This window comes from Bradyrhizobium sp. 33ap4, assembly GCF_032654765.1.
Taxonomy (GTDB): domain Bacteria; phylum Pseudomonadota; class Alphaproteobacteria; order Rhizobiales; family Xanthobacteraceae; genus Bradyrhizobium; species Bradyrhizobium australafricanum.
The window spans coordinates 1-115,343 of sequence record NZ_JAUMTJ010000026.1 but is presented as its reverse complement, the minus strand read 5'-3'; the positions used below and the strand labels follow the sequence as shown (position 1 = coordinate 115,343).

The window sequence follows — 115,343 nt, the reverse complement described above, 5'->3', positions numbered from 1 at the left end:
GTCCTTTGCCCTGCGATCGCTGCGATGCCATCCTTCATCGCGTCAACTGGAAGCGCTTTCGCCTTTTGGTTCTTGAATTGCGGCGGTGTCGTCTTTTTTGCGTTGCTGATTTATTCGCTCGCAGGCAACGCTGGGGCGATCTCGCGTACGCTGTCAGCTCGATGGTTGGTCTTTCTTGGCGAAATTAGTTTCTCAATCTACATGACACACCAGATTCTAAATCGAGCTTGGGATGTCTATTTCGGGTTTCTGCGGCCGCTTCCGACAGCCGTCGAATTTGCAGTCTTCTGGTTGATACTGCTAACGATTTCGTCAGCTATGTTCCTACTGGTCGAAAACCGAGCGCGGAGACGCATAGTAGAATTCTACAATGCGCGCGGCCGGAACGTCTCGCTGTCAGGTCATGGTGCGGTCTCCTAGTCAACTTCGCTTGGATCTCCATTGAAATCTCGATAATCCGATTGGGTTATCGGGTCCGTCATCTCCCGTCCATCGCGCAAACTCGCGCTATAGAGATCGGCATATTTCTCCGCCATGTGCTCGACTGAAAACAGTGTCCGAGCTCGCTCCTTATTGCGGGAACCGATCATTTGCTTGCGCGGACCATCGTTGAGGAGAGCCACGATAAGCCGAGCCGTCTCCTCGATGGAATCGCCCAGCAGAGCCTCTGACCCAAGGATTTCCGGAAGGGCTCCCGTACGAAAGCCTCCGACCGCCAGTTGCTTCGACATAGCAAACGGCGCAACCTGCCCAAAGCTCTCGCTCCAGACCGGCGCAACAAACACCGAAAACTGATCGTACCATTCGGGCAGTTTCTCGTACGGAACGTAGCCAGTGAAGCGAAAGTTGGCCCGCACTCCCGCCTCGATCGTTCGCCGAAGATATGATTCGAGGAATGAACCACCGCCAATGATGTAAACAGCGGTCCGCGGGCGACGCTTAACGATCTCGATAAAGAGATCGATCGCATTGAGACGCAGCTTGTCTGGTTCGAGGCGATAGACCATACCGATAGCATTCTCGGCATCCAAACCGCAGTAGCGCTTCGTGAAACGCGACAGATCGATTCCCGGATGAACAACGGTCGCTTGCTCGTCTGTTACGCTCGATCCGAATTCGCGGCGGACATATTCGCTGACAAAGGCATACATCCCGATCCTGGGGTGAATCAGCGGAGCAATCGGCGTATTGACATTCTCAATGACCTTAGCATCCGGAACGGCATCGAGTGCGCTCATCACGGCGAAATACCACAAATCGTCTGTTAGCCCCCAGTAATGTACATGCACGATATCGGGTTGGATATCGGCGATCAACGGCGAGAATTTTTCTGCCTCGCTAAGCGTTAGATGATGAACCTTGAGACCAACGTGCGCGCCGGCCGGCCATAGAGCCGAAGTTAGAACCTCGTGATCGAAAACATCTGAGGTGTACTCAACGATGTCTTTGACAAGTTGCGTTGAGCCTCCAACATAAACGTTCGGAATGACATGCAAAATTTTCGGCCGCTCTTTTCCTGGTACCGGTTTTTTCTTCAACTCCACGATGTAAGGATCAACGAAGTATTTGGCATTGCCTTGACGCGAATCTTGCCAGGACCGATGCTCCTCGTCGACAACGAGCTCATATTTGTTCCGCACACGGTTCCATCTCGGCGCAAGGGTCAGTTCTTTCAGCAGATCGAATGTCTCGACCTGCTCATTCGCTGATCGAGCGGCGGAGCGCACGGCACCGCGGAGTATCCTGCGCCGAGCCGCTAGCAGAGGCCGCGCCAAAGGAAACAACGGCGCGATGCGATTGAGTGTCCGCCATCGGATCGAGTTCTGGATGATCTGCGCCGCAGCATTTGCGCTCGACAGGTCACGCTCCAGTTTATTACATTTGGCCGCCAATTCCTCGCGTACCTGAAGCGCTTCGTCGCGTTCTTTCGTCAGATTAGAGACCAGCTCAAATGTAGAATCGTACACATGCGTCGCTTCATCCCGCTCACGGGTGGTCTCAACAATTCGCTGCACCAGCGCATCACGCTCCGCACTCAGCGCAGCCATTTGCTCAAGCGCCGAATTGTGCACTTGCATGATTTCAACGCGCTCGCGGGTAGTCTCAATAACCCGCTGCAGTAGCTCATCACGCTCCCCGCTCAGTCCCGCCATTTGCTCAAGCGCAAAATTGTGCGCCTGCATGACTTCATCTCGCTCGCGGGTGGCCTCAACAGTCCGCTGTATCAACGCATCACGCTCGCTACTCAGCGTAGCTATTTGCTGAAGCGCAAGGCTGTGCGCCTGTGAAGCTGCATCCCCGTCTCGTTGCAAGCGCCTGTTTTGCTCCAGCAGCACGGTTAAATCGGGCTGGCTGCGTAGCGCGAGTTCGTATTCATCCGCGCGCTTGCTGTGGTCGTAAATTTCCAGACGGCTTTTATCGTCTTTTTGCAGAGCGTCAGTTCGGACAACGACGTAGTCGTGCCTGTTGTCAGCGTAGTACCGCCCATGAACAATCGGCAGTGTTCCCCCGCTGCAGACGCATAGCCATGCTGCTGCTTTCAATTCCGGATAGGAACCGTCAAACATTGGCTCAACTGCAACAGAGGAATTGACGGTGTTGCGACCGAATATCCCATGGCTCGATGATGTCAGAAGCGTGCCCGACGTCAATGTCTCATCAAGGATCAACTTGTTCGCGAACCGTTCGTCGATTAGGCTTCGAAACTCCTCCGCGCTGAGCTCCTTGAGGTGATAAGGGTTCTCGCCGTACCGCTTGGTAACCTCCGGGTTAGGCGTGGAGATGAACAGTAGACCGTCATCCTTTAGGATGCGCCTGAAGTTGTCGAGCAACGTGATCTGGTCCGCAGCATCGAGATGTTCGATAACCTCGAAGCAAGTAATCCGGTCAAATTGCTGATCTGTAAAACCCGCACATAGATCCGCTACTCTTTCAAAGGAAAGATTGGGTGCCTTGTGTTGCCGCCTCGCGAATTCGAGGGCTCCTTCGTTGAGGTCAACCGCGAGAACATGGTTCGCGGCTTTGCTCATCGCGGCAGCGCCATAGCCCGTGCCGCAACCGAAATCGAGGATGCGCTTTCCGCTAGAATGGCTCTTTGCAAATGCGTATCGTGGAAGATGCTCATATGCTGCCAGCTCCGACCAAGTACCAGGAACGAAGCGTTCTTGCATGAAACCGGAAAAATCGCTTCCCCGCGCCACTACTTGCAGGCCTGCGAAGGGGGAAAGCCAATCATTAGGCTCGGAGGCTTCGTCGCTGAACAGCTCAACGCTCACTCGGTCCAGCCGACGCTGCCCGGTCAATGTGACGTCGGTAAATCGCAAAGTCCCGAACAGAATTTGAAGCGACAAACCAGAAAAGAAGGTCAGATACGACGGCGGATCTCGATACTGCCAACCCACCGGATTCGCCAAAGCATCCCAAGACCGAGCGTTTGGGGTCGTCACCACTACTACCGTCTCTGGCGTGATCTGTCCGTTGGCGAAAAGCGTGTAAAAGAGCGCATACGGATCGGCAAGATGCTGGAGGACATCGAGCATCAGGACTAGATCGAATTGGTGCGGTGGGATGTCTTCTACTTTTTCTGTTATGAAGACGCCTTTTTGCCGCTCGCGGGCGACCTTCCGCGCATGCGCAGACGACTCTACGCCAAAGCATTGCCAGCCCTTCTGCCGCGCAACGGCAAGATTCGTTCCATACGCGCTGCCGATGTCGAGTATAGAAGGAACTGGACGAGTAGGACCGATATCGTCGATCAGAGCGTTCAACCAGGGCGGCGCTTCCTCAGTCCGGGGGTCATATGAAACGTACCCGCCGCGCTCACCGCCATCGAACGATTGCGCGCGGTCTTGGAACGCCCGCATCTCCTCCGCGCTTGGAGCGGGCCAGACAAAGTCCGACGCGCAAACCCCGCAGCGCCGAATAGAGTATCCGTCAACCGTGACAAAGTCATGGTTCTGGAACGTGCGGCAGATGGGGCAAGGGGTAACGTTCATAAGCAAACAACAATCCCCTTGTGGGCAGCTCCTCTTGAACCAGTAATGGTCTGAGACCTATCGGCATGTTGGCCTGTCCCAGAATCTGGACCCGTCTCCATGGGAGCTTCGACACCTAGATCGCTCCCACGAAAACCATCGAACAGGAGGCACGCTGCATCACCTCGGATAGACATGATGCCGATTCGATTCGCAGATGAGCAGACGATGCGCCATCTGCGTCCCGCGTTCGCAGTAATTTTTGATCCAACTAATTTGGATAGTTCATAGACTTTCACTTCTATCGTGCCATTCGATCGGGTGGATGATATCGCCCCAAGTAGGATATGGTAGCTTGACAGTAAAGCGAATGATCAGTTCGGTCATGGCATGACAAATTGTAAAGTCTTCATTATAGCACGCTAGGCAGGCCATGTACTCTCCGGGCCCCAAAACCAGCCCTTTCAAAACGATCGTTCCTTGCGCTGTAAGCCCGCGCCGGCGCGCGGGCCAGACGGCCTTGCTCTCGTGGCTCGTCTGGCCAATGATCCACTGGCCATCCCTGCGGTATATGCTGAGGCCGAAAACTAACCCAGGCATGTCCGCCTTGCCCTGTACTGCAAACTCAAATGTCAGGTCTTCACCGACCTGAAACACAGGCTCACCCAAATGCCGCAGGCGAAAAACCGTAAACTCTGCCGTCTCGGTCGCATGCTGTGGCAGACTTGAAGGGACAATCTCCTTCGATTTAGTGTCGTTTAATCCCATCATGAAACTATGGTATTGGTGGGTGATCGCTATAGGATCCCCGATCGCTTCCACCAGCCCCTTCTCGATCCAAATCGCGCGGTTACAGATCATTTGCAATGTGCTGAGATCGTGCGAGACGAAGAGAATGCTGACCCCCTTCGCTCGCAACTCGTTGATCCGCGCCATGCACTTGTTCCGAAAACTGATGTCACCAACACTTAGAGCTTCATCAATGATAAGGAGATCAGGATCCACGCACGTCGCGATCGCAAAAGCGATCCGCACATACATTCCGCTAGAATAGGTCTTCACAGGTTGATCGATGTATTCGCCGAGATCTGCGAAGGCCACGATATGCGGAGTTTTGTCGGCGATTTCGTCGGCAGATAATCCAAGGATTGCCGCCAGAAGACCGATGTTCTCGCGTCCCGTTAACAACGGGTTGATGCCCGTTCCAAGTTCCAGAAGCGCAGCAACACGGCCGCGCACAGTCATGCTACCTCCGCTCGGCTGAAGCGTACCTGTGATGATCTGCAGCAGCGTAGACTTGCCGGCTCCATTTCGCCCCATGATCCCGAGAGTTTCCCCTCGGCCTAGCGAAAATGAAACGTCCTGCAGTGCAAGGTGCTCATGAAAATAAGGCCGAATCGTCCCGAATAGGATTTGTTTGAACCGGTCGATTGGCTTATCGAAGAGCCGATACGCCTTGGAAACGTTACGCACCTCAAGTATCGGCAAATGTGCATCCGGAGACCTAGACGACATCGGCGAATCCTCGCCGCAATACAACGAAGGTAGCATAACCCAACCATGCGACAGCCCAAGCCACCGCCCCATAGCCGACGAGCAACAGCGGATCGGGCCACGCTCCCAGTACCAATGCATTCCTCAATGCTTCGATAGGAACGGTGACCGGATTCCAAGCAATTACGAGTCGATAGGGCTCCGGAACGCTAGAAAGAGGGAACAGAACCGGACTGAGGAACATCAGCAGGCTGACAATCGGAAAGATCGCATGACGGAGATCCGGCAAATACACGGATATCCCGGCGAAGAACCAGGCAAGTCCAGCCAACAAAACAAAAAAGGGAACGAGGATCAGTGGCAACGACAAAGCTTGGACGGCAGGTAAGCTCTCGCGAATGAGGCAGTAGCCAAGCAGCAGAACAGCAAGCGAAATAAAGAACCCAATCAAGGCGGACAGCACGATTGAAATCGGCATGACCTCCAGCGGGAACACTACGCGCTTGATGTACGAGCTGTTCTCACTGAGGATGGTGGTCGAACGGGTCACTACCTCGGAAAAAACGGAATAGACTGAAATCCCGCAAAAAAGGTTAAGCGGGAAAAGAAAGGAGCCTGCTTCGCCCCCCGACCAGCGCGAGGGTAGGATTGACGTGAATACAAAACTAAACACAGCCAGCTGGAACAGTGGCACGACCAATGCCCAAGCCGGGCCAAGAAGTGACTCGCGATAACGCGAGCGAAGGTCCTGACCGCTAAACCGCATCAGCAAATCCCAATGAAGCCAGAGCGCCATGAACGGCGCCAGAGGCCCAATATTGAGACGTCGCAATTCGGCTAATCTACTACGATTCAGCATAGGTTCCGTCACACGGATATGGCAACGCCGGCCCGCCTCGACAGGACGGCCGCATACAGTTCGCAAACATGTTGCGTCATGGTCATTGACGTCCGTTCGTATGACGTGGCTGCGGTCGCCGCCCGAACCATCCCGGGATTATCGATCAGCGCCGCGATAACGGAGCGCAAATGGTCACCATCCGATCGTCTGAACGACCATCCCGTCTTGCCCTCCTGGATAAACTCTGTCAATCCCTCCACATTTGAGACGATGACGGGCGTGTGTGAAGCTAATGCGTTGAGTAAGACCAGCGGGCTGTTTTCATACCAGGTGGAAGGAATTGCGAGCAGGTCTAGTTCGCTCATGATGTCGGCCATTCGAACAGGCTCGAACGTCCCATGAAAACTGACGTTGGAGCCGGCTGCGGTACGCAATGCGGCCATGTAGGCAAGGTCTTGGTTTTCAGGTCCATATACTTTGAGCCCCACTTTGCTGGCGGGTAGCGAACTGACTGCGGTGACTAGCAGATCGACCCCCTTGTGCGCCGCGATTTGACCAATGTAGCCTATCGTGATGGGGCTATCGCCGCTGCGCGTCGGCTTGGCCCGCCTGTCTAGATCCACGCCAAAATGACTAAGGTGGAACCTCTCAGCGGGAAAGCCTTGTTGCAAATAGGCGCCGTGCAGAAATGTCGACGGCGCAATCAGCGCATCACAGACATCGTAGGCGCTTTTTAGCACGTCTGGGCGCTTTACCAGATCGTCGACGACGTGCCGGCTGCATCCAAACGGTTCGAGCCCGATGCTCCCGGCCGCTCTTAGAACAAATCCCGCTCCTGACCATCCTAAAGGTAAGCCCGCAAGCTTTTTCGCGGTCGCATTGTTCGACGCCTTGAGAAAGCATGCAATACAATTGCTGCGCAGCGCATTAGGTCCGGCACAAAGTGAGCCGTTCGCCGCCTCCAGCTTGTTGTTGAAACAGAAACCAAAGAAATCGGTGAGCGTTGCGATGACTGGAATGTTGGCGGTGCGTGCCTCTTCCAACAGCATAGCAGTATGGTTGATTAGATGAGTGACATGTACGATGTCTGGTTTGAGGTCTGCAAGAATTTGGCGTAGGTATGGACGAGTGCTCTGCTGATAGTAGGTTTCGCTTATCCGAGAATGGGACACATAATTCTTGTCGAACGCGACGACATCGATATCGCTAAAGGCATAGCGGGTGATCGCGCTCTGGCGTTTCGGCTCTCCTTGGAACACACCGGCGACAACGGTCACATCGTGACCAAGCTGCTTCAGGTTTCTCGCAAGCTCGAGAGTATAGGTTTCCGTCCCGTAGAAATGCTCTGGGAAAAAGCAATGCACAAAAAGGGCAACCCTGAGTTTACGCAACTTCCATCTCCCGAAGCCTCGAACATGATACGATAAAGTGGATAGCTGGAGTTAATGAAGCAGGATGCGCGACCGGCTCGATGCTTTTCCGCCTCATTTTACGCTTTTCGCGCCGGATGAGGCCCGGCGCACAAGGCGGCTACAAACCGCTGCAGGCCCTCCGTAGCAGAATAGCGGGGACGCCAGCCGACCTCTGAAACTATCTTGCTGATGTCAAGCACGTTCGCCGACACGTCGAAGGTCCTCGCGGGGAGGTATTCCACCTTAGTCGATCGCCCGGCCTTGTCGCTAATGATCTTTATAAGCGAATTAAGACTGAGCCCCTCGCCTGAACCAACGTTGTAAATTGGAACATCCGCGTGCCCGCTACCGCGATGGTGCATGATAGCGGCGATGCCACCCGCTGCATCATCTACGTGAATGTAATCTCGAACCACTTCGCCGTCGCCCCATATCGATATAGTTTCGCCGGCGAGAATTTTCGTTGCGAAGACCGAGGCAGCTCCCTGCAACTTGGAGAGGTTCTGCCCCTCTCCGAACGGATTGCTGAGCCGGGCAATGCGCACGTCGATGTTATGCGTCGACCGAAACAAATCTGCGAACCGCTCTGCCGATACCTTGCCAGCTCCGTAGGCATTAATCGGGCGCAAGGGGTGTTCTTCAGGAATGGGAAGACATTCGGGATGGCCGTAGACCGTGCCGCCCGACGAGACAAATAGAAGAGGGATCGGGGGAGCGGAGCTCAGTGCTTGAAACAGAGCGACGGTGCCTACCAGATTGGTCCTAACGTCGGCGGCCGGATTACGCTGAGCAGTACTGGGAATCGTCGACCAGGCCAAATGAAAAATTCCGCTGACATCGGCGCAGACCAGATTGTCGATTGTTGAAAGGTCATCTAGATTGTAATGAAGCCATTCCCGATCAGAGCCGGCTGGACGGCTTGGGGAGGCGATCACAACTTGATGCCCAGATCGCTCGAGGTAGCGTGTCAGAGCCTGCCCCAGGAATCCCGTGCCTCCCGTAATTGCGTAACGCGCCACGTCATGTCTCCTTTAAGTTCGCCGTCAGGCGAAGGAGACGTTCAATCTCCTTCGCATAGCGGCCCATGTCGAATCGCTTCGCGGCGAGAGCACGTAACCGCTCAGCCATCCGATTACGCAAGCCGACGTTTCGAGCAAGCGCTCCGAGCGTGTCAGCGGCTGCATCGATATCATAATAAGGTACAACGAGCGTCCGGAGCAGGTCATCGTCCTCAAAGGCTTCAGCAATGCCGCTTGCCTTATCAAAGCACACCACCGGCAGGCCAGCGTGTATCGCATCGATCGCTACATTCGGCAGTGGATCGAGACGCGAAGAAAGAAACATCGCATCCGCCTCGTCGTAAATCCGCTGCAAAGCTTCGCCCCCAACCGCTGGGATGATTGTGACAATTTCTTGCAGACCGCCGCGTTCAATCTGATCCTTCAGCCACAATGATACTAATGGATCCGAGGATGGCAAGAATCCATCCCCCACCCAGAGGAACCGTGCCGGCACGCCCCACTTCTTGAGCTTTGCAGCTGCCGCGATGAATAAATCGACTCCCTTCCGAGGATGGATATAGCCACATCCAATGCAAAGGAACACATCTTCGCGCCTATTGGATTCAATCACAGCGCGCAGATCAGCACCCTGCTCATCCCGCTTTTCAGGCACCGCGCATTTTCCTTGGGCCAGAACAATGGATTTTGATGGGAGGTACGATTTTGGAGCGATAAACGACTCGCGCTGAATGCGCGACGAAAACACCAAAAGATCGGCGTTGCTCAACATTCCGCTCGATTGCTGCTGCGTTAGACTCTGAGCAAACTCGTGCACCAGGCACACGTTGGGTAGGCCAAGCGAAGACGCAGCCTCCACGGCCACCGCAGTTTCGGCGCTATTGACGAGAACGGCGTCCACAGGAAAACGACCCATTATTGGACGCAACACTTTGGTCGCAAAGACACCCGGTGATACGGAATGTATGGTGCCTGCGATAGGGCAGATCGTTTCAATTGTCCAGTTTGCGAATGTATCCAGCAATTCGCCCCCCTGAAGCAAAACACAAACAACGTTTATGTTTTTCGACAGGTGCTCGGCAAGGCTCAGTCCAACGATCGGAGCGCCGGTCCTCGTTGCCTGATGGATGCACAACACAACTGTCGGGCGACCGGCGGCAAAGATTTGACGCCCATGGTGACGGCGCAGACGCGTGGAAATGAATCTCCGCACGAGGGGCCTTAACATCGGAAAGCGTTGTACAACGCTACGTCCCGCTCGCCACCACAGCCTCAAGCTTGAAGGGTCAGCTTCACCGCTCACTGCTTGTTATCACCTATTAAGAATTGGATTACACTGGCTCGTTTGACAGCTATCAACCTCACCTCGCTTCCTGGAGGCGAAAGCGCTAGTCACACATGACCAGTTAGCGGCCCCCGGACTCAAATCGTTACCCACGGCTTTACGCGTCGCGGAGGAAAGGCCAATTCGAGGCCCTTTTCTACTTCGAGCGACAAGTTCTGATTGTAGAACGGATCGGAGGCAAGTTGAGGTCCCCATCGCCGAACCATGTAGTCGATCTCTTTCCGAAGCCGATCCGCCTTCTCCGGAGTATTATCAAATCCGCGGCTCACTGACTCATGGTGGTAAAGCTGAGCGTGGGGTGTCCAAATATTTCGGTATGACCTCTCGATAACTCTAAGGCAGAAGTCGACATCATTGAAGGCAACAGGAAGGTTCGCTGCGTCTAGCCCATCTACTTCGTCATACACGGATTTCCGAATCACCAAGCAAGCGCCAGTAACTGCAGACACTGACGACGTAAGCTGGTTTCGCCCGAAATAGCCACCAGCGCTCCGCGGTAGCAAGCGACCTAGTGGATTAGCAACCCCCCCAAAGCCTAAAATAAGCCCGCCGTGCTGGACCCGATTGTCTGGGTACAGCAATTTCGCGCCAACGGCGCCAACCTCGGGCAACACCGCTAGTGAGACCATTTCCGAGAGCCACTCCGGACTGATCACTTCAATATCGTTGTTGATCAAACCCAAAATTGATCCACGACACTGGGCGGCGGCCATATTATTGATCGCTGAGTAGTTGAATTCCCCTACGTAATCAATAACCCGTACGCGTGAATAGGATTTCAACCTGGTGAGAAGTGCAATCGTTTCCGGAAGCTCGCTCTCATGATTGATGATGAGTACTTCAGTATTGGAGTAGTCCGTTCGATTGAGAATGCCGTCCACACAATTTTCAAGCAGTCCCGGCTGGTCCTTCGTCGGCACAATCAACGACACCAGAGGAGCCGGCGACGGAACGCGCCGAAGGACTCGCGTCGCTCCCAACCGCTCAGGGTGAGGCAAGACATCACCCTGGTCCCCACGTCTTTCCAGATGCTCCCTGATGGCGCGCAAGGCCGAATCCGAGCAGACATCTAGGTTTTCCTCGGAATAGGAAGCGGTGCCATAGTCACGACGCCAATGATACAGGACAGCAGGAACATGATGGATACGGTGCGGTAAGGTTGCGTCAGCACACCGCAGCGCTAGGTCGTAGTCCTGACTACCCTCAAGCCCTTCTCGAAATCCCCCCACGCTCTGCACGAGAGACCGTCGGTAGACCCCGAGATGGCTGACCAAATTGTGACCAAGCATGAGGTCAGCATTCCAATCGGTCTTGAAATAGGGCGAATGGCGCCGTCCGATTTTATCGATCTGGTCTTCATCGCTGTAAATGATATCGAGGTCCGAGTTTGCATTCAGCGCAACCACAATCTCATAGAGCGCGTGCGGAGGTAGCACGTCATCATGATCCATCAAGGCAACGTACTCTCCCGACGCCAGCGCGAGGGCGGAGTTGGACGCAGCCGAAATGTTGCCATTGACGTCGCGTCGAAGCCACTTGATCCGTTGGTCTTCAGCAGCGACAGAGCGCAGAATCTCTGTCACGTGGGGGCTTGGTGAAGCATCGTCAGCAACACACAGTTCCCAATTTGGATAAAGCTGCGCACGGACACTATCGATCGCCTCTCGAAACGCCCACGACGGCGGCTCATACGCCGGCATAACAACCGATATGAGCGGTCCATAATCCAGATTCTGGATATGATGGATGATCGCAAGCCGGTCCCGGTCCGACAGCGAATCGAACTCTTGTGTCCATCGAAAATAGCTCTCATCCCGGAGCCTCTCCAGACGCCGGACAAGTCGCTTCAAATTCGTTCGTAACGGCCTTGGCAGCCGCCTCGCGAGCGACCGCAACCGATCGGCGTGCTGGAATATCCTCATAGTGTGGGTGACGCGTTAATCCTCGGACGAAGGTATCATACATCTCAACGCGCGTCCGACGCGAGCTTGGCGTCAAAGCCCTGGGCCGAACCGGTAAAGTCCACCCGAAACCCAACGAGCGTTGCGGCGACTGCAACTCGACGTGCGTGCAACATCCGGATCTCCCCTACGGTTGACCTCGCTGCATTTACACCGACCGCTTAAGCCAAACTGTGCCAGACTATTCAAAACCCGTTCCATAGATCCATCAACCGTGGTGGTCCGTTGCCACGCTGATCACATAGCGTCCATAGTCACCTTTGCCCAACGCTTCACCCAACTTCACAAGTTGATTTCTGTCGATGAAGCCTTGGTTGAAAGCGATCTCCTCGGGGCACGCGATCCGAACTCCTTGTCGCCGCTCCAGCATGGAAACAAATTCGGCAGCAGTTAACAAACTGTCTGGAGTTCCTGCATCAAGCCAAGCAAATCCGCGCCCCATACGTTCGACTGCCAATTGACCGCGTTCGAGGTAGCGCTGGTTGAGATCGGTGATTTCCAACTCACCTCGAGCTGAGGGACGAATATTGGCAGCCAGATCAACGACCTCGTCATCATAAAAATAGAGGCCCGTCACAGCAAAGTGCGATTTTGGGTGTTTTGGCTTTTCTTCGATCGATTCTGCACGACCGCTCTCATCGAACGAAACCACACCGTACCGTTCCGGATCTGCCACTTGATATGCGAACACCGAGGCCCCCGAAGGACGCGATCGTGCATTGGCCAGCAGAGCGGGTAGGCCGTGGCCAAAGAAAATATTGTCTCCCAGGATAAGAGCAGACGGTCCGCCCTCGACGAATTTTGCGCCGATAATGAAAGCCTGGGCAAGTCCCTCCGGCTTCGGTTGGGGTGCATAGGATAACGCCATCCCCCACTGACTTCCGTCTCCCAACAGTGACTCGAAGAGCGGCAAATCATGGGGAGTGGAGATGATCAGCACCTCGCGGATTCCCGCCAGCATCAGCGTCGTCAGAGGATAGTAGATCATCGGTTTATCATAAACCGGCAGCAGCTGTTTCGACGTGACCATAGTCATCGGGTACAGCCGTGTACCGCTACCACCAGCTAAAATAATCCCCTTCACTGTATTCCTCCTTTTACGAGAATTCGGTCCAAGCAGTTGGCCAAAGACACCTCCACTTTCGGCAGCCCTAGTCCAAACAAGGATCTCAACCTCTGGGTCAGGAGTTGCGAGTTTGCAGGCCGTGCCGCCCGGGTCGGATATTCGGACGTCGCAATCGGATCCACGCCCGCGGAGGGACCGCCTCGTTTCGAACTCTGTGCGAAAACCTCCCGCGCGAACTCATACCACGTCATTGCGTCGGGTCCGGCCAGATGGGTTACACCCGTATACTCCGGTCGCCACTGCATGGCTTTCTTCGAAACGGAGATGATTGCCTCCGCAATATCGGGTGCGTATGTCGGGCACCCCTTCTGATCATGCACGACATTGATCCGCTCTCGCTCTCCGGCAAGTCTCAACATCGTGCGAACGAAATTATTGCCGAACGGCGCATAGACCCACGAGGTCCTGAGAATAACGTGACGTGGATTTGCCTCCGCGACCGCAATCTCACCCTCGAGCTTCGACCTGCCATAGACACCTTTCGGGTTAACGCCGTCGGTCTCCAGATATGGAGTCTCTTTGGTTCCATCAAAAACATAGTCTGTCGACAAATGAATGATCGGGAGGCCATGTTCTTTGGCTATCCGACCCACAGTGAAAGCACCATCTCGATTGATCGCAAATGCGCGTTCAGGTTCATCCTCCGCCTTGTCAACGGCCGTGTAGGCAGCCGGGTTGACCACAACATCAGGCCTAAATGTCCTAATTGCAGTCGCGACCGACGCCGGATCCAAAATATCGACGGTTGGCCGCGAGCTGAGACCAACGGTGACATCGGGGTGGCCGGTCGCCGCCTCCCGCAGGCACCGCGCCACCTGTCCTTCAGATCCGATGACGTAGAGCCGCATGGTCCCTCATGCCTTGACGAGTCCGAGTCGCTCACCGGCATAGACCTTTTGTCTCAAAGGTTGCCACCAATCTGTATTGGCTAGATACCAGCGGACGGTCTTCTCAATTCCAGTTTCGAAGGTCTCCTGCGCCCGCCAACCCAGCTCATTCTCCAGCTTGGACGCGTCAATGGCGTAGCGCTGATCATGGCCCGGACGATCCTGCACGAACTGGATAAGATCGTGGTGCGAATGCTCGATCGGCCGCAAGCGATCCATCCACGAGCAAACCTGACGAACCACCTCGATGTTCTGACGCTCGTTGCGTCCACCGATGTTGTAGGTCTCGCCCGGCCTTCCACGGGTCAGGATCAGCCCCAGCGCTCGCGCATGATCCTCGACATAGAGCCAATCGCGCACATTCGAACCATTTCCGTAGACCGGGAGAGGCTTACGATCGAGCGCGTTCAGAATCATAAGCGGGATGAGTTTCTCCGGAAAATGATATGGTCCATAATTGTTTGAGCAGTTCGATACGATGATGGGCACGTCGTAGGTGCGGTGCCAGGCTTTCGCGAGGTGGTCCGAAGCTGCCTTGGTTGCGGAGTACGGAGAACTTGGATCGTAAGGTGTTTCTTCTGTAAACAGTCCGTCGCCGCCGAGCGACCCGTAAACCTCGTCCGTCGAGACGTGGACGAAACGAAAGCTTGGGCTGTTACACGACGACAGATGGCGTCGCGCCGCCTCAAGGAGGGTGAAAGTACCGATCACGTTCGTTTGGACGAAGACGTCGGAGCCGGAAATCGACCGATCGACGTGGCTTTCGGCTGCCAGGTGGACAACGGCATCGGGACGATACTTAGCAAAGATCGCGCTGACCGCGTCCGGATCGCAGATGTCGTGCCGTTCGAAGTGATACCGTCGATCCGAAGCGACGGATCCAAGCGAAGTCAGATTCCCGGCGTAGGTCAATTTGTCAATGACGATGACTTCATATCCGATTGCAATGAAATGGCGGCAAACAGCGGACCCGATGAACCCGGCACCGCCGGTCACTAATACGCGCATCTAATCGTCCTTAAATTGCAAAGTGGAAAGCGGGAGAGATTTCCGACAGCCGCGGTTGCTTCCTGTCTTTCTCCGAAAGAATGATGTCAGTTTTGGAAAGCGGCCAATCGATAGCCAACGCGGGGTCATCCCACGCAATGCCACGATCGGACTCTGGGGCATAGTAATCAGTGACCTTGTAGATAACCTCACAGTGCTTTTCAACGGTGACGTAACCGTGCGCAAAGCCCGGCGGAATCCAAAGCTGCTTCCAATTGGCTGCTGACAGCTCAACGCCCACATGACGTCCGTAGGTGGGCGAGCCCGACCTAATATCGACGGCGACATCGAAGATGGCACCGCGCGTGCATCTTACGAGCTTACCCTGGGAGCGGGGGGGCAATTGGAAATGCAAGCCACGGAGCACTCCCCTCTCCGTCGAATAGACATGGTTATCCTGAACAAATCGATACGCTTCCAAGCCGCAGTCCCCAAAGACGTCCGCTCGGTAAGTCTCCGAGAAAAAACCGCGCGCGTCCTCATGCCTTCTGGGCGTGAACAGGATTACGTCAGGAACCTGTAATGGTTCAAAATTCATGTGCAAGACCCTTTAACTCGCCCACGCGCCGTGCCGCTAACCCAAGCGTCCGGCGGTAACCTGAACTAGAACAGCTGGTCAATGTCAAACCTGTGTTACTCGGCGTGGGAGGATTTTCCGCGAAGAGGCTATGAATGCGATATTTTCCCGCACCAGCAAAATTTCCCTCGCTTAGCCAAGGCCTTAAGCTAGGCCAGCTGCGTGCCCGGGTTCACGACCAAGGAGCCGCCAAACGCTTTAACCTCGTGAGTCGCACGGGATTGCCGGAGGCCAGTTCGTTGGAGTTCCACGGTTGGATCGAATTGATCGATCCGAGCATGGTAGTGTGGCTCGGCTATGCCGGTGTGTTACAGCCCATCCGTTCGAATGCGGCGGCCTTTAAAGCGGGACACCTCGACGGATTGATCACCGATTGCCTTCAGCGCTGCGCGCAGTCGTGGTCCGCGCCAGGACCAACCGGATCATTATACCGTCGCCGAAATCCCGGTTCGGCGGGATCAGCTCGCAGCTCACGCCGGCTCGCAGCAGTCGTCGATGCCGGCGTCCGAAACTGCGGGCGAACAGGGATCTTCGCTCGAAACGGCGCCCGCCACGACCTCCTCGAGGATCGCTACGGCCGCCACTTCAACCATCGTCACCAGCCAGTTCCCCGTCGACCAATGGCATGCGCTGATCGGCGACCCCACCGACGCCGTCCTCGACAGCCTGGTCCATAACGCCCACCGGATCGATCTGAACGGCGAGAGTATGCGGCGAACCCGCAAACCCAGCCGAACGGTCTGAGCAATTGGCGCTCTGGACACGCCGCTACGCTTGGACAACGCAACTGGATTGCCCACATGCCCCCAGCAGGAACAGCAGCAAAAAAATGGGCCCTTCACGCCGCGATTTAAGATTGACCACGTGGCTTCGCCGATGCCAGAACCCAGCCAGTCAGAACGCCTCACGGCCCGTGCGACATCAAATCGGAATGGTGGGCGAGATCATCTCGGAACCCCGGCGAGATCAAATCGGTACACACGGGCGAGATCATCGGAATCCGCATCCATGCCGAACTCGAAGATAAGCACCGAGTTGGAATCTAGAGGATTCCTTAAGTCAGCTGGCCGCAACATGCGGACGTGTCGGGAGGAAGAGGCATGCAGATCAACCTGGTGTTTGACCGCTTCGCAAGCGCAGCTCCCCAAAGCTTCAAGGATGCGCTTCAGGCTGCGGTCAACATTCTCGATACGACATTTGTCGACAATATCACGCTCAATATATCGATCGGGTATGGCGAGATCCAAGGCATCCCGGAACCTTCCGGAAGCGCTTCGGCGGCGCCATCAGCTGGCGTCTACGACAGCTATTCACGGGTCTTCAATTGGCTGACGCAAAATGCATCCGCGGAGGTCCAATCCGGGATTGCTGCTTTACCCTCTGGGACAGCCATTCAAGGGCAGAATGAGGTCGTCGTTTGGCCGGCTGAAGAGCGTCTCTTAGGGCTGTTGCCATCACATGATGGCACTCTGGACGGCGCGGCCGGGTTTGCCACCGACATACCAACAAACCTCTTGACTGGTGTTGCGCTGCACGAGCTCACTCACGCGATGTCTCGCGTCACCTACGACCCTCAGCCTGATATATTGGAACTGTTCCGCTTTAGTGGCGTCGGCATCCGCCTGTTCGACGGCCACGTCCCGAGTCCTGCATCCTATTTTTCACTTGACGGTGGCCGAACTGATCTTGCGGATTACGGACAAAGCTCGGACCCCAGCGACTATTTGAGCACCAGCTGGCACACAACCAACGATCCGTTCAATGAATTCTACGATCCAAGTACCGTGCAATCACTTTCGCGGATCGATATTTTGCAGATGGAGAGTTTAGGCTTCCATGCGGTTCCGCTGCAGCTTGTTCAACAGCCGACGATCCACGCGAACGATTTGAACCATGCTGCCACGGCCTCTGGTTACAACCATTTTATTGATTTACTGAACTTTGAAGCGAGCTTTCCGGATCTGATCGCAGCGTTCGGGCTCAATCAGAACGCGATGCAAAACTGGTATAATCAGCAAGAACCGATCGAGAGGCGGGTCGCGAGCTTCGATGGCCTCGATTATATCGCTTCCTACCCTGATCTGATTGCCGCGTTCAGCAGCGCAGGCACGATGACCGCGGTTGAGGACGCCGGTGCCAGCCACTTCATTCAGTCGGGCCACGGCGAACAGCGCTCGACCTCGTTCAACGGCCTGGACTATATCGCCAGCTACAGCGATCTCATCTCGGCTTTCGGCGTCAATGGCGATGCCGGAGCTTTCCATTTTATCGAACACGGGTTCAATGAACATCGCGCCACGACCTTCGATGGGCTCGACTATATTGCCTCCTACCCGGATTTGATCGGCGCCTTTGGCGCAAATGAACAGTCGGGGGCCACACACTTTATCGGCCATGGCTGGTTGGAGCACCGCACAACCACCTTTGATGGCCTTGCCTACGTCGCCGACTATCCGGATTTGATGCTGGCCTTCGGTGCCAATAATGACCTAGGAGCGGCGCACTATATCAATTATGGCGCCGGAGAGCACAGAACGACGACCTTCAACGTCGCTGCTTACGAGCAAGCCCACCCTGACCTGATTGGAGTATACGCTACCAACGATCAGTTTTTGACCGCGTACATCAACTATTATGCCGCAACCGGTCACTATCTGACCTGAGATCCGCAGGCCTTCGCCATCGACTGCATTTTTAGAACCTCTGGCGTAGCTAATCGTCGTCCGCGCCAGCTCACGGTCGGGGCCTTCTTGGTGCTTTCCGCACCCAAATCGTATCTTAGGGACCTTGTGCCGGGCAGCACGTAGCCGCGACCCTCGATGCCGACGGTGAGTGTCGGAGGCTCGATCCCAGCGGGTCCACGGCCGCGCATCGCACGCTGCAATCGACGACAAGGCTCGATTTGCGAGTCTGCCTGAGTTCTTCGACAGCCTGCTAACTAAATCAACCCCGAGATAGCTCCCAGATAAAGTCCAATCGTTTCGTGGACGTTTTGACGATATACCCCTGATCGCCACAAGAGAAAGATGCGGTTCAGCAGCATGCTCCGGCGCGCTGCCGCGAAATCATCCAAGGTCGACAAGGCTGGTGCCGAGAGTGAGTCCCGCATCTTGTTCAGGGTAGCAATGTTTGCCTCATTCCAATGTTTCATCCGCCGGTTCGCGAACGCTGTAGCTCTGAGGTACCGTTGCCAAAAACCTCGGTTCGCGCCGATCAGGTTATTTCGATGCTGCCGATACTTAAGGCTGGGCACAGGGTCGTAAAACGCTGTCCCCCCTGAGCCGGTCACAAGCTGGTACGACCACCAATCATGGGAGATCAAAGTAACGTCGTCCGGCGCCTGGGCAAGCAGACGTTTAGCCGCCTTATTCATGACCATTGTGTTTCCGCCGCCAATGTTTTGCACCAGCGCATTTTGGAAACTGGGCTTTCGCAGAAACAACGGCGAGAGCCCGGCTGGACGACCGTCCTCCTCAATAAGCTCGGTTCTGGTAAAATAAAGGCGCGGTATGTCGGAGGAGCCCGTGGCAAACCATTTGGCCGCCCTTTCGAGCTTGTCGGGAAACCAGATGTCGTCCTGGTCGCTAAATGCGAATAACTCAGCGCCGGAGATCTCCGCTCGTTTAGCTAACGAAACAAAATTTTGCCAAAACCCTTTTTGGGGTCCTTTGATGAGATCTATTCGCTGCGACACCAAATGGGCAAACTCTCGCACGATATCGACGGTCCGATCAGTTGAACCGTCATCGGAGACAATGAGTTCCCAGTCGTGGTGCGACTGGGCCGCAAAGGACGCCAGTTGCTCTTCAATGTGCGCTGCGCCGTTAAAAGCAGCGAGCAGTATGATGATCTTCTGATTTCCGGGCGGCATCGTGCATCAATAACCAGTATTCCAAACGACGACCGTGGCGAGCCGCCGCGGTAATGGAGATTGAGACGAGCGGAGGTTGAGTGGTCTACAATCCTCCCCGATATAGCATCCCCCTCTCGGCTCCCGCGAGCAATATCTTGCCGAATTCGGGCTCCTCTCGAGCAGGGCGCCGGCTTGCGACATCCACCTCACCGCACCTCATGTGCGCCCACCAATCATTCTGATTCTCGACAGATACGTCGCTGACTTAAGCGCGATGGGCGGGCAGTCTTTAAGAGTGAGCGGCTCCCGGTTCAGCTTCGAGAAGCGAGCGCGGCGTAACGAGCCATAGCAGATAGAGCAGCGCCACGCCGTGCGTAACGAATGCTACCGTAAGTGGAACGTTGAGAAATACCTGGGGAAGCATCGCTCCGGAGAGCAACACGAAGCTTGGAGAAAGCCCCGCCGATGCCCGATTTCCGATAGCAACGACAAATCCGCATCCCAGGACAACAAGCGGAGCGAGCCATGGCCCGACGGACGCGATACCTTCGGTAGCGAATAGCGAGGCGTTGAAGTTACCGAGCCGATAGTGCTGCTGCATTATGACTGACAGCTGCGCATCGTAAGCACAACTTACGAAGGCTTTGACGACCGAGATCTGACAAAAATATGTTAGGTCGTTCCTGGAAAAAAAATGATTGTAGACATCAAGCGCGACGGCCGGAACAGCGATCATACGAAAGTTGACGATTGAGAATGGCAACCCTGCTCTGCCTCCGATCAAGAGAACTGCGAGAAGCGCAACCAGCATAGGCAACAGAAGCGATACTATCGCGGCCAGCCGAAACTCGACGACCTTGATGAGTAATAGAAGAAAAATCAACCAGAACGGCGCAAATAGCGCAAGCTTGCTGAGCGTTATGGGGTATAACAAGAATTGTAGGCCGATTGCGAGCGCAGCGAGCATATGCTTCCGCCGCGCTACAAGGCCCGCGAAAGCAAACGGAAGGAGGCTGCTGATCATCATCGCGAGGAGATAGTTAAGTACCCTGGGCGTAGCCAAATTCTCTCGGGCCGCAGCCATTTCGTCGATCGCAACAAAACTAAAACTGTAACGCGCTCCCGCAAGGACGGTCACTGATGCGAAGCAGAGCAATACGACGAGCAGCTTGTCAAACGCCGCCGAGGAAAGGCGAAAGTCGATTGAGAGCGGACGCGTCCAAAACAACACGGGCAGCAGGAACAGGGCACCGGACGAGAAGGCGGATATGCCGGCAAGCGTATGGTTGTAGTCAAGATCGCTGAAGCAATTGAGCCAGAGAAAGCTCAAAAGCATCGCGTAGAGATAGATGGCTACATAATAGCCGATTGTTGGGGGTGCAAAAATGAAGCTGATCCCGATCAGCGCAAATCCCAAAGCGATCACGGCGGCAATCGCTAGCCGTTGAGGGTCGAAAAATACGTGAAAGACCGCGGGATCGAACGGGATTGGCGCCGCAGTGGTCGCGAGTGCGATCAGGGATGCGCAGCAAATCGCAACAAGTGCGCTGAGCAAGGCGATGCAAGTACGACGGAAACGGATCGAAGGTTCTTCAAGCAAGGCGGACCTGACATGTGAGAGGCGACAGTCCCAGACGCAGCATGCGCGGTCTAAACTTGTTAAGTCAGGGATCGCGTCATTTCAATCCCGGGTCGGGACGGAAACGGGAGCATCACAATCGCCGGACGGACAGCGCTCCGCGAAGCTCAACAAGTACCCAAGCTTGTCCTATCTCATCCAACGCTCAAACGACGCCAAAACGCTTTGAGCCAACCGATTGACGGCGGCATCCTGGTCTCGGTATTTGGATTCCCGCGGCGTCAGCCGACGCGGCGCGTTCACAGACTGCTAGCGTATTGCGGCGTGGTGCATTGTGCGATTGAATGCGGGCAGAAACCACCTTCAATCGACGGACGCCCAGGCCCGATGAACAGCTCTCTTGATGGCCTAGCAAGAAGACCCGCCGTTTTCTTCGATCGGGACGGCGTCCTGAACAAGGACATCGGTTTTCTCTTCGAAAGCCACAAGCTGGTTTGGATCGAAGGCGCCCGCGAGGCCGTGAAGGCTGCCAACGACATGGGCTACTTTGCGTTTGTCGTGACCAACCAGTCCGGTGTCGCCAGAGGCCTCTACGAGGAGGCCCACGTCCAAGAGCTCCACTACTGGATGGCAGCTGAGCTCGGCAAGATCGGCGCGCATATCGACGCCTTCGAATACTGCCCGTTCCATCCTGAAGGGATCGTAGAGCAGTATCGGCAGGACAGCCACCGCCGCAAACCCGCGCCGGGCATGATCAATGACCTGCTGGAGCGATTTCCGGTCGATCTTGAGCGAAGCTTTCTGGTCGGCGACCAGCCGAGGGATACCGAGGCGGCTCGCGCCGCTGGTCTCAAAGGATACCAGTTCTCAGGTCCGAACCTGGAGCTCTTCTTAAAGCCTCTGCTGCTCGGGAACTGAAGGCTGCTCTGTCAAACGCGAGGCCGCCATCATGATCAGAACGTCCGGATGAGCTCGATCACCTCGTCTTGCTGCCGGCGCGTGATCTCGGCAAACATCGGCAGCGAGAGAATGCGGCCCTGATCGCGATGCGCGTTAGGGAACTGCTCCGGCTTGTGGCCAAACCGCGCATAGGCCGGCAGGAACGGTAATGCCGTGGGATAATTGATCGCGGTCTGCACACCATTGACATTGAGATGGGCCGCGAGCCCGTCGCGGCGCGGATGCCTGATCGTGTAGAGGTGATAGACGTGGCTGCGCGCCGGCGCGACCTCCGGCACCACGACATCCTCGATCTGGTTGAGGCCGGCATCATAGACCTCGGCGGCTGCCCGCCGGGCCTTGGTCCAGGCGGCGAGATGCGGCAGCTTGGCCGAGAGGATCGCGGCCTGCATGCCGTCGAGCCGGCTGTTGACGCCTTCGATGTGGTGCTGGTGCTTCACCAGCCCGCCGTGGCGCGCCAGCATGGCCATCTGCTCGCCGAGCGCCGCGTCGTTAGTGACGACCGCGCCGGCATCGCCCATCGCGCCGAGATTCTTGCCGGGATAGAAGGAATAGGTCGCGGCCTCGCCGAAGGTGCCGACCATGCGGCCCTTGTAGCGCGCGAGATGGGCCTGGGCGCAATCCTCGATCACCCACAGCTTGTGCTTCTGCGCTATCGCCATGATCGCGTCCATATCCGCGGGCTGGCCATAGAGATGCACCGGGATGATGCCGACCGTGCGCGGCGTGATCGCGGCCTCGATGGCCGCCGGATCGATCGTGAATGTCGCCTCGTCGGTGTCGCAGAATACGACGGTGGCACTGGAATGGGTGATCATCGCCGCGGTCGAGATCCAGGAATGCGCCGTCGTGATCACCTCGTCGCCCGGCTTCACCTTCAGCGCCCGCATGGCGAGGTAAAGCGCGTCGGTGCCGTTGGCGCAGGACACGCAATGAGCGACCTCGGCCGCCACCGCAAATTCGCGCTCGAAGGCGTCGACATAGCTGCCGCGAATGAAGGCGTTGTCGCGGATCACGCCGGCGATCGCAGCGTCGACCTCGCCCTTGATGGACTGGTATTGCAGTTGCAGGTCGGCATACGGCACCGCCATTGAATTTCCCCTATTGCCCTATTGGCTCGTCAGCAGCCGGCGCGCCGGATTGCCGGCATAGGTGCCTGATATCGTGATGTCCTTGGTCACCACCGATCCGGCGCCGATGACGACGTCGTCGACGATCCTGACCGGCATGATCGTCGCATTGGAGCCGATCGACACCCGGTTGCCGATCACCGTCTCGCGCCACAGCTCCTTGCGTCCACGGGCCGGGCCGCCGGTGGAGAACGTGTCGTTGACGAACATCACACCGTGTCCGACGAAACAATCCTCGCCGATGGTGACGAGCTCGCAGACGAAGGCATGCGACTGCACGCGGGTGCGCGCCCCGACGATCACGCCCTTCTGGATTTCGGTGAAGGGGCCGACGAAGCAGTCGTCGCCGAGCTCGCAGCCATAGAGGTTGCAGGGCTCGACGATCTTGACGCGTTCGCCGAACGCGACATCGCGCACGCTGGCCTGATGCACCTCCGGCCGGTTCACGAAACGACGCCCAGCCGGCTCAGCCGTGGCGTGAAGCGCAGCGCGACTTCCTCGCCGGTCTCGATCGACTCATAGAGAGCCGAGATCAGCTCCAGGCTCTTGCGGCCCTCGAGCCCGTCGACCAGCGCGGCGCGCTGGTTCTCCAGGCAATCGACCACATGGTGATAATAGGCCTGATGGCCGAAGCCGTAGACGTTGGGCGGGTTGACCGAGAACTTCTCCACGACGTCCTTGTCCGACGGCAACTCGTCGACAAATCGCCAGTGCCGGATCTGGTTGACTGCAAAGCCCGAAATCTCGACGGTGCCCTTTTCGCCCAGGATCGAGAGCGAGCCCTCGAGATCGGTCGGGCGCGCCGCGGTGGTCGCCTCGATGATCCCGAGCGCGCCGTTGCGGAACTTCAGCGTTGCGACGGCCGTATCCTCGGTTTCGATATTGGCCAGCGCCGTTGCCGCGCGCGCATGCACGCTCACCACGTCGCCGAAGAACCACTCCAGCATGTCGACATGGTGGCTCGCCTGATTGGTCAGCACGCCTCCGTCATAAGCCCAGGTGCCGCGCCAATCGTCCTGGTCGTAATAGGCCTGATCGCGGCACCAGCGCACCCGGACCGTCCCCAGGATGAGCTTGCCGAAGCGGCCGGCGTCGAGCGCCTCGCGCGCCTTGACCACCGGCACGTTGAAGCGGTTCTGCTTGACGATGAACATCTTGACGCCGGCCTGGTCGCAGGCCCGGATCATGTCGTCGGCGTCCTGCAGCCGCAGCGCCATGGGCTTCTCGACCACGGTGTGCTTGCCGGCCTTGGCGCAGGCGATCACGTGCGCGGGATGCAGCCCGCTCGGCGTCAGCACGGCGACGGCATCGATGTCCTTCCGCGCCAGGAATTCGTCCATGTCGTAATGGGCCGCAACGCCGAACTTCCCGGCAACCGCATCGGCGCGCGCGCGGATCGGATCGCAGACCGCGACAAGGCTCGCTCCCTCGATGTGATTGCCACCCAGGAGATCGGAGTGACGCTTGGCGATACGCCCGCACCCGAGCAGGCCAAATCTAATCATCAAACCGCCTTTCGCTCGGCACCAGAGAAAGGGCTGGGTACATGGCCGGCCCAAAACTTGCAAGCTCTCTATATTCGCAAAACTCCTTTCGAATCAAGCATGTCGGAAGCCAGACGCAGAATCAGGAGCCGCTTTCGCCGCGACATTCCCGCCAGTGCGATTGCCCCCGGAGACGCGAGCGACATCGGGTAGAAAGCCGCAGCTATTGCAGCCAATAGCCTGGTTCGGCGGCATGCTTTATCACATTAAAAGCCTTGAAATATTTGCGCTGTCGTTTCCTGCTTAATGCCGCCGTACTTCTTTGTTCAACCGAGATCCGAACTGATGCGCCGAAACTCGATGGAACGTACGATCGGTACCCCCCACACGCGTAGGGCAAACCCATGGAACATTCGCCTCGGGTTAGCGCCGCTCGTTTTCGCCCACACCGCTTTCTGCTGTGTTTCGCTCATTTTCGTAGCCAGTTTATACGCTCAGTTTCACATTCTGTTCAGAGAATCGAACATCGCTCAGGCCGCAATCTGCGTTGCTGGCCTGAGCCTCATCTCAATCTTGTTTGCTACCGCCAGCTTTAGCTTCGGCTACTTCGTATCATTCTACTTGTACACGATGATCATTGGTTATGTTTGGCTAAGCTACTTCTCGGAATTCAACTATAACACATCATTGGCGCGTCTTTCCGCGATTGCATCGCTCCTTTCGGCAATTCTCCCTGCGCTATTCATGCGCAAGCCCATCACCCAAATCTACGCAATACCTGAGAGGATATTTCGGCACCTTCCCGCAGCCATCATAGTCCTCACAGCATCGACCATCATTCTTGGAGCGTCATACGGATTCAGGGTCGTTGGGCTGGCCGAGATGTACAAGTTTCAGCGTGAAATCGCCTATCCCGGATGGATGAACTATCTTATCGGAATAACGTCCACCGCACTCATTCCCTTTGCCTTTGCGTGCTGCTGGACCCGATCACATCGAGGCCAAGCGCTACTCTGTCTCGCGCTCTCGCTGCTGTTCTATCCAATCACTCTCAATAAACTCGCTCTGTTTACCCCAGCGTGGCTAGGGTTCGTAACGATCCTACTCAAGTTTTTCGAAGAGCGCACCGTCGTGGTATTGTCGCTCTTGGTACCAACGCTTGCCGGCCTCGTACTTTTTGTTGCAATTGGAAATGCAGCCATTCCTATTTTTGGACTCGTGAACTTTCGCATGGTTGCCATTCCTTCCAGCGCGATGGACGTCTACAACGACTTCTTCTCGCACCATCCTCATACCTTTTTTTGCCACGTCTCGATTTTGAAGTTTTTAGACTGCCCATATAAAGATCAACTGGGCGTCGTGCTCGCCAAAGAGTACCAACTCGGCAACTTCAATGCGTCGTTCCTGGCCACGGAAGGCGTCGCGGCGGTCGGGCATCGATTGGCGCCTGTATCAAGTTTTTTATGCGGCGTGGCTATTGGCTTAGCAAACCGAATGAGCGCCGGCCTCCGCCCTTCATTTATTCTGATTTCCAGTGCGATCTTGCCGCAGGTCTTCCTAAATGTTCCCTTCTCAACAATACTTTTCACACATGGAGCCGCGATCCTGTTCCTCCTGTGGTACATAGCTCCTCGAGATGATGAGGAAGCGAGCCGAGAACCAGGCCGACGCGCCAATTTCGAGGCAACGGGCTAGGCAAACAGTCGCAATCGCCAACGAGGCAAACCTACCCTGGCCGCCATGGCTCGGTTGACAGCTGCTTAAGACTAGTCCGAATTCGCTCTCGCTAGGGAGCTCGGATATCCAATCGGCAAGAGCTCACGCTGGGGATTGCAGGAGATCGTCGGCAAACGCCTTTACTCCGTTGTAACTGAGAGAGGCGAACGCCCAGATCTGGCGATGCAAGCGCATACGAAACACCGTGTGCTTTAGTCAGCCTAGCGGCCCCAAGCTTGAACTCTTGGCCTGCTGTATGGTAGCCGCAAAACTCGCTGCGAACGCGCTGACATCGCCGTCCTGGTGCGGGACCACGTTTCGAATGGTGAGCCCATGAGTTTCCTGCGCGACCTGCATCAGGTGGTCTGCCAACGCGACCGGATCGTCGACGCCGAAATAGCGGGCACTACCTGCGGTCTGTTCCCGGTGCACGTCGATATCAGACAGGATCATCGGAACACCAAACGACTTCGCCTCCTCGACGGTCGTGCTCCAGCCCTCGAAGCGTGATGGATTGATCAGTGCGGCTGATGCGCGCAGCAGCGCGTAGACATGCGGCAGCGGGATAACGCCGAGGTGGCGGAACCGCGCTTCAAGGCCGCGCTTTTGAATTTCAGAATTGACCAGATCGTAATAGCCCGGCTCGCGCCGGTCTTCCTTGCCGCCGGATGCACAGATCACCACGTCGACCGCCCGCTCCTTCAGGATCGTCAAGGCGTCGACGACGAGCTGGTGGTTCTTGTGGCGATAGAACTGATTGGGCAGATAGAAATAGTTCGCCGGCAGATGATATGCCGCGATCACGTCCGACGGGTCGGTGTTCAGGAACGCGGCCGGCGGCTGGGTCGCGAAGCGAACGACGCAGATCTTGTTTCTTGCGCCTGGATAGGAGGCCTTGAAATCACGCAGCGCGCTCTCGCTGCTCAGCATGATGGTGCGGCCCGAGGCGATTTGCATGCGAAAGCCAAGCTCGCGGCGCCAGCGTGCCGTCGTTGGAAACAGTTGCGGCAGCGAGCGGTGCTGCAGATCCGGAATCCACGCCACTGCCGGGATAGGTAGCCGCCAACCAAAGAAGCGCGCGGCCTCCACGACGACATCAATGCGAGCGGATCGAAACGACGCCGCGGCTCCACGGTCCAGACCAAGCCCGAGTGCCGCGGCCAACCCTGGCTGTCCATCGAACGCTTCCGATCGAACGACCTCGACACCCGGTATCGCGGCAAGCTCCGCGAGCTCATTCTCCTCAGCCCGATTCCCGGCGAAGACAACCGGGACAAATTCGCCGGGCAGAAACCTGGCAAGCGCCGCAAACAGATTGCGCTGATAATTGTAACCACCGGCCCAAAGCCGTCGCGAAATGTGACTGAACGCGAACCGCAATGGGCGGGACGTCACGAAGCCTGCCCCTTGAACCAGGCCACGTAATCGGCAAGGCCCCGATCGAGCGGAATGCGCCAATCGAACCCGATCTGACGCAGCAGGGCATCGTCGGCCAACAGGCTCAGGGGATCGCCGGGCCGGCTTACGCCCGAGTGCCGCACAACGGTATTGCCGCCCCACTGCCGGATGAGACCGGCTGCGATATCGGCAACGCTGGTCCCGCGGCCCGACCCGCCGTTGATGACCCGGAAGGCCGCCGGCGACGACGGTGCCGCAGCGCTTGCGAGCAGCCTTGCGATATCGCGCACGTCGGTCCAGTCGCGGATTTCGTTGCCGGTCCCGCCAAGCGTGAGCACCTGCTCCTTGGCCGCCAGCCGCGAGCAGATGTCCCAGAGCAGCTGCTTGCTCAAATTGGGTCCATAGACCGAGAACAGCCGCACGATCGCGCAGCGGATGCCAAACGACTGCGCGTAGCTCCGGCACAATTGCTCCATCATCAACTTGTGCTCCCCATAGGGCGACATCGGAGTTGCGATCGCGCTTTCAGCGATCGGGCCGACATGGTCGGCTCCATAGACGGCCGCACTTGATGCCGCGATCACGGCGCAGTTCGGCGCGGATCCGCGCAGCCATTCGAGCAGCCGCGCGGTGCTCGCCACGGTTCGCGAAAAGTCCTCGAACGGCCGCTCGATCGAGATGCCGACCGACGATCCGCCAGCCAGATGAAAGATCTGCGCCGGCAGCCCGTGGGCTGTGGCAAGCGCGTTGAGATTGGCCGCGTCGATTTCACCGTTGATCCAGCTCTGCAAACCAAGCCGCCGGGCTTCCGGTGCATCGAGCGCTCCATGCCCGACGCCATGCACCGCATGGCCCGCTCCCGCCAGCTCATGCACGAGATGGCGGCCGATGAACCCGTTCGCGCCTGTGACCCAGACGATCATCGCTCAGGCCTTGTGACAGACAAAAGAGTAGAGCCGGCCCGGTCGATTGTCGAACCGTTCGGCCATCGACAGCAGCGAGCCGAACACAAGGCGTGACGCAAACGCGGTTCGCCACAGCGGCGCCACCGGAACCTTTTGCGTCAACCTAGTCACGATCGCCGATTTCAGGGTCTCCAGCGTATAGGGAAACAGGTTGATCGGGCTTTGCAGCGGCGCCAGCGTGTCGATCGCGGAAAAGCCTGCACTGGTCAGCGCGCCGGTGTAGCGATCGAGCAGGAAGGCATGCTCGCCCCCGTAGAGATGATGCAACGGATGCTGCGCGAGGAACTGGGGAAGGTCCGTCTCCTTGCTGATGACATGCTCGCGCGCGGCGATCAGCATGCCACCGGGCCGCAGCACGCGAAACATCTCCTTGCATGCTCCCTCGAGATCGCGCGTGTGATGCAGCACGGCGCGGGCGAAGACGAGATCGAACGCCGCGTCGGCGAACGGCAGCCGCTCGGAGAACTCTTCGACCACCTGGATCGGCAGTTGCGTCTGCCCTGCCAGATCGCGGATCGCCGCTGCTCCCACGATTGCGCTCGGATCCGGCTCGAGCGCCGTCACGGCAAAGCCGGTTCGGGCGAGGGCGTAACTCGCAATGCCGCGGCCGGCCCCGACATCGAGCGCGGCGCCGCACCGGCCGGCCAGCAGCGAAGCGACCGCTTGCCACTCGGAGCTCCGGAAATAGCGTTCGGCAGCGCCGGCCAGCGGATCGTCGTAGAATGCATCGAGCACAAGCTGGCGTTGGTCCGGCTGATTGCGCAGCCAGACCACCGCATCCTCCCAAGTGGTAAACTTGCGCTCACCGTTCATCGGGCCCAAGCTCCCTCACTAATGCGGCCGGATTGCCCGCCACGATCGAAAACGCCGCAACATCCCTGGTCACAACCGCGCCGGCCGCGACGATAGCGCCCTGGCCCACCGTCACACCGCGCAAGACCATCGCACCCGCGCCGATCCACGCATCATCGCAGATTTTGACCGGACTCTCATCAAGCGAGATATCGTTCGGATGCCCATGGGTGAAAATCTGCTGGACCTGTTTGTGCCGCTCGGCCGCCCGCAGCGGGTGCGTGAGATTGTCGAAAACATTCGCCGAATGCGCGATCAGGACGCGGTTGCCGATCTCGATCGAGGTCGCAGACCAGATCCGGGTTCCTTCGCCGACGTAGCACCACTCGCCGATCCTGATCTCTCCACCATGCGCGAAGGTCATCAACTCCCCGCGGATAATACTGTTATCTCCGACGACGATTCGATCGCTGTCGCAACGAATATTGCGGATGCGTGCTGTCCGCATCAATTTTGCACCAGCTCCAAGACGGCAGGTTGCCCGTCCCACGAGTCGTTGCAGGCAATAGTCGAGATTCATCAGCTCAACTCAATCTGGGCGATGGCGTTAGCAGAGCTGCTCGCTCGTTGAACCGATTGCGCCCGCCGCTGTACCGGGCGAACAGACTCGCATCGTCGCCTCCTTTTTTCGGCGCTACAGTGCGGCACGGTACATTCGTCGGCCCATTTGAGTTGATGGATCAAGTTGCTTGCAGATATCATCGCGGCCCCATACCCTCCGGTCGATCTGTGCACCGTCTATCACGGCTCAATCCGCGCGACGAGGTCGATAAACTGCGCCCATTGCGAGGCCTTGCTGTAGGTCTCCTGCACACGGCTCCTGCCTGAGGCGGCGATCGCAGCCCATCGAGGCCAATCCTGCAGGCTGCGTGAGATCGCCTCGGCGGCCCGCTCGGGAGCGTCGTAGGTGCGCATCGTGACGCCGTCCTGCATCGCCTCCGGATAGTTGCCGGCATCCGATACGAGCAGCGACCCGCAGCCCATCGCCTCGAAGCAGCGCATATTGCCGCGATCGTTACCAGCCATGTCGATTGCGCCGTTGAGCACGATCTTCGCTGATCCGAACAGCTCGTAGAGGTCCCTGCCGAACAGCGGCAACCCCGCGATTCGCGCGATGACGTCGGGCCGTCGGTGCTTGCGCAGCGGCAGCAGTCGACCGACCGCGCTTTCGGCAAGCCGTGTCAGCCGCGACGCATCGAGGCAGAACACGATCTTGCGATCTGCGGCCAGCGCAGCGACCTGTTCGAGCGTCCTGCCCCGCGCGCTATGATGCCGCGAATATCCACCGACAAACGCCACGTCGATCGGCCGTTCGCCGTGGCCGTACTGCTCCATGACCGGGTCGATCGCGGGAAAGAAGAGCTCCGCCCGGCACCCCTTGCTGCGCCACGCCTCGAGGATCGAGGGGAAGTTTCCAAGCACCGCGCCATAGGCGGTCAGATCGGCATTTCCGGAGGGCGCGGCGCGCCAGCACAGCGTCTTCTTCACGCAGCCGGGAAGCTTGGCGACAAATGCACTCGGATAGCGCACCGGATCGAGATTGTAGAACACCTCGGTTTTGTGATGCTCGACCTGCGCGAGCAGAATCGACTCGAGCGTTGGTGTCCCCTTGATGCCCTGCTCGCGCGCCCACTGGCGCTGCAGCACGTCGTCGTCGGCATTGGTGAAGAAGGCTTCAGGTGCGCTATCAAGCACGGGCTTGAGGAAATGCGCTGCGCCAAAGCGATCATGCAGGAACACGTCGCGTCGCGCCGCGAAGGTCGACGCCTTTGCCGCGAGCTGGTTCAGCCGCGGCAGATAGGACGGATAGAGACCGCTATTCTGGAACAGACGCATCGGTTACGCGGCCCTCGCCAACATCCATTTCATGTTCAGATATGGCCAGATCCGGCCGACGGATTCCCAATCCCAGTTCTGCGACGCCGTCAAGCGGCCGACTACCTTTCGCAGTGGCGCTTCGTCGACGAATTCGGCAAATGCCGGGACCTTGCGATCGAGCAACTCCGCGGTCCAGCCCGCCAATGGTCCGATTAGCCATTCCGGCATCGGCGAATTGAAACCGACCTTGCGGCGCGCGGTGCGGATGCTTTCGGGCATCAAATTCGCCATCGCTTGCCGCGCCACCACCTTGGTCATGCCATCTGCTGATTTGCTGGTTTCAGGGAGCGCCATCGTATAGGTCACCAGCCGCCAGTCCATGAACGGCATGCGGACCTCGATCCCGTGCGCCATCGAGAGCCGATCGAAATTGCGCAGAATGGTGGGCAGCGTGGTCGAGTGGAACATGCGGTAGAGCCGCCGGTTCAGCGCGCCCCACGTATCAGGCAATTCGTCATCCTCGGCGATCAGCGGCAGCGGCGCAGGCATCGCCATCAGGCCTCCGCGCAGGAAATAGTGTCCCTGGCGCTGGATCATCTGCGCGCGCAGCAGGTCGATGCCGCGCTGCGCCAGCTGCGATCGTGACGCGAGCGCGGCTGCCGCATTGCGGATCCGGAATGCGGCCGATTGGCCTTCCTGAAGGTAGGCCCCCATCAATTCGTCCGCCCCGTGGCCATCAAGGGAGACGGTGACATTCTGGCGCCGGAGCTCGCGATAGATCAGCCATGGCGCACTCGGCAGCCCGATATAGACGTCGTCATTGTCGTCGAGGATCCGGTCGAGGTCGGTGAGCGCATCGGAGCGACCGATCTCGAGAAAGCTTGGCACGACATCGGCCCATGCGGCCGCTTCTTCCGCCATCGGCCGCTCGTCATTGCTGGCGCCGGGAAAGGTCGCGACAAAGGCGTGCCGCCAGGCAGCAGAGTCACGCGGCCCCATGCCCGCCTTCGCATGGGTCGCCATGGCGCAGATCACAGCGGACGAATCGAAGCCGCCGGACAGGCAGGTCCCGATCGGAACGTCGCTGCGCATCCGCAGCGCGACGGAATCCTGAAACAGGTCGCGAAAGCGCTCGACGCGCTCCGTCTCGGTATCCGGAACCGCCGGCAGATGGTCCACGGTCCGCCACCAGCGGCGCACCTGCACACGCCCCTGGCGCAACCACATGCAGTGGCCGCCCTGCAGGCGGCGCAGTTGCGCAAACAGCGTCCGCTCGCTGCCTTCGATTCCGAACGGGTCAAGCAACAGCCGACGCGCCACGTCGACATCGAGCGACGTCTCGACCAGCCCGCTCCGCGCCAGCGCGCGCTGTTCGGACGCGAACACGAACCGCTCGGATGACAACGCATACAGCATCGGCTTGATGCCGAAGCGATCGCGCGCCAGGAACAGATCATCCGTGGCCGTGTCGTAGATCGCCAGCGCCCACATGCCGTTGAAGCGCAGCAGCATGTCCTCGCCCCATGCCTGCCAGGCGGCAAGGATCACTTCGGTATCGGACTGGCTGCGGAAGACCGCGCCCTTCGCCTCGAGCTCCCGGCGCAATTCGAGGAAATTGTAGATCTCGCCGTTGTAGACGATCACATGGCGGCCATCGCCTGACACCATCGGCTGATAGCCGCCCTCACCGGGATCAATGATGGCGAGCCGACGATGGCCGAAGGCGACGTTTCGCTTGGCATTGAACCAGGTGCCCTCGCCGAACGGACCGCGATGCGCGATCAAATTGGTGAGCCGCGAGATATCGGCCGGCTCCACGGGAGCGCCGCGCAGATTGACGATGCCTGCGATGCCGCACATGTCTAGATGGCCTTGAAGGGCAGGAAGCGACTGCTGATGACGCGGAGATCCCGCCAGCACACGGCGCGATAGGGACCGAGCTGCGAGGCGGCGACGGCGGCGACAAAGATCGCCGCCGCCGACACGCCGTAGAGCGACACCACATACCACCATGACGGCGCGTGGTCGAATGACGCGTGGCCGAGCTGCGAACGCAGCGCCAGCGCGATGGCTACTCCCGTGCCGAGCGGAATCAATACGAAATGCAACATCCGTGACCACATACCTGAAAGGCGGAAGGTTCGCCGCAGCAACAGCACGGTGATCACCATCTGGGCGACCATCCCGACGCAGGAGCTCCAACCGGCCGCCTCCCAGCCGAAATACGGCAGCGCGACGGCGCTGGTCGCCAGCGTGAAGATGCCCGTGACGAGCGAGATCAGCGCGTTGGAACTGGAGCGGCCCTGCGACAGCAGATAGAACGCAAACACATTGGCGCTGGACCCCAATATTCCGCTGATCGCGAGTACCACCAGAACCAGCTGGGCCTCGGCGGCGACCTCGGCGCCGGTCCATCGCTGCAGCAATGCGCCTGCGACCGGGATCAGGCCGCCCAGCGCGCTCGCGGCAAGCACATTGAGAATCCAGGACGAGCGCAGCAGGAGGTCGACCTTGCGATCGTCATCTTCCCTCTGCAGGGTGCTGAAGAACGGGAACAAGATCTCGCCGATCTTCAGCACACCGATATAGACCGCCTCCTCCAGCCGCTGCGCGACGCTGTAGAAGCCGACGAATTGCGGCTGCAGCAGCGCGCCGAGCAGATAGCGGTCCGCCTGGCCTGCGAACAGCGCGCCGCTTTGCGCCGCGACCTGCCAACCGCCAAGCTTGACCAGCGCACGCAGCGCACCGCGATCGAGCGCCGGCCGTGCCAGCCAGTCACTGATGGCGTGGCGCGACCAGGCGAACGCCATCACGAGATTTGTTGCAAAGCCCAAGGCCTGACAGCCAATGAAGGTCGAGGCGCGCGGTGCGTGCGGGATCAGCAGCAGCATCGACATCGTCGTCACCACCGTGCCCGTGATGCTGATCGAGGCGATCCGCCGATAATCCTGACGCGCCGTGAACAGCGAGAGGAAGACGGCGAACAGGCACTGGAACAGCCAACCGGCACCGGCCAATGCGAAGGCGAGCCCGAGGTCGTCGGCGGCAGGGCCGCCGAGGTGGAATCCCAGCCGTGCGAGCGGCGCGCCGGCACAGGCAAGCAACGCCGCGATCAGGCCGCCAAGGACGATGGCAAGCGCGAGAGCGGTCGCGAAAAATCGCCGCGCCAGGTCGCGATCGGACGGTTCCAACCTTTGCGCGAGCTCGCGCGCCGTCGAGAGACCAAGCGCATTGCTGAACATCAGCGCCGGCGCGACACAGGCCGTCACCAGACCCGCAACACCGAACGCGGCGAGACCGAGCCGGAAAATCACGAACGGCAGGATCGCGAGGTTCAGCAGCACCGCGACCGCGAAGGCGGTCGCGTTCCATGCCGAGTTACCGAGCAAATGGGATGGACCCTTTTTCACCGCCATGCCCGCTTTCGGTCCACCGCTCCGATACGCCTCAAGTGCCTCTTCCGTAAGGGCAAAACCCATTCGGCATGGTGACGGGCTAGCAGCCGGCGCAGTGATTGTCGAGGGTTGGCGGACGGCGGGGACGTGTGGGGCCAGGCCAGGACCGCAAAATACAGGAGCCGAACTTCCCGGAACCATGGCTGGTTGTTTCCGGCCCTGTTTGTGATCCGGGTAACAGTTGGAAAGACCTGCCAAATTGTCTATGGCAGATGGGCTCAAGCCCCTGGGCAGCCCGCCCAACAAGAGGTGTCTCAATGCCCTTTCCCCGCGCATCCCAAGCCCTGTCCCGTTTCACCGTGCTGGATTTGACCCGGGTCCGGTCTGGGCCGACCTGCGTGCGCCAGCTCGCCGATTGGGGCGCCAATGTCGTCAAGATCGATGCGCTTCTGGAGGACGGCAGTGGCGAGCAGCCGGGCGGCCCGCGCGGCGGGTCCGATTTCCAGAACCTGCATCGCAACAAGCGCGCCATGACGTTGAACCTCAAGGACCCCAAGGGGCTCGAGGTGTTCAAGCGGCTGGCCGAACAGGCTGATGTCGTGGTCGAAAACTTCCGGCCGGACGTCAAGGCCAAGCTCGGCATCGATTACGAGAGCATCCGCAAGATCAACCCGCGGATCGTCTATGGCAGCATCTCCGGGTTCGGTCAGGACGGCCCGTATCACAAGCGCCCGGGCTTCGATCAGATCGCCCAAGGCATGGGCGGGCTGATGTCGGTGACCGGCGCACCCGGCGGCGGACCGATGCGGGTCGGCATTCCCGTGGCCGACCTCACCGCGGGCCTGTTCTGTGCGATCGGCATCCTCACGGCGCTGCTGGAACGCGACGTATCCGGCGAAGGCCAGTGGGTGCAGACCTCGCTGCTGCAGGCCCAGATCTTCATGCTGGATTTCCAGGCCGCACGCTGGCTGATGGAAAAGGAAGTGGCCAAGCAGGCCGGCAACAACCATCCGACCTCGATCCCGACCGGCGTGTTCAAGACCTCCGACGGCTACATCAACATCGCCACAACAGGCGGGCGGATCTGGGAGCGCTGCGCGCAGGCGATCGGCGCGCCCGAGCTGATCACCGACCCCGACTACGCGACGGCCCCGGCGCGCTCGAAGAACCGCGACGCGCTGAATGCGAGGATCGGCGCGCTGACCGAGAAGAAATCGACCGAGACCTGGGTGCAGGAGCTGAACGCCGCCGGCGTGCCGTGCGGGCCGATCTACTCGATCGACCAGATGTTCGAGGATGCCCAGGTCAAGCATCTCGGCATGGCCCAGCACGTACCCAATGACGAGAACCGGCAGATCCAGCTGGTCAGCCAGCCGGTGACGCTGTCGCGGACGCCGAGCAGGATGGCCGCCCGCCCGCCGGAGTTCGGCGAGCAGACCGAGGAGCTGCTGGCCGAATTCGGCTTCGGCAAGGATGAGATCGCCGAGCTCCGTCAGCGCAAGGTGGTTTGACGGTATCAAGCCACCAACGCCCTAGCGGTTCGAGGTCGCCAGAATCCCGGACCGCGACTACGCCCGTGCAGGCCGCAACATTCGTCCGAGCCCGACGAACGCCTTGTCGATCACCGGCCAGAACAGCAGCACGATCGCCAGTGTCGTGATGGTTCCGACCAGGCCGTTTGACCAGAACACCTTCATGTCGCCGCCGGAGCCGATCATCGAGAGGCGGAACGCATCCTCGGCGCGGTTGCCGAGCACCAATGCCAGGGTGAACGGCGCGAGCGGGATCCCGATCTTCTTGAAGACGTAGCCGACGACGCCGAAGCCCAGCATCAGCCAGATATCGAACATCGCATTCTGGATCGCATAGGCGCCGATCGCGCAGGACACCACGATCATCGGGGCTACGGCCGCGAACGGCACGCGCAGGATCGAGGCGAAGATCGGCACCGTGGTCAGCACCAGCACCAGGCCGACGACATTGCCGAGATACATCGAAGCGATCAGGCCCCAGACGAAATCCTTGTGCTCGACGAACAGCAGCGGCCCCGGGTTGAGGCCCCACACCATCAGGCCGCCGAGCAGGATCGCAGCGGTCCCCGAGCCGGGAATGCCGAGCGCCAGCATCGGCAACAGCGCCGAGGTGCCTGAGGCATGCGCAGCTGTCTCCGGCGCGAATACGCCCTCGATCCGGCCCTTGCCAAAGCTCTCCTGGTCCTTGGCGAAGCGCTTGGCGAGGTTGTAGCCCATGAAGGAGGCCGCGATCGCGCCGCCCGGCGTGATGCCGAGCCAGCAGCCGATCACCGACGAGCGCAGCAGCGTCACCCAGTATTTCGGCAGGTCCTTCCACACCGAGAGCACGACGCGCAGGCTGATGCCGGCGGCGTGTCCGCGCAGCGCGAGGCGCTCCTCCATCGTGAGCAGGATCTCGCTGATGCCGAACAGGCCGATGACCGCGACGAGGAAGTTGATGCCGCGCAAGAGCTCCGCGGAGCCGAACGTCATGCGCAGCTGCCCGGACACCGTATCCATGCCGACGCCGGCGAGCAGCAGCCCGAGCGACATCGAGATGACCGTCTTGTGCTTGGCCTCGCGGCCGAGGCCGACGAAGGAACAGAAGGTCAGGAGATAGACGGCGAAGAATTCCGGCGGGCCGAACCTCAGCGCAAACGACGAGATCATCGGCGCCAGGAAGGTGATCAGCAGCACCGCGACCAGCGAACCGACGAAGGAGGAGGTGAACGCCGCGGTGAGCGCTTCGGCCGCCCTGCCCTGCTGTGCCATCGGATAGCCGTCGAAGGTGGTCGCGACCGACCAGGCTTCGCCCGGGATGTTGAACAGGATCGAGGTGATGGCGCCGCCGAACAGCGCACCCCAGTAGATGCACGACAGCATCACGATGGCGGACGTCGGATCCATCGTGAAGGTGAGCGGCAGCAGGATCGCGACGCCGTTGGGGCCGCCAAGCCCGGGCAGCACGCCGACGAAGATGCCGAGCACCAGTCCGACCATCATCAACAGCAGCGTCTTCCACGTCAAAAGGACGGCAAAGCCGTGCAGCAGGAGACCGAAGGCTTCCATGGTTCGACCCGGTTCGCTAGCGGCCGAGAGCCGCTTCGAGCGGCCCCTTCGGCATGATGACGTCGAACGCGACGTCGAACGTTATGAACATCGCGGCGGTGAAGACGAAGGCGGTCAGCAGCGACTTCCACAGCGCGATCTTGCCGACGAGGCGCATGAAGCCAGCGATCAAGAGAAAGCTCGCGACGTAGAGGCCGAGATATTGGGTGGCGAGGCAGAACAGCAATGTCGGCACGAACACCGCCATCACCCGGCGAAGCTGGGCCCGGGTGACAAAGGTCTCGGCGGCTTCCCGGCGCGAAAGAAAGGCGGCGCCGAGACCATAAAGGCTCGCACCGCCGAGGATGACCGAGAGGTAGAACGGAAAATAGCCCGGCTGCGGCCCGGTCGAGTCCCACGACGCGCCGGTGCGCCAGTTGTCCCAGCCGAGCACTACGGCGAGCGCAAGCAGAAGCAGCGACACGACGACGTCGACGACGCCGGTGCTGACGACCGCCGGCGAGTTATCTTCAGGTGCGGTCGGATCGTCGACGACGATCTCAAGTTCGGTATTGGACATGGATGAGACGGTCTGGGTTGCGAGGGCAACGATTGGGATAGCGTGCAGATGCAACCACCGTCAATGCAGCCTTCAGCTAAACAGTGGAACGTTCGGGAAAGGCGCTCGCAAGTGCAGCACGCTCCGGCTTGAGAACGCCGCGCTCGGTGATCAATCCGGTCACCAGCCGCGCCGGCGTGACGTCGAAGCCGAAATTGGCAACCGACGAGCCGTCCGGAACCACGCGCACGGTCTCGATCCGGCCATCCGCCGTGCGTCCCGTGAGGTGCGTCACCTCGTCGGCCGCGCGCTGCTCGATCGGAATCTGCCTGACGCCGTCATCGATACTAAAGTCGATGGTCGGCGACGGCAGCGCAACATAGAACGGCACGCTGTTGTCGTGGGCCGCGAGCGCTTTCAGATAGGTCCCGATCTTGTTGCAGACGTCGCCATTGGCGGCGACGCGATCGGTCCCGACGATCGCGAGATCGACCATGCGATGCTGCATCAGATGTCCGCCGGTGTTGTCGGGGATCACGGTGTGCGGCACGCCGTGGTGCCCGAGTTCCCAGGCGGTGAGCGAAGCGCCCTGATTGCGCGGACGCGTCTCGTCGACCCAGACGTGGACCGGAATGCCGCGATCGTGCGCCTGGTAGATCGGCGATGTCGCCGTTCCCCAATCCACGGTTGCAAGCCAGCCGGCGTTGCAATGCGTCAGGACGTTCACCACCTCGCCCGGCTTCTTGGTCGCGGCGATCGTCTCGATCAGGCCGAGCCCGTGACGGCCGATCTCGCGGTTGATCTCGACGTCCTCGTCGGCTATCTCGCGCGCGCGGGCATAGGCCGCCTCGGCCCGGGCCGAAGCCGCGAGCGGCGCCAGCGCGCGCTGCATCTCGTCAACGGCCCATTTCAGATTGACCGCGGTCGGCCGGGTCGCCAGCAACATCCTGCCGGCGCGTTCGAGCGCCGCGTCGGATGCATCGGCGCGCATCGCAAGCGCCATGCCATAGGCTGCGGTGGCGCCGATCAGCGGCGCGCCGCGGACCAGCATCGAGCGGATCGCCTCGCCGGCCTCGTCCGCGGTGGTGAGTTTGGCGACGATGAATTCATGCGGCAACCGGCGCTGATCGATCGCGCCGACCGACCAGCCGTCGGGCTCCAGCCAGATGCTGCGAAAATGTCGTCCATCGACTTTCATGCCCTACGCCCTTCGCGTCGCGCGCTCGCTGGAGGACTTCCTGACGACCGCAGCACCCGTCCGGCGACGGCGTCGAGCTTGGCCAGCAGTTGCGGATCCCGGGCTGCGGGCGGCGTGATCAGCGCGGTATCCAGCGCCCGATCCGAACCGACCGGACACGCCTCGTGCTCGCGCGGGAAATCCCGCGCCAGCCGCGCGACCAGCGCCTTTGCCTTCTCGGCGTTCGAATTCAGCACACGGATGATATCCTGCACCGTCACGGCATCATGCGCCGGATGCCAGCAATCGAAATCGGTGACCATCGCCACGCTGGCGTAGCAGATCTCGGCCTCGCGGGCGAGCTTGGCTTCCGGCATGTTGGTCATGCCGATCACCGAATAGCCCTGCGCCTTGTAGGTCAGGCTTTCGGCGAGCGAGGAGAACTGCGGCCCCTCCATGCAGAGGTAGGTGCCGCCGCGGGCGAACGCGATGTCTTCGGCCTCGGCAGCGACGGCGAGATGCCCTGCCAGCAACGGTGACACCGGATGCGCCATCGAGACATGCGCGACGCAGCCCTTGCCGAAGAACGAGCTCTCGCGCTTGTGGGTGCGATCGACGAACTGGTCGACCAATACAAACGTGCCCGGCGGCAGCTCTTCCTTGAACGAGCCGCATGCGGACAGCGCCACCAGGTCGGTGACCCCTGCCCGCTTCAGCACATCGACATTGGCGCGATAGTTGATGTCGGACGGCGACAGCGCGTGTCCATGGCCGTGGCGCGGCAGGAACACGATCGGCAGCCCCGCCATCTCGCCGCGTCGGAGCGGCGCGGACGGCTCGCCCCAGGGGCTTGTGATCGCCTCCTCGCGGACATTTTCCAGGCCCGGCAGATCGTAGATGCCGGAGCCACCGATGATCCCTAACACGGCTTTGGTCATGATCGCTCCTCACGGTCCCGCAACGGCGCCGGAGGGGTGACCCAAGCCCGATCGGGCTCGCCGGACGTTCGGCCATATTGCGGCGCAGTAATCACTGCGCCGCAGCCGCTTGCAAGGCAATTCCAAGCTAACAGGAAAGCAGCCGGCCCAGTCATTCCGGGGCACCCGAAGGGTGAACCCGGAATCTCGAGATTCCCCGATGCGCAATTGCGCATCTGATGTTCGCTGCTTCGCATCGCCCCGGAAGGACGGCGGATCCGCTACTTCGCGACGAACCCTGCCGCGTTCATCAGCGAGGCATTCTGCTTGTCGTCATCCTCGAGGAACTCGACCATGTCCTTGCCAGTGAGGAAGATCGGCTTCAGCGCCTGCTTCTCCATGTAGTCTTTGTATTCCGGCGTTTGCGTCACCTTCTGGAACAGGTCGACATAGAACGCCTGCTGCTCCTGCGTGACCTTGCCCGGCAGGAACATCGCGCGCAGCATCAGATACTGCACGTCAAGCCCCTCCTCCTTGCAGGTCGGGATGTCGTTCCAGGATTGCGTATCGGTGACCTTGGTCTTGTAGGAGATGCGCTCCTTGTCGAACACGCAGAGCGCGCGAACCTGTCCGGCGCGCCAGACTTCGAGGTTCTCGCTGGGATTGTTGACGTTGGACTCGGTGTGGCCGCCGACCAGCTGGGTCGCGGCCTCGCCGCCGGACTTGTACGGCAGGTAGGAGAACTTTGCGCCGGTCTTCTGCTCCAGGAAGACGGTCAGCACGTGATCCTCACGCTTGGAGCCCGTGCCGCCCATCTTGAACGGCGCGCTCGCCGCTTTCGCGGCAGCGATGAACTCCTTCACGGTCTTCGGACCGGAGGCGTTATCCCACAACACGAACTGGTCGAGCGCGATCACCGACACCGGGGTGAGGTCGCGCCAGTTGAACGGAATCTTGGCCGACAGCGGCAGCATGTAGATCAGCGAATAGGCGATCAGCACCTTGTTGGGATCACCCTCGCTGGACTTCATGTACATCAGCGCTTCCGCACCCGACGCGCCGCCCTTCAGCGACACCACCATCGGCTGCTTCATCAGATTGTTCTTCTGGATCGCCGCCTGCATCATGCGCGCCATCTGGTCGGAGGCGCCGCCGGCACCGGCCGCGACCACGATTTCGACCGGCTTGCTCGGCTCCCAGCCGGCAAAGGCCGGCGTGCTCAGCAAGAGGGCCGCGATTGCAGCCGTGGTTTTTACAATCTGTCCCACGTGTTTCTTCCCTATCTATTTGTTCGGCTTGGCAAAACCTGCGAGGTGGCGGGCTCGCGTCATTGTGCCGAGAATGAAGGTGAGTTCAAGCCGCGAACTGCCGCATGGCCTATGACTTTGGAATGAGGTGCGTGCGTCGTTTCGCATAACCGCTTTGCAACAGTCCCGTCATCCTGAGAGGGCGGAACGCGCGTCTCGAAGGATCGACGGCCACCAGCCGGACCATGCATCCTTCGAGGCTCGCTCCGCTCGCACCTCAGGATGACGGGGTGAGTTTTGATTCAACTTTCAAACAGCTTGTTCGCTGTCGTCCCTGCTTTCGCCTTGCGAAAGCAGGGACCCATACTCGGCGGCGGAAGTTGTGAACGAGAACCGTCGCTCCAGCATCGCTCAACAATGGATAACTGTGGTAGCGACGGCACCTGAAGCCGCTGTCACTTGCCCTTGAAGTTGGGCGCGCGCTTGTTGAGGAAGGCGTCCATGCCCTCGCGGAAATCCTCGCTCATATAGGCGCGCAGGATCAGGTCCTCGCCCTCCTCGCGCGACAGCGTGCGGCGGATGCGGCGCACCGCTTCCTTGGTCACTTCGAGCGTGATCGGCGCGTGGCCCGCGACGAGCTTCGCCGTCTCGGTGGCGCGGCGCTGCAACGTCTCCACATCGGGGACGACTTCATTCAACAGCCCGAGCGCCAGCGCTTCCGGCGCCTCGACGAGGCGCGCCTTGAAGATCAGATCCTTGGTCCGCGCCGGACCGATCAGCGACACCAGCCGCGAGATGTTGGACATCGAGAGGCAGTTGCCGAGCGTGCGCGCGATCGGGAAGCCGATCCGCGTCGCCTCCGTGCCGATCCGAATATCGCAGCAGGCGGCGATGCCGGCGCCACCGCCGGTGCAGGCGCCGGCGATCGCCGCGATCACAGGCACGCGGCACTGCTCGAGCGTTCCCAGCACGCGATCGATCCGCGCCTCATAGTCGAGCGCATCCTGCGCCGTCTTGAACGCGCGGAACTGCGAGATGTCGGTGCCCGAGGCGAACGCCTTGTCGCCCGTGCCGGTCATGATCAGCGCCTTGATGGAGTGATCCTGATTGATGTTCTCGCAGATCGCGGCCATCTGCTCGTACATCGCAAAGGTCAGCGCATTGCGCGCCTGCGGCCGGTTGAACGTGATGCGCGCGATCCCGTCCTCGACGGAGTAGATCAGGTCTTCGGTCGAAGTGACGGGCGCGTTCATGTCTCGCTCTTTCTGTTGTTTGCGATTCGGTTTCAGGCGACAGCCTTTTTAAGCGACAGCCTTCGACTGCGCGGCGTCGTGGCCCTTCAGGACCTCCATCGCCGCCAGCACGCCGCCGCCGCGATGCGGCACCTTGGCCAGATCAAGCCCCATCTCGACGCCGGACAGCGTGCCCATCAGCATCAAATCGTTGAAGTGGCCGATATGGCCGATCCGGAACACCTTGCCCTTGACCTTGTTGAGGCCGGTGCCGAGCGACATGTCGAAATTCTCCAGCACGACCTTGCGGAAGTGGTCGGCGTCGTGGCCGTCAGGCACCCGCACCGCGGTCAGCGCCGGCGAGTGTGCGCCCTGCTCCTGGCACTGCGTTTCGAGGCCCCAGACCTTGATCGCCGCGCGGGTCGCCTCGCTGTGGCGCTTGTGGCGGGCGAAGACGTTCTCGAGGCCCTCCTCCTCCAGCATCTTCACGGCCTCGCGCAGGCCGAACAGGAGGTTGGTCGCGGGCGTATAGGGCCAGGTGCCGGCCTTGTTGATGTTGATGACTTCCTGCCAATCCCAATAGGAGCGCATGCCCGGATTGGCCTTGGCCACGGCGAGCGCCTTCTCCGACACGGCGTTGAAGCCGAGGCCGGGCGGCAGCATCAGCCCCTTCTGGGAGCCGGCGATGGAGACATCGATGCCCCAGGCATCATGCTCATATTCCAGCGAGCCGAGGCCGGATATGGTGTCGACCATCAAGAGCGCCGGATGCTTCAGCGTGTCGAGGATCTTGCGGACGTCGCGCGGATAGGTGACGCAGGCGGTCGAGGTCTCGTTATGGACCACGCAGACCGCCTTGATCTTGTGCGCCTTGTCGGCGGACAGCCTGGCCTCGATCTGATCGAGGTCGGCGCCGTGGCGCCAGTCGCCCGCGATGAAATCGACGTCGAGCTTGAACTTGTCCGCAATGCCATGCCACAGCACCGCGAACTGGCCGGTCTCGCACATCAGGACCTTGTCGCCGGGCTGCAGCGTGTTGACGATCGCAGCCTCCCAGGCGCCGGTCCCCGACGACGGGTAGATGATCACGGGCTGCTTGGTGCGGAACACACGCTGCATCGCAGAAAGCACGGCGAAACCGATCTCGGCAAACTCGGGACCGCGATGGTCCATGGTCGGCATATCCATGGCCCGCAGCACCCGGTCCGGCACGTTGGTCGGTCCCGGAATCTGCAGAAAATGCCTTCCAGTATGCACGGTCATGAGCGTCTTTCCCGGTCTCGTCTTGGTCGTGGTGAGCCGCTCGCATATCACCATTCGCCGGGTTTGTCCTAGGCCCGGCGGGGGTCCGTCATGCATATCTGACGGCGCTCCGCCGGGCCGGCAGCGCCTCATTCGGCGGCTACCACCTTGCCCGGCACCACCGATTCGTTCGTCTCCTCGAACGGCCTTTCGGGATGCATCAGAAACGCCGAGAAGCCGCCGACCAGCAGCAGTCCCATCGACATCAGGAACGGCAGGTACCAGTTTCCGGTGGCGTCGATGACGAAGCCGGCGACCAGCGGCGAGACGATGGCCGCGAAAGCCGAGCCGGTGTTCATGATCCCGGCGGCGGTGCCGGAATATTTCGCCGCGATGTCCATCGGGATCGACCACATCGGCCCGATCACGAGTTCGGCGCAGAAGAAGCCGGCCGACAGGCAGAGCGCCACCACCGTGATGTCGTGGACGAACAGGATCGGCATCAGCGACAGCAGCGCGCCGGCGAAGCCCACGACCGTCACGCTGAGTCGCGCCAGCCGTACATTGCCGGTGCGCTCGAGAATGCGATCGGAGATAACGCCGCCGATGCTGTCCCCGACGACGCCGGCAAAGAACACGCCGGATGCGAACAGCGCCGAGTTCTTCAGATCAAGGCTGTAGTTGTTTTTGAAGAACAGCGGCAGCCAGTTGAGATAGAGCCACAGGCACCAGCCGTAGCAGAAATAGGTCAGCGTCACCGGCCACATCCGCTGCAGCAGCGGTCCCCACGGCACCTTCGGCCGCTCGCCTTTCGGCCGCGGCGGCAAGGTCGCAAGCTCGGCCGCGGTGATCGAGCCATGGTCCCGCGGCTCGTTGCGGAAGTACCAGACCCACGCAACGCCCCAGATCAGACTGACAAAGCCAAGCACGACGAACGCGCCGCGCCAGGTAAGCCAGAGGATCAGCAGCGCGACCACCGGCGGAGTGATGGCATTGCCGAGCCGCGCGAATGAATGCGTCAGGCCTTGCGCGAAACCGCGGCGGTTCGCCGGCGTCCAGTACTGCATCGCGCGCGTCGCGGTCGGAAACGTCGCGCCTTCGCCGAACCCCAGCGCGAAACGCGCGACGAACAGCGCGGCAAGGCCATGGACAAAGCCGGTCATGATGGTCGCCGCGGCCCAGATCATGCCGCACCAGAACAAGGTCTGGCGCGGCCCGAAGCGATCGCCGACCCAGCCGCCGATCACCTGGAACAGCAGGTATGGATAGGCAAAGGCCGAGAACACCAGGCCGAGTTCGGTGTTGGACAGGCCGAGCTCCTTCTGGATCTCGCCGGCCGCGGTGCCGATGTTCACCCGGTCCACATAGGTGATGAAATACATCACGCAGAGCATGGCCAACACGACATGGGTGGCCTTGAACCGAAGCCTCATATCCCCTCCCCCGCGATTTTTTTGAGTTTGTTGAGGCGCTGGCTGCTAGGTGCCGACGACTTTCAGATGCGGCGGTGTATTGCGCTGGTCGCGCTGTTCGAGAAGCTTCATCGCCGCCTCGACGCCGCCCGAGCGGTGCGGCACACCGGCGACCGACAATCCCATCTCGACTCCGGTCAGCGCGCCAAGCAGCGTCAGCTCGTTGCACTCGCCGAGATGACCGATGCGGAACACCTTGCCTGCGACCTTCGACAGGCCGGCACCGAGCGACATGTTGAAATTGTCGAGCACGACCTTGCGGAACTGATCGGCATCATGTCCGGGCGGCATCATCACCGCGGTCAGCACCGGCGAGAATTCCGAGGGCTCCTGGCACAGCACCTCGAGCCCCCACTGATTGACGGCGGCGCGCGTGGCGGCGGCCAGCCGCAGATGGCGGGCGAACACGTTGTCGAGCCCCTCCTCCAGCAACATCGCGATCGCCTCGCGCAGCCCGTAGAGCAGATTCGTCGCCGGCGTATAGGGGAAGAAGCCCTTGGCGTTCGGCTTCAGCATTTCCTCCCAGTCGAAATAAGAGCGCGGCATCTTATTGGTGCGCGACGCGGCGCGCGCCTTCTCCGAGATGGCGTTGAAGCCAAGGCCGGGCGGCAGCATGAAGCCCTTCTGCGAGCAGCTGACGCTGACGTCGACCTTCCACTCGTCGTGCCGGTAATCGACCGAGCCGAGTGAGGAAATGGTGTCGACCATCAGGAGCGCCGGATGCGCGGTGCGGTCGATGGCAGTACGGATGTCCGCGATCCGGCTGGTCGCACCGGTCGAGGTCTCGTTGTGGACGACCATCACCGCCTTGATGCTGTGCGCGGTGTCGGCGGCAAGCCTTGCTTCGATCTGGGCGGGGTCCGCGCCGCGGCGCCAGTCGCCGGGTATGAAATCCACCTCGATGCCGAACCGGCCGGCCATCTGCCGCCACAGTGTGGCGAAGTGGCCGGTCTCGACCATCAGGACCGTGTCGCCCGGCGACAGGGTGTTGACGATCGCGGCCTCCCAGGCGCCGGTCCCGGACGACGGGAAGATCACCACCGGACCCCTGGTCTGAAACACCTTCTGGCTGCCCTCGAGGACGGCACCGCCGAGCGCGGCGAATTCGGCGCTGCGGTGGTCGATGACCGGCATATCCATCGCGCGAAGAATGCGATCCGGGACTGGGCTCGGCCCTGGAATCTGCAGAAAATGACGCCCTTGATGCATGAGAACCTCCCAATCGCCGGATTTCGGCTCCTCAGCGAGCTATTTTGCATTCATTTTTTGTCTTTTCAATCCAATTTTGGTATTCGATCGAGAGCATCGACGCGACCGCGCCGGCAAATTATTGTTCAGAATATGAAATCCGCGATTCCTGAAGCCGGGGTTCCAATCACCCCGCCCGCCGCCGGCAATGGCAGCGACCGCCAGGAGGCCTCGCTTCACGGCGAAATCCTGCTGCGACTCCGCGACTATGTGGTGGAGGGCAACATTCCCGAGGGCGCCCGCGTTCCCGAGCGGCAGCTCTGCGAGATGCTGGGGATCTCAAGGACGCCGCTGCGCGAAGCGCTCAAGGTGCTGGCCGCCGAGGGCCTGATCGAGCTCTTGCCCAACCGCGGCGCGCGGGTGCGCCGGCTCAGCCCGCGCGACCTCGAGGAACTGTTCGACGTCGTGGCCGGGCTCGAGAGCCTCGCCGGACGGCTGGCATGCGAGATCATCACCGACGAGGAAATCGTCGCGATCGAGCGGCTGCATTACGAGATGTACGGCCATTATCTGCACCGCGACATGCACGGCTATTTCCAGACCAACCAGCAAATCCACGAGAGCATCGTTGCGGCCGCACGCAACGAGACGCTGAAGGCGACCTACGCCAACTTCGCCGGCCGGATCCGCCGCGTGCGCTATTCCGCCAATTTCGCCCGCAAGCGGCAGCGTTGGGCCGAGGCGATGCGCGAGCACGAGGCGATCCTCGATGCGCTGCGCCGGCGTGCGGCAAGCGAGCTCAGCGACATCCTGTTCCAGCACCTGCGCAACAAGCGGGCCGCCGCCATCGATCACCTCGCGGAGGGGCCGGACAGCGGCCTGGAGACGACGCCCCAGAACGACTAAAGGGGCCAGCTCAAGGATGATTGGAGGGCAGCCATCCTTGCCCATTATGAATTCATAATGTAATTCTCACGTCGAGAGAATGCATAATCCATGAGCAATCAACGTGGCGTCATGGATCACATCGGATCTGGGATGAAGAACGCCTCCTCGCTCGAACAGCGCCTGCGGTCCGAACTGGCCGGCGACGTTTTTTTCGACGCCTTCAACCGCGGCCGCTACGCGACCGACGCCTCGTTCTACCAGATCATGCCGGCCGGCGTGGTGGTGCCGCGAACCGTCGACGAGGCATTGCGGGCGCTTGCGATTGTCCGCGACGCCGGGCGGATCGTCACCCCGCGCGGCGGCGGCACCTCGCAATGCGGCCAGACCGTCAATGACGGCATCGTGGTCGACCTGTCCAAGCACCTGAATCGGGTCCTCTCGCTCGACGTCGAGCATCGGACCTGCGTGGTCGAGCCCGGCATCGTGCTCGACGATCTCAACCGCCAGCTCAGGAAGCACGGGCTGTGGTTTCCGGTCGACGTCTCGACCGCATCGCGCGCCACGATCGGCGGCATGGCCGGCAACAATTCCTGCGGCGGCCGTTCGCTGCGCTACGGCACGATGCGCGACAACACGCTGTCGATGGATGCCGCGCTCGCCGACGGCACGCTGCTGCATTTCGGCGAGGTGCCGCGCGACCTGACGCGGGTCAATTCGTCCGACAACGGACTGAAGCTGTTTCGCGACATGCTCGATCTCGGCGAGCGCGAGGCGCTCGAGATCGCCGACAAATTCCCCAAGGTGCAGCGCCGCGTCGGTGGCTATAACCTCGACGCGCTGGTGCCACGCAACGCGCCGAACAATCTGGCGCATCTGTTGGTTGGCTCGGAAGGCACCCTCGCCTTCACGACCCAGGTCGAACTCAAGCTGTGGCCTGCGATCCGCAACAAGGCGCTCGGCGTCTGCCATTTCGGCAGCTTCTACGAGGCGATGGACGCGGCCCAGCATCTGGTCAAGCTGCGACCCATTGCCGTGGAGCTGGTCGACCGCACCATGATCGAACTCGGCCGCGAGATCGCGATGTTCCAGCCGATCATCTCGGCAGCCGTGCGCGGCGATCCGGACGCCATCCTGGTGGTTGAGTTCGCCGAGGAAGACCAGGCCGACAATCTCGCCCGCCTCAGGCAGCTCGGCGAGCTGATGGGTGATCTCGGCTTCGGCTGGGACAAGCCGCAGCGCAAATGGGGCGGCGTGGTCGAGATCGTCGAGCCCGCGCTGCAGACTGGCATCGCTGATTTCCGCGCCGCCGGCCTCAACGTCATGATGTCGATGAAGCAGGAGGGCAAGCCGGTCTCGTTCGTCGAGGACTGCGCGGTGCCGCTGCCGCATCTCGCCGATTACACCGAGCGGCTCAATGCCGTGTTCGCCAGGCACGGCACCCGCGGCACGATGTATGCGCATGCCTCCGAAGGCTGCCTGCATGTACGCCCGGTGCTCAATCTCAAGCTCGAGAAGGACGTCAAGGCCATGCGCGCCATTGCCGAGGAAGCCTTCGCGATGGTGCGCGAATACAAGGGCTCGCATTCGGGCGAGCACGGCGACGGCCTGGTGCGCTCGGAATTCCACGAAGCGATGTTCGGGCAGCGCATCGTGGCCGATTTCCGCGAGGTCAAGCAGCGCTTCGATCCGACCAACACGCTCAACCCGGGCAAGATCGTCGATCCGCCCAGGATGGACGACCGTTCGCTGTTTCGTTTTTCGCCGGATTATCGCGTCGGCGAATTGAAGACGGTGCTGGACTGGTCGGCCTATCCCGGCGCCGGCGGCGGCTTCCAGGGTGCCGTCGAGATGTGCAACAACAACGGCGCCTGCCGGAAGCTCGAAGGCGGCGTGATGTGCCCGTCGTATCGTGCCACGCGCAATGAGAAGGACGTCACCCGCGGCCGCGCCAATACGTTGCGGCTCGCGATCTCAGGCCAGCTGGGTGCGGACGCGCTCGCCTCCGACGAGATGATGGAGACGCTAAAACTCTGCGTTTCCTGCAAGGCGTGCCGCCATGAATGCCCGACCGGCGTCGACATGGCCAAGATGAAGATCGAGGTGCTGGCGGCGCGCGCGGCGACGCACGGCCTGTCGCTGCGCGACCGGCTGGTCGGCTATCTGCCGCGCTATGTCGATCTCGCCTCGCGCTTTGCGCCGATCGCCAACTGGCGTAACCGCAGCCCGCTGCTGCGCGCGCTGTTCGAGAAACTCGCCGGGATCAGCGCCAAGCGCGCGTTGCCGGAATTTCGCCGCGACACCTTCCGGCCGGACGCCGAGGTGCTGGGTCCAGCCGACGGCCGCGAAGTGGTGTTGTTCGCCGATACGTTCAACCGCGGCTATGAGCGGGAAAATCTCGACGCCGCGATCGAAGTGCTTGTCGCCGGCGGCTATCGCGTGCATCTGCCGAGGCCATCGGACGGCGGGCGGCCGTCGTGCTGCGGGCGAACGTTCCTGTCGGCCGGACTGGTTGAGCAGGCTCGCGCCGAGCTTGACCGGCTGGTTGCGACCTATGTCCCGTTCGCGGCCCGCGGCGTGCCGATCATTGGTCTCGAGCCAAGCTGCCTGCTGACCCTGCGCGACGAGCTGCTGTCGCTGCGTTCGGATGAGGCCGCCAAGACCGTCAGCGCGCACGCGCTGCTGTTCGAGGAATTTCTGGTGCGCGAGGCCGAGGCCGGGCGGCTCGCTTTGCCGCTCGGCGCGGTCGCCGGCAAGGCCGTGGTGCACGGTCATTGCCACCAAAAATCCTTCGGCGCGTTCAAGCCGGTGGAGAAGGTGCTGCGCCTGGTACCGGGCCTCGACGTCAAGACCATCGAGTCGAGCTGCTGCGGCATGGCCGGCGCGTTCGGCTACGGCGCAGACACCTATCAGGCCTCGATCGAGATGGCCGAGCTGTCGCTACTGCCAACGGTTCGCAGCGCCGATCCGGACACCCTGATCGTGGCCGACGGCACCTCCTGTCGGCACCAGATCAAGGACGGCAGCGGGCGCACGCCGCTGCATGTCGCCAGCGTATTGGCGATGAGCCTGAAACGTGCGAAATCGCAATCCGATCAATCATTGCCGACAAAGGAAAAGGCCCATGGCTGAGCTCACTCTCGAAACTGCCCGCAAGATTCTGGATGCCGCGCTGGCCAAGGGGGTCGAGAAGAAGTTCAAGCCGCTGGTCGTCACCATCCTCGACGCGCGCGGCGCGGTGAAGGTGACGGCGGCACAGGACGGCACCAGCCTGATGCGGGCCGAGATCGCCCATGGCAAGGCCTATGGCGCGCTGGCGCTCGGGATGGGATCGCGGGCGCTGTTTCAGCGCGCCCAGGAGCAGGCCTATTTCGTCGACGCCGTGAACACGCTGGCGCAGGGCCGGATGGTGCCGGTCCCCGGCGGTGTCCTGATCATGGACGGCACTACCCTGCTCGGCGCCGTCGGCGTCAGCGGCGACACGTCAGACAACGACGAGATATGCGCCGTGGCCGGCATCGAAGCTGCCGGCCTGAAGGCCCATATCGGATGACAACAACTGTTTGGTCTTCGCCGCTCTCGCCGCTTGGTTCAAACAAGTACAGCTTCAATTACAGGACGATGATCGACCGGATCGTCAATCCGGTTCCACGGGAGAAGTCCTCCTGGTGCCGGGAACTCTCCGCGCACCAATGACCTATCCACAGGGCTGCGATGCCGGGCTCGATCCGATCGGATAGACTTGCGAGCTATCAAACAAGCTCAATATTCTCACACGGCCCAATATGACCGTTCAACCGACTCTTGCCGAGATCGCCGGCATGCTGGAGCAGTCACCCGATTACCGGGTGCTGCGGCGGCTGGTTCCCCGCTCCGAATTTGCTCCAAGCGACGGGCAATCGACCAAGATCGCAATCCTGCTCGATGTCGAAACCACCGGACTAGATACGGCCAAAGACGAGATCATCGAGCTCGGGATGGTCAAGTTCACCTATCTTTCCGACGGAAGGACCGGCCGGGTCATCGATACTTTCAGTTGCTTCAATCAGCCGTCGATCGCAATTCCCATCGAGATCACGGCGCTGACCGGTATCACCGACGAGATGGTCAAGGACCACGGCCTCGATGAGGAGCGCATCAACGCCTTCGTCTCCGATGCGGTCGTGGTCATCGCCCACAATGCCGGCTTCGATCGCAAGTTCATGGAGCGCTATGCACCCCTGTTGACGCAGAAGGCCTGGGCCTGCTCGGTGAGCGAGGTCGAATGGCGCGGCCTTGGCTTCGAGGGATCGCGCCTGTCCTATCTCCTGATGAAAGCCGGGCTATTTCACGAGGCGCACCGGGCGGTCGACGATTGCCTGGCGCTGCTCGAAATCCTCGCCATGACCCTGCCCCAGCTCGATCGCACCGTGCTCTCCGTGCTGCTCGAGCGAGCCCGCCGCAAGACGATCCGGGTCTGGGCTGAGCAGTCGCCGTTCGAGCTCAAGGACGAGCTCAAGCGCCGCGGCTATCGCTGGAGCGACGGCGCCGATGGCCGGCCGCGGTCCTGGTACATTGACGTCGATGAGCCCAATCAGACAGCCGAGATCGAATATCTGCAGAGCACGATCTATCAAAGGGAAGTTGAGGTGCGGATCCAGACACTCACCGCATTCGACCGCTTTTCGGCGAGGGCATAGGGCGCTTTCGAGCGCAAAGAAAACGCTCCAGCCCGAACGTTGACCATGTGGGAGTTATCAGGCGAAACGCTATCGGATACCCTTCCAGGGGCCGCCGTCGCCTTGGGTGGCAGCAACGGCTTCGGTCGATGTCCGGCGCGCAACGGGCTTCGCTGCTGGAGGGCGTGCCGGGGTGGCAGGAGCCACCGACTGCGAAAGATCCGTCAGTGCCAACATAAGGCCCCGCAAGCTCGCCATTATCGTGATGGGCTTGCCAACTCGCTCGAACACGATCGTGGCGCGGTCCTCACGTCCCAGCAACGAGATCAAAGCGGCGTCCGCGGGAAACGTTGCGGCACATAGCGCCTGGTCGCAGATCAGCGGCTTGACGACGCGCGCGAAGCCGCCAAAGGAGACCGTGACACCGACCTCCGCACTGCTGTCGCGTGGCAGCATGATCAGCGCCATCGATCGTCCATCCTTGGTGAGCGCGATACGCCAGTTCAATCGCGCGGCATCACCGTGCGAGATCGTTTCCAGATAGCAGATGCGCCGGGCGTTGCGGACCTCATCGCAAACCTGGATCCAATCGAGGAAAGGCCTGATCGTGCGGGTGTAGTCGCCCGCCGCGGCCGATTTTCCTGGCGCGAAGACGCTCGCCCACTCGAATCCAAGCGAAGTTGCCTTTGTCGGCTCGGATACAATGCTGGCAGGGGCCGCTCCAGTCAGGCTCGAAGGCCGGGGTGCAGGGTCGGACGCGATCGCCGCCGACAAGCCGGCCAAGGCCAATGGCAAGAGCCAAGCAGCAACACGAGGCAAGCGTGATCTGGGCATGGCTTGTTTCCGGATTGATGGCGGCGGATTCGAGCGACAATGGTGCTGCGCCGAGGAGGTCAGAATCTGACGCCGATTGAGCCGGAAGCTCCAACGTCGCCCGTGTCCGGCGTGTAGGACACACTTGCCTTGAGGCGCACCGCATCACTCGCGCGGTAGGCAAGGCCTCCCGCCAACGAGACCGAGTCCCGGAAAGCGCCGACCGCGATTGCTACGGAGCGGTCGCCTTTGGCCTCATCCGAGAACGCAAGTCCCGCCGCTGCCATCGCTGCCGAACCAGCCGCTCGCGCGCGCCGGTCCACCGCGGCCACCTTTCGATCTGTATACATCCGGTCTTCAATGCCCAGCGCGGCGAGACCATCATTCAGTTGCTTCAGGTTAGTCGCATCGTTCGCCGCGGTACCCGCGGCCACATTGTGCAGTGCTACAGCGCCGGGAGAGCCGCCCTGCAAAGTTACCGAATTCAGGCGATGACCGTCTGCTGCGACGTCATATCGGATGCTGTTCACAGACGCAGCATTCAAGGCAGAGGCGACGTCATGATAGGTGCTCCCGAGGATCGTATACGAGGGCTGCGACACGGTTCCGTCGGAATTGACGTGCGAGCCCCCGCCAAGCCAGGTCGCGACCGAATCGGCTGACCGGTACAGCTGCTGCCCCGTGAGCGCATCAGACGATTGCGCTGAGACAATGCCATTTGTGATGCCCGTCAAGGTCCGACGGCCGTCGCTGCCGGTCAGATCGACGAGCTTGCCACCCGTCTTGGCAGCTATGGTCACGGCCGCTGTTGGGTCCCTCTGCCGGACCAGCCCGACCGCGCCGCTTCCGATGTCGTTGATCATGGAGGAGCTCATCGTGGCAATCTGCTGCTCGATCGCTTCGAGCGCGCCGCCGACATTGGTGGAGGGCATTCCGTTCACGAGTGTCGAAAAGTGAGTAACCTGTCCGGTCGTGGGGTCAAAGATGGCCCCTCCTCCGAAGGTCGAAGCTGTCGATCTGCCGAGATTATCATTATTGGACGTGACAATGTCCTTTGGACTTGGAGGTTGGATCACCGGCTGCGGCGTCGAAACCGGCTGCGGGGCCGGGACCGGTTGTGCAGTCGCGGGTGGGGCCGGCACCGGCACCGGCTTCTGTTCGGTGCAGTCCAGTTCGCCGCCCATCGCCTTCCACTGCTGCCTGAGCTGGTCTGTACAGCCGCCGGGCGGCCGAAATTTCTGCACTGCCGGTGTTACCACGCCGTGTTGGACCTGCGCCATTGCCGGTGCAGAATGCCAAATAGCCACCCCCGACAGGAACAGGGCGGATCCCAATACCGGTCTCAACATGTCACGATCTCCTTTCGCGTGAAGAATTACAAATGCGGCTGAGCTCGGCGCACATGGCCGCGAAGTCACGTCGCCGAGCGCTCGCGCTCTACAGCGCGGCGCGGCCTTGACCGCTCATGTGATGGGCAGTTCGCCAAGCAGCTCGTGCGCCATAAGCAATTGCGAAACGTTTGGGGTTATCCGTCGAACCGCAGCGCACTTGATCGATCCGGCGATCGACCATTCAGTTTGAGCGTCGCCTCGACGATTGACGCGTGCGCGATTGAGAGAAATCGCAGGATTGAGCGCGGGACACATCGTCCGCGCGCCGCGCGAGATCGCTTCCAAGCTAAGTGAATAGAACTCATCGCCATCCTCACTGAAAAGGGCAAGGAATGCCCTTCGATGGGGATGATTAGAGAGAGCAGAATTTTACTGATTGCAACGAGACGCCGATGTCGGTCGTAGATTGGCGTAGAAAGAGAAGCGATTGGCAGGCCGGTCGATTCAATATCGGCAATACCGCTTTTAGGCCGAGCATTGGCCGTCCGAACTCAAGAGCAAACGTAAGCACCCCTCGAGGACCTCGTATCAGTCATCGTCGGACGCCGCATGCCGTAGGTTTGCTCAAGCTGATAGTTATAGCTCAGCACCAATCTCCTCGGCGCGAGCGAGCGGGTCGACGACGACTTCATGCACGGTCCCGATTTCGTGGACACGCGGTCCCGTCACGGTCAACCTCAGAAGGATTATCTCGACCGCCTCGGCCTCACCAATGATCCCGGGCAAGCGTTTCGTGCCGCTCGCCGCAATGGCTTTGCATCCGGTACGATACGCGGATCGGCCGAGCAAATGCTCGTCGACCACTTTGATGATTTCGCAGCGCTCGGCTTTCAGTGCCGCCGCCATCGCAACGGCCGCGGTGTCGCTGCCGCCCCGACCGAGCGTGGTGATTCCCTGATCGCCGGGTTAACACTCAGCGCGCTCTTTGCGTCATCCCGCAATCTTAAGGGAATGTCGCTGCTTGTATGCTCGTGGCCGCATTCTGACCGGCGCGGTAGATGCGGCCCTGTCTTGGCCAGCATCTCCGCAAACGTCCGGCCACTGAGGTTCGCCTCACCCATGATTCCTCTTCGGGACCCGCCCCTTCCCCTAACCACCTTTCGGGCATTAACGCCCACGGCTAGCAAGATGATAGGCTGAACGCCCGCATGTGCAGCCAAACGGATTTGGCACCGGTTCCGTCGACGGAAAATCGTTACAGCCGAATTAGCTCAGTGGCAGAAATTCGCGGAGCGGCTGCGGGTCACCGCGCGCGCCCCAGCCAATCCGGCTCTACCAGAACCGGCCCCTCGACACCAGCGCTCCGACGCATCGCGGCCAGCGCCTCGTCGCAACGATGCAAGAAGCCTGCAAGCGCCATGCTGCTCCCCAGCGGATGCGGAGCCGCGATGCGCTCAAGTGGCCATCCGGCACGCCGCAAGATACGCTCCAGCCTGGTGTCCGTGACGGTTACAATAGCCTCGGCATTCGCGATTTGCAGGTACTCGATCATCGCGGCGAACAGCATGAGGGTCGCACGATTGAGACCGTTCCGCGCAAGCTCGCCCGCCTGATTGGCGTCAATGCAATACCGAGAGCTCTCGAGCACCTTCTCGTTGCGCGGCGCCGGCCGACCACCGAGCAGATCAGGAAACGTGTCGGCGAGCATTGTCGGGCCGGTGGTCGGAAGCAGCCGAACACTTCCCACAACGTTACGCTGTTCCGATATGCACAGCAGATAGACGGGCTTGAGCACATCGTAAATATCGAGCTCAAACTCGCCTGACACGGAGACATTCCAATCAAGGCGATCTTTGAACACACGCCGACGCAACCGGAACATCGCCTTCAGAAGATCGAGATGCTGGCCAAACCGGGAACAACTTAGCGCAATAACGTACATGGGTGACCTCCTGCTTGACGGGAGCGGTCACCAAATCAAAGCGTCGCAGCGGCTTCGCCTGTCGAATTTTGCGGGTCGAGGCCATGGAAATGACGTCGCGGCGAACCGGAGCATGGGTGCAACGGCCAGCAAACATGGGTCCTGACTGCGAACAGGTACATCAATAACCTCGGTCACCACCGAGCGGTGGTAGCCGGCGAGCTCGATCAGGGCAACAGGCCCCGGCGCAGCGCTTCCGCCACGCATTGCGCGATCGATGCTGCGTCAAGTTTGCGGCGCGCGTTTTCGAGATGGAAGACCACGGTGCGCGGCGCCGTCCCGACCAGCAACGCTATGTCGGCGACGGTCTTTCCCCGCGACGCCCATGCGAGACACTGCCGCTCGCGCAGCGTCAAAACCGTCTTGATGAGCGGTGCCTCGGCGCCAACAGTGAGCTTCGCCGTCACGTGGGTATCGAAATAGAGCCCAACGAGCTGAATGACGTCCCGGACTTCCGCAATCAATTGCTCGCTTTGGGCAGCCGATTCGCCGGTTGCGAGCGTAAATGCGGCCATTCGTCCGAAGCCGCCTCTGATCGGCACCGTGACGCCAGAGTTGATGCCAAACGTCATGGCTTCATCGAAGAACCGGCGCTGCTCGGGCGTACCCATTGCCTGCGGGCTCCCGCCTCCCCAGTTAAAGACATCATGCTCGCGGCGCGCCCGCCGCACCACCGGATCCAGATCCTGATAACGAAGATCGAAATACCGCCCGGTCCAGGATTTCGGATAAGAGGAGATCAGCGTCGGTACATTGTCGGTCAAGCGCAGATAGGCGAACCATTCGAAACCCAACCGCTCCGTGATCCGCCTCGCGACACACTCGAAGTCGGCCGCGCCATTGGCCATCTGGATGGCGTCGACGAACTCCTGAAACCAATGCTCTATCCGCCTCATGGTTTGCGGCTCGTATGTGGCGCAGAGTTGACCGCGCAGTGTGGACCCGTACCGACAAGGGCCGCGCGGCCGAGCGCCGTTCCTGCAGGATTGCGTGGGCACCGCCTGCAACCTGCAACGGCGCCGCGCGCGCCAGCTTCGCGGGGCTCGATAAGCGTCCAAAGCCATGGGCCCAAGCCGGCAATACCGCAACCGGCAGAGTTGGACGCCCGCTTCAGCGGAGCTGCATCATGCCCAGTAAAGACAGCAAGCGGTTGCTTCATCCGTCAATCATGGGAGCTTCATAGAAATTGACCGACGGGCAGATCGAGGTCGATGGTCGCATTCGTGAAAATCGACCCTAGACCGCGGGCCTTCGTCGAAAGGAGCCGCATGAGGACAACTTTTTTCAAGGTCGCGCTGGAGAGTGCTTCCTCATCCCGGCTACCAATCAACACGACATCCGGAACGACGGGCCAGGCGCCCGCCCGTTCGTAGAACTGCGCCAATGGTGGATCGCATGTGAAGAGGCCGATATCTGCACTGCTTCGCTCAATACATCGGGTTGCTGCAGCAACGGTGCGCAAACCCAGATGTCGCCCCCGATAGGCGGGGTCTGTCATCACGTGGCTCAAGCCGGTGATGCTGAATGTGTGCACACCATGCCGGATTGTCTTGCTGACCACGGCCGCATAGCTGATGACCCTGCCGTCGTCCGCGCAGATGTAGAACGAGAGTGCATCGAGAGCCGGATCGTGAAGAGGCGCTGGATCTGCGTCCTGCTCCGGTTCCGCGTAGACGCGACACTGCAGCAAGTCAAATTCCTTCCGCAGCGCGCGAGAAGCTCGATTGTAGGCGATCACCTCGACAGCCATCGTCGGATTCGGGGCGAACGTCGCTTGCCCGGCTCCACCGCTTGAGTCAGTTCGACGATCACCTTTGGTCACAGACGCTTGTGGCGCCGATTCGGACGGCTTGTGTGGCACGGTCTTCCTCCTTCCATCTCTCGAGCGGTGGCGTTCCAGGCGTCAGAACGCGCACGTCTCTCCGGACTTCGACTACACGACAGCGATCGCCGGGTTGAGCGACCAACTCTTTTATACGAACACCCGGTTCGCCACGGCGTTCTTCCTGATGAAATCCCAGTCGTAGGACACGCCGAGGCCCGGTCCGGTCGGTACCGGCACGCATCCGTCCTGGCCCACGCAATCGAGCTGATCGCTATAGCCGCAGGTAAAGACCGGAGCGATCACGTTGGGGCATTCCGGTCCGACGAGGGCGAGCTCATAATAGTTGCTGTTGCGCATCGCCGACATCAGGTGGCGGTGTGCTGGGCCACATGCATGTATTTCGACATCGAGGCCAAACGCTTCGCCGAGACGGGCTACGCGCAGCGCCCCCGTGATCCCGTGATCGTACTCCGGATCGACACGCAGAAAGTCCGTCCCTCCCGCAACGATGAAGTCTGCCTTGGGTTCGATACCTCTCACATATTCCGTGAGGAGTAGCGGCGTTGTCAGCATCTCGCGCAACTTCCTATGAACGAAGGCGGATTTCCCGTTGTCCCGGAACGGATCTTCGTACCAGAAGTAGCTGGCTTCATCGCAGGCCCTGCCGACATAGAGCGCGTCAGAGAATGTACGCAACTGGTTGGCCGGATCGAGCATCAGGACCATGTGGTCACCGACCACCTTCGCTACGTGCAGGACGTTCTCAGCCTCCCGGCGTGCATCGCCATCATTCCAGCCGTGGATCTTGTAGGCGCGAAAGCCAAGCGCATAGCACTGTTCGGCGAATGCCGCGTAGGCTTCCTTGCAATCAAGGCCACCTTCCGCATCACCCAGATAGGTCGAGGCATATACCGGAAGGCGGTGACGATAGCCGCCGATGAGTTCGGAGACCGATACACCGTATTTCTTGCCAGCGAGATCCCACAGGCAGATGTCGAGCGGTCCATGTCCCATGCCCGACCATTGCCGTATCTCTCGTTTGAGATCGTCGAACAGCGCTTCCCGTTGCAGCGCGTCGCGGCTGAGCAGAAATGGAGCGAGCATCTCCATCTCGCCCCGCGTGGCAGGGCTGGCACACCAGTTGGTAACATACTCGCCGCGCAGCCCATCCTTCGTCTCGATGGCAATGGCGTTCTTCACGACCTGTAACGTCGCGCCGCGTTTGAAGCCAACGTGCAGACCGAAACCGGTGCGCTGCAGATTGCGGACGTCAAACACGAAGTCGATGATCTCAACCTTGCATATCTTGCTCATATGCCATGATCCTCCTACGGAAATAACGTAAACCGCGCGAATACATCGTCGGCCTCAGATCGGGACTTTCAGTCGGTCAATGGTCAACAGAGCGCGAAACCTTCCAGCCCCGGAGGTGCGATCAAGAATGTCCGTCCTCTCCGCATGCTACTGCCCCGCTGACACTAGTCAGGCGCTGCCGCGCTCATGGGACCGCGACCGAATGACGAGGATCGATACGACGCTGATGGCACAAGCCGACATCAGATAGACGACCACCCATGTTGGCTTGCCACCGCCCGCATCCACCAGCGCCGAAGCGATGAATGGTGTCGGCCCTGCAATCAGCAGCGCGCTCATTTCGCGCGCCAATGCAATGCCAGAGAAGCGACATCGCGTCGGGAACAGATTTGCGAGAAATGCGCCTTGCGCGCTCGCAAGCCCGCCAAAGCCGATACCGAAAGCGATGCTCAGCGCCAGGGACGCAAGGACCAGGCTCTTCGAATCGAGCATCGCGAACATCGGAAAGGCAAACAACAGGGTGAAGATCGCGCCAAAGAGATAGACGCGCGCGTGACCCACCCGGTCAGCCAGCGCGCCCATCGGCGGCGTCAGCACGATGCCCGTCGAAGTCGCAATGATGACGGCGGTCAATGCGTCAGTCCGAGCCATACCGAGAGTATTCGTCATATAGCTCAGGCTGAATGTGTTCAGGATGTAGACGTTCGCATTGTGCCCCGTAAGCGTGAGGAAGCCGCATACGACTTCACGCGGACTGTTGCGAAAGAGCTCAACAATTGGCGCTCGCGCCTCCTCTCGTTGAGCTACGGCCCGCTCCATTGCTTCGACATATTCCGACGTCTCATCAAGTCTTTTGCGAATATAGAGCGCTACGCCGAGCAGCAAAGCCGAGACGAGGAAGGGAATTCGCCACGCCCAGGCGAACAAGACGTCTTCCGGAAGATAGGCGACAAAGAGAAAGAGCAGCGTGGCGAGCATGATGCCAGCGACGGCCGCGGCCTGCAGGTAGGCCGTGAAATATGCCTTGCGAGAGGAAGGGACATATTCAGCCACAAGCGTGACGGCGCCCGCATATTCTGCGCCGGCACCGAACCCCTGGAGAAGGCGGCAGATGATGAGGAGAATGGGTGCGAGAATCCCGACCTGGGCATAGGTCGGCAGCAGGCCCATGGCGACTGTGGACACTCCCATCAGCGAGATCGTGAAAATGAGAGCAGGTTTGCGACCAAAGCGATCACCGAAATGCGAAATCAGAATTCCGCCGAGCGGCCGGCTGAAAAAGCCGACGGCAAATGTCGCAAACGCCGCCAGGATTCCTGCAGAGGTGGAAAACTGCGGAAAGAAAAGCCGGTTTATGACCAAACCCGACGCCGCGCCGTAGAGTGCATAGTCGAACCACTCAATGATCGTACCGATCGTCGCCGCAATGATCGCGCGCTGGATGTTGGCACGTTCGGCGGGTGCATGATCGGCTGCGAGAGAAAAGGTCAAGAACGGCTCCTCCTCGTCTGTCCTGTCGTTATGGCCAGCCTGCGCCCCTGACAGGATGAGCGCCGTGGTTCTTTTGAGCAGAGCAGAGCTGGAACTTTCGTCATGGTGTCAGCCCGGCGGCTTTTCCTCCGACAGAACCGAGTCCTCCCGCACGCGCTCGGCGGCGCCGGCGTTAATTGCCTCGAGGATGGCGAACTGCTGCGCGTACAAACGTTGGCGTCCCGCTCGAGCCGTGACGTATGAAGATGGCCCCACATGCCTCGAAGGCCTTGCGAACCGGTTCATTTGCCGGTGCGTGCCATGCTGCACGTCGAAGAATGCGCTCCTTCAGGACCGTAGCCCCGGTCGAAGAGTACGAAGCGTTCGACCTTTCGCTCGGAAGTCAGCAACATGACATCTCCCTCAATTTCGTGCGTCGTGGATCGTCCACGAGTCAATTCCGCGCACCCAGATCGCCACCCCAAAGACCTGCCGGCCTGTTTCTTTCTGCGTCCGGCGTAAATGGCTGCGCACCGTGGGTCAGCCCCCTATCTGCATTCCTTGCGCTCGAGCCCAAATCAGATCCGCCGGTCCGACCGAAAAGCAAGCAGGTCCATCAACGAGCGAACCTTCGCGACGGTTCGGACTGAACGCAGTTGATCGAACAAAGCCGGCAGTCGATTGCCCGGCAAGACGGGACGACAGCAGTCGGCTATCTTGTCTGCACGCTCCGCATCGGTGAATGGATCCTGGAGTAGTCCCCGCGCATAAGCACGCTCTGTCCGCAACACCCGTCCATCTTTAAGGGTGAGCTTGACGAGATGTGGCAGACGGATGTCCGGATCCTTCGGTTCGTCGTCAAAACGACGCGCCGATATGTGCGTCAGGTCAAGCAGCGCGCGCACCTCCGGCCGCCAAACCGCCTCGTCCGTGAAATCCGATACGCTTACGCGGCCATACAACAGGATCAGCGCGACATTGTAATGCATGGAAAAGCGCGCCTGGAAAGCGTCTTCCGGATTGTCGTATTGCAAGTTGCGGCGATTGCTTGCCCCGATCAAAACCTCAATGCTCCTGACCTCATCTGCATTGAACGGATGCTGGGCCCGAAGATCGAGAATGCAGTCCAGCGTGTTGTGCGCCGATCCGCAACACGCATGCCGCTTCGGCGCGAGGCCGAACTCCTCGATGGCCAGTGGATTGCCGAGAATCCTCAGGGGCGCCTCCCATCCCCGCGGATCGGGCCCGCCGTAAAGTGCAAGGAATCCCTGGGGGTGCTCCAGCACGGCCGGATTACCCTGCACCCCGGCGGCGCCGAGCCGGGCAGCCATCACGGCGTGTTGCGCTCCCAGCCCGCATTGAACCGACTTGGCCTGCGTCCCGAATTGCGCCTTGTTGCCGGCCGCCATGCTCGTCGCAAGACTCATCGCATGAAGCGTCGCCTCGCGCGACAGCCCCATAAGGCGCGCACAGGCCCCCGCGGTGCCAATGCAACCGACCGTCGCTGTAGGATGCCAGCCGGCAAAATAATGGGGCCGATTGACGCCCCGCCCCAGCGCGGCATGAAGCTCGAGACCGACAATATAAGCGTCAACGAGGCTGGCTCCGCTCGCATCGATCTCCTCGGCGACCGCAAGCAGGGCCGGCACCAGAATCGCAGAGGCGTGGGTCAGGCCCGGATAGTAGTTGTCGTCGATTTCGAGCACGTGGGCGGCTGTGCCATTGATCAGGGCGGCCCAGGGCGCGGCCGAACATCGCGATGTCCCGATCACCGTCGATGTGCCGGCGCCGTCCCATCCTAAAAGGCTCCCGATTACGCGTTTGCTAACTGCATCCTGGCTACCTGCAACGATGCACGCGATGGTGTCGGCAATCGCGTGCTCCGCGCGCGAAAGTGCCGTCTCCGTCCAGACTGCATCGCGATCGTGGCACCAGTTCGCGAGTGTCTCCAGCACAGTCATTTGCCAACCTCCGTGATCCGCCGCTGCCAAAGTCTTCGATGGCGCGACCGCTTGCCTACCTGAGCTTGAGAGAGAACGTCACGGCCGCCAGCGCCGCTATGCTGATGGCGGACACGAACACGAGATAGAGGCCGGGCGCGGCGGACGATCCCGTCAAACCAATGAGAGCTGTTGAGATCAGTGGCGCAAAGCCACCAAAAGCCGTCACGCCGACATTGTAGCTGAGGTTGAGCCCGGTCCCACGCGTCGTCACCGGAAAGATGTCGGCCATGATCGAAGGCAGCGGCGCATAATAGACGACCTTGATGATCGCAATTGCGCCGACGATCACCAGCAGCACAGTCACGCTCGGTCGGGCGGCGAGCAGATAGAACAACGGGTAGCTGGCAATGAGATAGAAAGCCGCCGCAACCGTCATCAACCTGATGCGCCCAACGCGGTCTGCGAGATAGCCCGCGATCGGCGTGGCGAAGGTCAGGATGCAACCGGCAAGCAAGGTGGCAACAAAGCCGTCCGATTCCGCAAGCCCGAGCCTGCCGGCCGCATAGGACGGCATATACTTGATGATGAAGGTCGACGCAGTCGAAACGACGATACTGCCGACCGCAATCAACACGAGTGTTTTCTGTGTCCTGAGCAATTCAATGAACGGATTGACTTGCGGACCTTCACGACTTGCGCGGAATTGCTCGAACTCCGGTGTCTCATCCACGGCATGTCGGACGTAAAGCCCGGCCGGCACGATCAGAAGACCGAACAGGAAGGGGATCCGCCAGCCCCAGGCCTGCATCTCGCTGGCCGACAGCGAGACCGTCAGGTAGTAGCCGAACAGCGAGCCAAGGATTGTGCCGAGCCCCTGGCTGGCAAACTGCAGGCTGCCAAACAGCGCGCGCATCCTGCGCGGCGCGTGCTCTGTGAGAAAGGCCGTGGCGCTTCCAAACTCGCCACCAGCGGAGAAGCCCTGGATCAGCCGCGCTACGACGACCCCGACCGGCGCCAGAACGCCGACCGCAGCATATGACGGCATCGCCGCCATCATGAGTGTACCGATCGCCATCAAGCTCAGCGACAGCGTCATCGACTTCTTGCGCCCGGCCCGGTCGGCATAGGCTCCGAGGACGACTGCACCGACGGGCCGGATCAGGTAAGTCGCACCGAACGTGCCGAACGCCAGCATGAGCGAGACGTTCGGGTCGCTGGACGGAAAGAACACCCGTCCAATCGTGGCGGCGAACAGGGCATACACGCCGACGTCGAACCACTCGAGCGTGTTGCCGATGAGCGCGGCGACCGGTTCGCGCCATCGAGGCGTCTGCGTGTGGCGCCTGCTCGAGTCCGCAATCGAGGCGGGCCCTTCTGCTTGCGACTGCATGCTTTTCTCCCGACGCAGTGCTCTAGCTGGCACGCTGTCCATCGCCCAGGTCCCAGAAAATGCCAGCCATGACCTGAAGCCCCTCTGCCGCAACCGAGGCCAACAGATGTTCATCGCTCGCGTGCTGGTGACAGCCGGGATGGGAGTGCGGAATCCAGATCGTCGGCAACTCCAGCACATCGACGAAGACGTCATTGGGAAGGGTCCCGCCGAGATTCGGCATCACGGCGATATCCTTGCCGGTCGTGGCCCGCAGCGAAGCCTCGGCCCATTTTACCCAGGGCGCGCCTGGATCTCCGCGGGTCGCGGGCGTGTACCGGTGCAACGTGATTTCGACATCCTCGAAACCGTTCCTGTCGAAATGATTGCGCAGCGCTGCCGTTACCTCGCGCCACGGCGTACCCACGACAAAGCGCAGCTGGCATCGGGCGGTTGCGGATGGCGGGATGGCATTGACCGGTTTCTGTGGATCGCCGGCGCTCAACGTGAGCACTTCGAGCGCATTCCAGCCGAGGAGCCGCTCCGCCGCGCTCATTCCCTCTTCGCCCCACCTAGTATCGATAGGCTCGCCAAGGACATCTTCATCGATCCGCAAGCGAATGATCGCCTGACGGATCTGCTCCGGAATCCCCGACGGCTTCAAGCCGTCCAGCTGTATCCGGCCCCGCTGATCCACCATGGTCGCGAGAGCAGCGGCGAGGAGCGTCGCCGGATTCCGCTTCAGACCGCCCCAGTTTCCTGAGTGCAAGCCCGTCTCGCGCAGCGTCACGCTCAAGCTGAACGAGACGCTGCCTCGAGATCCAAGGAAGATCGTCGGTCGATCGTCCGTGAGACGGGGGCCATCGGACGCGATGAACACGTCGGCCGCAAGCGTCCCTTTTTCGGCCCGACAGAGCTCGCGCAATCCCGGAGAGCCGATCTCTTCGCCGGTCTCAAAGAGCCATTTCACATTGCATCCCAGCCGGCCCGCGCGGACATCGAGCACAGACTCCAGGGCCGCCAGATTGATCGAGTGCTGCCCCTTATTGTCCGCCGTCCCCCGCCCGTACCAACGATCACCATCAATCGTCAGACGCCATGGACTGAGACCCGTTCGCCATGCCTCCTCCTTGCCGTGAACCACATCGCCGTGGCCATAAAGCAGTACTGTCGGCAACAGATCATCCTCGTGTCGTTCTGCGATCAGAAAGGGGGCGCAGGCGTGGAGGGTGTTTTCAACAATTCGGCAGGTGAAGCCCAGCCGTTTCAATGTCGTGGACATTTCCCCGGTCAGATAATCCCGGAGTGCTTCCGCGCCATCGTCAGACTGGCTTTCAGTTCGCAGCCGAACACGACGGTCGATCGCGTCCTGAAGCGCGCCAGACCGAATGGAGTCGACCGCCATATCGACGGCCAGCTTGCGCAACCCCGATGGTGGGAACATCCACCGTCCTCCCGTTATTTTCTGTTCTTCTTTTGCTGACCCGTCACTGACTTTTCCAAAACACTTCGCGCCCGGCCTCATCTTCATCGTCACAGAGTCACACGTCCGACCAAAACGACGGTGCAGGCCGTCTCCCCTGCGGGCACAAGCAAAACCTGAGGCCCATCGGTTGTCGCGATGACGGGGATTTGGCCAAGGTTCGCCTGAACCGTACTCTTGGGGTTCATCTCTCGCGCAAACGCACTGCAGCTGCTGGCAACCGGCGTCACGCGCACGAACTGCCCCTCGCAAGCGCCACCGACCGGCGCAGCAAAGATCACGCCGGCAACGCTCTGGTCCGACGATCGGATGCCGACGAGTGATTGCACGGAATGCGTGTCTGCATTCTCCTTGTTCCACTGAAACAGCGCCGCAAACTCGGACTGTGCAGGGATCACGCCCTGCCCAAGCCCCACATATCCCTTCGCGCAGGTCTTAATTCCGGACCGACTGATATTCTCGTCGAAGGCTGAAGGCTTTGGTGCGCCCTGTGGATCCGAACCCGCCGGCGCAGCCTGAGCAGCTCCCTGCAGGGCAGGCTGAGCCGGCTTTTGTGCAGCAAGCGGAGACTTCGCCAAGGCCGAGCGCGCCTTCGGTCTCTGCATCGCGAGCGGGGTGCTTCCTTGTGCAAGCACCATGGCCACACCACCGGCGAGACTGCAAACAACAACGCCCGCCAACACGGGATAGAAGAATTCGGACCTTGCCATGTCTATGAACGAGCTCCTACCGTGGGATGAGATTGTGTCGGGTGGCGTCCCTGAAGGGCGCCACCATTGGCAGATCCGTCGGATCATCTCGGACATCGTTAGTCATGATGCGGTGGAGAATTGAGCCGCCTCTCATGTCTACGGTCCCATGTTTTGAGAACAGGTGACGCAGGATCGACGATGTGTGCAGACCTTTCCGGACAGTTGGCGCCATTTTCGAACTCATGGATTGACCTCAGCGATCGCGGCCTTGGCCTTGGATTTTGGTGCGGCTCGCGCCGGCCGTGACGGACTTGCCGGGTTTGCGGAGGTCAGGTCGAGCGGACGCTGCGCCGCCGCCATTACCTGCTTAAATCCGTTCATGTCGGCGACAATCGCAGTCGCGTTTCCGGCCAGAGTGAAAGCAAACCCCACGAGCTCGCTGTCGAGCACACCCTGTTGAATGAAGCCGTCAAACGGAATGACCGCTCGACAGGTCGTAACGCAGCTTTCAAAAGGGATGGTGGTGACGAACTTGCCAACCCTGAATGTAAGGCCCGCCATCTGATCGACTGTCTTGGACACATCGATGGCAAGAGCCGGCTTGCCATCATTTGTCAGCCCAATGCGCCACGACAGAGAGACGTCCCCTTCTGTGAGGTTCTGCTCGATTGCACAGACCCGCCTGCGCGTCGAAAGGCGGTTGTCACAGACAAGTGTCCAGGCGCCGAAATAGGAAATGACCCGGACGAGGTCGCCCGCCGCGATACTCTCGTTTGGCTCGGCGACTGTCGCAAGTCGGGTCGTCGCGGCGCCGGAGGTCAAGCTTGTCTGGGCGATCGCCGACGCGCTGACCCATATGGCAGCGACAAGCACGAAACCCAGCCTTGACAACAGGTGGCAAGACTTCGCCAACAAGGGATCTCGCTTAATGTGCCAGCACATGAACAGGCGACCTTCGTGAAAGCAAACTTGATGAATTCTGCCCGAGCGGGGCGGTCCGCCCCGCTCGGCCTTCGAACTAGAACTCGCCCATCAAACCGACCCGCGCGCCGAGATTATCGTTACCGGCCCAGGACACGCCTCCCGTGAACGCGATCGGAATGGCGGTGGCGAAGCGATGTGCAAAGCTCGCTCCGAGCCCAACCTCTCTCTTGAAGAGGGCCGTGTTCGCGGCCCAGGTCGTTTTGCCTGGTGCCGAGGGCATGGGGGAAGACGTCATGGCCATTGCCGCAGCAATGCCTTGCCGTTCTTCCTTTTGGACCCCGCTGATACGATTGTCGAGCATCGCAAATCCGCGCGACATATCATTGCGCAGGCCACCAACCTGGGTGTCGGTGTAGCTGCGGTCTGCCGCCGCGGTCGCGGCCAGCTGATTCAGATTGACCGCATCAGTACCCAAAACAGCGGGCCCGACATTGTGCAGGACGGCAGCACCTCCGCCACGATTGAACGTCAGGCTGGTGTGATTTTGTGTCCCGTCTGGATTGGTATCGTAACTGATCTGACTCGCCCCCAGCGCTTGCAGCTGTCGCACGTTGACGGCATCGGTCGGCGCGACGCCATTCGCCACGTTGGTGATCTTGACCGCCTGGCCATTGCCGGCGCCAACCAGGGTGACGGTGTTGGTTGGATTGCCGTTGCTGTCCGCGACATATTTCACGGACAGCTTGTTCACCGCCGCCACTGCCTGATTGGTCGCATTGAGCTGCGCACCGTTGACGGCATCGGTGGAAGCTGCCGAGACCGCTCCTGCTGCAACATGGGTGAGCTTGCGATCACCGGCCGAGCCCTGGAAATTGACGGCTCCGCCGTCAGTCACGGCTCCGACCGTCAGGTCCGCACCTGGTGCTGCCTGTCGCACAAGGCCCACCGAGCCGTTGTTGATCTGGGTCGCGAGGCTCGCAACGCTCCGATTGGTCTGAAAGAGCTGCCGACCGTTCACCACCTCTGTCGAATTGGCTGACAACGTGCCATCCGCGACATTGATGATCTTGCGTTCCGCCCCCGCGGCACCGAGCGACACAACATTTGCCTGACCGCCATCGGTGGATCCGGCGCCGATCGCCACCGAGTTCGCGCCGGTCACACTTGAAGCGGAGCCAAGTGCCACGCCCTTACTTGCTGCGGCGCCAACATTGGCGCTATCGCCGATGGCGACCGATCCAGCATTGTTGGCGGCTGACGTGTTGCCCAGGGCAACTGAACCCTGGCCGATCGCCCTATTGGCGTTGCCAATGGCCACGGCGCCGTTTGCCTGATTGGCAGCCGTCGCTGAATTCGAGCCATCACTGTTGGCGATACTATTGGCACCCGCCACAAATGCGCCGGTGCCGCTAGCAAAGTTCGGGTCACCCAAAGCGACAGCTCCGTTTCCGAAGGCAGAATTGCCCGCCCCGATCGAAACCGCAGCGCCACCCCCTGCAGTTGCGGAAGTGCCAATGGCGATCGCGTTGGTCGACTGTCCCTGGGCGCCATTGCCGATCGCAATCGACGCCCCACCGGAGGCAACGCTCGCCGGCCCGATTCCGATTGAGTCGGTCCCGGTTGCCTGACTGTCTGCTTTCGTCGAGGCCACGTGAACATATTTGATACCTGCACCACCATTGATGGAGATGTTGATGGCATCGAAAACTGATTGGACGGAGCCAAACGATGATCCGCTATAGGCGAAACCGCCGGTCAATTGGCCGGTGACTGGATTGTAGGAAGTCGTCCCGCCGAGCGCGCTAACGGCACTCGACCCGAGCGTGGTAACCGTCTGGTTGGTTGTGAAAAGCTGCGAGCCATTCACCGCGTCCGCCGACGTGGCCGAAAGCGCTCCTGCTGCCAGATTGGTGATCTTGCGGGGCACAGCACTACCGTGGACCGCGCTGAAGGCCCCCAGCGTCGGATCCCACTGCAGTGCATTCTGGCCAACAGCCGCAATGCTCTGATTGGTCGCGAAGAGCTGCGAGCCATTGACCGCGTCGGTCGAGGTCGCTGACAGGGTGCCAACCGCGACATCGATCAGCTTGCGGTTTCCCGCCGTGCCTTTGAAGTCAACAGCCCCGCCGTCCGTGCCCGCCCCGACCGTTAGATTGTTACCCGGCCCACCTGGCTGCTGGACCAGACCGACGGCCCCGCTGTTGATCTGATTGCTCAAGTTGATGACGTTCTGATTGGTCGTGAAGAGCTGTGATCCGTTGACTGCATCGGTTGCGGACACGGAGAGAGTACCAGCGGCTACATTCGTGATCTTCTGTGGCGTGGTGTTGCCATGGACCGCGCTGAAGGCCCCCAACGCAGGATCCCACTGCAGCGCATTCCGCCCCAGCGTCGCAATGCTAGCCGCGTTGGTGGCGACGTTCTGATTGGTCGCAAAGAGCTGCGAGCCGATGACCGCGTCAGTCGACGTCGCCGACAGGGTGCCGGCCGCGACATTGATGAGCTTGCGATTGACCGCCGTGCCCTTGAAGTCGACCGCCTCGCCGGCCGTGCCCGCACCAACCGTCAGATTGCTGCCTGTCCCACCAGGCTGCTGCACCAGACCGACGGACCCGCTGTTGATCTGATTGCTCAGGCTGGTGAGGTTCTGATTGACGGTGAAGAGCTGCGCGCCGTTGACCGCGTCCGTTGAGGCAGTCGACAACGCCCCCGCCGTCAGGTTGGTGATCCTAACACCGCTTGCCGGGGCACCGGTGCCGCCTGTCGCACCGAGCGTGATGATGCTGCCACCAGCGGAATCGTATTTCACGGCGATCCCGGCTACGTTGCCCACATTGGTGCCCAGCGCTGTGAGCGCCCCACCGACGTTGGTCTGCGTCGTTGATCCCGTGCTCGCACCTGTCGCGCTGATACTGGCAATGGAGTAGCTGGGCGCGGTATAGGCGCCCGTCGCAGTATTATAGGCTGCGCCGCCGCCAAGCGATGTCGCCGTGTTCTGCGCGATCTGGTTCAACTGGCTGACATTGACGGCATCGGTCGCGGTACTTCCCGCAGCGAGCCCTGTGAGCTTGCGGTTCCCGATATTCACCTCGCCGGTCGACGTCTGGGGCGCAGCAATTCCGTATGCGACATATCCCGCCTCTGCCCCCACCGTCGTCGCCGACCCCGCTCCCAACGCGACGCTTCTGGCATGCGTGACGGCCGCGCCGGAACCCAAGGCCACACCTTGGCTAGCCGCATTGCTGACCGCGGCAGAGTCACCGATGGCAACAGATCCGGCATTGTTGGCCTTTGACGTGTTGCCAATCGCAACGGAGCCCTGACCAACCGCCACATTCTGATTTCCGAGAGCGACGGCACCTTGCGCCAGATTGGCCGCCGTCGCCGAATTGGTGCCATCGTTGTTGGCGACGTTGTTGGCGCCCAGGGCAAGCGCGCCGGTGCCGCTGGCGTAGTTCGGGTCGCCAAGGGAGAGCGCACCGTTGCCGAAAGCGCTGTTACCGGCGCCAATCGAGATGGACTGACCACCTCCGGCGGTGCTGCCTCTGCCAATGGCGATCGAGTCGCCGGACAGCCCTTGAGCTCCGTTTCCGACAGCGATCGAGGAATTGCCTGCCGCAATGCTTGCCGGACCGATGGCGACCGCATCGAGACCCGTCGAATTGCTGCTGGCACCGCTGGAGTTGGCCCGGAAATACTTCGTTCCGATCGCGTCGACGTTGCTCAGCGCCGCGCCGACATTGGTCACCGTCCCGGTCGACAGCACATAGCTCGGCGCCGTCAGGCCGCCGGCCCCGTTGATGGCCGCTCCGCCGCCGAGCGCGGCCGCCGTCGACGAATTCGTCGCGAAGAGTTGCGAGCCGTTGACTGCGTCGGTCGACGTCGCCGACAGGGTACCGGCCGCGACATCGATAAGCCTGCGATTCCCCGCCGTGCCCTTGAAGTCGACCGCCCCGCCGTTCGTGTCCGCGCCAACCGTCAGATTGTTGCCCGCCCCGCCAGGCTGCTGCACCAGACCAACGGACCCGTTGTTGATCTGCGTTCCTAGATTGGCAAGGTTCTCATTGGTCGCGTTGAGCTGCGTGCCGTTGACTGCATCAGTGGAGGTCGTCGACAGCGAGCCAGCCGCCACATTGGTGATCTTCTGCGGCGTCGTGCTGCCATGGACAGCGCTGAAGGCCCCCAGTGTGGAGTCCCACTGCAACCCCTTCTGTCCCAGCGTTGCGATATTCGCCGTGTTGGTGGCGACGTTCTGGTTCGTCGTGAACAGCTGCAAACCGTTGATTGCATCGGTCGACGTCGCCGACAGGGTGCCGGGCGTCAAGTTCGTGATCTTGACACCGCCTGCCGGAGCTCCAAGGCCACCCGTCCCACCGAGCGTGACGGTGTTACCACCAGCGGCATCGTATTTCACCGCGATCCCGGCAACATTGCCCACATTGGTGTTCAGTGCCCCCAACGCCACGCCCACGCTGGTCTGCGTCGCTGGTCCCGTGTTCGCACCTGTCGCGCTGATGCTGGCAATGGAGTAGCCCGGCGGGGTATAGGCGCCCGTAGCAGCATTGTAAGCAGCGCCGCCGCCAAGCGACGTGGCCGTGTTCTGTGCGATCTGGTTCAACTGACCGACATTCACGGCATCGGTCGCGGCACTTCCCGCAGCGACCCCGGTGAGCTTTCGGTTGCCGGTGTTCACCTCGCCGGCTGACGTCTGGGGCGCAGCGACTCCATAGGCTATATAGCCAACCTGTGCACCGACGGTCGTGGCCGACCCGGCTCCCAGCGCGACGCTGTTGGCATGCGTGACGGTCGAGCCGGAGCCCAGGGCCACGCCTCGGGTGGCGCCCGCACTGACTTGCGCCGCATCACCGACGGCAACGGAACCAGCGTTGTTGGCCTGCGAGGTGTTGCCGATGGCGACTGCACCTGGGCCAACCGCCACGTTGCTGTTGCCTAGGGCGACCGCGCCGTTGGCCTGGTTGGCGGTCGTTGCCGTTGCCGTGCCATCGCTGTTGGCAATGTTGTTGGCGCCTAGGGCAAGCGCACCCGTGCCACTGGCGTTGTTCGGGTCGCCGATCGCAGTCGCACCATTCCCGAAGGCCTTGTTCCCGGAGCCGATCGAAACCGCTTTCCCTCCATCGGCGCTGGCGTTCCTGCCAATGGCAACGGATTCGTCGGTGACCGCCGTTGCACCGGCACCAATCGCAATGCCGCTTACGCCCGCAGCATTCGCAAGAGTCCCGATCGCAGTGGAATCGACCGCCGAGGCCGCCGCTTGTGTGCCGATTGCAAGCGTACCTGCCTTTGTTGCGTAGGCATTGATGCCAAAAGCCGCAGCCCCCGACCCGGTGGCCACCGCCCCCCAGCCCATCGCCGTGCTGCCAATACCGAGAGCTTGCGACCCGCATCCGGTTGCAAATGAGTTCATGCCATAGGCGACGTTATAAGTGTTCGCGATGCCCGTGGTGAGGTTGCTTGCACCATCTGCACCTGCCCAGGTTACAAAGAAATTTCCAATGGTCTGCGCCCAGGTCCAGTTATTTATGCCAGGCGTCGTTGCGCCAGCATTGGATGTAGCCCCAAAGCTAATTGGAGCTCCCTGCGCGCCAAGACCATAGATTCCACCCGTATGATTGGGTCCGCTTCCATAGATCTGGGAGGAGCTGAGTGGGGTAAACGATGTTCCACCAGAACCACTGAGCATCCCGCAATCGGTCGCTCCCTCAAACGCAACACCGTTGAATGAAGATCCAACGCGACCATTATTCCACACGCCTCCCGCAACGCCATCCAGTCCTTGTACACCGCCGCCGTTGCTGCCGGTAACACCGGCAAGAGCCGGCTGCACGCCGGTGACGGATGAAAGCACCGTCGCAAACACCATACCCGTCGCAGTGACGCGCCCCAGCCCGAACGACCCGAGTCCGAGTGCCTTCCGGTTGATGCCGAGCACACGATGCGCGCAACGCAAAACCGCAATCAGGCGCTTGCGCAACGACCGGCTGGTGTGACCGCAGCCGAGCCAGCTCTCGACAAAGCCGCGCGACGGCCGAGCGATGACGCGCTTGGCGGTCGGCGGAGCCGACGATGAAACCGGAGAGCAACGATTGAGTTCAGACATGATCTGCCCCTTTGGTAAGAAAGAGGATCGAAGCGGGGTGATGACGAGTGGTCACCCTCTCCATCTGTTGCGCCTCACTGGCCAGCGATCGATGCGCCGGCGGCTCTTGTTCATCACAGTTCACGGACTGCATCCACAGGCCTTCGGTGCGGCCCAGTCGCTCCGATGCGGGTCGACAGTTGCTCGGCCCGAAGCCTGAGGCGATCCATGTGCCCGATCGCCTCGATCACTTCGAACAGACCGTTCGTCCAGGGCGCAGCGCCGCTGCAAAGGCGCGCAATGGCCGCCTCGGCACGGCTAGCGCCGATCAAATGCGCAAGCAGGTAGTGTGGCGCCTCGGACGAACGGCCACGATCGTCGCGCCGGTCGACGAGCCCCATCACATAGGCCGTCAACATGACGTCCGACTGCCAGCGTCCGGCCTCGCCTACCTCGGAGAACCGCCCATGAACCAGGCGCTTCAGCCGGTGCAGTCGAGGCGCAAACCGCGCCACCGCTTCCAGGAGCGCGGGCAAGGCCTGGTCATTGGGAACTGGATGCGCCCGCAGATCCATGGCGCGGGAAGATGGCCTGCGCGCGCGCCGGGTGGAGCTGAACCGGAGTTCATACGCAACCGACCCGAGCACCGATAATCCGCATGCGGTCGCCGCAACTGCGGTCGGGGCATCAAACATCACCATCATGCTGCTGGAGAAGACGAGCGTCGTCCCTCCCAGCAGCAACGGCAGGATCGGTCGCGTCTCCGCCAGATCGAGAGTCTTTGGAGAGGCGATACGTCCAAGGGTTCGGCGAAGGAGCTGCGCCTGATCGTTAGCCAAATGCATTCCCTGGCAGAGTGCGCTGAGAGCCGAAGCCGAGGAGCGCGTCGATTCTCGCATGCGTCCTCCTCCCCCGCTAAGCGAACCAGCAGCCAACGCCGCGGGCCAGCAGCGTGCGCGGCAAATCAAGAACCGGCTGCATTAGACCACTGACGAGGTACCCGGAGAGAAGCGCCTGCATGAGGCTCATGACGCTGGAGCCAACTGTCCTGCCCCAGATGCTTCTGAGCCCGATCGAGCTTCCCAGCGCCGACGTACACCGGTCCTCCATCCCGACCACCACGTCCTGATCTGCCGACGCCGGCGCCGCGCAACCCTTGTCATCGTCGGGACAAGCCGATCGCGGCAGCTCGCGAGACGGCTCACCGAACAGATAGCCCTGGAGCCATGTGGCTCCGACCTCCTGAGCAAGATGCGCGTCAGGCAACGTCTCCACCCCTTCGACAACGACGATGCCGCCGAGACGCGCCGCGAAGCGAACCAACCGCAACAGGCGCGATCGCCCGATCCGATCGTTGCGCGCGCGATGTAAGAAGGTGGCGTCAATCTTCACAAAATCCGGCCTCAACGAGGTCAGCGCCTTGCGGCAGCCGTTACCAGCACCGAAATCGTCGACGGCGATCCGGCATCCGACCGAACGCAGTGCGTCGACAAACTCGCGAACTATCATCCTGGGTGGCAACCGCGCCGTCTCGGTGACTTCCACGATCAGGCGCGATGCAACATCCGGATTCTGCCGAAGCCTGGCGATCACAGACACCCAGCCATGGTCGAGAACAGCGCTTCGCGCGGAGATATTGCAGCCTACACAGATCTCCGGCGTAGAGCGCAGCTCGCTGATGACGCGGTTGACGACCCAGTGATCCATTCGACGGATCAGACCTAGCCGTTCCATAGCCAGGATGGACGCGCCGGCCGACTGGGCGGGACCATCGTGGATGCTGACCCGCAGCAGCCGCTCCCGGTAGAGAACACGTTCCGGCTGGCTCGCATGACAAATGGGCTGCCAGGCCAGCGACAAACATCCCTCACGAAGCGCATCGACAGTCGCAACCGCCGCCGCCATGTCGGTCCGATACTGCAAGCTCCAGGCGGCATCTTCTCGCACCGGTTCCACAATTCTACCGGAGGACGCAGCTTTCCCGAACACATCAGGGCGACCCAGATTGGGCGGCAGGACGCGGATTGAAACGGCGGCAAGCACGGCCGCACCGGCAAAACGAATTGGCTCGCCACCAATCGCAGCGGTCGCGCCGTCTGCGAGGCTCGCGACGTTTGCAAAACGCGACGCCCACCTCATCACGATCACAAATCGACCGGCTGCAAGGCGTACAATCCCGGCACTTTCGCCGCAGAAGGACAGAGCACGCCTGTGCAAGACGTCGCTGACCACCGATGCCAGCGATTGATCATAGGCCGCGGCAAGCTTGTCAAAATTATTGATTACGACGAGAAGGAAAACACTGTCCGCCGCGCGATCTTGCGGGCCGTCGCGATTGGCGGCGATCGAACACTCACGCATCCGCGCCCTCCCCTACGGCTCGACGCGGAGCAGGCGCACCATCGGGAGATCTCGCGATGGAGCGTCTCCGATCGCAAGCAACGAGCCGCCGGCCTCCTTGAGGACTTCGCAATGCGACTCCGCCCCGATTGTTCAGCCCCATCTCGTTTCCCGCCTCGCATCTTCAAAAGCAAACGTCGAAGTCAATTTTCGCTGCGCCGGCGGCCTGATGTGGCGCGAGCGTGCCCCTGCGTAGAACCAGCTGTAACAGCAATCGCGATTTGCACCGCTGATCATTTCCGGGTGCGAATTGATCATTTTCGGATGCATCAAACGTCAAACCGGCAGGCAGATGCGCTTCCAAATGGCAACAATGAAGCTCACCGGTCTCCAGGAGGAACGCATCCTGCACCGCGCAGAGAAACCGCTCACGGGCAGCAGAAGCAATCGACGTGGATGTGACACAGCAGAAAGAAAAACCCGCCTGACGGAGCGCGTCAGGCGGGGTGTGTGAGTTTTCGCCATGCTTTGGGGGATGAGGGAGCCCTGATTTCTTCCGATCCGGACCAACCTCAAGAGGCCAGAATATCCGGATGTCGGCACGACGCATTGATCAAATTGGTGCTCTTTCCGATCAATTCAGGTGCAAATTGGCCGACCGGCCGAACCACTCCGCGCGATTCCTAGGGGATGCGTCGCCATCCAAGACGATCGGCCACGCCACGATGGTCATAGTTGTCCGGAACATTTCGTGACAAGTCTCTCTCACCGATAGCGTATGCGGGATTGATGATCATGCGTGGCGAGCGCCGGCCAGCGAGCACTTCGTGCGCGTAGTAGACGTTCCAATAGACTTGCTCGTGAAAACATTGCGCGACTGTGAAACAGAATGCAGAGCCACCTTTGATGTATTCGAAGGCTTCGTTGCCGCCATCAATACCCGTTGCGAAAATGCTGCTCCGACCAAGTGCCCGGATCGCACCTGCAGCGCCGATCGCTCCGCCGTCCCACGCGCTCCAGATCGCATCGATGTCCGGGTGCTCCCTCAGCATTTTCTCGACCACCTGTTGAGGCGTCGCTGAACCTGTCAGTGAATATGCTGTCTCCGCAATGATCCGAATCTCGGGATAGCCGGAGAGCACGAACCTCATTCCATCCGACCGCGCGCTCCACGCTTCGTTGGAATAGAGGTGGATTGCAGCGATTTTTCCTTTCCCCTTGAGTCGCTTGCAGATGTAGTCCGCAGAGGCCGCACCCATGCCAAAATGGTTGTGCATGGAGGTGGAATGTACGATCGTCCCTGGAGCTGAACTATCGCACATAAGGGTCGGAATACCTGCTGCCTTGGCTGCTTGAACCGCCTTCGAGATCGTCGCCGGGTCGGTTGGCAGGACGAACAAGGCGTCCGGCCTCGATGCGACAAGTGATGCGATCTGGTCACACTGTCTACCAGGATCCCAGTTCGCGTCGACAATCGTAAGCGTGCCGCCCATTTCCGACACCACATCCTTATAGGCGGCGATGATCCGGCTAAACGAATCCTGACCAGTAAAGGGAACGGAGAGACAGAACGCGAGATCCTTCGTCCCTCTCATGAGCGTCCTTCCAGGCGCTTTCAGCAACTCGGGTATTTCCGGCATCGGGCTCGCTCGAGCCTGCTCTCCGCTGATGGCCGAGGGGGACCCGCCAGAATTGCCCGGAGAATCGCCCCGCTTCTCCGCATTCACGCGATTGACTGCAATCTGATAAAGGGAAAACTTTAGCGACAGGAACGTCTCAACGACATCAACCAGGGAAGGACAAATCTCAATGGAGCGTCCGCCCTCAGCGCGCAGCTCGAAATACCCCTCTCGCGCCGCACTCTCGATCAGGCGACGCACGTGCGCTCTTGACACACCGAACGACTTCGCGACGAGCCCGTAAGGAAACGATATCTTTCGATCAGGCATAGCCCGCGTCGCATCATACATCGACCAGAGCCGGAGCAGAATCTCGTACCCCGCCTCTCGCCCGCTGAAGATACGCATTTGCGGTACAGCATCGAGAAGCTGACAATCATCAAAGTACAATTCGATCGCGTTAGCGACGATCGCTTGCGGAAGACCTTTATCACGTTCGAATCGCGACTGAAGGCTGTCATCGCCATTCAGAATGTCCAATGCTTTCACAAACGCGACAATAAACCTCCGCAATGCGTCACCGGCGAGATCGGACGGCTCGAGCCTCATCACGCGTCTATCGCCATCGCTACGAACGGGTTGCAAATATCGCGTGTGTTTCAGAAGGCATACGAGCGCAGCAACGCCGTTCTTGCTGCAGAGATCATGCGCTCTGGCGAACTCCTGCAGTCGATGGAGGACAATTCCGCACTGGGGATCGTCCTTGTCCCGCCTATAATGAAGAGCAACCATGTGCCCGCACAGCAGATGGCGCGCTTCTCCCGTCGCGATCTTGTTGAGAAGACGGTTGCCTCTGAACGTATCAACGTAATGGCGCGCGAATACCCTAACCGCCTCCCTGAAGCGGGGGTTCCTGCTGGTCTCGGCGGCGGCTGATAACAACTCACCCGACAATCGCGATAGATTGTAGGGAGCGTTGCGATCAGACTGGTCTCCCGACAGCACGTTTGCGTCCTTCCCTATGAAACGACATCAAAGAGCCTACGGACCCGCCGCCACGAAATGTTCGAGAACGGTACCTGCGATATCAGGGTCCAAAGTAAAATCGCCGTCTCACGATCATCGTCTGGTGCGGGCCCTCCGTTCCTCCGCCATGTCAGTCCAGCAGTGAGCAGCTTGCCTTTCGTTCTCTTGTCCCTGTCAACCCACCTCATTTAGGCGTCTTATGGCTTGAGGATTTACCTGCTCTCGTCGGGCGAATTGGGTAGGCAGGTATAAGGGCGTCAGCCCAGCAGCTCCCGCTCGGAGATCATCAAATGCTCGCGCATTCGCTCGGCCGCTTCCGCAGCATTTCCAGCGCGAATCGCATCGAGAATGGCGAGATGATGCGCGCGGACGGCCTCGGTGTCCTGCTCGTGGTGGATGTAGAGCCTTGACAGGTGAAGATGTATCCGCAGGTCGGCGAAAATCCTGGACGCAGGCTCATTTCCCGACCCAGCCATGATGGCCTCATGAAAGGCGCCGTCGGCCTGAGAGAAATCGCGATAGCGCCGATAGCGTCGCGACAGCGATGCTGCCCCCATCGCCGCAACGGCATCAGCGAGTTCTTGCAAAATCTCCAAGGGGCGGCGCCGCGCAGTCTCACCCGCGGCCCAGGGCTCAATGACGAGACGGAAGGCGTACAATTGCTTGAAGTACTCGGGCGATGGTACGGGAGCGACCGCAAAGCCGACAAACGGCGTGGATGAAACGAGTCCTTCGGCGGTGAGACGAGCCAACGCCTCACGCAGCGGCGTTGAACTAACGTTGAGCTCTCGCTTCAGAGCATCAATGTTCAGCCGCGCGTCCGGCTCGTAGGCACGGTCGAGAATTCGCTCCTTCAGAACCTCGTAGACCTGGTCCAGCAGCACGACCCGCTCAATCTTGCGCCCCAAAGCCGGCAAAGCTCCTAATAATCGTGGATCGTGCATGATTTATCTTATCTTAGTTCGTTTGTCAATTTTACGTAAGCGACTGAAATAGCTTGTCTAATAGCGGACATATCGTGCATGATCCACGATCCGATTAAAGGAGTATTCACCGACCTGAAACTTTTGCGCCAGGGTTCCAGCCTGGTGGTCGAGCTCTATCCCGTGACCCTGCCCTTCAACGTAACGGGCGCGCTGTCAACGCGTCCGGTTCCTACGCTGACGATTCGAGCAAACGTCTGGCGTTCGTAGCGCTCTGAAGAGGTTTAGGGAGCCTGTTGAATCCTACAGGGTGTGCTCACAGTCGAGCCACCATACGCTTCGTGCATCGGCTTCATTGCCAGGGTCCCGGAAATGGATGCGCAGCTCTCAACCAAATCGAACCGCCCCTCCTCGGCGCGCACGATCGAGCTGAAGCAGCTCCGATGTGCCGTGCTTGCATGTTCCTCAGGCAGCCTGCGGAAGGCAGCGGATCTACTTTGTGTTCGGCATTCGGCATTGAGTAGATCCGTGGCCCAACTGGAGCACCTTGTCGGCACTCCCTTGTTCGAGCGATCACCGGCAGGAATTCGGCCTACTCGCGCGGGCCACAATTTCCTGCGTCGTGTTAACACGATCCTGGAGGAAATTGACGCCCTGGTCGAAGCAGCAGGCGATGTTGCGCGTGGCTGCTCCGGCGCCCTTTCCGTTGGCCTATGCACCTCAGTCTCAGGGGGCAATCTGCGTTCGATCTTGAGCGAGTTTGTGCACCGTTTCCAGCGCATCGAGGTGGCCGCAATTGAGCGGTCGCCGACAGAGTTGAACAAAGCACTCAGGAGTGGGGCTGCAGATATCATCATTCTGCCCGGAAGAGCCAGTTCGACGGACCTTGAAGCCCGGGCGCTCTGGCACGAGCGCATTTCAGTCTTGCTGCCGACCGATCATGTTCTGGCGGCGCGCCAAACGATCTGCTGGACAGATTTGCTCGATCAGAGCATTTTGCTTGCAGCGCCTGTGAAAGCAGGCGGTCTGGAGGACATGGTTGAAGCAAAGCTCCTGATGCAGGGGATCACCGAAAATATTCGGCGGCATCACGCAAGCAGGCATCTGATTTATGGCCTCACAAGCATTGGACTTGGCATAAGCTTTGCGCTGGATTCTGATATTGGGGCTATTGGAAATGACGTCGTGAGCCGTGAGTTGCACGACGATCGGGGTCAGATGGAGGTCGGTTTCTGCGCTCATTGGCGTCCTGACAATGGAAATCCAGCTCTGAGACATTTCCTCAATCTCTTGAGGGAGCGCTATCCTTCAGTCTCGCCTCTCGGCGAATGAGCTGAACGCCGCAGCTTTGCAAATTCGCGGTCAGTCGCCATAAACCGTGCCAGCATGGGAGCGATCAGTTTGACTGGATCAACGGGCTGCCCGGACTGACGCGCGAGTGCTTCGGCGTACGCAGTGAGATTTCGATGCACGGACGCAGGAAGTTCGGTACTAAGCTTTACCGGCTTTTCATCGGGAAGCGCTGAAATCTTGAGCCTGGCCATTTGGCAATCACCTTCCGTAAGGCTCGAGAACAAGATCACGATTTACGATCACACGAACGGGAAAGCCTGGTCGGACGGTCAAAGTCGGCTGAATGTTCAGGCTACGCCGAACGACTTGCTGGCCAGCGTGGCTTAGCGAGTCCGCCGCGCCATGCCGCAATGCCTGGATGATCGCACTGTTATTGCCGTTTGTGTCGGAGCCGGCCCCCACCTCCGTGCCGACAGCCAGCAACGTCGAAAGTGCGGCGGCCTTGAACAGCGCGCCCCAATGATTGTCGACCTGATCTTCCAAGCCTGCATAGCCGGCGGTATCCGTACCGGGTTGCCGCTCAAGAACGATGGACCGACCAGTCGGCATGATGAGTCGTGTCCACACAAGCAGGACGCGCGACTGTCCGAAGGTAACCTGGCTATCATAGATCCCGACAAGCTTTGCTCCCTGGGGGATCAGCAGGAAGCGCCCGGTCGGCGTATCAAAGACATTTTCGGTCACCTGTGCCGTGATCTGGCCTGGCAGCTCCGAGCGAATACCCGTGATGAGGGCGCCGGGAATGACTGTCCCGGCCTGGACCACGTAGGGTGACGCTGCCCTCGTGACCCGATCCGGGCTCGTGGTGCGGCGATCGACTGGAGCATTGACGAAGGTGAGCTTTCGCTCCTGCTCGTTCCGCGGGCCTGCCTCGTCATTGTTGAATGCTGTCGTCGTCGGTGCGGTACCGCGGCCGTCTGCCTGTACCGAAGTGGCGGCTGGCTGTTCCCGGATATTGGTTGACGCAAACAGACGGCTGACGCGCGCCGCCTCGGTCTCCTGCTCCCGGCGCTGCTGCTCCTGGTCAGGCACGGCCGCGGTGGTTACTGGCAATTGCCCCTGAGCGGAAAGGATCGGCCTGCCGAGATCGCCGGGGAGAGGCGGGCCGAGTTGCGGCACCTGGCGCTGAACGGCCGAATAATCGCGCGGCAGCGTCCCAAGACCTTCGGCAACGTTGTGGTGCTCGGTGCCATAAGGCTCATCGGACGTTGGGCTAACGGATCTGTTCTTCTGCAGTGCCCACACTGTAGCCCCGCCAATGATGGCCAGCCCGAGCGCACTTGCTGTCGCCAGGACTTTTCGCGAAAGCCGCGTGACGCGCGGGTATTCGGGCCTCAGTCGGAAACCCCTCACCAGTTCATCTGACGTTCGTTCCCCGGCGGATGATGCACCGTCCTGATTCTGGGTCATCATGACGACGGCCTCCCCTCAGTCCGGACAATTCTGACCTTCTGCTGGTGCTCGCCTCCCAAACGCAATTCAGCAGCCGCGAACAGCCGATCGACGATCAACACGTTATTGTAAGCGCGGTAGTTGACGATTTCGGTGTTGCCGTCGGCACCGAGCACAAACAGCGGCGGCATCTCGCCCTGAACGATCCCCCGCGGGAACTCGACATAGACTTTCCGGCCGTCGTCGTAAGCCACAAGGGGACGCCAGGGCGGGCTGTCACCTTCGATGGCGTAGCGAAAGCGGCGTTGCGACGCGTCGGGCAGAACCGGCGTCGGCGGTGCCGATCGCGCCTTGCCTTGCCTGTCTTCCGGATAGTACCAGGCAACCGAGGGCATATAGGGTTTTTCTCGGGAGCGGAGTTCGATCAAATACGTCCGCCGGTCGGTATTGATGACGAGGTTCGTTTCGATCGAGGCGCGCGTCGGTTTGACGAGGACGTGAACACGTCGCGTTTCCCCGCTGCCGCTCTCCGTGTCGCCGACCACCCAGCGCACCGTGTCGCCTGCGGCGATTGGCCCGCTGCCTGTCAGCAGCTCCCCCTCCTCCAGCGCGATGTCGGTAATCTGTCCCGGTGCTGCGTAGACCTGGTAGAGCGCCCCGGGACTAAAGCTGTAAATCTGCGCCGCATTGAAATACCCCGTCCTGCGGGGTTCAACCCGGGCCGCGCTGTTCGCCGTCTCGATTCTGCTGACCGGCTCGGCCTCTTCCTTCGCCCCTGACTTGCCGCCAAGCGCCGGCTTCCAGGATGGCGGAACGTGGAGCGGCCAGGGCCGCTCACTGTTCGGTGCTGGCGCTGCAGGTAATGGCGGCACATCGGCGTCGTAGGTGATTTCGGGCGGGATGAATGTCGAGCAACCACCCAGCATGCAGCTGAGAATAACTATCACGGAGACGAGACCGCTTGTTTGCAATGCGGCTCTGAAACCGGTTGCCTGAGTATCGACGATTTTCCAGCTCATTGCCCCAGCTCCTTCGACCAGTTGATCGAATTCACGTAGATACCGAGCGGGTTTTTGCGCAGCCGATCGGCATCGTGCGGCGTCCGGATGACCACCGACAGAATGGCGGTCCACCGCTCGGTCGAGGCTAGCGATCCGTTGTCGTAAGCGCGCTGCACCCACGCCACCCGAAAACTGTCCGGTGATGCGCGGATGACGCTTGAGACCTCGATTGAGACCTGCGCCTTGCCGAGCTTCGCGAAGGGATTGTTGCTCCGCGCATATTCGTTGAGTGCCACGGCGCCGCGATCAGTCGTGAAGTCATAGGCGCGGAGCCAATTCTGCCGCAGGACGATTGCGTCGGATGGCAGGCCACGAACGTCCTCGATGAAGCGTGCCAGATGATAGGCGATCTGCGGATCGGTCGGGTCGTACTCCGAATTGGCCGGAGCAACTCTCTGGGCCTGACCGAGTTGATCGACCTCTACGATCCAGGGCGTGATTGTGCCCTGCGTCGACTGCCAGATCAGGCCTCCGCCAAGGCCACACGACAGAATGAGACAGCCAAAGGCCATCATCCTCCAGTTCCTGGCCTGGACGCGCGCCGTCCCGATTCGCTCGTCCCAGACCTGCGCCGCCTTCTGATACGGTGTCACCGGCTCGGGTGTGCGCCCGTAATGAACGGAAGATCGTTTGAACATCACCACTTTCCCCGAAAGAAACAGAATTCAGATTCCGGCCCCCTGCTGAACCGAAGTCGGCGGTCGTTCACCGCCCTCCCTCGGAGACATCGACCGAGCTCCCGGCACCGCCGTGATCGCCGGATCGAACAGCGTGGCTCGCGGCGGATACGCCGTGGCTGATGGTTTGCGCCCGCTTCATGCGCTGTGCCCATGCGGGCGGATGCTCGGTCAAGCCCTGCGATGCCTGAGAGCCGGACTGAGCGCCGCCGCCAGCTGCGCCCGCGACCCGACGCAGCGGACTCGCGGCGGCCGATAGGCCAGCCTCGGCAACGCCGGCCACGCCGCCGCTGCGGTAGGCCGCAGCTGCGCCGCTTGCGATCGCGCTCCCACCGCGCACAGCACCTGCGACCGCTCCCCCGGCAAGCCCGGCTCCGCCCGCGGCGAGGCCCGCTCCAGCGGCAGCGATGCCGCCGGCAGCAAGACCAGTCCCAACCGCAGCGCCGGCTCCGAGTTGCGGCCCGCCAGATACGAGCCCGTTGGCAATACCGGGTCCAAAGATGCCAAGACCCAGGAGCGACAACGCCGCCAGCACCAGCGTCATGGCATCTTCGATGGTCGGCTGCCCGCCGTTGAAGCCGGAGGTGAACTGCGCGAACAGGGTCGAGCCGATGCCGACAATGACGGCCAGTACCAGGACCTTGATGCCTGATGAGACGATATTGCCGAGAACCCGTTCGGCGGCAAACGCGGTCTTGCCGAATAGGCCGAACGGGATCAGCACAAAGCCAGCCAGCGTCGTCAGCTTGAACTCGATCAAGGTGACAAACAGCTGGATTGCCAGAATGAAGAAAGCGAGCAGGACGACCGCCCAGGCGAACAGCAGAACGACGATCTGGACGAAATTCTCGAAGAAGCTGATGTAGCCCATCAGATTCGAGATCGACTCGAGGATCGGCCGGCCCGCATCGAGACCCACCTGCGCAATCTTTCCGGGACGGACGAAATCGCCTGCGGAAAGGCTCGTGCCTGAGACCTTCAGCCCAAGGCCAGCGAAGCTTTCGAAAACGATGCGAGCCAGATTGTTCCAGTTGCCGATCAGATAGGCGAAGACACCGACGAACAGCGTCTTCTTGACCAGCCGCGCGATGACATCGTCCTCCGCGCCCCAGCTCCAGAACAGGGCTGCAATCGTAATGTCGATCGCAGCCAGCGTGGTCGCAAGATATCCGACCTCGCCGCCGACAAGGCCAAAGCCGTTGTCGATATAGCGGGTGAAGGTTTCGAGGAACTGGTCGATAACTCCGGTGCCCGTCATTGATCGCCCTCTCCCGATATCCCGATGGAGGGATAGGCTTGTGGAATCCGACCCTGGTCCTTGGGCGCCAATTGCTGTGACGAACCGCCCGGATCCCCACCCGCGCCACGCACCGGCCCGGCCTTTTGACCGAAGAACCGCCGGCGGTTTTCAGCCCAAAGTCTTCGGCAACGCTCAAACTCCGTCGCTTGCTCTGGCGTCACGGTACGGCAACGGGCGAGATCAGGAGAGAAGGCTCCTGTCATCTGCGCATCCGCCTGCGTCTGCGCTGCGTCCTTGTCGGCTCCGCGCAATTGAATCGCACAGGCGGCAGCGACGAGCGTTGCTCCCAGTGCCATGGAGGCGGGAAGCCACTTGGTGACACGGATGCCCATCAGTGAAACATCTGCACATTGGAGGATTGATAACCCTGGCCCGGCGTCAGGAAGCGCCGGAGCTGCTCACGTCCCTGGTCCTGCGCGGCGGCGCGTTGGGCGGACTCCAGAGCCTGGGCCCTGCCCTGCGATGCGATAGTTGCAGTGAGATCGGCAAGCTGCTGTGCCTGAAGCGCAAGGATCTGATTGCCGGCCTGGGTTGCCTGAAGGGCGCCGCTCGCACTCTGGCTTGAGGTCACCAGGGCCGCGCTCTGGATCCGGTTGGTATCGAGATTACCGACGACGCCGGCTTGCACGCGAAGGGCGTCCTGAAGGGCTGCCACCGAGTTCTGCCAACGTCCTTGCGCACCGGTGATCAGCGCAGCATTGGCCTGGCTCCCTGTTGCCGGCGCATAGCTGGTGGCGAAGGCCCGATCGATCTGCTGCACGTCATAGGCGATGCGCTGGGCCTGAGCCAGGAGCTGCTGGGTGCGCTGGATCGATGACTGAAGCTGCTGGAGCGAGGAGTATGGCAAGCTCGCCAGGTTCCTTGTCTGATTGACCAGCATCTGCGCCTCGTTCTGCAACGAGGTGATCTGATTGTTGATCTGCTGCAGCTCGCGCGCAGCGGTCAGAACATTCTGAACGTAGTTGTTGGGATCGAAGACGATCAGTGCCAGCGCTGGCCTGCTGGCCACCAGTGACAAGGCAACGATACTGGCGGCCAGGAACGGGCGACAACGGCTCATTGCGACTTCTCCAGATTCTTGAGGTTGGGAACGAGATCCGCGGCCCAACCCACGCCGCGGTGGTGCAGCCAGGCCAACACAAAATCCTCGCGACCATGCTCGGCGAGCACCCGGTCGATTGCGGCCTGGTCGGACCTGGTGGAGACAGCGGCGAAGGCGAGCGCGACCTCGCCAAGGCCGAGCTCGAACATCCGGTTGCCCCGGCGGGACTGGCAGTAGTAGTCGCGCTTCGGGGTGGCGCGGCTCAAGAGCTCGATCTGCCGATCATTGAGCCCGAAGCGGCGATAGATCGCCGTGATCTGGGGTTCGAGCGCCCGTTCATTTGGCAGCAGCAGGCGCGTCGGGCAGCTCTCGATGATGGCGGGCGCGATTGCCGAGCCGTCGATGTCCGACAGCGACTGGGTGGCGAACACAACGGAGGCATTCTTCTTCCGCAGCGTCTTCAGCCATTCGCGAAGCTGACCGGCGAAATCCGCATCATCCAGCGCAAGCCAGCCTTCATCGACAATGATGAGCGTGGGCCGGCCGTCGAGACGATCACCAATCCGGTGAAAGAGATACGTCAGCACAGCTGGCGCGGCACCGGTGCCGATCAATCCTTCGGTCTCGAATGCCTGGACAGAAGCTTCGCCAGGGCGCTCGAACTCGGCATCGAGCAGGCCGCCATAAGGTCCGCCCAGACAATAGGGTTGCAGGGCGCGCTTGAGAGCCGTCGACTGGAGCAGAACCGACAGGCCCGTCAGCGTCCGCTCCTGGACAGGCGCCGACGCAAGGGACGTCAGCGCCGACCACAGATAGTCCTTCACATCCGGTGTGATCTCGACCTTTTCCCGCGCCAGGATGGCCGCTACCCATTCCGTAGCCCAGGCCCTCTCCGATGAGTCGTCGATCCAGAGCAGCGGCTGCAGGGCGACACGCTCGGCCGCATCATGAGACAGGGCTCCGCCCAGATCGTGCCAGTCGCCGCCCATTGCGATCGCGGCCGCGCGAATGGAGCCGCCGAAATCAAACGCGAACACCCGGGAATTGCGGTAACGGCGAAATTGCAATGCCATCAGTGCCAGCAGCACCGACTTGCCGGCGCCGGTCGGCCCGACCACAAGCGTATGGCCGACGTCCCCGACATGAAGCGAGAACCGGAACGGGGTCGCGCCTTCGGTCTTGCCATGGAGCAGCGGTGGCGCATCGAGGTGATGATCCCTCGCCTCTCCCGCCCACACTGCCGATAGCGGAATCATGTGCGCGAGGTTGAGCGTCGAGACCGGCGGCTGCCGGACGTTGGCGTAGACATGTCCAGGCAGGCTGCCGAGCCACGCTTCGGCCGCATTGACCGTCTCGGTCATGCAGGTAAAATCGCGGCCCTGGATGATCTTTTCGACCAAACGAAGTTTCTCGTCGGCCGCGCGCGGATCGGTGTCCCAGACCGTTACCGACGCCGTGACAAAGGCCTGGCCGATCTGATCTGACCCCAGATCCTGAAGCGCGGCGTCGGCATCCATTGCCTTGTTGTGGGCATCGGTGTCGAGCAGCGATGACGCCTCGTTGGTCATCACCTCGTTCAGGATTGCGGCAATCGATTTCCGTTTGGCGAACCACTGACGCCGGATCCTGGTCAGGAGCCTTGTGGCCTCCAGCCTGTCGAGCATGATGGCCCGGGTCGACCAGCGATACGGGAATGCGAGGCGGTTCAGGTCGTCGAGAATCCCGGGCGTGGTCGCTGTCGGAAATCCAACCACGGTCAGAACGCGCAAGCTGGCTTCCCCCAGCGTCAGCTCGAGACCTGCGGTCAGCGGCTGGTCTGCGAGCAACGCGTCGAGATACATCGGGATTTCGGGCACGCGGACCCGATGCCGATTGGTCGAGATGGTTGAATGGAGGTAGGTCAACGTCCCGGCATCATCGAGCCAGCCGCAGTCCGGCATAAATCCTTCGAGGAGTTGCAGCACCCGGTCGGTGCGATCGACAAAAGCCCGCAGCACCTCGCGCGCGTCAGCTGTTTCGGCGGGATCGCGCCCCTCATACAGAAATCGCTCGGCACGCGCCGCATCCTCTGGCGGGGGCAGATACACGAACGTCAGGAAGTAGCCGGATTCGTAGTGAACGCCCTCCTCCTCGAACTGTGCCCGGCGCTCGGCATCAACCAGCGCGGATGCCACATCCGGAAAGGAGCATGAGGGATAGGCTCCAGCCGCATGGCGCTGCGCCTCGACGAAGACGGCCCAGCCCGAGCCCAGGCGGCGCAAGGCGTTGTTGAGGCGGCCGGCGATAGCCACGAGTTCGGCGGGTACGGCGCTTTCGAGATCCGGCCCGCGGAATCCGGCGGTCCGCTGCAACGAGCCGTCCTTGTTCAGGATGACGCTCTCGCCGACCAGAGCTGCCCAGGGCAGGAAATCGGCAAGACGGGTGCTGGACCGGCGATACTCGGAAAGATTCATCATGGAGCGAGCTCAAACGCAAAGATGTCCGGGAACACGAAGGTGGCGGCGCACGACCTCAACGAAGGCCGGATCGCGTTTGGCGGCCCAGACCGCTGCCAAGTGGCCGATGAACCAGAGGAGAAGGCCGGCAATCCAGAGCCGCAGGCCAAGCCCAACTGCGACGGCAAGCGTTCCATTCACGATCGCAACCGACCGCGGTGCACCGCCCATCAGGATCGGTTCGGTCAGCGAGCGATGCACGGGCGCGACAAAGCCTGCGACGAGTTGATCCATCAGACCACCAGCCCGCCGCCAAAGGAGAAGAACGAGAGGAAGAAGCTCGATGCCGCAAAGGCGATCGACAGCCCGAATACGATCTGGATCATCCTGCGAAAACCGCCGGACGTATCGCCAAAAGCAAGCGTCAGCCCCGTGACGATGATGATGATCACGGCGATGATCTTCGCGACCGGTCCCTCCACCGATTGCAGGATCTGATTAAGCGGCTGCTCCCAGGGCATGTTGGAGCCGGCTGCCCAGGCTGGCGCAGTCGCGAACAGGACCGTTGCCGTTACAGCCACCGGGAGCGCACGCGGTGGAAGCGAGATTCGAAAGCTCATATGAGATCTCCTGCTGGTGAGAGGCTGTAGTCGCCGGTTGCTCCGAGCCCGTCGACGCGCGCGAGCTCGGCGAGGCGACGGTCGGCGCCGCGGCCGGAAAGCACGGCAATGATGTTGATGGTCTCGGCAATCAGGGCGCGCGGTACCGTGATGACAGCTTCCTGGATCAGCTGCTCCAGTCGCCGCAGCGCGCCGAGCGCGGTACCGGCGTGAATGGTGCCAATGCCGCCGGGGTGACCAGTGCCCCAGGCCTTGAGTAGGTCGAGCGCTTCGGCGCCGCGGACCTCGCCTATCGGAATGCGATCCGGCCGCAAGCGGAGCGACGACCGCACGAGATCCGAGAGCGAGACCACCCCGTCCTTGGTGCGCAGCGCAACCAAATTCGGCGCCTTGCACTGCAGTTCCCGAGTATCCTCGATCAGCACCACGCGATCGCTGGTCTTGGCGACTTCCGCAAGAAGCGCATTGGTGAGCGTCGTTTTGCCCGTTGAGGTGCCGCCCGCGACCAGGATGTTCCTCCGCGCGGCCACCGCCCGCCGCAGTGCTTCGGCCTGGTCTGAGGTCATGATGCGCGAGGCCGCATAGTCATCGAGTGTAAATACGGCGACTGCAGGTTTGCGAATTGCGAAGGCGGGCGCAGCCACGACAGGCGGCAACAGACCTTCAAACCGTTCTCCAGTTTCAGGCAATTCTGCAGAAATGCGCGGCGATGCGGCGTGGACCTCGCTGCCGACATGGTGCGCCACCAGGCGAATGATGCGCTCGCCATCGGCGGCCGAGAGCTGCTCGCCGGTTTCCGACAGTCCGCTCGCCAGCCGGTCGATCCATAGCCGACCATCCGGGTTCAGCATCACCTCGATGACCGCAGTGTCGTCGAGATAGCGCGCGATCGCGGGCCCCAGCGCGCTGCGGAGCATGCGTGCGCCGCGCGAAACCGCCTCCGACTGAAAGGACTGGAATGTCACTGCCACACCCATCTATCGAGGACGGATTAGACCGCGCCCTCAGATGGGGATGGATAGAAGAGCCACCACTCCCTTCGTGCAACAAGGCGCTCGCGACGATCGTAGCGTAGCGTGGAAAAAGAAAACCCTGCGGAAGCCATGAGGTCGATCAGAGACGGGACCATGCACCCCAATCGGCCGGACGCATTGGCGCGGAGACACAACCTGATCGACGTAGGTCGGGCGATCGCGGCAGGCTGCAACCGCGTTGCGCACCACCGGATACCCCTCAGCTTTGCCGGCGCCGAAGCAAGCTCTTGCCCCTGAACTCCCGCAGGCGTCATCGCGAGGATCTTGCGTGCGCCGCGTCAACGCATAGAGAGAGAGAGAGAGAGAGAGAGAGAGACACACATGACCGAGTCTACGAGAGTTCGCCTCGGTCAGGTAATTGCCCGGCAAAGGCTGCGACGACGCGCCCCGTATTGAAGCGAGAAAGAGCTGGCAAGCCGAAGACTTCAGCGGACGCAAGGCCCGCACATAACCCAAGCCAGGGGCACGGGGCGATCGCCGGCGTCCGGCAGTCGGGGCCGCCATCTGTGGAGCCTGACCATTAACAGCAGAACCCGCCTGACGTGCGCCAGCCGGGGCTATTAGGCCTGAGCAGCACATCAGACGGGACCACCACGTTGGGAACGTGGGGGATGCTAGCGGAGCGAGACTACTTGTTTACGAAAGCGGGCGGTTGATCAAATAAGGGTGCTTACCGATCAAATCAGGACCAAACTGGCTCCCGCCGCCGCGCCTGGCGCTACGTCGGAGATTGGTCGATATTGGGTGCGCGAGTGACGCCGTTTGCGCTCCAGGCAGTTTTCTACGCCAAGCAGACGGTGGTGACACAGCTCGAGTCGAGCCGTCGATGGCGTCATAGCCAGCCCACGGAAGAGAGTTGCGCAAGCGCGCTCTTGCTATCGGTGTTCAGCTTCACATTAGGTCCTGCAAGGTAGCGAACCGTGGCGGGACTCCACCGACGGCGAACGGTAGGTGCCCCACACTGCTCGAACCGCAAGCACAGACGCGCTAAACTCTCCATCGTCCTAATCAGGCATTAAGTTCCAGCCGCCCGCACCACCAGGCGGTTCGACACCCGCGAAAGGAGCTGAGCATGAAGGGCGATAAGACGGCTATCGAATACCTCAATAGAGCGCTGCGTCACGAGCTCACTGCGGTGACCGTATTTTCCCGGTGAAGTCGATGATGTTGACTGGGGTTCACTTCATTGGTCACCTTGACCTCCTCGGAGTCGACCGATGAAATGAACGAACGTTGCCCGGACGGGAGTCTGAGGAGTGGGATCGCCGGTACATCAAAGCGCGAAGACGCCGAGACGGCTGGCACTCGGCCTATTGTTGCTGTTTGCGTTCACGATTCTTGGCTTCAGCGGGCTGTACTTTGTGGGCGATTTGTCGAGATATCAGGAAGCTATCTCAAAAAGTGACGCCTATGTTGCCATGCGCGACGTGAGCAATCCTGAACAACTGGATCAAGCTCTAAAGCGACATCCCTCGAACGTGATTCTGAAAATGATCGCACTCGCAAACCTGGATGCGATCGAGATGAATGCTGCCGCTCGAAGGCTACTAACCGGCGCCGAGCAAAAGGAACTCCCGAAAGCAATCGATCCGACTTTCAGCCGCAGTGATCTAGACGCAATTCTTCGCGATCTGAAGGCCGCCGAGGGTCGTATCGCTACCTTTGAGCCCCGCTATATCGCTCTCGCAAAATTCGAGCGCGACAAACTGGAAGACGAGGCCCGCTCACTCCTTGTTGGAAACGACACAATTCGCAGATTCATGAGCATGATCGATGCGCAGCACACCGAAACAATTGCCGTAGCGGCCGAATTGTCGACCGCATACGCCGAATATTACAAGACCTATGACAAGTGTGTAACGCTCCTGCTGAGGGAATTTGGCATCTACAAAGTGAAAGACGGTCAGTTCGTGTTCCCGTTTCAAATGACTGCAGACAACTACAATCGTGCAGCGGCAGCAATGATCGCTGCCGCAAAACGCATTGCCGAGCCGGACGATGAACTGACCGCCCTGAGGCCCCTCCAGTTGAACAGATGGAAGGCCTTCGTTGAACAATAATTGAGAGGAAGCAGTGGTGCTGTTGCATCGATCAGTAGGATCTACCGACCCAATATCCGTCCCTTTTTCAACGCTTGGCCGTTCGACTGCTTTCTGGGTTGAACGCTTCCAGAGTGGTTTAAGCGTCCGAGGGATCCGTTAAGGATATGACGGCCGCCCAGGCTACTATAATCCTCGTCCCGATTCGAACTTCGTAGCGCCGATCATCAACGAGCACACTAGACCATCCACCTCGGCTAGCGCGTTTGCTCATGAACCCGCTCCGCAGTTTGGGCGGGATCACCGCTGTTCTTGAAGAATCGGTACTCCGAGTTCATCGAAACGAAAGAGCTGAAACGCCCGCTGACCGTTGAAGTCGAGCACTCTCAAATCATCAGTCTCGTGAAGATCGCTCTCAACGGCTTGGAAATGCCCGCCGTAGCGCTCCCTGGCGAGTGGCACGGGAACCTCAAATGCGACGAACTTGCCAATTCCCTTGTGCTTGAGCTTCTCGAGAAGCTCCTGATCGTGTACGGACTCGTGCGACGTGAGAATAAGCAGAGGACCGCTCGCCGTTAGCAGCAAAAGCGCTTTCATCGGACCCTCCTTCGCGGTTGGACTGATTTCATGGATGTCCAGTCCGGATACTCCCAGTATAAGCCGGTTCACCGCTCATAACGATTCCACAGTGGACGTGATCTGCACTGTTTGGACCGTCCTGGGTCCTGAGATGCTCGCTCGCATCGAGGCCGGTGACGCGCGGCCCAGGGCTCGCTATTCCGCCGTTCCCTGCCAGCTGGCGCTGACGAGCGATCGAATGATTACGTTCGCTTCAGAGATGGCCGAATACCAACTCCGCACCGCCTCCGAGGTTGTCTAACTGAGCTCGTCTGGAAGTGGCATGCCTGGAATGACGCGATTGGACCATCGCGGAAGCAGGCCCTAGTCCAGCAGCGGCCCTATATGCTTTGATGCGCAGGACCGGAATTGAGATGCAAGGGTGGCCAGATGTATATGTTCGTTAGAAAGTACACCAAGGTTCGTTCAGTTGCGGATGCTGCCCGCCGCGCCAAGAGTGGCATCGGCCAGATCCTGAAGGATTCGCCCGGATTTAAATCTTATTATGTATTGGATGGGGGCCAAGGCGTTGGTGTCGCTGTGATGATATTCGAGGACCGCGAAAGCGCCAATGCGGCGAACGAAAAGGTCCTGCAGTTTGTTCAAGCAAGCATGCATGACCTTCATCTTGGCGCCCCCGAAATTATCGCAGGGGAAGTCTTGGTGAACATAGAATCTGATGCGTAGTTGATCGCAAGCGCCGCTGATCCGCAACGTGAGCGAGCATGGCGCCGAGAAGCTGCTGTGACGTTCGGCCAGAAGACGTTTCAATGTCACTGCACATGTATGGCCAGCATATCAATTACACGGGCCGCTCTGAGTTCGATGTGGAGCGAAGGCGCGAGAAGCCATACGTGCTAAAGGTCGTTGTCGACGAGCACGCGCGGACTAAGTCTTTTTCGTCAGGCGGGAGCGTCGGCACGTCCGCTGCTGACCCTGGCTGTGTAACGCGAAGGCCGGACCACCTCTGGGGTCGTTCGGTCATCGGGCCAGACCGGAAGTGGTTCGCCCAGCGACCGGCACGATTCGTGTCCGACATATAACCAGTACAGAAAAGCCGGGCGGCGATGCTGGGCCTCTCTTTCTTTGAACGCTGAACTTTGGACCTAGAAGTCCACACCACCCATGCCGCCCATGCCACCACCCCCGGGCATGCCGCCGGGTGCGTTCTTCTTCGGCAGCTCGGCGACCATGGCTTCCGTGGTGATTAGGAGTGCCGCGATGGAGGCGGCGTTCTGGATCGCGGTGCGCACGACCTTGGTCGGGTCGATGATGCCCTTCTTGACGAGGTCGGCATAGTCGCCGGTCTGGCCGTCGAAGCCGTAATTGTAGGTCTTGTTCTCCAGGATCTTGCCGACGATGACGGAGCCGTCCTCGCCGGCGTTGACCGCGATCTGGCGAGCCGGAGCCGACAGCGCCTTGCGCACGATCTCGACGCCGGTCTTCTGGTCGTCGTTCTTGGTGCGCAGGCCCTTCAGGTGCTCGGAGGCACGGAGCAGGGCGACGCCGCCGCCCGGGAGGATGCCTTCCTCGACAGCCGCACGGGTCGCATGCATCGCGTCATCAACGCGATCCTTGCGCTCCTTCACCTCGACCTCGGTCGCGCCGCCGACGCGGATCACCGCGACGCCGCCTGCGAGCTTGGCGAGACGCTCCTGCAGCTTCTCACGGTCGTAGTCCGAGGTGGTCTCCTCGATCTGCGCCTTGATCTGGGCAACGCGGGCATCGATGTCGGCCTTCTTGCCGGCGCCGCTGACGATCGTGGTGTTCTCCTTGTCGATCATCACCTTCTTGGCGCGACCGAGCATCTGCAGCGTGACGTTCTCGAGCTTGATGCCAAGGTCTTCCGAGATGGCCTGGCCGCCGGTCAGGATCGCGATGTCCTGCAGCATGGCCTTGCGGCGATCGCCGAAGCCCGGAGCCTTGACGGCCGCGACCTTCAGGCCGCCACGCAGGCGGTTGACGACGAGGGTGGCGAGCGCTTCGCCTTCGACGTCTTCGGCGACGATGAGCAGCGGCTTGCCGCTCTGTACCACGGCCTCAAGCAGCGGCAGCAGCTCGTTCAGCGAGGAGAGCTTCTTCTCGTTGATGAGGATATAGGCATCGTCCAACTCGGCACGCATCTTGTCGGCGTTTGTGACGAAGTAGGGCGAGATGTAGCCGCGGTCGAACTGCATGCCCTCGACGACGTCGAGCTCGGTCTCGAGCGACTTGGCTTCCTCGACCGTGATCACGCCCTCGTTGCCGACCTTCTTCATGGCGTCGGCGAGGAACTTGCCGATCTCGGCATCGCCGTTGGCCGAAATGGTGCCGACCTGGGCGATCTCCTCGTTCGAGGTGACCTTCTTCGAGTTCTTCTGGAGGTCGGCGACCACGGCTTCCACCGCCATGTCGATACCGCGCTTCAGGTCCATCGGGTTCATACCGGCGGCGACTGACTTGGCGCCTTCCTTCACGATCGCGGCCGCGAGCACGGTCGCGGTGGTGGTGCCGTCACCGGCCGCGTCAGCGGACTTGGAGGCGACTTCGCGCACCATTTGGGCGCCCATGTTCTCGAACTTGTCCTCGAGCTCGATCTCCTTGGCGACAGCGACGCCGTCTTTGGTGATGCGGGGAGCGCCGAACGACTTCTCGAGCACCACGTTGCGGCCCTTCGGACCGAGGGTGACCTTCACCGCATTGGCGAGGATATCGACGCCGCGCAGCATCCGGTCGCGGGCATCGACGCCGAATTTGAGTTCTTTGGCTGACATGTCTGTCTCCCCTGAGTTGATCTCTGCTCCTCGTCCTGAAGTGCGTGCTCTTGAAGCGGGCGTCTCGAAGAACGAGACAGTTGGCTCTTGGCTCATCTTTCGAGACGCCGGCAGCGCCTGCTCCTCAAGGGAGCGGGCGTACGGCTTAAGCGGCCTTCTTGCTGGCGGAGGTGCCAGTGAGAACACCCATGATGTCGCTCTCCTTCATGATCAACAGCTCCTTGCCGTCGATCTTGACTTCGGTGCCCGACCATTTGCCGAACAGCACGCGGTCGCCGACCTGAAGGTCAATCGGGATCAGCTTGCCGCTCTCGTCGCGGCCGCCGGGGCCGACGGCGATCACTTCGCCCTGCGAGGGCTTTTCCTTGGCCGTGTCGGGAACGATGATGCCGCCAGCGGTCTTCTCTTCGGCGTCGATGCGCTTGACCACGACGCGGTCGTGAAGCGGACGGAATTTCATGTGATCCTCCCTGGCCTTGTGCACAATCTCGGGATTGGCACCCACAATGAGCGAGTGCTAATCGCAGTTCACTTATACCTGTGACAGTTGGGCGCAAGAGCTTCGGCCCGTGATATTTGGCTGCAACTTGGCTCTCGGAGGGGAATGCCGGCGACGATCGCTGCCGGGCGAAGCAATAGGCCGCCAGCAGTGTCTGTGTCCGAATCTGGGCCCTCGCGACTTATTGCACCGCCACACGACTTCGGTGCGGACGGGACTAAACGGACACGCCATCGTCGCGCACCCCACAAATTCTCAGGTACAGACCTAGGAGTGTGCCTGGCCCGAATGATCGTCGCCACCGAGATCCTCCGCGATCTCCTGCAGCAGCTTCGGTCCCCTGGCCAGCCTGCGGCCAAGTGCGGTGACGAAGGAATCGTAGCGTTCACCTCCCTTGGCGCGCGCGGCTTGCGCGGCCGGCTCCGGCAATGCCGGGGTCGTGGTCAACCAGAACCGGACGAATACGGCAAGCGTCTCGACCGCGATGCCGACGTCGCGCTCAAGCCGGATCATGCGGCGATCGAGCTGGTCGAGGCGCTTCGCGATCACCGCCTCCCGTCGTTCGGCCGCATCCGGAGACAGAAAGGAGGCGATCGCGGCCTCAGCGATCAGCGATTGAGGTTGGTCTCGGCGCGCGGCATAGTCCGTCAGCGCCGTCATAACGGCCGGGTCGAGGTAGACCGAAATCTGGACCTTCTTCTTGCGGACGGTCATGGCGGTCACAGCTCCGTGCCATCGCCGGAGTCCAGCGAGACCCGCCGCGCTACGCCTTGCATGATCCGGGTTATGCGGCTGTTGCGGACGGCCTCATCGTCCGCATCATCGACGGGATCGGCTTCGAACTCGTTCTCGATCGGCGCCCTCCTCTCGACCAGCGTCACGCGGCTGAGCTCGGGCTGCTGGCGGCGTTCGGATCCGGTCGGATCGTCATCTTCGGTCGCGGTCGTCGAGCCGGCATTGCCGATTTCCGCTTTCGGCGGCAATGGCCGGCCCGTCCAGTCATTCGGCCGCCCCTGGTTGGGAACAGTGAGTGCCGGCACCGGCAGAATGCGTTGCAGGAGGCGCGCGTCGTCGTAATAGCGCGCCTTCTTCGCCCGGATCGGCGAAGCGCCCGCAACCATGACGATCTCGTCCGTCGGTGGCAGTTGCATGACTTCGCCTGGGGTGAGCAGCGGCCGGGCCGTTTCCTGCCGGGAGACCATCAAATGACCAAGCCACGGGTTCAATCGGTGGCCGGCATAGTTCTTCATGGCGCGCATTTCGGTCGCGGTACCCAAGGCATCGGAGACACGCCTGGCGGTGCGCTCGTCGTTGGTGGCGAAGCTGACGCGGACATGGCAGTTGTCGAGGATCGAATTGTTCGGGCCGTACGCCTTCTCGATCTGGTTCAGCGATTGGGCAATCAGAAAGCCCTTCAGTCCATATCCTGCCATGAACGCCAGCGCCGACTCGAAGAAATCCAGCCGCCCCAACGCGGGAAACTCATCGAGCATCAGGAGCAGCCGGTGGCGCTTTGCCTTGGCCTGCAGGTCCTCCGTGAGACGCCGGCCGATCTGGTTGAGGATCAGACGGATCAGCGGCTTGGTCCGGTTGATGTCGGAGGGCGGCACGACGAGGTAGAGGGTCGCCGGTTGCTGGTCGCCCACGACGTCGGTGATGCGCCAATCGCAGCGCCGGGTCACCGCGGCGACGATGGGATCGCGGTAGAGCCCGAGGAACGACATGGCGGTCGACAGCACGCCCGACCGTTCGTTGTCGGACTTGTTGAGCAGCTCGCGCGCTGCGCTAGCGATGACGGGATGTGGACCGGCTTCGCCGAGATGCGCGGTCTTCATCATCGCGACAAGCGTCGATTCGATCGACCGCTTCGGATTAGAGAGGAACACGGCGACGCCCGCCAGCGTCTTGTCCTCTTCGGCATAGAGGACATGGAGGATGGCGCCGACCAGCAGCGCGTGACTGGTCTTCTCCCAATGGTTCCGCTTCTCCAGGCTCCCCTCGGGATCGACCAGGATGTCGGCGATGTTCTGGACGTCGCGGACCTCCCATTCGCCGCGGCGAACCTCGAGCAGCGGATTATACGCCGCTGACTTCGGATTGGTCGGGTCGAACAATAGGACCCGCCCATGTTTTGCGCGGAAGCCCGCGGTCAGCTGCCAGTTCTCGCCCTTGATATCGTGAACGATCGCCGAGCCCGGCCAGGTCAGGAGCGAGGGCACGACCAGGCCGACGCCCTTGCCCGAACGGGTCGGGGCGAAGCACAGCACATGCTCCGGCCCGTCATGACGGAGATAGTCACGCTCGTAGCGGCCGAGCACCACCCCATCGGCGCCAAGGAGCCCGGCCGCCTTCACTTCCCCCGTCTTGGCCCAGCGGGCCGAGCCGTAGGTCTCGACGTTCTTCGCCTCGCGCGCCCGCCAGACCGACATGCCGATGGCGGCAACGATCGAGATGAATCCGCCCGAGGCCGCGATGAACGCGCCGCGCACGAAGATGTCGGGCGCATAGGCGTCGTAGAAGAACCACCACCAGAAAAACGCCGGCGGATAATAGATCGGCCAGCCAACGACGCTGAACCATGGGGTACCCAACTGCCCCTGAAATCCGAGCTGCCAGGCGACATATTCCGTCGCACCCCAGGTCGTCAGAAGCACGATCGCGAGCACGGTCAGGATCTGTCCCCAGAGGATGGTGGTCGCGGACATGGCGTTGGTCCTTTCTGCGCGATCTACAGTCCAAGTCCCCGCTTTCGGCCAAAGCTCCAGTCGATGCCACCGTCGTTGCGTATCGTTCCGGTGACGTGGCGGCCGAGCTGTTTCTCGAGCGAGGGCGTCCAGGGCACGAGCTGGAAGCCGAGTCCGTCGTCGATCATGGCGAAGCGACCGGAGGCGAGCGTGAAGCGCTGGCGGTAGCTGCCGGCGACATGCTCGCCGCTGCCGGCTTGATGGAATGGCTGGCCGGTTCGGGACGCGAGCCTATCACCCAAGGCCTCCAGCTCCCGGCAACGCAAGGTGTCGATCAGGTTGCGCGAGAAGATGATGCGCTGGCCCCGCCGCTCGGCATAACCGCGTTCGAGCAAATGCTCGGCACGCCGCTCCATGGCCTGCCGCACCTCGGCGCCGAAGCCGCCATCCGAAAGCGCGGCCGGCGTGCGAGCGACCGCCTGCCGGTCGAGCCAGGTCGCCCCCGACGCCGAGACCTGCGCAGCGAGGTCGAGATCCGACCGGACGGCGAGCGCCACGCGGCGACGTCCTTGCGGGTCGTCGAACTTGCGCAGCTCGACGATCGCGCCCGGCGCGCCGTCGCCGGCGGCGTTGAGATCGGGCAGCCTCAAGTGATGGGTTCGCCCGTCCACGCCGTCGACCACGGCATAGGCCGTGCCCTTCAGCTCGTCGTCGAGGCCGCGATCGACCAGCCGGCCGACGATCGGCGCATCGAGGCTTTCAGCCGCGAGCACATAGCTCGCCGCGCCGCGTTCAATGCCGCGTTCGGCTAATGCCCCGTGCATGCGCCTGATGATGTCATCGCGCTCCCCCAGCTCGCGCAGCGTGGTCTCCGCCTGGTCGCTGACCACCCACCGGCCCGGCGCGACCTGATCGGCGAGGCCGAGGGATTCGAGCTTGCGCAAGCGACCGACCTTCAAGGCGTGATATTCGTCCGGCTGCCGGCCCCGATGGGGCGCGAGATCGATGACGCCGGTGGACCAACCGTCGCGCACAAGCTGACGATCCAGCTTGGTCCAGCGTTCGGCTTCAACCTGGCGCTCGAGGTTGCGACGGATGTCGAGCTCGGTGCGCGGACCGAGTTCCTGGGTGACCAGATCCTGCGCGCGGGCACGCATTCCCTCCTTGATGTAGTCGCGCGAGATCACGAGGTCCTGGCCGTCATCACCCCGGCCGCGGAGGATGACGTGGACGTGGGGATTGTCGGTGTTCCAGTGATCGACACCGACCCAATCGAGCTTCGTGCCGAGATCCGTGGCCATCTGGCCCATCAGCTCGCAGGCGAAGGATTTAAGGTTCGCCATGTCCACCGCGTCCTCGGGCGACACGATGAAACGGAAGTGATGACGGTCGCCCTCGCACCGCGTGGCGAAGGCACGGCCATCAGCGTCCTCGGTCCGCGGTCCGAACAGGCGCGCCCTGTCCCCATCGCGGGTCACACCCTCACGACGGAGATAATTGAGGTGCGCGGCGAGCGGCGCGGCGCGCGCCGTGTGACGGACGACACGGGTCTTGATCACGGCGAGGCGCGAGCGCCCCGTCAGCAGGTGGTTGGCCTGCACGCTGGCGATCCGGCCGCGTCCAAAGCGCGACTGGCTGGCCGGGATGATCCGGCCCGATCGGGATACCTGCCCGCCGGCCTTCTGTGCCGCCGCAATCGCCTGCGCAATGAAGGGCCGCGCCCGCTGCGAAGCGGATGAGCGGATGCGGCCGGGCCGGATGCGAAACTCCCGATCATCGGCCATCGCCGACCTCGGCAATGTGCGAAAGATCGCAGAACGTCAGAGAGTTGCGTGCGGGGCGCACATTGCGGTCGGCGCGAGCACCTTGCGCGGAAGGCGGAGAACTCCGAACTACACGACGAACCAACCGAGGCGCACATTGCGCCCTTTTATCTCGCAGTCGTCCCGTCGTGCTTTCCCACTGCTCCCGGGTTTCCGCCAACTCCCCTCTAGCGCACCCCAGTGCTCGCCGGTTCACGTAGATGCTCATCGCATGTCTCCGGCTTCCGATTTCGCGATGAACAGGCCAGTCCCCCTGGGAATCATCGACGACAGGACGCCAGCGCCCGACGAAGCGAGAGCGCTGCTCGCGACGAATCCAGCCTGCCGCCGATCTGGAATGCTGTTGCGTTCCGATCGCGCGACGAAGAACGGTGCAGCGGTCCAGGAGAACTGGCCGCCGGACCGGCCAGAAGCGTACCTAATTCCCAGCAAGCTCGCGAGATTCGTGACATAGGCTTGCGTCTCGGCCGGCAAGGAAACACCGGCGAGGTGCTTTTCGTAACGTGCTGGTCCGGCGTTGTATGCTGCAAACGCGCCGGGCATCCCGTAGCGGTCGCTCAGCTCATGCAGATACCCCGTGCCAGCCAGGATATTGTCGCGCGCGTCGTAGGGATCGTTGCCGAGGCTGTACCGATGGCTTAGGTCAGCCCAGGTCCCCGGCATGATTTGCATCAATCCCATTGCGCCCTTCGGCGATTTGGCGCGCACGTCTCCAGCGCTCTCCAGCCGGATGATTGACCTGATCCAGCACACAGGCACCGCGAACCGCTGTGAAGCCTCTGCAATGAAGGGAGCAAATGCATTGTCGCCATGATGGTTCGCCGACTGGACCGTCGATTGCTCCGCTGCGAGAGCGGCACAGCTCCAAACCGTCAGGGCAAAAAGCAGCGTTCGGACAGGCCGAAAACACGCTCCCGACAAATGCAAGCATGCCGTCGTGCTCGCGCCCGTCCAGGGTGAAGCTGCTTCGCGACGGCCGTTCGGCCCCCCTGGACCGCCGCTGCGCGCGACAGCGCCGCGATCCCTGGTCGGGACGGAGGAATGGTCGCGCAACTGATCGAACAGAGAAATGGCAGATCGGAAGCACCAGCAAGGCACGGTCACTCCTCCCACGTCCACACGGGGAGCGCACGGCCGATGACGGCCGACGCAGGCAGAAATCCAAAGTATCGGCCATCCAGAGAGTCGCTTGACTGCCAGTTCATGAGAAAGAGCTCACCGTCGCCGACCACGGCGCATCCTTCCCACTTCGGCAGCGGCCGCCCGCGACCGTCGCGATCCCTCGCCTCGCCCACCGCAATCTCGTCGACAGAAATTGCGAGCCCGCTTCTGCAGACCGTCTGCCCTGGAAGCGCCAGCACCCGCTTGAGCATCGGGACGCCTGCGGGCAGATGCCCATTCAGGTCGAAAAAGGTCGCAAGCGGCTCGGGCGGCCGAACCGCAACCAATTCTGTGACGAAGAAGTCGCCCGCTGGCTCCAGGCGATAGAGTCCGATCGGCACACTGGCCGAAGCATTCCAGATGTAAAGCGGGCTTGGCCCCAGAACGACCGGAGCAACAAGCGTGGCGACACCGCAGACCATCGCGATCAACGTCTTTGAGCCGAACGTCATCGCATGAACCTCTGCCGATGCAGCCAGGCCTGGTGACGCCCCTTTGTGTACGCGCGCGGAAGCTCGTTGACAGAGAGGCGGTTATGAACGTGGTGCCAATAGTCGGGGGCTGCATCCGCCGGATCGATCCCAAGCCCCTCGACAGCGTCGATCAGTTGCAGCACGCGCTCGACCTTGGGCCAGCCCGACAACCGCAGCAAACTCTCACCGCCCGGCTTGACATAGGGGACCGTCGAGCGTCGCTCACCTGGAGCGACCGCGCGCAGAATGTCGATGCGCGAAATGACTGTTCCGAAGTCGCTCGACGTCCAGCGAACGAAGGCGAAGATGCTGGCCGGAGCAAATGACAGCACGCGGCGGTGTCGGTCGATCATCTTGTCTTCGACAGCACGGCCGAACCGAATCCGGTTTTCGATGCGCTTTTCGAGCCAAAAGACTTCGACTTGGGTGAGAGCGCTCATGCCCGCGCTCCGTGATTCACAAACCCGGGTTTCTGATCGGAAACCTGTCGAGACCAGCCTTCAGCCGGTCATAGTCTCGCGCACCGGTTCCGCGGCCGACAAACGTCAGGCTCTCGTAAGGCGTTGCAGCCATCAGGCGTGAGGTCTTCAAGCCTGCGTCGCGTCCTTCGACGATCTGGGAAGCCGCCCAGATCAGGACGTCCGCATCCCGGATGGTCGCCATGCCATGTTCCGGCACGGCCTCGACGCGAATGGAGATCGCGCCCGCGCGGAAATCGATCGGCACGATGCGCTTTGTTTTGGCGAGCGAGAACAACGGATAAGCCATCAGATCCTGCGCGTCGCGTGACGCGAGATCGCCGGGCTGCGCCCGAAAGAGCTCAAGCTGGTCGCGCTCGGAGCGATGTGTGCGCCGCATTGTCACTGTCCTCGCGCTGACATCAGCGACGTTCCTGGCCCGCATACGGGCGCAGCGTCGGGTGCTTCTTGGCCGGCAATACAGTCGCTTTGCCCGGATCAGACGTCGACGTTTTGGCGCCGAGGTCGGCCCAGGCTTTCAGGTCGTCCAACGCGTAGACGACGCGTCCGCCGATCTTCCGATACATTGGCCCGGTACCGAAGGTGCGGTGCTTTTCCAGCGTGCGACCGGAGAGACCAAGGTAGCGTGCAGCCTCCGGCGTACGCAGGAAGCGCGGCGGCAGGCCGGCCATTGGATCGGACATTTGAGAACTCCAGGGTGACAGCACGGAGCCGATTTCGGCGCCGGCGTGTGTGCGGTCATCTTGGAGAAGCGCGATGTCGGAGGGGGATGCCGAAGATTGAGGGGACGATTTTCGATACCCCAGGCGGGTTATGCTATTTGCCTGTGCGCCCGCGTCGCAGAATTTGGCGATAACCGCCGCGCACCAGTGCGAGGCCGGTTTGCACCAGGCGGACGGTCCGGTTGCGCAGATCGTGTGTCTTCCAGGCACGGTCGGGGATACGCTTCCTGCCGAACAATGCTTCTGCGATGATGCGATACGTGCCGCCGTCCCCACGCGCATCGAGCGCGCGAAGAGCCGCGCTCAACCGTTCGCGTCGCTGTTTGGATAACTCGTGAAAGGCAGGACCTGGCGCACGCCCGCTCATGGTTCGCCACAGCCGTCGCGCAGCGTACGCCCGCGCGTCGAAGTCGCCGTCGAACGACAACTCGACGACGTAGTGGGCAGCTACGCTTGGCGCTTCTCTTGACCAAACGCGGTGTTCCACCGCGCCGATGCGCAGCACCGCATGCCAGCCGTCGGCTGCACGGCGAACCTTGCCAGCTGCGAGATCAATCAACGGATGAGACGCTGCGTCACGGTCAATGGACGACGTCATTGCGATCGGAACGACGGTCGGCAGAACCTCGGGCGCCCAAAAGATCGTCTGCTCCGTAAACGACCTCAGCGGGTCATGGGCGAAAGCAGATGCCCCATTTCCTCCTAAACTCGGGTGTCACCTCGCCATCCGGGCTGTTGGCGATCATCGCTTCGTACTCGCGTCTATAGTTCACGTTGCGACGAAGACATTCCCAAGCGATGTCGGTGATCTCTGTATCCCGAAGACTCTTATAGGATTCCGGCGACCGCCAGTCGAACTCAGGCATTGCTTCCACCCGCATGCACGCAGCTAACAAGGATTGCGGTGCAATAATCGTGAACGGGCGAGTTGCAGGAAGTCCCTAGTTTGGCACCACGTGGTGCTCCCGGATGACCACGCTTCGGCGGGAGAAGGCGATTTCTCAAGGAATGCCTTGGTCAATGGATTTCTTCTAGTTCAACCCAGTGCCACGCAACAGACGTCCATGTTCGGTCATCCACTTCGCGCGCGCGAGGTGACTCTGGTATGCGTTGCGCGCCCGGTCCGGCTCACACTCCGGATCGATATGCAGGACGATTCGAGCGACTTCCCGCCAGTCTGCACCCTCACCCTCGGCTTGTAGAAGGCGAATGTACGTCACAACGTGCTCCTCATCGTAAGATGTCGGCACTGGCCCGGCGGGAGCCAGGTCTGCCACGTTAGGATCGAGCGGAGGGATCTGCATGATCTTACGGTCGCGGAGTTTACTGTCTAAGGATTCATAGGGCCGCACTTTGTTAAGTATATCGAGGTGCAATATACTGAACAAGCGGCATCTTTGCCCGCATGGATTTGCGGGAGACATTCGCCACTAACTTGCGTCGTCTACGCAATGCGAGGGGATGGTCTCAAGACGAACTTGCTTTGGAGGCTGAGATAAGCCGGAGCTATCTGAGCCAGCTTGAGAAGGGCGTATACTACGTCAGCATAAAGGTCATTGGTCGCCTTGCCGATAAGCTCGATGTCGAGCCTGATGAGTTCCTAAAACGGACGGCAAAGAGAGGTCGCGCTAAATAGGCGTGGCCCAACTCGCGAACCGAGCCAAAGACTCGGCGAGCGCCGGTCGCAAGTGCGCGTAGTCACCGCCGATCCGGCTGCGTACCCCCCATGCCAGCCGTCGGCTGCGCGCCGAACCTGGCCAGCTGCGAGATCAATCAACGGATGAGACGCTGCGTCACTGCCAATGGGCGACGCGGTCATTTCGATCGGAACGACGGTCGGCAGAACCTTGGGCGCCCAAAAGACCGTCTGTTGCTTGAATGACCTCAACAGGTCATGGGCGAAAGCAGATGCCCCATCTCCTCTTGAATTCGGGCGTCACTTCGTCATCCGGGCCGTTGGCGATCATCGCTTCGTAGTCGCGTCGGTAGTCCATGCTGCGACAAAGACATTCCCAGGCGATGTCGGTGATTTCGGCGTCCTGTAGGCTTTTGTAGGATTCCGGCGACCGCCAGTCGAAGTCAGGCATTGCGTTCGTCTCATTGCACGCAACTAACATGGATTGTGGTACAATAGTTGTGATCGAATGGGTTGCGGGAAGCCCCTAGTTTGGCTCCACGTGGTGCTGCCGAATGACACGTGTTGGCTGAAGAAGCCGATTTCCGAATGGATGTTTGGTCGATGGGCTTCTTCTAATTCGACCGCGTGCCCCGTAGGAGACGCCCCTGTTCGGTCATCCACTTAGCGCGCGCAAGATGACTCTGGTATGCGTTCCGCGCGCGTTCCGGCTCACGCTCTGGGTCGACGTGCAGCACTATTCGAGCGACTTCCCGCCAGTCCGCGCCCTCGCTGTCGGCCTGCAGGAGGCGGATGTACGTTACAACATGCTGCTCATCGTAAGATGTCAGCGCTGGCCCGGCTGGGGCTAAGTCAGCTGTATCGGGATCGAGCGGCGGTGTTTGCATAAATCCTTCCAAAAGCTTGCGCTGTGGCCCCAATAGTTTGGACCGAGTGTCGTTAAAAGCTGCCCCCTAGTTACATTCAGCCAGCCGACGCCAGAGCACCCGGCGGGAACTGCACAGCAGTATAGCCTCATTCTTTTGTCGAAAATACTCCGTGGTGAAATACTCTGCAAGACGATGCCCTCCCGGGCATGAACATCCGCGAAGTACTGGCTCTCAATCTGAGAAAACTCCGCCAGGCAAAGAGCCTGTCGCAAGAGGAGCTGGCACACCGCGCGGATGTTGATCGGACCTACATTAGCGCTCTAGAACGAAGTCTCTACGCAGCCAGTATCGATGTTGTCGATAACTTGGCCCAAGTATTGGGCGTTGAGGCGGCGGATCTTCTTAAGCGTCCTTTGCCGTCGAAAAAGGGCCGCGGTTGATAGAGGCCTAAGGTCTGAAAGATGTAACGCCGTGATATGCCGCGAGCCGGGCCGGAGGCCCGGCGAGCGCCGGACGCGGACACGCGTCGCCGCCGATCCGACAAGTCGGATCGGCGGCGGCGCATCATGGATCGAGCGAAGCCGCGCAACCGGCGCCCGGTTACGCCGCCCTCCATCAAGCGCCTTGCTTTGCCTTCCAGCTCAAGGCGCTTGTCCTGATGGACCTTGCTGCGAGCAAACGCAGTAATGCCCGTACGAAATCGAACATGCTTTCCGGCTTGCGATTTTCCTCGCCCAGAACGGTTTCGATGATTTTCGAGGCCTCGGATTTGGATGCTCTTCCTGCCTTCCCGCAAAGCGGCAACATAGATGGAAAAGGCCCCGCCTCGGAAGAGGCGGGGCCGATGACCCCTATGGGATCAGTCGCCGTTGCGGCGCGACCAGATCAGGGTGAAGCCCTCGTCGCCGTCGACCTTCACCAGCGAGGCGTAGATCGGGGCCGGGAAGCTCGGATCGTCGAGCTTGACCGAGAGGTATTCGCGATCGCTGTCGCGGGCGGTCTTCTTCCAGGCGGCGCCGAACTCGGTCACACCGGCGAAGATGCGATAATCAGGCGCCTTGTCGTTGTCCTTCTCGGATGCGGCAAACCGTGCCTTGATGTTCAGCGTCAGCGTCTTGATGAAGCCGACGTAGCCGTTGTCCGAAGCGGTGAAGGTGCCGATAGTAGCCATAGTACTCTCCGTTGGTTGCTCGGGCCGCGCCCATCGCGGCCTCGATGGCGATCCCTGGCCCGGGGAGCGATCGGCCCGCAGCCGTCAGGCCCGCAGCGCCAGCGGAGGACGGCGACAAGCCTGCTTTTTTGTCTCCCGCGAGGAATGCCGCCCACTTCGCGGCAGGGGAAAAAAGCAGGCGTAGCCGTTGCGGGAAGGCGATCGAGGCCTTGGCCGTCCCTCGGGCCTGATCAGCCCATTCGAGGTTGCGTTGGACGCGCGCCATGAACGAACTGACGAAGACAACCATGGCGGCCGACACCGACACAGCACAAGGACTCAGGCTGGAGATCGGACATATGCTGACGGTGACGCATTAACGGCAAGGAAGGCGCACCTGGGAAAACGCCAGCGAACCCAATCGCATCCGCAGCGTACGGGATCGAAGGCAAAGGCGGAGTTGGTCGCCAGAAAGCGATCTCGATATTCGCAGTCATCACACGAACAAGGCATCCGACCTCAATGCTGCTGATTGACCAGCGCGACACTGCATTCCTTGGCCTGCCGCGTACCTATGCGGAGCTTCGCGGGGTTGTCGCCGGGTCGCAGTGACGGTGCCGCAAGGGCCGCGGGCGACAGCGCCGTCGTGGGAACGTGTCGTTCGCATGTTCTTTCGATCTGGCCGTCTTCAAACTCCAGGGGAGTAGCTGCTCTGGAGATGACGCCTTCGAAAGAGCAGCGCACCTGCGGCACGCTCGGCATCGCCGGCCAATGGCCTATTCCAGCAGGGACTGGATCGCCAGATTGGCATGCGGAGCAGCCAGTGAATAATTTTCACAAAAATAACAATTTTTGAGTATTTTTCATGGAATGCTCAGACTCTAGTGATTTTGGAGCTTTCAGCGAAGAAAATTCAGGAATTGAGAGTATTTTTCATGAGATCTAGCAAAAACGCGCGATTTTCAGGGCAAGTGAGCGTTTTTCATGACCGGCGGCTCCCCGAGACAGCGATTCCGGTCGGCTACGCCGCCCTGATCGACGCCTATGATCTGCCCATCCCGGTTCCCCGGACGCTTTCGGCGATCGGCACCAAGCATCGCATTATTGAAAAGGACCACTGGCACATCTATACGCCGCGCCACGCGCCCGAGGCCTCGCTTGAGGGGCATCTGACCTTTGCGCTCAAATACGAAGGCTTGGATCTCGCCCTCCTCAAGCGGCTTTTCCTCGCCGTCAAGGACGAAGACGTCGCCGAGATTGTGCGGCAGAAGCCTACAGGGGTCTACACGCGCCGCATCTGGTTCTTGTACGAATGGCTGCTCGGCCATGAGCTGAGGTTGCCTGCCGCAGACAAGGTCTCGTATGTGGATGCTGTCGACACCGACATCCAGTTCGCAGGTGCGCCGCAGAATTCGGCCCGGCATCGTGTCCGCAACAACCTTCCCGGCACGCCGGAATTTTGTCCGCTCGTCTTCAAGACATCTGCGCTGAACGAATTCATCGCGCAGGACTGGAAAGATCGCGCGCGCGCCGTCGTGAGCCAAGTGCCGAAGGATCTGCTCGCCCGCACGGCCGCCTTCCTTCTGCTGAAGGACTCGAAGTCCAGCTACGTGATAGAAGGCGAAAGGCCGCCGCAGGATCGAATCCAGCGATGGGGCCGCGCTATTGGCGAAGCTGGTCGCGCACCGCTCGACGAGCAGGAGTTTCATCGCCTGCAGCGCCTCCTGATCGGGGACGAGCGTTTCGTCAAGCTCGGCTTCCGCAAGGATGGCGGCTTCGTCGGCGAGCACGACCGCGACACGCAACGCCCGATTCCGGACCATATCAGCGCGCGGCATGAAGACATCGCATCGCTCATGGCCGGATTGATCGCGTTCGACCACAGCGCCGAGAATGACCTCGATGCCGTTATCGCGGCGGCCGTGCTCGCATTCGGGTTCATCTATATCCACCCATTTGAGGACGGCAACGGGCGCATTCATCGCTATCTGATGCATCATGTTCTCGCACGTCGGGGGTTCAACCCGGCGGGCGTGCATTTTCCTGTGTCCTCGGCCATCCTCGATCGGATCGCCGAGTACAAGAGCGTGCTTGGGAGCTATTCGGGCAGGCTGCTTTCCTGCATCCAGTGGGAGGCAACGCCAATGGGCAACGTCAGGGTTCTCAACGATACCGCAGATTTCTACCGATTCTTCGATGCGACACCACACGCGGAGTTTCTGTACGCCTGCGTGCGTCAGACGATTGAGCGGGATCTTCCGAACGAAACCAACTTCCTTGTCAGCTTCGATATGTTCCGCGCCGGCATCGAGAACATGATCGACATGCCGGAGCGGACACTGAACAATCTATTCGGCTTCCTCAGACAAAGTCAGGGCAAGCTGTCGAAGCGCGCAAGAGAGGATGAATTCGCTGCGCTTACGGAGGACGAGGTCTCAAAGATAGAACAACTATATGCAGATTCGTTCGGCCAAACCGGAGAGTAACTGATGGCACATCAGATTAGATTCGAAGGCGCGGCTTGCGAAGAATATCTCTATCCAGCTCGACATCTCGATCCAGGCGACTCTCGATCTGGCGCTGGCAAAGGAAGACACTCGTCCACCGAGTCGAGGCGGTATCTCGTGGAGCCAATCATAACTGCAGCGAAGAATGAGAGGGTCACGAGAGCAAAGGTCAGCCAGAAAAGCACCGAGCCCAATAACCTTGAGGATTAATCCAAGGGCCAGCATGGTGGTGGTCTCGCACTCAAAGATGACCGATTATGCCTTCCACCATACGGCGCATTTCGACACATAGATCCAAACGCGAGACAAGAACCATTTCGCATGAAGTTCGCTTCGATGAGCGGGCTATCGACCTCTCGCGTTGCTTGCGCGAACCGATTTTCGGCAAGAGTCGAGTAAGACGGCGCTCACGCGCCGTCCTTGCCGAATTTCCAGACCGGAATCCCGAGTTTCTTCGCCTTGTCGGCGAGGTTATCCTGTATGCCGGTCCCCGGAAAGCACATGATTCCCATCGGCATGACTGCCAGCATGGCGTCGTTGCGTTTGAACGGTGCAGCCTTGGCATGCTTCGTCCAGTCCGGTTTGAAGGTGATCTGCGACACCCTGCGATTGCTGGCCCATTTTGCGGCGATCAATTCAGCCCCCTTCGGCGAGCCGCCGTGAAGCAGCACCATGTCGGGATACTTCGCGTGGACCTTGTCGAGCCGGCCCCAGACGAGCGAAACGTCGTTGAAATCGAGTCCGCCGGTAAGGGCGATCTTGGGCCCCGATGGCAGCATCGCCAGGGTTTCTGCGCGATGCTTGGCGGCTAGGAAGTCGCGGCTGTCGATCATCGCGGCAGTGGGCGTGCGATGGCTGACCAGTGATCCGGCGCGAGGCCGCCAGGGCGAGCCAGTGTGAAGCTCAAATTGCTCAGTAGCCAGGTCGCGGAACAGCTCCATGGCGTTGCGGCGTTCGACCAGTGAAATGCCGTCGGCGGTCAACCTTTCGAGCTCAACAGATCGCACTTCCGAGCCGTTCTGCTCGCGTTGGCTCCTCTGCTGCGCCTGCTCATTGTCGTCGAGCCCGTGCTCGATACGGCCCACCGCGCGATGTAAGAGATTGACGGTCGACCAGAGCAGGCCTTCCAGATCGGGCTCAAGTCGGGTGTCGCTTAAAGTTGCCACGAAGGCGTCGAAGATATCGGCGACGGCGCCTGCGATCGCTTTACCTTCGGGCAACGGCCTTGGGTCGGGCTCGCCGTGGAACGGACGGTACCCGTAAAGCTGAAGTTCACTAAGAATGCGGTCGGTCGGTGATGAGTTATGTCGGGGTTCGAACTCGATGTCGTCATGGTCGGTCGTCATGGTGAGAGGTCCTTTGCCGGATCGGCCGCACCCATCGCGGCCTTCGCAGCGATCACCAGACGGCACGCGGACCGAGCCAGAACCCCGAGGCCTAAGCCGAGGGCGCCGAAGCGGAGCGGAGGATGGCCAAAACCCGGCTATTTTGCTTCGCGATGCAAAGGCCCGCAGGGCCGGCGGAAAATAGCCGGGCGCGGCCATTGCCGGGTCGGTGCGCTTGCTGTCCGATCGCCCTCTAGAAGGCCGGGGGCGACCGCTTCCAGCGACACCGAGCTTGAGCCGATCGGCATGAAGGTATCGGGACCGAACTCGCCGCCGCTATCCCGGCTTGCTCGCAGCTAAAGACAAGAAGCGGACGGCGTCCTCTGGAACGAGTTGCTCGCACAACGTTGTTCGAAATTCCACGGCAGCCATGGCGCGTAGATCATCGTTGAAATCGTCGAGCCTCGGCGACAAAGTGAGCGCTTCAATGCCTGCGGCCTCGGCGCGGGTCGTCAGGCTCGTCGCCGCGACCCTTCCGGCCGCATCCGCATCGCGAGCGATATAGAGTCGCCGCAGCGACGGCGGGAGGAGGATGCCGGCAAGGTGATTGGCCGAAAGGGCTGCCACCATCGGCATGGTCGGCAATACGCAGCGAAGCGACAGCATGGTCTCGATCCCCTCGCCCGCTACCAGGACGTCATCAACCGCTCCAAAGCGCACTGCGTTGCCCAAGAGATTACCCAATGCGCGTCGCGGCGTATCGACGAGTGCCAAGCTGCGCCCGGAGGGATGAAGCCAGGTGCGGTGTACGCCTGTGATTTGTCCCTTGAGATCGGTCACTCGGGCAATCATCGCCGGGCCGACCTCGATCTGCGAGTCTTCGTTGGGCCGATAATAGCATCGCGCATGGAAACGGAGCGCGCCTTCGTCATGGACGGGTTCGATACCGCGTTCTCGCAAATAGAGTTGGGCGATGGTCCGACCAATCGGCTGCGACTTGGCAAACAGACAACGAGCAGCCTCCGCGGATCTGGCTCGGATCGCCCCGCGACCAGGAATCGATGTCGGTTGGGGATTGGGCCTCGGCATACCGAGAAATCGTCGCGCCTCTTTCGCCACATCACGAAAATGAACCAATCCGCAGCTTTGCCGAATGATGTCGAGAAGGTCACCATGCTCTCCGGTGGCGGCATCCGTCCACTTGCCTGCAAGTCCCTGGAGCGTTTCGTTCAACCGTACGAACAGGGATCGACCGGGAGTGTTTCTGCAGTCTCCCACCACCCAATAACGTCCTTGGCGTCGGCCATTGGAGAGATAGTGTCGACAAACCGCCTCGGCATCACGCGACAGGCGATGCGCCAGCTCGGAAGCATCAGGCAACCTTCTATCTTCGGAAATATCACCGGAGCGAAACGGCTTTGCTCTTTCGGAAGTCTCTGTCATCTGAGTTCACCACGACGAGCGACCGAGAGCCTCTCTCTCGGCCTCCAACCCGTCATGGCGGTTCTCGCGCGCCTCTTCCTCTCGTCCGTCAGCAGGGCCTCATGACGCCACCTCCTCATTCGCGACGGCCTGGCTGGTCGATGGGACCGCCGTGATTTCAGGAAGGAAGCCGAGCAGATAGTCAGCGGCCTTGCTCGCCTGCGACGCTGCTCGCAGAATCGCGCGGTTATCCTCACGCAGAACCTCGAGCCACGAACCGATATAATCAGCGTGCCGCACGGTGGGCGCGATGCCAAGTGATGTGCAGCAGAATGCGGCACAGAGTTCGGCGATCAATTCCTCGAAGGCGTATCTCTTGGTGTCAAAGGAACCGCCAAGGTCGCGATCAAGGCGGGAAGCATGGCCGCTAGCGTGGCCAAGCTCGTGGAGCGCCGTGCGGTGCCAGTTGATCGGCTCGAAAAAGGCCGCTGGCGGCGGCACCTGGACGTAGTCCTCCGCCGGTGCATAGAACGCTCGAGTGCCTCCGATGCGGAAATCGATACCACTCGCTCTGATCAACGCCTCGACCGTCGGCTCGATCATGCCAGATCGCCACGGCGGTGCCGTGGTCGCAATTTCCGCTGGGAGTACGCATTGATCGGTATTGAAGACGGTAAAGCGCTTCAGGAATGGAACAGCGTGCGCCTCCTCGCCGGTCTCGGACACACGGCGCTTTTCATCAGATGGTACGAAGCGATCGGCATAAACGACAGTAGTACCCTGCTCGCCTTTGCGGACATGGCCACCGATTGCAAGCGCCTGACGATAGGTCAGCCAGCGTTGGCTTGAAAATCGGCGATCCCGGGCTGCACTCCAGAGTATTAGTATATTAACTCCGCTATAGGGACGATGTGACGCGGCATTCTCGGGCATGGCTAGCGGCGCCGTCCCAGCCGCAGCGTCCCAAGGCTGAACCCAGGGTACATGGCCGGCCTCCAGTTCGGCGATGATTCTGTTGGTAATTTCGTCATGCAGGCTCACCCGGTTCTGGCTGGCGCGCACCGAGGGATGATATTTGGACATCGCGGGTCTCCGCGACGGGCGCCGCGAGCCTCTCTCGCAACTTTCAACCCGTCACGGCCTCCAGCGACCGCACTCTCCCTCTCTATGTTCGTCTTCGCGCTTGCGCGGCGCAGGTTGGTGTCTCCGGTGTCTCCATCGCGTCAGGGATGGAAGCCCGAAGGGTGAAAACCGGGCGAAGCCCGGGGTTTCAGCGCAGCCGACAGCCCGGCCCGAAAGGGCGACGCCCAGCCGGACCGACACAAGAGGATTCATCGTCAGTCAGTCTGCAGTACGTAGCGATCGGTACTCATGCTCTGCCCCTCATTCCAATCGGTCCCCCGAGAAGGATCTCCTCGATCGGAGCAGCTACCGTCAGACGGCCCCGCCATTCCGACAAAGGAGCGCTTGTTAAGGGCCCCAAACGTCGGATCAGCGATAGGACTTGTCGGAATTCGAACTGACAGCCCGCAAGAATCATATGCCTCTCAACGAGCGGATTATCCGCGCGCGCCGCCGACATTTCTCTCGACGAATTGCCATCGAATATTTCAAACCTCAAGCAGGGCCTCAACGACTTGAGGCACCGTTGAATACTCGCATCAATCGATGCCCGGCACTTTTTCGCACTCAAGGCCCGCCGATTACCGCACCAATTGTTGATGGCTCTTCTCCTCGCAGCCTTCTCGTGCTCCGGGAGAGCATCCATGTGACTGGAGGGCAGCATGCGAGAAGGCCCCAAGGGAGCGGCGAATTTGACTTTGGAGATCCGGTTTCGTGCTTTCCGAGGCGTTGCACGAATAAGGACCCTCATCCAGGGATGATGACGCCATTCTACTGAATTCGGCACCGAGATCGTTGCAGCATTGACGCGCGAGCTAACGCCTATGACATCCCGCTCCGCTCTTCCTGCTCGTTATCCACCCATCGGCGCCTGGCCTGCACTCATGCTCGCCGACATGGCCGCCGCCTATTTGGATTTCGCAAATACCCATGAACTCGCGCGAGCCGTAGGCCGCGGCGAGGCGCCGCCTCCAATCGGCTATCGTGGAATTGGGCGGGCGCGGCAACCGGTTTGGTCAAGAGCCGCGATTGATGATTTTGCCGCGCCCCGTAGAGCTATCAATTTGGACAGATCAGAAGGCGAAGATTTGGCCTCCCTGGCAAGACGTTAAGGTTGCGCTGCAATGAAGCTTCCGCGCTATTGCAGGCTAAAGTCATTGAAGAATGGTCGACGCGGATATTTCTTCGAGCCACCAACGTGGGCTCGCAATGAAGGCTGCCCTGTCACAGCTGAAGCACTGGGAGAAGACTATGCAACCGCTCTCAACAGAACCAAGAATATTCTGCTGCCTGCCTTCGACAGCTGGCGTTCGGGCGGATTGACCGACATGGTCCCGGCGTCTCCCGTGCCTGGCACTTTTGATTGGCTTGTCGGCGTTTTCAAAGCCAACCACCGATGGCGTGAAATCGATTTCAAGACCCAACGCTTATACGACCAAGGCCTGGCGCTATTCGAAGTCGGATCGTAGCCATGTCGTTCTGTGAGCCAAGGAGTTGAGTGTTATAGTTGTCTTCCTAAGACCGCTTG

At 60.9% G+C, this 115,343-nt stretch carries 97 protein-coding genes and 4 pseudogenes (1 of these 101 running past the window's edge); 19 read left to right on the top strand and 82 right to left on the bottom strand.

Annotation, left to right across the window (positions count from 1 at the left end; translation table 11 throughout):
* Positions 1–420, top strand: partial view of an acyltransferase gene (locus Q2M23_RS21325; protein ID WP_316396924.1) — the end only. 723 nt of this gene lie to the left of the window's left edge; only the last 420 of its 1,143 coding nucleotides appear in the window; its start codon lies off the left edge, out of view; the stop codon is at positions 418–420.
* On the opposite strand, the gene Q2M23_RS21320 is transcribed toward Q2M23_RS21325, so the two are convergent.
* The 11 genes from Q2M23_RS21320 to rfbC form a co-directional block, all read right to left on the bottom strand.
* A complete protein-coding gene (locus tag Q2M23_RS21320; RefSeq protein ID WP_316396923.1) occupies positions 417–3,767 on the bottom strand; it encodes a methyltransferase domain-containing protein in 3,351 nt (1,116 codons plus the stop codon). The genes Q2M23_RS21325 and Q2M23_RS21320 overlap by 4 nt on opposite strands.
* A 492-nt stretch (positions 3,768–4,259) precedes the next feature.
* On the bottom strand, positions 4,260–5,447 hold the full coding sequence (locus Q2M23_RS21315) for an ABC transporter ATP-binding protein (protein WP_316396922.1): 1,188 nt from the start codon (positions 5,445–5,447) through the stop codon (positions 4,260–4,262).
* A 31-nt stretch (positions 5,448–5,478) separates the two neighbouring features.
* Complete coding sequence (locus Q2M23_RS21310; protein WP_316396921.1) at positions 5,479–6,264, bottom strand: ABC transporter permease; 786 nt, start codon at positions 6,262–6,264, stop codon at positions 5,479–5,481.
* 71 nt (positions 6,265–6,335) lie between these two features.
* Positions 6,336–7,700, bottom strand: a complete 1,365-nt coding sequence (locus tag Q2M23_RS21305) for a glycosyltransferase family 4 protein (RefSeq protein WP_316396920.1) — start codon at positions 7,698–7,700, stop codon at positions 6,336–6,338.
* A 98-nt stretch (positions 7,701–7,798) separates the two neighbouring features.
* Positions 7,799–8,740: an NAD-dependent epimerase/dehydratase family protein gene (locus tag Q2M23_RS21300; RefSeq protein ID WP_316396919.1), complete on the bottom strand. Its 942-nt coding sequence runs from the start codon at positions 8,738–8,740 to the stop codon at positions 7,799–7,801.
* A 1-nt stretch (position 8,741) separates the two neighbouring features.
* On the bottom strand, positions 8,742–9,953 hold the full coding sequence (locus tag Q2M23_RS21295) for a glycosyltransferase family 4 protein (RefSeq protein WP_316396918.1): 1,212 nt from the start codon (positions 9,951–9,953) through the stop codon (positions 8,742–8,744).
* Positions 9,954–10,162: 209 nt separating this feature from the next.
* A complete protein-coding gene (locus Q2M23_RS21290) occupies positions 10,163–11,935 on the bottom strand; it encodes a glycosyltransferase family 2 protein (RefSeq protein ID WP_316396917.1) in 1,773 nt (590 codons plus the stop codon).
* A 319-nt stretch (positions 11,936–12,254) separates the two neighbouring features.
* A complete protein-coding gene (gene rfbA / locus Q2M23_RS21285) occupies positions 12,255–13,130 on the bottom strand; it encodes a glucose-1-phosphate thymidylyltransferase RfbA (RefSeq protein WP_316396916.1) in 876 nt (291 codons plus the stop codon).
* On the bottom strand, positions 13,127–14,020 hold the full coding sequence (gene rfbD, locus Q2M23_RS21280) for a dTDP-4-dehydrorhamnose reductase (protein ID WP_316396915.1): 894 nt from the start codon (positions 14,018–14,020) through the stop codon (positions 13,127–13,129). Before rfbD ends, rfbA begins: the two co-directional genes overlap by 4 nt.
* Positions 14,021–14,026: 6 nt before the next feature.
* Positions 14,027–15,067 carry a dTDP-glucose 4,6-dehydratase gene (rfbB, locus tag Q2M23_RS21275; RefSeq protein ID WP_316396914.1) on the bottom strand — a complete coding sequence of 347 codons (1,041 nt, stop codon included), beginning with the start codon at positions 15,065–15,067 and terminating at the stop codon, positions 14,027–14,029.
* Positions 15,068–15,077: 10 nt separating this feature from the next.
* Positions 15,078–15,644 carry a dTDP-4-dehydrorhamnose 3,5-epimerase gene (rfbC, locus tag Q2M23_RS21270; protein ID WP_316396913.1) on the bottom strand — a complete coding sequence of 189 codons (567 nt, stop codon included), beginning with the start codon at positions 15,642–15,644 and terminating at the stop codon, positions 15,078–15,080.
* Positions 15,645–16,237: 593 nt separating this feature from the next.
* On the opposite strand from rfbC, the pseudogene Q2M23_RS21265 reads away from it, so the two are divergent.
* Positions 16,238–16,427: pseudogene (locus Q2M23_RS21265) on the top strand (ATP-binding protein); the annotation flags it as partial.
* Between the two features lie 356 nt (positions 16,428–16,783).
* The gene (locus tag Q2M23_RS21260; RefSeq protein WP_316396912.1) at positions 16,784–18,346 is read left to right on the top strand and encodes a hypothetical protein; all 1,563 of its coding nucleotides are present in this window, start codon (positions 16,784–16,786) and stop codon (positions 18,344–18,346) included.
* Positions 18,347–18,621: 275 nt separating this feature from the next.
* On the opposite strand, the gene Q2M23_RS21255 is transcribed toward Q2M23_RS21260, so the two are convergent.
* Positions 18,622–19,554: a glycosyltransferase family 2 protein gene (locus Q2M23_RS21255; protein ID WP_316396911.1), complete on the bottom strand. Its 933-nt coding sequence runs from the start codon at positions 19,552–19,554 to the stop codon at positions 18,622–18,624.
* Positions 19,555–19,825: 271 nt separating this feature from the next.
* Positions 19,826–21,136 (bottom strand): hypothetical protein, encoded by a 1,311-nt coding sequence (locus Q2M23_RS21250; RefSeq protein WP_316396910.1) that lies wholly within the window; start codon positions 21,134–21,136, stop codon positions 19,826–19,828.
* 366 nt (positions 21,137–21,502) lie between these two features.
* Here Q2M23_RS21250 and Q2M23_RS21245 point away from each other — a divergent pair, with 366 nt between their 5' ends.
* Positions 21,503–22,033 carry an HAD family hydrolase gene (locus tag Q2M23_RS21245; protein ID WP_316396909.1) on the top strand — a complete coding sequence of 177 codons (531 nt, stop codon included), beginning with the start codon at positions 21,503–21,505 and terminating at the stop codon, positions 22,031–22,033.
* A 35-nt stretch (positions 22,034–22,068) separates the two neighbouring features.
* Here Q2M23_RS21245 and Q2M23_RS21240 read toward each other — a convergent pair whose 3' ends face one another.
* From Q2M23_RS21240 to Q2M23_RS21230, 3 genes are read right to left on the bottom strand one after another with little or no spacing between them, the layout of a single operon-like run.
* Positions 22,069–23,166, bottom strand: a complete 1,098-nt coding sequence (locus Q2M23_RS21240; protein WP_316396908.1) for a DegT/DnrJ/EryC1/StrS family aminotransferase — start codon at positions 23,164–23,166, stop codon at positions 22,069–22,071.
* An 18-nt stretch (positions 23,167–23,184) separates the two neighbouring features.
* Entirely contained in the window at positions 23,185–23,652 is a 468-nt protein-coding gene (locus Q2M23_RS21235; RefSeq protein ID WP_316396907.1) for an acyltransferase, read from the bottom strand.
* Positions 23,649–24,710 (bottom strand): Gfo/Idh/MocA family protein, encoded by a 1,062-nt coding sequence (locus Q2M23_RS21230; protein ID WP_050383792.1) that lies wholly within the window; start codon positions 24,708–24,710, stop codon positions 23,649–23,651. Before Q2M23_RS21230 ends, Q2M23_RS21235 begins: the two co-directional genes overlap by 4 nt.
* 339 nt (positions 24,711–25,049) lie before the next feature.
* Between Q2M23_RS21230 and Q2M23_RS21225 the strand changes: the two genes are divergently transcribed.
* Complete coding sequence (locus tag Q2M23_RS21225; RefSeq protein WP_316396906.1) at positions 25,050–26,384, top strand: hypothetical protein; 1,335 nt, start codon at positions 25,050–25,052, stop codon at positions 26,382–26,384.
* Positions 26,385–26,621: 237 nt separating this feature from the next.
* Here the strand turns inward: Q2M23_RS21225 and Q2M23_RS21220 are convergent, their stop codons facing one another.
* The 7 genes from Q2M23_RS21220 to Q2M23_RS21190 all read right to left on the bottom strand — a co-directional run bounded on the left by Q2M23_RS21220 (position 26,622) and on the right by Q2M23_RS21190 (position 34,854).
* Positions 26,622–27,863 carry a glycosyltransferase family 1 protein gene (locus Q2M23_RS21220; protein WP_316396905.1) on the bottom strand — a complete coding sequence of 414 codons (1,242 nt, stop codon included), beginning with the start codon at positions 27,861–27,863 and terminating at the stop codon, positions 26,622–26,624.
* Positions 27,797–28,726, bottom strand: a complete 930-nt coding sequence (locus Q2M23_RS21215) for an NAD(P)-dependent oxidoreductase (protein ID WP_316396904.1) — start codon at positions 28,724–28,726, stop codon at positions 27,797–27,799. Before Q2M23_RS21215 ends, Q2M23_RS21220 begins: the two co-directional genes overlap by 67 nt.
* A gap of 3 nt (positions 28,727–28,729) precedes the next feature.
* The gene (locus Q2M23_RS21210; RefSeq protein WP_316396903.1) at positions 28,730–29,581 is read right to left on the bottom strand and encodes a class I SAM-dependent methyltransferase; all 852 of its coding nucleotides are present in this window, start codon (positions 29,579–29,581) and stop codon (positions 28,730–28,732) included.
* A complete protein-coding gene (locus Q2M23_RS21205) occupies positions 29,571–30,140 on the bottom strand; it encodes an acyltransferase (RefSeq protein WP_316396902.1) in 570 nt (189 codons plus the stop codon). The genes Q2M23_RS21210 and Q2M23_RS21205 overlap by 11 nt, the downstream gene beginning before the upstream one ends.
* A 221-nt stretch (positions 30,141–30,361) precedes the next feature.
* A complete protein-coding gene (locus tag Q2M23_RS21200) occupies positions 30,362–31,456 on the bottom strand; it encodes a glycosyltransferase (RefSeq protein WP_316396901.1) in 1,095 nt (364 codons plus the stop codon).
* Positions 31,457–31,459: 3 nt separating this feature from the next.
* Complete coding sequence (asnB, locus tag Q2M23_RS21195; RefSeq protein ID WP_316396900.1) at positions 31,460–33,298, bottom strand: asparagine synthase (glutamine-hydrolyzing); 1,839 nt, start codon at positions 33,296–33,298, stop codon at positions 31,460–31,462.
* A 2-nt stretch (positions 33,299–33,300) separates the two neighbouring features.
* Entirely contained in the window at positions 33,301–34,854 is a 1,554-nt protein-coding gene (locus Q2M23_RS21190; RefSeq protein ID WP_316396899.1) for a lipopolysaccharide biosynthesis protein, read from the bottom strand.
* Positions 34,855–35,150: 296 nt separating this feature from the next.
* On the opposite strand from Q2M23_RS21190, the gene Q2M23_RS21185 reads away from it, so the two are divergent.
* Positions 35,151–36,344, top strand: a complete 1,194-nt coding sequence (locus Q2M23_RS21185) for a CoA transferase (RefSeq protein ID WP_316396898.1) — start codon at positions 35,151–35,153, stop codon at positions 36,342–36,344.
* 57 nt (positions 36,345–36,401) lie between these two features.
* Here the strand turns inward: Q2M23_RS21185 and Q2M23_RS21180 are convergent, their stop codons facing one another.
* From Q2M23_RS21180 to Q2M23_RS21140, 9 genes are all read right to left on the bottom strand, one after another.
* Entirely contained in the window at positions 36,402–37,913 is a 1,512-nt protein-coding gene (locus Q2M23_RS21180) for a tripartite tricarboxylate transporter permease (protein ID WP_038380818.1), read from the bottom strand.
* Positions 37,914–37,929: 16 nt separating this feature from the next.
* Positions 37,930–38,472, bottom strand: a complete 543-nt coding sequence (locus tag Q2M23_RS21175) for a tripartite tricarboxylate transporter TctB family protein (protein WP_229158109.1) — start codon at positions 38,470–38,472, stop codon at positions 37,930–37,932.
* 76 nt (positions 38,473–38,548) lie between these two features.
* On the bottom strand, positions 38,549–39,649 hold the full coding sequence (mtnA, locus tag Q2M23_RS21170; RefSeq protein WP_316396897.1) for an S-methyl-5-thioribose-1-phosphate isomerase: 1,101 nt from the start codon (positions 39,647–39,649) through the stop codon (positions 38,549–38,551).
* The gene (locus tag Q2M23_RS21165; RefSeq protein ID WP_316396896.1) at positions 39,646–40,566 is read right to left on the bottom strand and encodes an S-methyl-5'-thioadenosine phosphorylase; all 921 of its coding nucleotides are present in this window, start codon (positions 40,564–40,566) and stop codon (positions 39,646–39,648) included. The genes mtnA and Q2M23_RS21165 overlap by 4 nt, the downstream gene beginning before the upstream one ends.
* Positions 40,567–40,826: 260 nt before the next feature.
* The gene (locus Q2M23_RS21160) at positions 40,827–41,804 is read right to left on the bottom strand and encodes a Bug family tripartite tricarboxylate transporter substrate binding protein (RefSeq protein ID WP_410469748.1); all 978 of its coding nucleotides are present in this window, start codon (positions 41,802–41,804) and stop codon (positions 40,827–40,829) included.
* Positions 41,805–42,247: 443 nt separating this feature from the next.
* Positions 42,248–43,045, bottom strand: a complete 798-nt coding sequence (locus tag Q2M23_RS21155) for an enoyl-CoA hydratase/isomerase family protein (protein ID WP_168858734.1) — start codon at positions 43,043–43,045, stop codon at positions 42,248–42,250.
* Between the two features lie 48 nt (positions 43,046–43,093).
* On the bottom strand, positions 43,094–44,287 hold the full coding sequence (locus Q2M23_RS21150; protein ID WP_316396894.1) for a pyridoxal-phosphate-dependent aminotransferase family protein: 1,194 nt from the start codon (positions 44,285–44,287) through the stop codon (positions 43,094–43,096).
* 128 nt (positions 44,288–44,415) lie between these two features.
* Entirely contained in the window at positions 44,416–45,699 is a 1,284-nt protein-coding gene (locus tag Q2M23_RS21145; RefSeq protein ID WP_168858736.1) for an MFS transporter, read from the bottom strand.
* Positions 45,700–45,744: 45 nt separating this feature from the next.
* Positions 45,745–46,947: an alanine--glyoxylate aminotransferase family protein gene (locus Q2M23_RS21140; RefSeq protein WP_316396893.1), complete on the bottom strand. Its 1,203-nt coding sequence runs from the start codon at positions 46,945–46,947 to the stop codon at positions 45,745–45,747.
* A gap of 132 nt (positions 46,948–47,079) precedes the next feature.
* Between Q2M23_RS21140 and Q2M23_RS21135 the strand changes: the two genes are divergently transcribed.
* From Q2M23_RS21135 to Q2M23_RS21120, 4 genes are all read left to right on the top strand, one after another.
* A complete protein-coding gene (locus Q2M23_RS21135; protein ID WP_316396892.1) occupies positions 47,080–47,832 on the top strand; it encodes a GntR family transcriptional regulator in 753 nt (250 codons plus the stop codon).
* 132 nt (positions 47,833–47,964) lie between these two features.
* Positions 47,965–50,943, top strand: a complete 2,979-nt coding sequence (locus Q2M23_RS21130) for an FAD-binding and (Fe-S)-binding domain-containing protein (RefSeq protein WP_316396929.1) — start codon at positions 47,965–47,967, stop codon at positions 50,941–50,943.
* The gene (locus Q2M23_RS21125; protein ID WP_316396891.1) at positions 50,936–51,364 is read left to right on the top strand and encodes a heme-binding protein; all 429 of its coding nucleotides are present in this window, start codon (positions 50,936–50,938) and stop codon (positions 51,362–51,364) included. The genes Q2M23_RS21130 and Q2M23_RS21125 overlap by 8 nt, the downstream gene beginning before the upstream one ends.
* Before the next feature lie 232 nt (positions 51,365–51,596).
* A complete protein-coding gene (locus Q2M23_RS21120) occupies positions 51,597–52,490 on the top strand; it encodes a 3'-5' exonuclease (RefSeq protein ID WP_316396890.1) in 894 nt (297 codons plus the stop codon).
* Between the two features lie 69 nt (positions 52,491–52,559).
* Here the strand turns inward: Q2M23_RS21120 and Q2M23_RS21115 are convergent, their stop codons facing one another.
* The 17 genes and pseudogenes from Q2M23_RS21115 to Q2M23_RS21035 form a co-directional block, all read right to left on the bottom strand.
* A complete protein-coding gene (locus Q2M23_RS21115; protein WP_316396889.1) occupies positions 52,560–53,303 on the bottom strand; it encodes an invasion associated locus B family protein in 744 nt (247 codons plus the stop codon).
* Between the two features lie 59 nt (positions 53,304–53,362).
* On the bottom strand, positions 53,363–54,631 hold the full coding sequence (locus Q2M23_RS21110) for a YadA-like family protein (RefSeq protein WP_316396888.1): 1,269 nt from the start codon (positions 54,629–54,631) through the stop codon (positions 53,363–53,365).
* 776 nt (positions 54,632–55,407) lie between these two features.
* Positions 55,408–55,579: pseudogene (locus Q2M23_RS44050) on the bottom strand (aspartate kinase); the annotation flags it as partial.
* 337 nt (positions 55,580–55,916) lie between these two features.
* The gene (locus tag Q2M23_RS21100; RefSeq protein ID WP_316396886.1) at positions 55,917–56,555 is read right to left on the bottom strand and encodes an acyl-homoserine-lactone synthase; all 639 of its coding nucleotides are present in this window, start codon (positions 56,553–56,555) and stop codon (positions 55,917–55,919) included.
* 206 nt (positions 56,556–56,761) lie between these two features.
* Positions 56,762–57,490, bottom strand: a complete 729-nt coding sequence (locus tag Q2M23_RS21095) for an autoinducer binding domain-containing protein (RefSeq protein ID WP_316396885.1) — start codon at positions 57,488–57,490, stop codon at positions 56,762–56,764.
* A gap of 281 nt (positions 57,491–57,771) precedes the next feature.
* The gene (locus Q2M23_RS21090) at positions 57,772–58,344 is read right to left on the bottom strand and encodes a GNAT family N-acetyltransferase (RefSeq protein WP_253639368.1); all 573 of its coding nucleotides are present in this window, start codon (positions 58,342–58,344) and stop codon (positions 57,772–57,774) included.
* Positions 58,345–58,566: 222 nt separating this feature from the next.
* Complete coding sequence (locus Q2M23_RS21085; RefSeq protein WP_316396884.1) at positions 58,567–59,733, bottom strand: enolase C-terminal domain-like protein; 1,167 nt, start codon at positions 59,731–59,733, stop codon at positions 58,567–58,569.
* Positions 59,734–59,901: 168 nt separating this feature from the next.
* Positions 59,902–61,224 (bottom strand): MFS transporter, encoded by a 1,323-nt coding sequence (locus Q2M23_RS21080; protein WP_316396883.1) that lies wholly within the window; start codon positions 61,222–61,224, stop codon positions 59,902–59,904.
* Positions 61,225–61,781: 557 nt separating this feature from the next.
* A complete protein-coding gene (locus Q2M23_RS21075) occupies positions 61,782–63,164 on the bottom strand; it encodes an MmgE/PrpD family protein (RefSeq protein ID WP_316396882.1) in 1,383 nt (460 codons plus the stop codon).
* Between the two features lie 55 nt (positions 63,165–63,219).
* Positions 63,220–64,536, bottom strand: coding sequence for an MFS transporter (locus tag Q2M23_RS21070; RefSeq protein ID WP_316396881.1), 1,317 nt, complete (start codon positions 64,534–64,536; stop codon positions 63,220–63,222).
* A gap of 22 nt (positions 64,537–64,558) precedes the next feature.
* Positions 64,559–65,959 (bottom strand): M20 family metallopeptidase, encoded by a 1,401-nt coding sequence (locus Q2M23_RS21065; RefSeq protein WP_316396880.1) that lies wholly within the window; start codon positions 65,957–65,959, stop codon positions 64,559–64,561.
* 89 nt (positions 65,960–66,048) lie between these two features.
* On the bottom strand, positions 66,049–66,708 hold the full coding sequence (locus tag Q2M23_RS21060; protein WP_316396879.1) for a hypothetical protein: 660 nt from the start codon (positions 66,706–66,708) through the stop codon (positions 66,049–66,051).
* 222 nt (positions 66,709–66,930) lie between these two features.
* On the bottom strand, positions 66,931–67,563 hold the full coding sequence (locus Q2M23_RS21055) for an invasion associated locus B family protein (protein ID WP_316396878.1): 633 nt from the start codon (positions 67,561–67,563) through the stop codon (positions 66,931–66,933).
* Between the two features lie 145 nt (positions 67,564–67,708).
* Complete coding sequence (locus Q2M23_RS21050) at positions 67,709–73,732, bottom strand: hypothetical protein (protein ID WP_316396877.1); 6,024 nt, start codon at positions 73,730–73,732, stop codon at positions 67,709–67,711.
* Between the two features lie 113 nt (positions 73,733–73,845).
* Positions 73,846–74,610: a hypothetical protein gene (locus Q2M23_RS21045; RefSeq protein ID WP_316396876.1), complete on the bottom strand. Its 765-nt coding sequence runs from the start codon at positions 74,608–74,610 to the stop codon at positions 73,846–73,848.
* 16 nt (positions 74,611–74,626) lie between these two features.
* The gene (locus Q2M23_RS21040) at positions 74,627–76,072 is read right to left on the bottom strand and encodes an EAL domain-containing protein (protein ID WP_316396875.1); all 1,446 of its coding nucleotides are present in this window, start codon (positions 76,070–76,072) and stop codon (positions 74,627–74,629) included.
* A gap of 662 nt (positions 76,073–76,734) precedes the next feature.
* Positions 76,735–77,931, bottom strand: coding sequence for a sugar ABC transporter substrate-binding protein (locus tag Q2M23_RS21035; RefSeq protein WP_316396874.1), 1,197 nt, complete (start codon positions 77,929–77,931; stop codon positions 76,735–76,737).
* A gap of 147 nt (positions 77,932–78,078) precedes the next feature.
* Between Q2M23_RS21035 and Q2M23_RS21030 the strand changes: the two genes are divergently transcribed.
* On the top strand, positions 78,079–78,606 hold the full coding sequence (locus tag Q2M23_RS21030) for a hypothetical protein (protein ID WP_316396873.1): 528 nt from the start codon (positions 78,079–78,081) through the stop codon (positions 78,604–78,606).
* A gap of 347 nt (positions 78,607–78,953) precedes the next feature.
* Here the strand turns inward: Q2M23_RS21030 and Q2M23_RS21025 are convergent, their stop codons facing one another.
* Complete coding sequence (locus Q2M23_RS21025) at positions 78,954–79,640, bottom strand: GntR family transcriptional regulator (RefSeq protein WP_316396872.1); 687 nt, start codon at positions 79,638–79,640, stop codon at positions 78,954–78,956.
* Positions 79,641–79,718: 78 nt separating this feature from the next.
* Here Q2M23_RS21025 and Q2M23_RS21020 point away from each other — a divergent pair, with 78 nt between their 5' ends.
* Positions 79,719–79,889 carry a hypothetical protein gene (locus Q2M23_RS21020; RefSeq protein ID WP_316396871.1) on the top strand — a complete coding sequence of 57 codons (171 nt, stop codon included), beginning with the start codon at positions 79,719–79,721 and terminating at the stop codon, positions 79,887–79,889.
* Positions 79,890–79,991: 102 nt separating this feature from the next.
* Positions 79,992–80,951: a LysR family transcriptional regulator gene (locus Q2M23_RS21015; RefSeq protein ID WP_316396870.1), complete on the top strand. Its 960-nt coding sequence runs from the start codon at positions 79,992–79,994 to the stop codon at positions 80,949–80,951.
* Here Q2M23_RS21015 and Q2M23_RS21010 read toward each other — a convergent pair.
* The 11 genes from Q2M23_RS21010 to trbB all read right to left on the bottom strand — a co-directional run bounded on the left by Q2M23_RS21010 (position 80,921) and on the right by trbB (position 90,416).
* A complete protein-coding gene (locus Q2M23_RS21010; protein WP_081334616.1) occupies positions 80,921–81,163 on the bottom strand; it encodes a DUF2274 domain-containing protein in 243 nt (80 codons plus the stop codon). The genes Q2M23_RS21015 and Q2M23_RS21010 overlap by 31 nt on opposite strands.
* 7 nt (positions 81,164–81,170) lie before the next feature.
* On the bottom strand, positions 81,171–82,382 hold the full coding sequence (locus Q2M23_RS21005) for a TrbI/VirB10 family protein (RefSeq protein ID WP_410469747.1): 1,212 nt from the start codon (positions 82,380–82,382) through the stop codon (positions 81,171–81,173).
* Complete coding sequence (gene trbG, locus Q2M23_RS21000; RefSeq protein WP_316396928.1) at positions 82,382–83,290, bottom strand: P-type conjugative transfer protein TrbG; 909 nt, start codon at positions 83,288–83,290, stop codon at positions 82,382–82,384. The genes Q2M23_RS21005 and trbG overlap by 1 nt, the downstream gene beginning before the upstream one ends.
* An 89-nt stretch (positions 83,291–83,379) precedes the next feature.
* Positions 83,380–84,063: a conjugal transfer protein TrbF gene (gene trbF, locus Q2M23_RS20995; RefSeq protein ID WP_316396868.1), complete on the bottom strand. Its 684-nt coding sequence runs from the start codon at positions 84,061–84,063 to the stop codon at positions 83,380–83,382.
* A gap of 67 nt (positions 84,064–84,130) precedes the next feature.
* Complete coding sequence (gene trbL / locus Q2M23_RS20990) at positions 84,131–85,360, bottom strand: P-type conjugative transfer protein TrbL (RefSeq protein ID WP_141341213.1); 1,230 nt, start codon at positions 85,358–85,360, stop codon at positions 84,131–84,133.
* Entirely contained in the window at positions 85,357–85,734 is a 378-nt protein-coding gene (trbK-alt, locus tag Q2M23_RS20985; protein WP_225646997.1) for a putative entry exclusion protein TrbK-alt, read from the bottom strand. Before trbK-alt ends, trbL begins: the two co-directional genes overlap by 4 nt.
* On the bottom strand, positions 85,734–86,462 hold the full coding sequence (gene trbJ, locus Q2M23_RS20980) for a P-type conjugative transfer protein TrbJ (protein ID WP_316396867.1): 729 nt from the start codon (positions 86,460–86,462) through the stop codon (positions 85,734–85,736). The genes trbK-alt and trbJ overlap by 1 nt, the downstream gene beginning before the upstream one ends.
* A complete protein-coding gene (gene trbE / locus Q2M23_RS20975) occupies positions 86,459–88,900 on the bottom strand; it encodes a conjugal transfer protein TrbE (RefSeq protein WP_316396866.1) in 2,442 nt (813 codons plus the stop codon). The genes trbJ and trbE overlap by 4 nt, the downstream gene beginning before the upstream one ends.
* Before the next feature lie 9 nt (positions 88,901–88,909).
* Positions 88,910–89,173 (bottom strand): VirB3 family type IV secretion system protein, encoded by a 264-nt coding sequence (locus Q2M23_RS20970; protein ID WP_168859221.1) that lies wholly within the window; start codon positions 89,171–89,173, stop codon positions 88,910–88,912.
* Positions 89,173–89,499, bottom strand: coding sequence for a TrbC/VirB2 family protein (locus tag Q2M23_RS20965; RefSeq protein WP_253639362.1), 327 nt, complete (start codon positions 89,497–89,499; stop codon positions 89,173–89,175). Before Q2M23_RS20965 ends, Q2M23_RS20970 begins: the two co-directional genes overlap by 1 nt.
* Positions 89,496–90,416, bottom strand: coding sequence for a P-type conjugative transfer ATPase TrbB (trbB, locus tag Q2M23_RS20960; protein WP_210263076.1), 921 nt, complete (start codon positions 90,414–90,416; stop codon positions 89,496–89,498). The genes Q2M23_RS20965 and trbB overlap by 4 nt, the downstream gene beginning before the upstream one ends.
* Positions 90,417–91,789: 1,373 nt before the next feature.
* Here trbB and Q2M23_RS20955 point away from each other — a divergent pair.
* On the top strand, positions 91,790–92,593 hold the full coding sequence (locus tag Q2M23_RS20955; RefSeq protein ID WP_316396865.1) for a hypothetical protein: 804 nt from the start codon (positions 91,790–91,792) through the stop codon (positions 92,591–92,593).
* Positions 92,594–92,872: 279 nt separating this feature from the next.
* On the opposite strand, the gene Q2M23_RS20950 is transcribed toward Q2M23_RS20955, so the two are convergent.
* A complete protein-coding gene (locus tag Q2M23_RS20950) occupies positions 92,873–93,169 on the bottom strand; it encodes a cytosolic protein (RefSeq protein WP_069275481.1) in 297 nt (98 codons plus the stop codon).
* 411 nt (positions 93,170–93,580) lie between these two features.
* Between Q2M23_RS20950 and Q2M23_RS20945 the strand changes: the two genes are divergently transcribed.
* Entirely contained in the window at positions 93,581–93,877 is a 297-nt protein-coding gene (locus Q2M23_RS20945; RefSeq protein WP_141341221.1) for a hypothetical protein, read from the top strand.
* A 419-nt stretch (positions 93,878–94,296) separates the two neighbouring features.
* On the opposite strand, the gene groL is transcribed toward Q2M23_RS20945, so the two are convergent.
* The 13 genes and pseudogenes from groL to Q2M23_RS20880 form a co-directional block, all read right to left on the bottom strand.
* The gene (gene groL / locus Q2M23_RS20940) at positions 94,297–95,943 is read right to left on the bottom strand and encodes a chaperonin GroEL (RefSeq protein ID WP_316396864.1); all 1,647 of its coding nucleotides are present in this window, start codon (positions 95,941–95,943) and stop codon (positions 94,297–94,299) included.
* 145 nt (positions 95,944–96,088) lie between these two features.
* Positions 96,089–96,403 (bottom strand): co-chaperone GroES, encoded by a 315-nt coding sequence (gene groES, locus Q2M23_RS20935; RefSeq protein ID WP_141341691.1) that lies wholly within the window; start codon positions 96,401–96,403, stop codon positions 96,089–96,091.
* Between the two features lie 306 nt (positions 96,404–96,709).
* Complete coding sequence (locus Q2M23_RS20930) at positions 96,710–97,156, bottom strand: CopG family transcriptional regulator (RefSeq protein ID WP_225646989.1); 447 nt, start codon at positions 97,154–97,156, stop codon at positions 96,710–96,712.
* Between the two features lie 5 nt (positions 97,157–97,161).
* Complete coding sequence (locus Q2M23_RS20925; protein ID WP_316396863.1) at positions 97,162–99,147, bottom strand: conjugal transfer protein TraG; 1,986 nt, start codon at positions 99,145–99,147, stop codon at positions 97,162–97,164.
* 23 nt (positions 99,148–99,170) lie between these two features.
* Positions 99,171–100,910, bottom strand: a complete 1,740-nt coding sequence (locus Q2M23_RS20920) for a relaxase/mobilization nuclease domain-containing protein (protein ID WP_316396862.1) — start codon at positions 100,908–100,910, stop codon at positions 99,171–99,173.
* Between the two features lie 243 nt (positions 100,911–101,153).
* Positions 101,154–101,702, bottom strand: a complete 549-nt coding sequence (locus tag Q2M23_RS44045; protein ID WP_410469746.1) for a lytic transglycosylase domain-containing protein — start codon at positions 101,700–101,702, stop codon at positions 101,154–101,156.
* Positions 101,703–102,049: 347 nt separating this feature from the next.
* Complete coding sequence (locus Q2M23_RS20910; RefSeq protein ID WP_316396861.1) at positions 102,050–102,562, bottom strand: S26 family signal peptidase; 513 nt, start codon at positions 102,560–102,562, stop codon at positions 102,050–102,052.
* Positions 102,559–103,023 carry a DUF2840 domain-containing protein gene (locus tag Q2M23_RS20905; RefSeq protein ID WP_316396860.1) on the bottom strand — a complete coding sequence of 155 codons (465 nt, stop codon included), beginning with the start codon at positions 103,021–103,023 and terminating at the stop codon, positions 102,559–102,561. Before Q2M23_RS20905 ends, Q2M23_RS20910 begins: the two co-directional genes overlap by 4 nt.
* Before the next feature lie 43 nt (positions 103,024–103,066).
* Positions 103,067–103,441: pseudogene (locus Q2M23_RS20900) on the bottom strand (replication initiator protein A); the annotation flags it as partial.
* Between the two features lie 22 nt (positions 103,442–103,463).
* Positions 103,464–103,745 (bottom strand): helix-turn-helix transcriptional regulator, encoded by a 282-nt coding sequence (locus tag Q2M23_RS20895; protein WP_212061060.1) that lies wholly within the window; start codon positions 103,743–103,745, stop codon positions 103,464–103,466.
* A 133-nt stretch (positions 103,746–103,878) separates the two neighbouring features.
* Positions 103,879–104,382, bottom strand: a complete 504-nt coding sequence (locus tag Q2M23_RS20890; RefSeq protein ID WP_316396859.1) for a DUF2285 domain-containing protein — start codon at positions 104,380–104,382, stop codon at positions 103,879–103,881.
* A 73-nt stretch (positions 104,383–104,455) separates the two neighbouring features.
* The gene (locus Q2M23_RS20885; protein ID WP_316396858.1) at positions 104,456–104,650 is read right to left on the bottom strand and encodes a transcriptional regulator domain-containing protein; all 195 of its coding nucleotides are present in this window, start codon (positions 104,648–104,650) and stop codon (positions 104,456–104,458) included.
* A 165-nt stretch (positions 104,651–104,815) separates the two neighbouring features.
* On the bottom strand, positions 104,816–105,088 hold the full coding sequence (locus Q2M23_RS20880; protein ID WP_253641008.1) for a DUF2285 domain-containing protein: 273 nt from the start codon (positions 105,086–105,088) through the stop codon (positions 104,816–104,818).
* Between the two features lie 101 nt (positions 105,089–105,189).
* On the opposite strand from Q2M23_RS20880, the gene Q2M23_RS20875 reads away from it, so the two are divergent.
* Positions 105,190–105,420 carry a helix-turn-helix domain-containing protein gene (locus Q2M23_RS20875; protein WP_168855976.1) on the top strand — a complete coding sequence of 77 codons (231 nt, stop codon included), beginning with the start codon at positions 105,190–105,192 and terminating at the stop codon, positions 105,418–105,420.
* Positions 105,421–105,676: 256 nt separating this feature from the next.
* On the opposite strand, the gene Q2M23_RS20870 is transcribed toward Q2M23_RS20875, so the two are convergent.
* Complete coding sequence (locus tag Q2M23_RS20870; RefSeq protein ID WP_316396857.1) at positions 105,677–105,871, bottom strand: transcriptional regulator domain-containing protein; 195 nt, start codon at positions 105,869–105,871, stop codon at positions 105,677–105,679.
* Between the two features lie 163 nt (positions 105,872–106,034).
* Positions 106,035–106,307, bottom strand: coding sequence for a DUF2285 domain-containing protein (locus Q2M23_RS20865; protein WP_316396856.1), 273 nt, complete (start codon positions 106,305–106,307; stop codon positions 106,035–106,037).
* A gap of 188 nt (positions 106,308–106,495) precedes the next feature.
* Here Q2M23_RS20865 and Q2M23_RS20860 point away from each other — a divergent pair, with 188 nt between their 5' ends.
* A complete protein-coding gene (locus Q2M23_RS20860) occupies positions 106,496–106,729 on the top strand; it encodes a helix-turn-helix domain-containing protein (RefSeq protein ID WP_092089923.1) in 234 nt (77 codons plus the stop codon).
* A 161-nt stretch (positions 106,730–106,890) separates the two neighbouring features.
* On the opposite strand, the pseudogene Q2M23_RS20855 reads toward Q2M23_RS20860, so the two are convergent.
* Both Q2M23_RS20855 and Q2M23_RS20850 read right to left on the bottom strand, forming a co-directional pair.
* A pseudogene (locus Q2M23_RS20855) lies at positions 106,891–107,063 on the bottom strand (DUF932 domain-containing protein); the annotation flags it as partial.
* Positions 107,064–107,148: 85 nt separating this feature from the next.
* Positions 107,149–107,460, bottom strand: coding sequence for a DUF736 domain-containing protein (locus Q2M23_RS20850; protein WP_141341719.1), 312 nt, complete (start codon positions 107,458–107,460; stop codon positions 107,149–107,151).
* Positions 107,461–108,374: 914 nt separating this feature from the next.
* Here Q2M23_RS20850 and Q2M23_RS20845 point away from each other — a divergent pair.
* Positions 108,375–109,925, top strand: a complete 1,551-nt coding sequence (locus Q2M23_RS20845) for a Fic family protein (protein ID WP_316396855.1) — start codon at positions 108,375–108,377, stop codon at positions 109,923–109,925.
* Between the two features lie 428 nt (positions 109,926–110,353).
* Here the strand turns inward: Q2M23_RS20845 and Q2M23_RS20840 are convergent, their stop codons facing one another.
* The 3 genes from Q2M23_RS20840 to Q2M23_RS20830 all read right to left on the bottom strand — a co-directional run bounded on the left by Q2M23_RS20840 (position 110,354) and on the right by Q2M23_RS20830 (position 113,776).
* Positions 110,354–111,292, bottom strand: a complete 939-nt coding sequence (locus Q2M23_RS20840; RefSeq protein WP_141341725.1) for a DUF2493 domain-containing protein — start codon at positions 111,290–111,292, stop codon at positions 110,354–110,356.
* 315 nt (positions 111,293–111,607) lie between these two features.
* Positions 111,608–112,714, bottom strand: a complete 1,107-nt coding sequence (locus Q2M23_RS20835) for a toprim domain-containing protein (RefSeq protein WP_410469745.1) — start codon at positions 112,712–112,714, stop codon at positions 111,608–111,610.
* 99 nt (positions 112,715–112,813) lie between these two features.
* Positions 112,814–113,776: an ArdC family protein gene (locus Q2M23_RS20830; protein ID WP_316396854.1), complete on the bottom strand. Its 963-nt coding sequence runs from the start codon at positions 113,774–113,776 to the stop codon at positions 112,814–112,816.
* A 1,163-nt stretch (positions 113,777–114,939) separates the two neighbouring features.
* Between Q2M23_RS20830 and Q2M23_RS20825 the strand changes: the two genes are divergently transcribed.
* A complete protein-coding gene (locus tag Q2M23_RS20825) occupies positions 114,940–115,284 on the top strand; it encodes a hypothetical protein (RefSeq protein WP_316396853.1) in 345 nt (114 codons plus the stop codon).
* The last annotated feature ends 59 nt before the right edge of the window (positions 115,285–115,343 follow it).

What these genes read in the sequence shown, in the direction of transcription:
- Q2M23_RS21310 (WP_316396921.1), bottom strand. Translation starts at nt 6,264, where the DNA reads ATGGCGCTCTGGCTTCATTGGGATTTGCTGATGCGGTTTAGCGGTCAG.
- rfbD (WP_316396915.1), bottom strand. Translation starts at nt 14,020, where the DNA reads ATGCGGCTCTACGTCATCGGATCTGAAGGACAGGTGGCGCGGTGCCTG.
- rfbB (WP_316396914.1), bottom strand. Translation starts at nt 15,067, where the DNA reads ATGCGCGTATTAGTGACCGGCGGTGCCGGGTTCATCGGGTCCGCTGTT.
- rfbC (WP_316396913.1), bottom strand. Translation starts at nt 15,644, where the DNA reads ATGAATTTTGAACCATTACAGGTTCCTGACGTAATCCTGTTCACGCCC.
- Q2M23_RS21260 (WP_316396912.1), top strand. Translation starts at nt 16,784, where the DNA reads ATGCAGATCAACCTGGTGTTTGACCGCTTCGCAAGCGCAGCTCCCCAA.
- Q2M23_RS21255 (WP_316396911.1), bottom strand. Translation starts at nt 19,554, where the DNA reads ATGCCGCCCGGAAATCAGAAGATCATCATACTGCTCGCTGCTTTTAAC.
- Q2M23_RS21245 (WP_316396909.1), top strand. Translation starts at nt 21,503, where the DNA reads ATGAACAGCTCTCTTGATGGCCTAGCAAGAAGACCCGCCGTTTTCTTC.
- Q2M23_RS21240 (WP_316396908.1), bottom strand. Translation starts at nt 23,166, where the DNA reads ATGGCGGTGCCGTATGCCGACCTGCAACTGCAATACCAGTCCATCAAG.
- Q2M23_RS21230 (WP_050383792.1), bottom strand. Translation starts at nt 24,710, where the DNA reads ATGATTAGATTTGGCCTGCTCGGGTGCGGGCGTATCGCCAAGCGTCAC.
- Q2M23_RS21225 (WP_316396906.1), top strand. Translation starts at nt 25,050, where the DNA reads ATGGAACGTACGATCGGTACCCCCCACACGCGTAGGGCAAACCCATGG.
- Q2M23_RS21215 (WP_316396904.1), bottom strand. Translation starts at nt 28,726, where the DNA reads ATGATCGTCTGGGTCACAGGCGCGAACGGGTTCATCGGCCGCCATCTC.
- Q2M23_RS21210 (WP_316396903.1), bottom strand. Translation starts at nt 29,581, where the DNA reads ATGAACGGTGAGCGCAAGTTTACCACTTGGGAGGATGCGGTGGTCTGG.
- Q2M23_RS21205 (WP_316396902.1), bottom strand. Translation starts at nt 30,140, where the DNA reads ATGAATCTCGACTATTGCCTGCAACGACTCGTGGGACGGGCAACCTGC.
- Q2M23_RS21200 (WP_316396901.1), bottom strand. Translation starts at nt 31,456, where the DNA reads ATGCGTCTGTTCCAGAATAGCGGTCTCTATCCGTCCTATCTGCCGCGG.
- asnB (WP_316396900.1), bottom strand. Translation starts at nt 33,298, where the DNA reads ATGTGCGGCATCGCAGGCATCGTCAATCTGCGCGGCGCTCCCGTGGAG.
- Q2M23_RS21190 (WP_316396899.1), bottom strand. Translation starts at nt 34,854, where the DNA reads ATGGCGGTGAAAAAGGGTCCATCCCATTTGCTCGGTAACTCGGCATGG.
- Q2M23_RS21185 (WP_316396898.1), top strand. Translation starts at nt 35,151, where the DNA reads ATGCCCTTTCCCCGCGCATCCCAAGCCCTGTCCCGTTTCACCGTGCTG.
- Q2M23_RS21180 (WP_038380818.1), bottom strand. Translation starts at nt 37,913, where the DNA reads ATGGAAGCCTTCGGTCTCCTGCTGCACGGCTTTGCCGTCCTTTTGACG.
- Q2M23_RS21175 (WP_229158109.1), bottom strand. Translation starts at nt 38,472, where the DNA reads ATGTCCAATACCGAACTTGAGATCGTCGTCGACGATCCGACCGCACCT.
- mtnA (WP_316396897.1), bottom strand. Translation starts at nt 39,649, where the DNA reads ATGAAAGTCGATGGACGACATTTTCGCAGCATCTGGCTGGAGCCCGAC.
- Q2M23_RS21165 (WP_316396896.1), bottom strand. Translation starts at nt 40,566, where the DNA reads ATGACCAAAGCCGTGTTAGGGATCATCGGTGGCTCCGGCATCTACGAT.
- Q2M23_RS21155 (WP_168858734.1), bottom strand. Translation starts at nt 43,045, where the DNA reads ATGAACGCGCCCGTCACTTCGACCGAAGACCTGATCTACTCCGTCGAG.
- Q2M23_RS21150 (WP_316396894.1), bottom strand. Translation starts at nt 44,287, where the DNA reads ATGACCGTGCATACTGGAAGGCATTTTCTGCAGATTCCGGGACCGACC.
- Q2M23_RS21145 (WP_168858736.1), bottom strand. Translation starts at nt 45,699, where the DNA reads ATGAGGCTTCGGTTCAAGGCCACCCATGTCGTGTTGGCCATGCTCTGC.
- Q2M23_RS21140 (WP_316396893.1), bottom strand. Translation starts at nt 46,947, where the DNA reads ATGCATCAAGGGCGTCATTTTCTGCAGATTCCAGGGCCGAGCCCAGTC.
- Q2M23_RS21135 (WP_316396892.1), top strand. Translation starts at nt 47,080, where the DNA reads ATGAAATCCGCGATTCCTGAAGCCGGGGTTCCAATCACCCCGCCCGCC.
- Q2M23_RS21130 (WP_316396929.1), top strand. Translation starts at nt 47,965, where the DNA reads ATGAAGAACGCCTCCTCGCTCGAACAGCGCCTGCGGTCCGAACTGGCC.
- Q2M23_RS21125 (WP_316396891.1), top strand. Translation starts at nt 50,936, where the DNA reads ATGGCTGAGCTCACTCTCGAAACTGCCCGCAAGATTCTGGATGCCGCG.
- Q2M23_RS21120 (WP_316396890.1), top strand. Translation starts at nt 51,597, where the DNA reads ATGACCGTTCAACCGACTCTTGCCGAGATCGCCGGCATGCTGGAGCAG.
- Q2M23_RS21115 (WP_316396889.1), bottom strand. Translation starts at nt 53,303, where the DNA reads ATGCCCAGATCACGCTTGCCTCGTGTTGCTGCTTGGCTCTTGCCATTG.
- Q2M23_RS21110 (WP_316396888.1), bottom strand. Translation starts at nt 54,631, where the DNA reads ATGTTGAGACCGGTATTGGGATCCGCCCTGTTCCTGTCGGGGGTGGCT.
- Q2M23_RS21100 (WP_316396886.1), bottom strand. Translation starts at nt 56,555, where the DNA reads ATGTACGTTATTGCGCTAAGTTGTTCCCGGTTTGGCCAGCATCTCGAT.
- Q2M23_RS21095 (WP_316396885.1), bottom strand. Translation starts at nt 57,490, where the DNA reads ATGAGGCGGATAGAGCATTGGTTTCAGGAGTTCGTCGACGCCATCCAG.
- Q2M23_RS21090 (WP_253639368.1), bottom strand. Translation starts at nt 58,344, where the DNA reads ATGGCTGTCGAGGTGATCGCCTACAATCGAGCTTCTCGCGCGCTGCGG.
- Q2M23_RS21085 (WP_316396884.1), bottom strand. Translation starts at nt 59,733, where the DNA reads ATGAGCAAGATATGCAAGGTTGAGATCATCGACTTCGTGTTTGACGTC.
- Q2M23_RS21075 (WP_316396882.1), bottom strand. Translation starts at nt 63,164, where the DNA reads ATGACTGTGCTGGAGACACTCGCGAACTGGTGCCACGATCGCGATGCA.
- Q2M23_RS21070 (WP_316396881.1), bottom strand. Translation starts at nt 64,536, where the DNA reads ATGCAGTCGCAAGCAGAAGGGCCCGCCTCGATTGCGGACTCGAGCAGG.
- Q2M23_RS21065 (WP_316396880.1), bottom strand. Translation starts at nt 65,959, where the DNA reads ATGTTCCCACCATCGGGGTTGCGCAAGCTGGCCGTCGATATGGCGGTC.
- Q2M23_RS21060 (WP_316396879.1), bottom strand. Translation starts at nt 66,708, where the DNA reads ATGGCAAGGTCCGAATTCTTCTATCCCGTGTTGGCGGGCGTTGTTGTT.
- Q2M23_RS21050 (WP_316396877.1), bottom strand. Translation starts at nt 73,732, where the DNA reads ATGTCTGAACTCAATCGTTGCTCTCCGGTTTCATCGTCGGCTCCGCCG.
- Q2M23_RS21045 (WP_316396876.1), bottom strand. Translation starts at nt 74,610, where the DNA reads ATGCGAGAATCGACGCGCTCCTCGGCTTCGGCTCTCAGCGCACTCTGC.
- Q2M23_RS21040 (WP_316396875.1), bottom strand. Translation starts at nt 76,072, where the DNA reads ATGCGTGAGTGTTCGATCGCCGCCAATCGCGACGGCCCGCAAGATCGC.
- Q2M23_RS21025 (WP_316396872.1), bottom strand. Translation starts at nt 79,640, where the DNA reads ATGCACGATCCACGATTATTAGGAGCTTTGCCGGCTTTGGGGCGCAAG.
- Q2M23_RS21020 (WP_316396871.1), top strand. Translation starts at nt 79,719, where the DNA reads ATGATCCACGATCCGATTAAAGGAGTATTCACCGACCTGAAACTTTTG.
- Q2M23_RS21015 (WP_316396870.1), top strand. Translation starts at nt 79,992, where the DNA reads ATGGATGCGCAGCTCTCAACCAAATCGAACCGCCCCTCCTCGGCGCGC.
- Q2M23_RS21010 (WP_081334616.1), bottom strand. Translation starts at nt 81,163, where the DNA reads ATGGCCAGGCTCAAGATTTCAGCGCTTCCCGATGAAAAGCCGGTAAAG.
- Q2M23_RS21005 (WP_410469747.1), bottom strand. Translation starts at nt 82,382, where the DNA reads ATGACCCAGAATCAGGACGGTGCATCATCCGCCGGGGAACGAACGTCA.
- trbG (WP_316396928.1), bottom strand. Translation starts at nt 83,290, where the DNA reads ATGCTGGGTGGTTGCTCGACATTCATCCCGCCCGAAATCACCTACGAC.
- trbF (WP_316396868.1), bottom strand. Translation starts at nt 84,063, where the DNA reads ATGTTCAAACGATCTTCCGTTCATTACGGGCGCACACCCGAGCCGGTG.
- trbL (WP_141341213.1), bottom strand. Translation starts at nt 85,360, where the DNA reads ATGACGGGCACCGGAGTTATCGACCAGTTCCTCGAAACCTTCACCCGC.
- trbK-alt (WP_225646997.1), bottom strand. Translation starts at nt 85,734, where the DNA reads ATGGGCATCCGTGTCACCAAGTGGCTTCCCGCCTCCATGGCACTGGGA.
- trbJ (WP_316396867.1), bottom strand. Translation starts at nt 86,462, where the DNA reads ATGAGCCGTTGTCGCCCGTTCCTGGCCGCCAGTATCGTTGCCTTGTCA.
- trbE (WP_316396866.1), bottom strand. Translation starts at nt 88,900, where the DNA reads ATGATGAATCTTTCCGAGTATCGCCGGTCCAGCACCCGTCTTGCCGAT.
- Q2M23_RS20970 (WP_168859221.1), bottom strand. Translation starts at nt 89,173, where the DNA reads ATGGATCAACTCGTCGCAGGCTTTGTCGCGCCCGTGCATCGCTCGCTG.
- Q2M23_RS20965 (WP_253639362.1), bottom strand. Translation starts at nt 89,499, where the DNA reads ATGAGCTTTCGAATCTCGCTTCCACCGCGTGCGCTCCCGGTGGCTGTA.
- trbB (WP_210263076.1), bottom strand. Translation starts at nt 90,416, where the DNA reads ATGCTCCGCAGCGCGCTGGGGCCCGCGATCGCGCGCTATCTCGACGAC.
- Q2M23_RS20950 (WP_069275481.1), bottom strand. Translation starts at nt 93,169, where the DNA reads ATGAAAGCGCTTTTGCTGCTAACGGCGAGCGGTCCTCTGCTTATTCTC.
- Q2M23_RS20945 (WP_141341221.1), top strand. Translation starts at nt 93,581, where the DNA reads ATGTATATGTTCGTTAGAAAGTACACCAAGGTTCGTTCAGTTGCGGAT.
- groL (WP_316396864.1), bottom strand. Translation starts at nt 95,943, where the DNA reads ATGTCAGCCAAAGAACTCAAATTCGGCGTCGATGCCCGCGACCGGATG.
- groES (WP_141341691.1), bottom strand. Translation starts at nt 96,403, where the DNA reads ATGAAATTCCGTCCGCTTCACGACCGCGTCGTGGTCAAGCGCATCGAC.
- Q2M23_RS20930 (WP_225646989.1), bottom strand. Translation starts at nt 97,156, where the DNA reads ATGACCGTCCGCAAGAAGAAGGTCCAGATTTCGGTCTACCTCGACCCG.
- Q2M23_RS20925 (WP_316396863.1), bottom strand. Translation starts at nt 99,147, where the DNA reads ATGTCCGCGACCACCATCCTCTGGGGACAGATCCTGACCGTGCTCGCG.
- Q2M23_RS20920 (WP_316396862.1), bottom strand. Translation starts at nt 100,910, where the DNA reads ATGGCCGATGATCGGGAGTTTCGCATCCGGCCCGGCCGCATCCGCTCA.
- Q2M23_RS20910 (WP_316396861.1), bottom strand. Translation starts at nt 102,562, where the DNA reads ATGACGTTCGGCTCAAAGACGTTGATCGCGATGGTCTGCGGTGTCGCC.
- Q2M23_RS20905 (WP_316396860.1), bottom strand. Translation starts at nt 103,023, where the DNA reads ATGAGCGCTCTCACCCAAGTCGAAGTCTTTTGGCTCGAAAAGCGCATC.
- Q2M23_RS20895 (WP_212061060.1), bottom strand. Translation starts at nt 103,745, where the DNA reads ATGTCCGATCCAATGGCCGGCCTGCCGCCGCGCTTCCTGCGTACGCCG.
- Q2M23_RS20890 (WP_316396859.1), bottom strand. Translation starts at nt 104,382, where the DNA reads ATGACGTCGTCCATTGACCGTGACGCAGCGTCTCATCCGTTGATTGAT.
- Q2M23_RS20885 (WP_316396858.1), bottom strand. Translation starts at nt 104,650, where the DNA reads ATGCCTGAGTTCGACTGGCGGTCGCCGGAATCCTATAAGAGTCTTCGG.
- Q2M23_RS20880 (WP_253641008.1), bottom strand. Translation starts at nt 105,088, where the DNA reads ATGCAGATCCCTCCGCTCGATCCTAACGTGGCAGACCTGGCTCCCGCC.
- Q2M23_RS20875 (WP_168855976.1), top strand. Translation starts at nt 105,190, where the DNA reads ATGGATTTGCGGGAGACATTCGCCACTAACTTGCGTCGTCTACGCAAT.
- Q2M23_RS20870 (WP_316396857.1), bottom strand. Translation starts at nt 105,871, where the DNA reads ATGCCTGACTTCGACTGGCGGTCGCCGGAATCCTACAAAAGCCTACAG.
- Q2M23_RS20865 (WP_316396856.1), bottom strand. Translation starts at nt 106,307, where the DNA reads ATGCAAACACCGCCGCTCGATCCCGATACAGCTGACTTAGCCCCAGCC.
- Q2M23_RS20860 (WP_092089923.1), top strand. Translation starts at nt 106,496, where the DNA reads ATGAACATCCGCGAAGTACTGGCTCTCAATCTGAGAAAACTCCGCCAG.
- Q2M23_RS20850 (WP_141341719.1), bottom strand. Translation starts at nt 107,460, where the DNA reads ATGGCTACTATCGGCACCTTCACCGCTTCGGACAACGGCTACGTCGGC.
- Q2M23_RS20845 (WP_316396855.1), top strand. Translation starts at nt 108,375, where the DNA reads ATGAGATCTAGCAAAAACGCGCGATTTTCAGGGCAAGTGAGCGTTTTT.
- Q2M23_RS20840 (WP_141341725.1), bottom strand. Translation starts at nt 111,292, where the DNA reads ATGACGACCGACCATGACGACATCGAGTTCGAACCCCGACATAACTCA.
- Q2M23_RS20835 (WP_410469745.1), bottom strand. Translation starts at nt 112,714, where the DNA reads ATGACAGAGACTTCCGAAAGAGCAAAGCCGTTTCGCTCCGGTGATATT.
- Q2M23_RS20830 (WP_316396854.1), bottom strand. Translation starts at nt 113,776, where the DNA reads ATGTCCAAATATCATCCCTCGGTGCGCGCCAGCCAGAACCGGGTGAGC.
- Q2M23_RS20825 (WP_316396853.1), top strand. Translation starts at nt 114,940, where the DNA reads ATGAAGCTTCCGCGCTATTGCAGGCTAAAGTCATTGAAGAATGGTCGA.